Below are 115343 nucleotides of genomic sequence, written 5' to 3' on the forward strand. Positions count from 1 at the left end.
TAAAAAAGGTTATTACTATTAAAATTACGGCATCATACACAAACGTTACTCAAACCTCTGATTACGAAATACCTAAAAAAAAGTTATGAGCAAGATCAAAGTAGCGGCATTTTCAGTTTCCATGGATGGGTTCGGAGCAGGACCACGTCAGAGCCTGGAAGATCCACTCGGCATAAGAGGCGAAGAACTTCACACATGGATGTTTCAAAAAACAGACGGTAACAGCGGAACAGGTGTGGATAATAACATCGTTCAGAAGTCAATGGAGAATATAGGCGCCTGGATCATGGGGCGTAATATGTTTGGTCCGGTCCGCGGCCCCTGGCCGGATGATGAATGGAAAGGCTGGTGGGGCGAAAAACCGCCTTATCATGTTCCTGTATTTGTTTTAACTCATCATGCAAGAGAATCTTTTGAGATGAAAGGAGGAACAACGTTTCACTTTGTCACAGGTGGTATTGAATCTGCGCTCGAGGAAGCCAAAAAGGTGGCAAATGGAAAAGATATCCGTATTGGGGGCGGAGTTTCGACGATCCATCAGTTCTTACGGGCAGGCTATATAGATGAAATGCAGTTGACATTCTCACCCGTTTTTTTCGGATCAGGAGAGCACCTCTTTTCAGGAATTGATATACCTGCCCTGGGTTTCAATCAAGTTGAAAAAATAAACGGGGAAAATGCAACACACATTATTCTGAAACGTTAAAAATACAGGATATGGGCAATTCAAACACACAGGATCAGCGTATCGCAAAAATGATCTTTGCCTCGGTCTATCCATTGTACGTCCAAAAGATAGAAAAGAAGGGCAGAACAACCGAAGAGTTACATCAGGTCATAGAATGGCTAACAGGCTTCGATAACAGGAAACTGCAGGAATTGATAAAAGAAAAAGTAACTTTTGAAACGTTCTTTCAGCGTGCTTCGCTAAACCCCAATGCTCACCTCATTACCGGCGTAATTTGCGGGTACCGTGTAGAGGAAATCGAAAATCCTTTAACTCAACAGGCCCGGTACCTGGATAAACTGGTGGATGAATTGGCAAAAGGGCGGAAAATGGAGAAGATCTTGCGCGGATCCTAAGGTGGCCTGCTGCAACACTTTCACCTGCACTTCCAGTACGGACCGCTTTTAACAATGGCCATGGAAGCCGCTACGGCAGAAGATTGTGCCGGTACCATGAATACCGGCTACATCCGCATACAGGGATTTCCGCATACCATTACTTTCCTCCCCGGATCATATCCAATGTATATTGGATCTCCGGATCTTTGCCGGCTCGGATATACTGCTGAAACGCTTCAAAGCTCAGCTCCTTGTCGGGCAGGCAGCCCCGCCCATTATCCTGCTTAGCCTTCATAAAATACACCTCGCTCATCGGAACGGTCAGTTTACTTTTCGTTTTAGGCAGCATATAGGTATTGAACCATGCCGCCGTAGTGGATGCCTCGCCACTACCTGTTTCAGTGCCTACCAGCACGCCGCGTTTGTTATTCCTGACCAGCGCGGCAAAGTAGGTGGCAGCGCTTACCGTACCGCCGCTGATCAATACATACACGTTACCTTTAAAGCTGTTTTTATCGGGCGGATAGTTGGAAATAGAACCTTCTGTCAGGCGCGCATTGCCATAGTAAAACCCTGCCGCACTGTCGTAATCGAACCGCTGCTTCAGGAAGTTCTCGGTTTCCTTTACTTCCGTTTCTGCCATTTTGGTTCCATAACCATTCAGCAGGTTTTCGGGATCATGCAGCTGTATGTTCTTCGTCCGGTAATTGAAAACATTGTCGAACGGACGTAACGCCACAAAGGAATACAACAACGCAGACATATTCGGATTGCCTCCGCCGTTCGACCGGATATCTATGATGACGTTGCTGATATTACGCTTCTTTACTTCTGCGAAAAAATCATTCAGCTCCTTATACATGGCATTTTCCTGCAGCATAAATGTAAGAACGGTCAGGATGGCGGTAGATACCTTATCCTGGTACTCCTTCGTTACATAGGCACGCTTCAGGAAAGTATTAAAGGGCAGTTCTCCCAGGCTCCTGTTATGATAACCGGTTTTAGCATCCACTGCTTTCAGCAGTATGGTAGCGGGATTTTTAGCGCCATATTCCTTGTATACTACTTCATAGCTGTTGGCTTCCGGGAAAATGAGGCTGATAAACAAACTAAGACTTGTTGCGGTACGATCGGTTCCCGTTCTGATGAAGCCATCGCTATAAGTGGCGTAGCCGATTTCGCTGAGCAGCTTTGCAGCAGGCATTTTATTAATACTCAGTATCTCTGCACCGAAAGGAATGGTTTCTCCTTTGGCATTAACAATGATCCTGTCATTAAAAGTGGTAATGGCCAGCGGGAAGTGATTAATACCATAAAATACGTCCACCACACGCTCCTCATCATAATCCAGTTTCAGATGCACATCATTGAATAACTGTACAGGAGAATATCGTAAAGCGCTTAACAGCGACGGATCTTTATCAAGCCGGTTCATCAGGGAATCCATTTTCCTGTTAAACGTAACAGTGTCTGTGAACTTATAAGGGTTGGGATGCTGCTTCCTCAACAGCTCAACGGCATATTTAAAATCATCTTTCAGATCCTGCCTGGTAAACCCGGTAAAAGGTTGTACCTGGGCCAGGGCAGACGTGGAGAGCAGGGACATAAGTATCCCTGAGGCAAAAATTTGCTTCATGTTATTTATAATTTAAAAAAATGGTAGTCAACACGGTATATTACCGCGATACAACCAGGTGAATGTTTCTCCCGGATTACATTTTATTGATAAGCGCGATGATTCCCTCGTTTTCAATGATCATCATACCCTGCCGGTCTTCGGTAATACCTTCCTGTAAAGTGTAGGTATACCTGGGCACATTTCCCTCCAGTACGGTGGGCATAAACCGAAACTGTATATTGGGCAGGTCTTTCAGTGCTTCCCCCACTTCAATGATATGGGTGGATACGATAAACAGGCAATTGTTGTATTCGGAGAACCCTTTTGTAACCGCCAGGGTACCATCAAAAGCATCTTTCACATTGGTGCCCTTAAACAATTCATCGAACATCAGCAGCAGATGCCCGCCGCTGGCTGCGGCCAGCGCAGCATCCTTCACCCTTACTACTTCCGCATAGAAATGGCTGTATCCCATCGATATATTATCGGCCACGTTGATGCTGGAGAAAATGCCTTCGCGTACCGAAAACACCATTTCGGAAGCGGCTACAGGAAAGCCGATATGGGCCATGTACATACCTATACCAATTGATTTCATCCAGGTCGACTTTCCGGCCATATTCGCTCCCGTCAGGAACAGGACATTGCTGCCCTCCACCATTTGTATGTCGTTACCCACCGCTTTTGAAATACAGGGATGCCTGAGCCCCCGGGCATGGAACAGGTTTTCAGCTTTATCCACCGCCGTCGCGTAACAAAAATGCCGCTCGCGCGATACATTGCTGACCGCGATGTATACATCCGCTTCCGCAATAAACCGCAACACGTCTTTCATAGCTTCGTTGTGCCTGTTGCGTAGCAGGAAATCATACCCGGATACCGTTGCGGTTGACATCGGCTTGTAGATGTCGCTGTCCAGGATCCTGCGGATATCCTTTTGGTGCATAATAGCCAGCAAGCCTTCCACACGTTCCTGCAAAGGACCGTTTTCCCGCTTCAGTAACTCCAGCAATCCAAAACACTTCTTCAACGTTACGATCGTTGCCTGCAATTGCAACAGCGTGTTTTTGAAACGCCCGTCTTTCGTGAGGGCCGCCAGTAATTTTTGCAGTTGCAGGTCCACCGTAATGGCCCATTGCGATCTTCCTGCTGTAGTGTCAATATATTCCCGCATCAGGGCAACCTGGTCGGCCTCAAAAGGGAATGCGACGCTCTTCTCTTCAAAAAACTCAAAAATTGATACCCGCCGGTTGATAGCAGCGGCATCATTCAGCGGATGTGAAAACATCTCATCCATCAGTTTCTCCCCGATCCGTGTTCTCACCTTATTGAATAAAAAGTATACTGACCCCTGACGGAATTTCCCCATGAGGTTTAGCTCCCCTATCGATTGGCGATCTATTTTAAAACTCATAACTGCTTATTTAATCTTTTTCCACCTTTGTTTCCCTGCTTAAGAATATCCAGGATACCTTCATTATTAATAATGATCATTCCATGCTTATCATTGGTAACGCCTTCCTGCAGGGTATACGTGTATTCTGGTACAGTCCCCTTCATCACGGTGGGAAGAAAATAAAACGCGGCGCTTTCCTTTTTCCGTAGTTCGTCTGCAGCTTCTATAATATGAGAGGAGATAATGAACTTACTGTCTTTCCGGTTGGTAAACGCATTACAAACAGCCAGGGTTCCTTCCAGCGCATCCTTCACATTGGTGCCCCGGAACAGTTCATCAAACAATACAAACAGTGATTTCCCCTCACTGAGCTCCTGCCCTATTTTCTTTACACGCAACACTTCCGCGTAGAAATGACTGGCCCCTATGCCCAGGTTATCAGGCAGGTTGATCGTTGTATATACGCCGTCCATCACGGAAAATTCCATGGCCGCTGCAGCAACCGGGAAACCCATATGCGCAATATAAACTGCGGTACTGAACGAACGCAGGAAGGTAGACTTCCCGGCCATATTGGCGCCGGTAAGAAAAACCAGGTTACAGGAAGGGCCCATATGAAGGGTATTGGCAACTGCATTTTTTAAAAGCGGATGGTATACACCATCCACTTTTAAAATACTGGTCCCTTTCGGGTGCACCACCGGGAATACCATGTTATGTTTCGTGGTAACCTGCGCCACTGAAATATACACATCTATATGATAAATAAAATGCAGTAGTTGCAGCACTTTCCCTTTCTCCCTGCTACGGATCAATACATCAAAAGCCGTAACGGCGGCGAATGAAAGTCGGGCATTCGGTTTTTCGTTAAATACAGGTGCAAAAGCAGGGTCATTCAACACCGCTATAGCTGCCAGCCGTTCTTCCTCCAGCTCTTTCACCCCTGCTATTTCCGCCGATTCCAGGTACTTTCTGAGCGTATGGAAAAGATCGATCACCGAAATAATTCCATTCTGTACCTCCTTCTCACTGAGCGACACTTTTGCTCCGCCATCCGGGTTATCGTCAAATGAGATGTATTTCTCTGCCTGGTCCAGCATGGCGCCATCAAAGGGAAAGCTGGCCTTCATTTTCACGAATGCGGCAATAGTATTGATCCGTTTGATGATAGCTTCCCTGTTGTTCAGCGGCTTCCTGAACATGGCTTCCATGATGGTTTGCCCCCCACGGGTGAATGAATGGTTATAAATATCATAAATGCCCTGTGTGTCTGCTTTGGAAAACAAGCGCAGATCATCTATCGTCTGCATATCTGTCTGCAAATACATAATTATACTTTTTATGAAACAATTAAAGTACCCGCTATTTGCGTTTTCTTCTTATCAGTATGATGATAGCTGCCACCAGGATCAAAGCGGGTATTACATATTGAAGTATCGTCTTCAATGTTTGCGCCGGGCCCTTTTTAATCGTCAGCCATATATCTGTGGGCACTTTGAAATTATGATAAACCGGGTACCTGTTATCAACTGTGTAGCTGTAGAAGGCATTGCCATAATCCTTTCCATCTCCTCTTGCCGAAGACATCATGTCCGCATCGCTGGAAATAATGATCTTCTGCAATTTGCTGCCCATTTTCCGCGTAAGTTGCAAACCCACAGGATAAGGTGCTTCTCTCCTGTAATCTCCTTCTGCGGTATTGAATACCGGCGCTGCGGAGTCTACAACCAACACGCCTCTTTCTACCCAGGTATTTGCATTGTTATGTAAAGTGGTGATCTGCTCTACCTTAAATCCTGTAGTATCAGAATAACTCAATACACTGGCGCCAACAATAGCGGTATAGCAGGCTTTGACGATACCGTTCCTCAGGTAAAAAAACGGCTGTTCATCAGCCATGTCTGTACCTTTCTTCGCGATCAATCCCAAAAACTTGTGAGGCATATCCTGCGGGTTCAGCTGTACAATAGTCCCTTCATCTGCATTCACTCCTACATGATTCAGAATCGGGTTCATGATAAACTGCTTGCCTGGTTCGGAATAGAATATAGCATTTCCCCCTCTGTCGATATAGTGTTTAACACTATCGATAAGCCCATTATCCAGTATTGATTTCGGATCTGATATCACCAGTACATCCCCTGGGCCAAACTTACCGGCGCCCACGGCCGGGATAGTATCGAAATTTAATCCCATATTGATCAGCGCAAGCCTGGATAATTTGTTGACAGCATGGCTCCCATATTCCCGTTCACCGAACTTAAGAGGTGAACGCTCATAGTGACCTGTAAGGAATTTAAACGTAGGCGTTGTATCATTAATTAAACGCAGCAGGCTGCCGGAAACATGTTTCTCATACGGGAAAACCTCCGGATCGGGATAGGTTCTCAGGAACGTCTTCTTCCCTTTATACTCCACCTGCATCAGTAAGCCTTTTGTTTCCGACTCCAGGTCGATGAGCTTCCTGATCTCTGCTGGTTTTTTATAGATAGAAAGGTCGGTTTTATACATTTCCGCATACTTCTCTGCGATTTCATCCAGCGATTTTCCAGGGTATGACTGGAATATTGAACTGTCTCCCCTGGTCACGTCATAATAATACACATATTCAAACTCCATATTGTTATAAAAGCGGCGATACCTGGCCCAGAAGTTCCACAGGTAGTTATTGCGCGCAGCAGGTAATCCACTGCCCAGGTTATACCCCAGCAGGTTAGTATACAGGGTTATCTTCAATGGCGATCCGTCCAGCTGTTTCAATACTCCCTGTGTATTTTCATGGAGCGTATTTACTTTGCCTCTCGTCACATCCCAATACCCTATCAGCCCGTGCCGGGAGCTAACAACGAGTATAACAACCGTTACCGCGAATGCAGTCAGGTATCTGCCTGCCGATACACGCCATGACTTTGACTCGGTAACAGATTTCGTTTTGATGATGGTGAATATGATAAAAAGACAAATAATACTCAAAAAGTAAACGAGATCCTTTGTCGTGATCAGGCCGGCCAACAGGTTCTCGACCCGTCCTGAGCTGGAAAGGAAATAGGTGACATCCCGCACATAATCCGTTCCTTGGAACATTATGTTTAACATGGTGAACAGGATCAGCACCACAAATGTTCCGATCCCCGCAACGATCGGGTAAGCCGTTAAACTGGAGATATACATACCCACTGCCACATACATCGCTGCCAGTAAAAAGAAACCCAGCACCATTGCCATGATATGCAGGAACTCTACATTCTTAATAGAAAAGGTCAGTACAATCACCTCCGCCAGGAAAATCAGGATCATCAGGCACACAAAACTGTATACTCCCAGGAACTTACCCAGGATGATCTGCCGCGTTTTCACAGGTGACGAATGAAGTAACTTAATAGTTCCTCCGGCATATTCACGGTTGATCACGCCCATGGTCAGCAGCGGAATAAACAAAAAGAAGATCATCAGCACCGTATCGAGCCCCTTGCCGATCACCAATTTGGTCAGCGGCATATTAAGAAACCCGCTGAAAGCACTCCCCTGCAACTCAAGCAGGGTATCTTGCTGCAGTGCAGTATCCGCCAGGTTTCCCATAATGAGGCCCGCACTGGACATCAGGAATAAAATCAATACAAACCATGCGATCGGCGAAAAGAAGAAGTACCGCAATTCTGCCCGCGCTATATTAAAAACTACTCTCATTAGTGTAAGGTTGAAGAAGAATTTGATGATAATTGTTTGAATACATCGTCCATACCGGAAGATTCTGTGTGAATAGAAGTGAGTCTCCAGTTTTTCTCTGCGCTCTTCCTTACAATTCTTTCAGCCAGGTCGTCGTTGGGCTGGAACCAGATCCGGCATTTGTTATCCGGCAGCAACTCTACTTTCTGTACATCTTCCATCGCCAGCAATTCTTCCGGCGCAGGCATATGGAGCATTCTGGCTACCATGGTATTAGGCTGCAGTATGTTATTAAAAGCATCGAGGGTATCAGAAAACACCACCTGCCCGGATTCGATCATGATGATCTCTTTGGCAAGCAGGTTAACCTCAGACAATACGTGCGACGATAATAACACCGCATGGTCCTGCGCAATTTCCTTTATCAGTTTCCTTGCTTCAATGATCTGGTTAGGATCGAGGCCATTGGTAGGCTCATCAAGGATCACCACTTTCGGTTTATTGATGATGGATTGCGCGATACCAACCCGCTGGCGGTATCCGCCCGATAAATTCTTTATAAGACGTGACCTCATCTGCGTGATAGACGTTTTCTCAAGTACTTCGTCCACTGCCTTTTTGATCAGGCGTTTATCCATCAGTCTTAGCTGTGCAGAATACTCCAGGTATTCCTGTACAGTAAAGTCCATATACAGGGGCGCCTGCTGTGGTAAAAAGCCGATCTGCTTTTTGTACTCAATAGGATCATCTTTGATGTTCAACCCATTGATGGCAACATTCCCTTCCGTTTGCAGAAGGGTGCCGCAGATGATATTCATAGTGGTAGACTTGCCCGCTCCGTTCGAACCCAGCAATCCGACAACACCGGTATCATTGATCTCAAAATTTATTTCGCGTATGGCCCAGGAACTGGCATACTTATGCGATAGGTTCTCCACCTTTAATATAGGCTGCATATAATGTTACTTATGATTAAAAACTTGGATTAAAAATGACCGATACTTTTTGCACTGGCCGAAAAAACATCCTCTGAGGTCCATGTGCCGATTACCAGCATCGTACGTGCCTTAAACAGCCATTGGGTATTCAGTGCAGTTGTGCCAGGAAAGATATTTATTTCGGACATAGTGGCCAGTGTAACGCCTGTTGCATGATCTTTCACTTCAAAACGGAAGTTGTTTACAGATGCATTCACCGGAATTTTTATAAAATCAGTGAGTTGCTCATAGGCCAGGTTGGAGACCATGGTTCCCGGTACCGGTTCCAGTTGTATCACATCAATAGGCCTGTTATCAAAGAGATTAATAATCCGGAGGTTCGCTACACTGTCGTTCAGGCTGCGGGAAGGAAGTTGTTCCTTTACGGTTTTTTGCTTCACTTTCGTTGGACTACCATACACAAAATGTGTAAAGATCCCGCCCGGCGTTAGTTGCAGGCTTGTTTTCAGGAAAGGGTTACCGGGCTGAAGTGTGTCATTGTTCCTGAACAATGTAAGCGGTTGCTCCATTTTATCGGTAGCATAATCAAAAGAGCTGCCATTGCTGATATAAGACAGCTTACCATAAACTTTGGGCTGTGAATTTCCAAAATAGGCGGTCAGGAAGGAAGTATTGTCGTTAATTCCATTCACAATTGTCAGAGACGCCGGAAATATCTCTTCCCGTAATTCCTTCTTACAGGAAGTACCTGATATCAGCATCCACCCGGCTAACAGGCCTGCTTTGATATATTTTTTATAGCTGAATTGAAACATCTTTCTGGATTTAATGATGATCACTTTTTAGTTGTACCCTATATTCTGGGAGAGATTATTGTCCCAGCGGATTTCGTCCGGGGGAACCGGGTACAGCAACTGGTAAGGGTTCCACGGCTGTTTGTAAGATATCCCCGAAAGCACCTGTGTAGCCTTGCCCGTCCTTTTCAGATCCAGCCAGCGATGTCCCCATTCCGCGAATAACTCTGTCTGCCTTTCGTGGGCTATGGCATCCGTTACCTGCTGATCAGTTAAAGTATAAGGCAGCTCCTTTAACCCGGCGCGTTTCCTGATAGCGTTCAGATCATCGATCACTGCATTTTTATTGCCCGCACCCTGCAACATATTTGCTTCCGCCCTTACGAGGTACATTTCCGCAAGCCGCATCACTACATAATATTCGGATCTGTATCCGTTTATCACACGGTTGGTGGAGTTGATCTTATATTTGGCCGGGTAAAAACCGGAAGGGGTATATGGCCCGCCAACCACAGCCTCCGTCCATGCCGTTTTCCTGTTATCACCCGCTTCGAAAGCATTCATTAGCGATGGCGTAAGGTACCGGCCTGCCATAGCATATTGTTCAGGTGTAGCATTGCCCAGCGTTCCCGAAATATTGTTCTGTTTCAACTGGAAGATGACTTCCCTGCTGGAGATGCTGAACACAGTGTTCAGGTTTTCTAATTGAAACAGGTCTGTCCGGCCAATCACATCATTGGCATACTGCCAGGCTTTGCCGTAGTTTTTGGTAAACAGGTAAACCCGTGCCAGCATGGCTTTAACATACCATTTATTGATCCGGATACGCTCTGTATTATTGCCGTCATAATTTTCAGAAAGATACCCCGACGCTTCTTCCAGGTCATTGATGATCTGCTGGTATACAACGTCAGGGCTGGCGGAAGGGAGTTTCTGTGTATCATTATAATCGATGGATAAGGCAAGGGGAATTTTGCCGAACAGGTTTACCAGGTAAAAATATCCCATAGCCCTTACTGCCAGCGCTTCGCCCAGTACCCGTTTCCTGTAGGCCTGCGTAAACTCTTTTGACGTAGCGGTTTTCACCCCTTCTATCAGCGCATTGGCGTTGAAGATCCCTTTATAAGCCGACTTCCATATTTTCGGGGAATAGCCAATATTCTGCAATGTGATCCTGTTGGCTGTTTCCACGAAATACTCATCGTCTCCGCCGAGTGAAGGATGATATAGTTCATCCGCCGAATGGCCGGCAGCCAGTGTAATCCCCCCGGCGCTGTATAAAACGTTGCCCAGTTTTCCAAACGCATTGACTTCATTTTCTCCCCCGCTGATCAGGTAAGAATATAAACCGTTGAGCGCAATAGATGCCTGGTCGTCCGACTGGAAAACCTGGTTGGTGGTGATCGAATTTATCGGGTCCTTTATATCCAGCATTTTATTGCAACCCGTTATCAGTAATGCTGACAGGAAAACACCGGCTGTAGTTATACTGAAAATATTTTTTTTCATACGATTGATTTTAGAAGCTTAATCTCAGGTTAGCGGCAATCCTCCTGATCTGTGGCGTGGTGCCCAATTCAACATCAGACATCCTGTATTGCGATAGTTTGAAAATCTTTGACGAATTCACGGAAACCGATCCCTGTTTCATGCCCACCTTCTTTAGCCATGCTGCTGGCAGCAGGTACGACAAGCTAAGATTGTCCAGGCTGATATAGGCACCTTTGGCATAGTAGGCATCCGATCCGAAAAAACCGCCGCTGTTCCTGCCGGAATACATTGCATACAATGCTTTGTCGCCTGGTTGCCGCCAGTGTCTTTTTTCAATCTCATCGTACAACACCATGTTGGACATACCTCCGTACCCTACGTTATTCAACTGGTCTGCTACCAGGGATTTTTCAAAACTGAATTGTGCATCCAGCGAGAGTACCCGTTTGAAATCTACCCGGAGGCCCATCCCGCCAAAATAGTCTGGGTTCAGGTCAATCATCCTGTAATGGTCATCCAGCTCCGGATCCGGGAAATTCGTGGAACTCATTCCCACAGGGCTCATTCCATCCCCGTTGTGGTCCTCGAACACAGGTGTTCCTTTCATCGGGTTGATGCCGATATAGTGTGAGTAGGACTTGGTGGTTACGGAAGCGCCTATCCTGTACATATCTTTATAGGGAGAATCTTCCAGCCCGGGGAAGGCTACCAGCGTATTACTGTTCTTACTTACCTGGAAACGTGCAGTGAGCCCCCATGTATTCGTGTTCAGGATGGTTCCATCCAGCATCAGTTCCACTCCCCTGTTCCGGATAACAGCGGGCCAGTTGCCCACCACAGCAGGGAAACCCGTGAAGGCCGGCGTAGTAATGCTTGTCAATTGCTTCCCATCCCTGTTGCTGTAGAAGTTACCTTCAATATTCAGCATGCTGTTGAAAAATCCTAACCGTGCGCCCACTTCAAACTTACTGGCGCTGGACCAGCTGTATTTCTGGTTAACGGGTTGTATGAGCGTATAGATGGACTGATCATCGTAGTCAGGTAATTTATCAAGGTAACCCGTTAAAATATTCGACCAGCGGGAGAGATATTGATAATCGCCTACATTGGCATTTCCCATAACGCCGTAGGTAGATCTTATTTTAGCAAAGCTCAGCCAATTCATATCGGCGTCCTTAAACCAATCTTCGTTTGATAAAACCCATGAAACCCCTGCGGAGCCAAAGTTCCCGAAACGGGCGCCGCTTCCGAAACGCGAGGAGCCATCTCTTCTGCCGTTTAAACTAACGATGTACTTACTTTGCCAGTCGAAAGCCACCGTTGCCAGCAGGGATACAACTTTCAGCTGGGCAAAACTATTCGTGGCCTGTACCACCTGGGCATTCGAGTAGCTTTTGATGAGGTTATCGTTTGAAAACATCATCCCAATCAGCGTTACTGCATCCTGGTCGGCATAACTGTAATCAGCAGCCAGGGAAGCAGACACCCTGGCGCCTCCGAACAGTTTAACATAATTGATATTCGGCCTTATCAGCAGGCTCTTTCCGGAACCAGTGCCGAAAAAAGCCATGCTTATAGGAGAGAACAGGGGATCCTTCCCTGCTTTAGGCATATAGTTGCCTGATTTATTGGAAAAAAATTCCCCGCTGAAGCGAACGCCCGCTGTAAGGTCCTTGAGTATTTCGTAAGTAAACCCAACATTGGTCTGATTTTTCAGCGTTTGATTTTCTCCCCAGTTTTTAATACCGCTGAATGGATAATTGCTTGCATACTGGGTTCTGTACGGGGCAAAGTTGTATTCCCCGTTCTCATCATAAATGCCCGGAGCATTGGGTGGCAGCGAGAAAAAGTCGAACGTGGCAGCCGTTTCATTATTAGAGTAAGTATTATTGGTAGAAAGCTCCAGCTGCAGCTTGCCGTTCGGGCTTCGGTGGTTGAACGATATCCCCACCGTTAAACGGTCATTCCCCCTGCCCTGGTTGTACATTTCCGTTGTGGAGGTATATCCCACGCTTACGCGGTAGGTATTGAGCAGCAGGCCGCCTTCCACGCTCAGCTGTACATCGTTCGACTGCTCATTTTTGAAGAAGGCGCGTTGCCAGTCGGTATAGGCTTTAGGATCCCAGATGGTGAGATCCGGGGTATTATCCCTGGTGGGAGCAGCGGCATCATTCAGCATGGCTTCCCTTCTCACCGCCAGGTATTGTTCCGTATTCATCATATCCATGTAACGCTGTACGCCTGAAAAAACTTTGGAGTAGCTCACGTTAAACCTGGTAGGACCTGGCTTTCCTTTTTTGGTAGTGATGAGGATCACGCCGTTCGCCGCCCTGGAGCCATACAATGCGGTAGCATCTGCATCTTTCAGTACGTCCACGCTTTCAATGTCCAGTGGATTGATCATGTACAGCGGGCTTTCTGAAGTGGAATAGCCACCCTGAACAGGTGTGCCTGCTCCCAATGGATTAACGGACAAAGTAGCAATCGGTAAGCCGTCTACCACATAAAGCGGGTCTGTATAACTATATTCATTGAGCACATTGCGCCCGCGTAATTCCACTTTCCTGGCGCCCGCCGTGTTGGCCGACTGGCTGATCCTCAGGCCGGGCACACGGCCCGCAATCGCATCCAGCACATTTACCACAGGCTGTCTTTCAATATCACTGGCTTTTACGGTAGCAATATTGGCTGTACCGGTCCTTTTATTAGTGGTACCCAAAACAGTGACCTGCACCTCATCCAGTTTATTTTCTGAGAGCGCCAGTTCTATGTTGTACGACTTTGCAGCAGCAATGGGCTCCGTTATTTTAAACAGGTGATCCACATACCCGATATAGCTGATCCGCATCTGGTCGCCCATCCTTACCGGCACCTGTACAGAGCCGTTCCCTGCAGTCAGATAATTCCGTTTGTCGGTAAGATTGCTGACAGTAGCGCTGACCAATGGTGTATAACCGGAAGAATAAACATAGACGTTTATCATTTCCTGTTTCGCCGGCACTGTATCAACAGCCGGCACAGGATCTTTCCGGGACACCAGGATGTTCTTGTCGATGATCCGGTAGGTCAGTGACTGGTTCTCAAATACCTTATTGAGAAAGGCGCCCAGGTCTGTTCCCCGTGCATTGATGGTGACCGGTTTTGCTACCGATAAAACGGTAGCCTTATACAGGAAAACATAATCAGTTTGCGATTCTACCGCTGCGAAAACTTTTTCCAGTGCAACGTTTTTACCGTTAAAGCTGATGTTCTGTGAAAGGCCTCTGGCAGACACCTGCAGCAGGACCACGGTAAGGAGAAAGAATGTTAGCTTCATAACTAACAGAGATTTGGTTGAGCTACGTTTCCATCCATAGGGAAACCGTGTGCAATTAAAAATAATTGGCATAACTTCGCATGATCCGCCCCTTCTCATAAGGGGCGGAATGTTTAAGTGAATAAATAAACAGTCCTTCCTGATTGTGATTATTACATTACTTGAACATTCGCCGGGAGTGTCGCGAGCACTTCCGGTTTTGTTTTAGCAACCTCTTTTACTACCCGCTATTTTACATACAAAACATTCCCTTTCAGTTCGAAATTAACATCCATCATTTCCAACACTTTTAATACATCAGATAAATTGGTATTGCGGTGCATTTTTCCTTTAAAGATTACATTATCCGGCTTTCCGATGTATTGTACATCTATATTGTACCATCTTTCCAACTGGCGCATTACGCTGTACAGATCCATGCCGTCAAAATTAAACAGGCCGTTTTTCCATGCGATGATTTTACCCGGGTCGGGTGTTTCCGTTACGGTCAGCGTAGCTGCCGCTGATGCATCCGGTTTGCTTAAAATCCCTGTTTGCCCGGGCACAAGCACCTGGGGCTGGGTGGTATACCTGCTGCGCGGCAGCGGCGTTATTTTCACAGCACCGGTCAATAGTGTTGTGCGGATTGTTTTCTCGTCGTCGTACGTGTTCACATTAAATGAAGTACCCAGTACTTCCAGTTTCATCCGGTCGGTTTCCACTACAAAAGGTTGCCAGCTCCTGGCGGCTACTTCAAAATAAACTTCCCCGTTGATCTTCACCCTTCTCTCCTGTCCCTTAAAAGCGACGGGGTATTGTATGGAAGATGCTGCATTAAGCCATACTTCCGTTCCATCAGGAAGAATAACGTGGTACTGCCGGCCTTTGGGTGTGGTAATAGTATTGAGGGCCGCCCCGTCTGTTGCGGCACTGGCATCGTATTTAAGCTCATTATTCTTCAGCGAGATCTGAGTGCCGCTCTGCGTAGCGATTTTTCCTTCGCCCAGGCTGTCCAGCACCAGTTGAGTACCGTCTGCCAGTGTAAGAATGGCGCCGTTTTTACCCGGTGGAATATCATACCGGGCCGATTCCCGGCCCAAACGGTTAAAATTTTGCGTGTTATATGTCAGCAGGTAATAGGCTGATATGCCTAACACCAGTACAAGCACTGCTGCCGCCCATCTCCACTTGTGAAGGAACTGCATCCGGTGTACGTTTGATTTTACAGGTTTGCCGGAAAGAAATCGTTCCAGCGCCGCGGTTTCATTAAACCGGCCCATTGCACGCACGTTTTGCTGCCGTACCTCAGGATTGTTCAATTCCATCCATAACTGCCGGTTTTCGTCGCTGGCAGCGATCCACGCATCCAGCTTATCCTGCTCATCGGCCGTAAGCATACCCTGTTGCGAACGGAAAATAAGCGTTGCTATGACGAATGGATCGTTTAAAGAAGACGCCATGTCTGATGTGTTTATCTTATTACAACATGGTATCCCGGTTGTACTAAAAGAACCGAAAAAAAATTATGAGTGGAGGGAAAATGACAGGAATAAGGTAATTACAGCCGGCGACAGGCGCATTCTCAGCAGCTTCATGCCCCGGGTTTTCTGGTTTTTAACCGTTTGGAGTGAAATGGAAAGGATGTCGGCGATCTGTTCATTTTTAAGTCCGTCGATGTAACTCATGCGGACGATCTTCCCGCATTGCTCCGGCAGGTTGCTGATCTCGCGGTAGATCATCCTGAAAACCTCCATGCGGATGATGTCCAGCTCCTGCGCGGTGGCCGCGTCTTCCTGCTCGTGAAGAAATCTGGCCTGGCGTTCCTTGCTATGCTGCGCCCCTTTCAGAAAATTAAGGGCTGCATTACGTGTAGCCTTGTAAAGAAAATCTTTCAGATGCCGGAGGTCTTCAAACGCATATGGCTTCTGCCATAATCTTTCAAAAACATCCTGCACAATATCTTCTGCATGCCCCGGCTCGCCGATGATCGATTCGGCGTAGTGGCAAAGCGCATTATAATACTCTTTAAAGATATAAGAATAATGCAATGTATCCCCCGAAGTCAATCCCCGCAAAAGCTGATACTCATTATAGAAAGATTTCCGCGACAAATTTGCAGCCCGATTTTTAGTTGAAATGTAAAAATAATCAAAAAATCAAGCTATAAAAATGCAATTGACAAGCGGAACTTAGAATCAACCACTGTTTACTCTCCCCGCAATTGGCTGATGGCGGAGGAAGTGCAAAAGGAATAATTGCTGATAATAACCGGGATCCATCACTCCCCGATCATCTCCAGTATCCCTTCATTCCGGATGATCATCATTCCCTGCCGGTCTTCCGTGATACCTTCTTCCAGCTTATAGGTATAACGTGGCCGGGAACCCTCCATCACGGTAGGTAAAAAGGCAAACCGGATATTTTCATATTCCTGCAAGGCTTCTCCTACTTCAATGATATGAGTGGAAACGATGAACAAACAATCGGTATATCCGGCAAATGCAGCTGTTACAGCCAGCGTACCATCATAGGCATCTTTTACATTGGTGCCTTTAAACAGCTCATCAAACATCAGCAACAGGCGTTGCCCGGTAGCCGCGGCCAGTGCGGCCTGCTTCACCCTTACCACTTCTCCATAAAAATGACTGTACCCCAGATGGATATTGTCCGACACGTTAATGGATGAATACAGCCCTTCACGTACGGAAAACTGCATCCTTTCGGCGGCAACAGGGAAGCCCATATGCGCCAGGTACATCCCGATGCCAATGGATTTCATCAGCGTGGATTTACCAGCCATATTCGCACCCGTTAAAAACAGCACATTACTATGCCCATGCAGGGACAGGTCATTACCTACCGCATTTTCAATACAGGGGTGCCCGAGCCCTGTTACAGCAAATATATTTTTTTCAGGCGCCAGCGCCTGGGCATAAGTAAAACCCCTGGAACGGGCTACGTTACTTACAGCTATATTTACATCCAGCTCATAAATAAATGAAAGGATATTCTCCATCTCTTTACTAAAACGGCCCTTTAACAGGTGGTCGTACTGCGCCAGTGTTTTAACAGGCAAGGCCTGGTAAATATCCGTATTCAGCAGGCGTTCCAGCCCTTTTTCAGACAGTACCTGCCGCAATGCTGCCACCCTTCCGGCATAAGGTCCGGCATCTGCCGCCATTTCCTCCAGCACTGCATAACATTTCTTCAGGATAACAATGGTAGCCTGTAATCCCTGCACAATTTTCCGGTAACGCTCATCACGGGTTAAACCGGAAAGCAGCTTTTTCACGAAAATATCTCCCAGCATAAATGCTGCACTTTTACCGGTGCCGCTGTCCAGGTATTCCCTCATGGAAGTGACCTGCGCCACATCAAAAGGGAAACTCATGCCCGCCTGCTGAAAGTAACGGAACACGTTACTTCTTTCGTTGATGGCAGCTGCGTTTTCCAGCGGATGCTGGAACATCCCGTCCAATAACCGCTCACCGCCCCTTGTTTTTACCTGGTTGAACAAATGATATACGGAACCATTGCGGTACTTACCCAGCAGGTTCAGTTCATCCATTGTTTGCCTGTCTATACTAAAGCTCATGATTATTGTATCTGTTTTTTAGCAATGTCTTTTTTTACTTCTGCCACCTTACCAGGCTTACGGCCATTTTTCAATATATCCAGTATACCTTCATTACGGATGATCAGCATACCATGGCGGTCATCTGTAATTCCTTCTTCCAGTGTATAAGTATATTCCGGTGTATGCCCTTTCATCCGGGTAGGCAGGTACAGGAAACCGATGCCGGGTTCTTTCCGCAGGTCTTCTCCCGCTTCCACGATATGCGAGGAGATCACAAATATGCTGTTCTTCTTCCGGGCAAATGCGGCGGTCACTGCAACGGTGGCCTCATGCGCATCCTTTACATTGGTACCGCGGAAAAGCTCATCAAATATTACCAGCAGCGATTTACCGCTTTTCAGTTCAGCCGCCATCTTTTTAACACGCAATACTTCTGCATAAAAATGGCTGGCGCCGATACCAAGGTTATCAGGAAGATTAATAGTAGTGTAGATACCATCCAATACGGCAAACTCCATTGACTTTGCCGCCACCGGGAATCCCATATGCGCAATGTATAAGGCAGTACTCATGGAACGCAGGAAAGTGGACTTTCCCGCCATGTTGGCGCCGGTAAGGAAAATAACATTGCGCTGAATGCTCATGGTCACATTATTGCCCACCGGTTGGGCAAGCGACGGATGATACACGCCTTCCAGCTTCAGCTGACAGGGACCTTTGTCCAATGCCCTGGGGAATACCAGGCGTTTGTCTGTTGCCACTTTTGCCACCGACAGGTATACATCAAGCGCATAGAGGTATCCCAGCAGCTGCATGATCCTATGACGCTCCCTGGTCCTGAAAAGCTGGTCATATGCCGTGATAGCGCCATACGACAATTTATTCTTTTGTTTCTCGTTCAACGCCGGCTCCAGTGTGGGAACGGCCAGCAGGGATTCGATGGCGGCCCGCTCCGGTGCATAGGCAGCAATGGCGGTAATAGCGCTGCCCTGTATCAGTTGCCTGGTTTGCTGTAGCAGCGATATCACTGCTGTTACCCCATTGGTAATATCTTTCTCGCTCAGCACAAACTGGCTGCCGGAGTGCTGCGTGTGCCCGTCACCGTGCGACAGGTATTTCTCGGCCATATCGAACAATGGCGCTTCAAAAGGGAATACCGTGTTTAAACGGGCAAAATGCCCGATGATACTACTCCGCCGGTTGATCTGGTCTTTATCAGAAAGCGGGTGACGAAACATTTCTTCCAGTATCTTCTCTCCACCCCGGGTATGGGTATGATTATAGATATCATAGATACCTGCAGCATCCCGCTTACCAAATATCCGGAGATCATCAATTGTTTGCTCGTCTGTATGCAAGATCATATTTTCCCTTTTTATTGTCTTTTACGACGGATCAGTAATATAGTTCCCATTAAGGCAACAAGGGCCGGAATTATCCATACAAATAACACATACACCGTGTTGGCGCCGGTAAGGGTTAACCTCAACAATGCATCGTTAGGTTGCACTTGCGGTCCATAAATAGGAAACGCTTCATAGTTGAGCCAGCAGAACATTTCCCGGCTAACAAAAGTAAAAGCACCTTTCTGACGGACCGTACTTAAAAAGTCGGCATCCCCGCAAACAATGATACGTTGTTCCTTTTCTCCCACCCTGCGGGACGATGCCACAGCAGTGGCGTAGAACGGAGCTTTGGTATCGCCTTCCAGCGGGTTGAACACCGGCGCGGCAGAATCGGTTACCAGGGCTCCTTTTTTAAGCCAGTCTTTTCCCGGCCTGGTGATAAATAATGGTTTCGGCTTAAACCCATTGGTATCAGTGGCAACAACAGACGCGGCTCCGGACATATCAACCGTGAGCACGGTGTCGCCCTCCGCCATTTTTTCATAAAATATTTTCGACACGCCATCCCTGGCCATTTCTCCCATTCGCGCGGTCATTAACGGTTTTTACCATATCAGGCATTTCATATCCCGTTACTTCCACCAGGATACCATCCTCTAACTGTATGCCTGCCTGTTGTAAAACCGGGTTCAGGATATGTTGTTTACCAGGCTCGCTTAATACCATCATATTCCCGCCCTTATTGATGTACTCCGTGATCCGGTCCCGGGTAGGCTGGTCCAGCGCCGTTTTGGGATCGGCCAGTACCAGCATCGATATATCAACAGGTATTTCTTTCCCTGCGGAAATTGTATCCGAATCAAATCCCAGGTTCATCAGCGACTGGCGTTGGTTTTTTGCATGCACCAGCAATTCATATTCCCGCTCTCCTTTCTTATAAATATCCCGTTCAAGGTTACCTGTCAGGAAAGTGATCTTTGGTAATTTAGCCTGCAGTAATCTTTTTAATGCGGCTGCTATCTGCTCATCTTCCGGCCAGAACGGCTGATCATCAAAAGTTCTCAGGAAAGTGCGCTGTCCTTTATACTTTAACTCCATCACTACCCTGTAACCCTCTGAGCTCAGGTCGATCATTTTCCGTATCTCCGCCGGAGGCTTAAATAAAGACAAGGGCTGATCAAAACCGCTTGCTACCTGCTGTGCTATTTCAGGTAAACTTTTTCCCGGCATCGTTCTGTATACCGTGCTATCCTTATCACCTGTATCGTAATAGTATACATAGTTAAATTCAATGTCTGGTTTGAAACGCTGATAACGCTCCCATACTTCAGACAGGTATTCATTCCTGTTCAGAGGGAATCCCTTGGGTGCGCCGCCGCCTAACAGGTTGGTGTACAGCGTTACCTCCAGCTTTCCGTCGCCCAGCTGTTCTATTACCTTTTGTATATTCGGATGCAATGTGTTGTATTTACCGGCAGTAGTATCCCAGTAACCGATAAATGCAGGCCTTGAGCTGAAATAGCCTGCCGCCAGTACGATCACTGTTACTGCTCCATACCTGGCAGCACCTGTTATCCATGATTTTGACTCACGGCCCGATTTCAGCTTAATCAGTGTGAAGGAAATAAACATGAAAATAACCAGTCCGAAATAGATCACATCTTTAGTAGTGATCAGTCCTTTCAGCATCTTTATGGTACGGCCCGAGATAGAGAGAAAATAGGTAAGGTCCCTTACAAAATCATACTTCTGCCATAACCCGCCAATACGGCTCAATACCAGGATCACAATAAAGCTGCCGATAGCGGCTACGATCTGGTAGTTGGTAAGACTGCTCATAAATAAGCCTATCGCGGTGTAAGTGCACACCAGCAGGTAAAAGCCAAGTAAAGCCGACAGCAGCATCCCATAATCCGCATGTTCTATCTGGAAAATTCCCATTACTATAAAAACCGCTATCACTGATACCAGCAACAGGTTGTAAAGCATAATAGCCAGGTACTTTCCCAATACAATTTCCCTGGTTTTCACCGGGGAAGAATATAATAACTTAATAGTGCCATTGTTCACCTCTCGGCTGATGAGTCCCATGGTCAGCAAGGGTATAAACAGGTACAGGTTCTGCAAGGCATTTTTGAAAATGCTATCTCCTGCCATAAATAACTGGGGCGTTAATCCACCCCAACCCTTAAAATTGGGCATGCTTTTCAGGGCAATATCCTGCCACCTGGCAGTGCCTACCAGCGGAGTACAATAATAAACCGCACACTGCACCATAAATGCGACCGTTAAAAACCAGGCTACCGGTGAATAAAACAGGTTCCTCAGTTCCGTCTTCGCAATTTTAAATATCATCTTCATGTATATAAGTTATTGGAGCGATTGATTAGAAAGTTGCTTGAATATGTCGTCGAGCAGGCTCTTGTCGAGCGTGATCTCCTGCAAACGCCATCCGTTTTGTACACTGCTGGCAATAATATGTTCCGTGATCTCCTTGCTGCCGTCGAAATACATGCGGATCTGCCGGTCGCTCAGTATCTCTACCTGGGTAACGCCGGGGATCTCTTTCAGTACAGCAGCCGGCGGCGGGTTCTCCATCCGGACCAGCACACTGCGTGGCTGCACGTAATTATTGAATGCATCCATTGAGTCGGAGAATATCATGCGCCCCCCTTCTATCATTACTACCTCCCGGCATAACAGGTGTATTTCTGACAACACATGTGAAGACAAGAGCACGGTATGTTCTTTCGCAATTTCCCGGATCAGTTTCCTCACTTCAATCAGCTGGTTGGGATCAAGCCCGTTGGTGGGCTCGTCCATCACTACCAGTTTCGGCTTGTGGATAATGGCCTGCGCAATGCCTACACGCTGCCGGTAACCACCGGAAAGATTCCCGATCAAACGCGAACTGAAATGTGCAATACCGCAACGCTCTTTTGCTTCCTCTACAGCCTTTCGCCTGCTTTCCTTTGCGATCAGCCGGAGCTCCGCAGTATAAGTGAGGTATTCATCTACTGTAAGATCTGTATACACCGGGGGATTCTGCGGCAGAAAACCAATATTCTTCTTTGCCTGCTCCGGATGCTCCCTCACATCCACGCCATCAATATAAACATGCCCTTCGGTCTGGTTCAATACCCCGCACATGATATTCATGGTAGTGGACTTACCGGCTCCGTTGGAGCCAAGCAATCCTACTACGCCTGTCTGGTTTATTTCCATGTTGATATCACGTATCGCCCAGGAGGCGCCATACCTGTGAGAAAGGCGTTCAATTTTTAATATACTGCTCATAATACTTAAAGGCTTTATTTCAACAGTTCATCCAGTTTTTTCTCCAGCTGATCTTTCGTGGAATAGTCCAGCGAAGCTGCAATCTTTCCATCTTTCCCTACTACAATAACATGCGGTATATAGTAGATATGCAATAGTTCCTTTACCCCTTTCCCATCTTCAAAAGCCCCGTCTGCCAATGTTTGCGTCCACTCCATTTTTAGTTCATCCATTGCGTCCTGCCATTTCTGCTTATTCGCATCCACAGACACGCTGATGAATTCCACACCTTTCGACCGGTACTTGTTGTAATGTTCCCGCATAGTGGGAATATAAGCCCGGCAAGGCGCACACCAGGATGCCCAGAAATCAAGCACCACTATTTTACCTGCCATCTGTTTAACAGAAAATGCTTTTTCCTTTGTGTCTGTAAGTTTCAGGTTGGGGAAGACAGCGCCCGCCGCGCCTTTTTTAAACGCCGCTATATTCGCCGCCAGTTCCTTCCCGTGCCATGTTTTCCTGGTTTCCGGGCCCAGCAGGTCATACGCGGCCTTTACGTTGGCATATGTTCCTGCCGACTGGCATAGTGCCAGGTAAGCAGATATTCCGCTGTTGGGATTTGCCCGGATATATTCCATAGCCGTTTTATGGCCGGCCAGGTACTCCTGGTATTCATCGTTCAATGCCCCGCCTTTAAAAGAAGCGCCTGATAATGAATCCAGCCGGCCGGAAACAGTATAGGCTGCATTCTCCAGGTACACATAAAATTCACGGGTGCTCACCTTCATCTTCACCAGCGTTGGATGATCCAGTTTACCAGCATAGGTAAATTCACCATTTACAATACGCACTCTCGGTGGCGGTACCGGTGTTTTATCTGCCTCCCGCACTTTTATATATTCTGCAATGGAGATATAACCACTCACTATACCGCTCACATTTCCGCTGATTACAAATCCATCGCTTGCCAGGCAAAGAGCCGGCAAAAGCTGGAGTATCGCTATTTTCAACAGTTGTTTCATAACAGATGCCAAAAGGTAAGGCCGTGCAGCAATACCGGACTGCTGCACGGCCCCTCATTTACAAGATTAACAGAAGGTATTTACGGCAGAAGCTCAGCCAGCTTTTTATCCAGCGCATCACCACCCAGGTTCAATGCGATGATCTTTCCATCAGGGCCAATCAATACGCTCGCCGGGATAGCAGTAACACCATAGGCTTTGGCAGCTTCACTTCCCCATCCTTTCAGGTCAGAAATATGACGCCAGTTCAACTGATGTTTCTCAATACCTTTCACCCAGCCCTCTTTCTTTGAATCAAGGGAAACACCAAGTATCACAAAATTCTTATCCTTGAATTTATCATAGGTGGCTTTCAGCGCAGGCATTCCGGCAATACAGGGTGCGCACCAGCTGGCCCAGAAATCAACCAACACATACTTGCCTTTAAAATCATCCAGGGATACCATTTTACCATCTACATCCGGGAGATTAACAGCAGGAGCCGCTACACCTGTTTTAGGGCTGCCGGCAGCTGCGCCATCGCTTCCTGCGCTGTCATCTGTATGAAGGGCCAATGGAGAAGGATCTATTTTACCTGGATTTTTCCAGCGCATCAGTATACGCGATTGTTTGGCATGTTCTCCAAGAGTAGCATACAGCGCTTCTTTTTCAGCCTCATTCTGAATATATACCGTCAGCAGGTAACCACTTACGCCGGAGTTGGGATGTTTCTTTATCCATTCTTTCAATACACTGGTCTGCGCATTTTTGATAACACTTCCTTCCTTCTCATATTTTTCAGTAGCATCTTCATCTCCTATCAGTTTCGCATCCCAGTATTTTTTTTCCAGCGCCGCCAGCTTCTTCGTATCGGGGTTTTCAGGGGAAGTCAGCGCCATCACTTCCTGCCATTCGCTTACCCACGGAGAACCGGAGTAGGTAAGGTTCCTGAAATCCGCTCCTTTTCCTGTAATATCCATTTTACCATCTTCCATGTACAACACAAGCCCCTTACTCTCATCCATCACAGTACCAACCTGCAGGATATACACACTTCCTCCTTTTGCCATATCATGCTTTATCCGGAAGCTGTGATTTTTAACAATCGCCGAATCCCATTCGCCGGTATATGGTTCCATTAACATCACCATTGAATCGTTTGGCAGATTATCGATCTTACCGGTCACCACTACCTCTTTGGTTTCTTTGGAAGTAGCCGGTTGTTGCGCCAGCGCACTCAGGCTGCCGGTTGTCAGAAAGAAGAGCAAGAATTTCTTTATCATAGTTAAATGCTTTTAGCGTTAATTTTAAATGGTTTATTGCTTCAGAAAAATGCCGGGGCTTACTTCTGGTTGGCCAGTATATCTTCCAATACAGATACTGTTTCATTCAAATAAATATCCTTACTCAATTTCTGCAGCCACTCCGCAGTGTGGGCGGCTTCTACAGGATCTGTTTTCAGCGCGGCAGGATTGGCGCTCCTTGGTATTGATGGCAGCATATGCAGGTAACTTCCTTCTTTCAGCTCCCTGGATTGTTGCATTGTTTTTTCCAGTTGTGCAGTGGCGAGGTAGGACTGACGGAACGCATCTATGTACAGTGGCACCGGTTTTTCACGCAGCTCTTTTAATTGCTGCATGTTGGCGGCGATATCCTTCAACGTTGCATTGTTACGTATACGGTCATATGCCCCCTTAACAACCACATCATAGTTGAATGTAAAAGGCATCCGGTTATAGGCGGTTGCTGCAATGGAATCATATGCCAGCGCAGAAGGATAATCTTTTTCCATTACAGATTCCAGCGACATCCTGTCCTGCAGGATAATATCCGGCGTTACTCCTCTCAGCTGCGTGGAAACACCAGTAATCCGGTAAAACTTCTCTTTGGTAAGCCGCATGCTGCCATAGCTGATATCCGGTATCCCTTTATCAGGATCGCCCATCCTGCCCATATTGGTAACTGTTTGCGCGGTTCCTTTTCCGAATGTGGAACCGGCGCCTACGATCAGGGCGCGACCCCGATCCTGTACAGCTGCCGCGAAGATCTCAGAGGCAGAAGCGCTGTTTTCATCCACCAGCACAGTTAACGGACCTTCATAGAGTGGTGGTGCTGCGGGAGACCAATAGTTCTTTATACTGTCTTTCGATTTGAGCATGGTTACGGGGCCTGTGGGCATAAAACATCCGCTCATTCTTACCACTTCATCCAGGGCGCCTCCTCCATTTCCACGAAGATCCATGACAATACCATCCACTTCGTATTCTTTCAGTTTTGCCACTTCACGGTATACATCCATTGCCGCGCCGGTCAGGAATTGCCCGTTAGGGTCCATGTAGAAGAGCGGCAGGTAAACATAACCGAACGTTTTTCCATCTTTCCCGATCAGTGCACTTTTAGCCCTGTTCTCCATATCAACCAGCTCCTCTCTTTTCAGGGTAACCGTTCTCGCTGCTTCCCCGGGCTGTTGCAGTTTCATGGTTACCGAAGAGCCCTTGTCGCCACGGATCATCGAACTTACCTGGTTGGATTCCCAGCCGCTTACCGGTTTCATATCACCTTTTGCATCTGCAATTGACACGATAATATCATTCTCCTTTACCTGCCCGCTTTTATAGGCAGAACCGCCCCGCATCATCCGCTTGATATAATAATCCGATTCCTTTGTAGCGAGTTCCACACCAATGCCGCAGTAACGTTTGGTGAGCATGTCATTGAATGCCCTGTCATCAGGCGCGGTATATGCTGTATGCGGATCTATTTCCGCTACTGCCACTTCCATATACTGTGCAAACTTTTCATCTGCTGCATTTTTCCCGGTTGCTTTACGGAAATACTCTGCATACCAGTTACGTACTTTTTCGCGTGCCTTTGCTTCCAACGCAGCATCCACACCTTTCCTGTCTTTAACGGTTGCAGCCGTTTTTTCCATTTCCACATAATGACGTAGCGTGTAGTATTTCAGGAGTTTGCGCCAGAGGTCTTCCCTCGCGGCTTCGCTGGCAGGAAAGGGCTGGCCTTTTCTCCATGCCATCACCGATTCTTTTTTCTGCAGGTCAAATGGTTGCTGCAGTACTTTCATACAGATCGCTTCTGCTTCTTTTATGCGTTTGCTATATACTGCGTATGTTGCTTCAAAAAAAGCAGTGGAACCGGCGTTCATCTCATCATCAATCTGGTTCTTATAAACGGCCAGCTTGTTGATATCTCCCTGTAAAAACAGGTTACTGTTGGGATCAAGTGTTTGAAAGGTCTGGTTCCAGACAGCCGCCGAATAAGCGTTATCAACCGGTTTGGGACCGTAGTGCTCTTTGCTGATCCTCTTAAAAAGTGGCATTTACAACCGCACTTCTATAAGCCAATGGATCGCTTGTCACAACCTGCTGCTGGCCTGTTGCCTGAAGTACGGTCAGTGTGGTTACGATAAAAGAAAGAAAATACTTTCTTCCCGCGCATATACTCATGTTGCTGTTAAATTAGTGTGAACAATTGATTTCGATCTCTCTTTTTAATAGGCAACCAGGAAGGGAAAAAGGGTGAATGCCGGGTGCAAAAAATAATCAGATCTTCAATAAAAAAAATGATACCTCCTTTGCGGGGAGGTATCAGTGTTGAGGTACAATAAAACAGGGATATCAGTATATATTTTAAGGGGTGGAAAAAAATGCCGGGGCTTTCCAGGCATTGTTACTTCTATCGATATCCGGTATTTCCTTTCCCGGATCCAGTATTACATTTTCCAATGGAAGGGAGGACGCATAATGAAACGTATGCAACGAGTCTGCCTGCCATACCTGCGCCGGGAAGTGGAGCAGGGTTGATTTCCCGTTGGCTTCCCTTATCTCCACATCAACGGGCATCACCTGTTGTCCCCGGTTGGCTACTGTAACATCCACACCCTGTGCCGGGTCGTTGTTCACATAAACTACTTCCTTTATTGCCTGGTCCGGTTTCCAGTCGTTCAGGAACCAGCCCCGCCAGAACCAGCCCAGGTCTTCTCCTGTTCCATTTTCCATCATGCGGAAAAAATCACCGGGAGTGGGATGTTTAAAAGCCCATTCCCTCATAAAATCCCTGAACACCGGGTCAAATTTTTCTTTGCCTATTACTTTATTTCTCAATAACCAGAGTGCTACTGCCGGTTTAATATACATCACCATGGCCATAATACCGGGGCGCACGGAGGCCGCAGGCGTATTCAGTGCGGGGATACTGATGTTGGCAGATAAACGGTTAATGGCATCGTTTACTTTAAAGGGCTCCTCTCCGCGAAGCGTATCGCAGTTAATTAAATTGATAAAAGTGTTAAGTCCTTCTGCCATCCAGCCGTGTTTACTGTCGGCCGCGATCATGATATTAAACCAGGTATGTCCCAGCTCATGATTTGTTTTTGTCCAGAGTGTATTGCCATAGCCACTTTTCTGGTAGTTAATCACAGCAACTGCGGGCGCAGCCACTCCGGTGATAGAGCCGGCAATGTTTACAGAAGTGGTATAGGGATAAGGCGTCCATAAACCGGCATACATTTCCAGTACGCTTTTCATTTGCCGGGTAATGCGTCTCCATTCGGGGTTGCTCTCCGGCGGATACAGCGCCATTGCCAGTGCGGTACGGCCATTCGGCAGATCTACCTTTACTGCGTCCCAGATAAAAGCAGCCGAAATTCCCCACATCCCATCACCCGCATTACCGGTTACAAAACGCCAGGTACGGCTGCCGCTTTGCTGTGGCAAAGCATCTGTAACTTCGGCTGCAGAACGGATGCTGACAACCGTATCACTTTTCCAGGCATGCCGGTAGCGTGCTAAAAGTTTCGGGGATAGTACTTCTTCAGGATTCTTCAATTCTCCGGTACCCTGTACTGTTAGTCCTGCAGGTACGGTGATACGTATATCCAATGTTCCTGGTTCCACAAAATAACCGCTGGATAACACGTTCCAGCCTTGTACATCGTTGTACACTGCTACCCGTGGGAACACTGACCCCAGCTGGTATACGGCGCCATGCGCGGTATTCAGGATACCCATATAGTCGGAACCGTTATAGGGTAGCTGAAAGTGGTATCCTACCCTGATCACGGTTTTCTTACCGGGTAATAAAGGCGCAGATAACATTACTTTGATATAAGTATCTGTTACCTGGTAAGCGGTTGTTTGCAATGATCTTTTTGTGGGACCGGTTTCCATGGATGTTATCTCGCAACCGGCGGTATATTCCTGTACGCCAAACCGGGTTCCTTTTGCGGGTGTGAGCTGCGCCACGCGGGAATCTTTACGGAAGCGGTTCTGGCCGGCCGCCAGCCATATGTAGGATAATGCCTGTTCACTGTTATTGGTGTAGGTGATTTCTGCCACGCCACTTATTACGCGGCTGGCTGTATCAAAGGATACGGCTACCAGGTAGTTTACCTGGTTTTGCCGGTAACCCGGCCCGGGTCTGCCATCAGGTGTACGTGTATTACCCGCAGAGGAGCTTTCAGGCAATGCAAAAGCGGTGGTTGCATTGTAAACCACCGCTTCATTTGATTGTGCCTTTATTATTGAACAGCAAAAAATAAGGTATCCTGATAATATTATTTTTTTCGGAAGATGACCCTTTAAAAAGTATATCATAGTTGGAAGAAGGCCTGGTAAAAAAACGGATTACAGGTGATTACCGATCGCCTGCAAATCCACTCCATGCTGGGTTTTATAATAGTTGATCAATGCATTATACTTCTCCTGTATTTTTCTGTTCACATCTACGGAAGGGCTCAGGATAGTGGCATCCAGTTCTGCTTTTGTATGACCGGTGATGGCATTGATGTAACAGAGAAAATCCCAGGTTGCAGAAGCGAGACGGCCATTATCCTCTGAGCTTGGAGCCTCGATAATTCCTTTTTCGGGTTGATAGCCGTTAACCAATTGGTAACCTCCGGCAGGGCCCAGTTTCATAAATACATCCGGTATTGCCAATGCGCCGCTTAGTAAGGCCTGTTGAAAATAACACCGGTTCATATATCCTTTCGTTTGCCTGAGCTGATCCGGCGTACGTTGTTGCAACGTACTGTCGGCCCAGCCAATGGCCATCATATTATGACTTGCTGTAAACCCGGAAAGTGACCGGCTGGTATCCGATGGTTTGTTGTTCAGGTTAGTAATTGTATCGAGATGGGCAGCCAGTATAATCCTGAATGGCAGTGTTTTCTTCAGAAACGTTTCCGGGTAAAAATCCAGGCATTGCGTTCTGAAAAAGGTAAGTGTTTGCTGTACATAAGCCGGGTTGGCATTAACAGCCAATGATGAAAGATAGCCGGTAAGGTCGTAGGCAAAATCCTGCTGTGTGAACTTTATACAGTATATAGCTACCATATTTTTTATTAAAAGCAACGATCGAATCATCATAAGGATGATCCCCCTGGGGCAGGGAATAAAAAACAGGCGGATCATTTGGGCTCAATGTCTTTTCCTTACCACAGGAGAACAATCCCCATACAATGAGCAGTAAACAACTGCCGGTGATAGTGCGAACCAGGAAATGGCGCATAAAATTTAAATTATAGATAAGAAGATAATTTAACTATTGTGGTTGCCGGAGACCCGTTATCTGCTGGTTTTGCGGTAACCGGGTATTCCTCTGCAGTACTTCGTTGGGAATAGGAATAACATATTGCGGATCCCTAGCCTCCAGTTTATAGATAACGGTTGTATTCATATCCGGCATAAAAACATGTCTTATCGGAGGCATGCCGTATCTTTTGAGATCAAACCAGCGGTGCGCACACTCCCGAAAAAGTTCGCGGCGCCGTTCCGTGCGGCACATTTGTAACAGCGTATCGGCCGGTTTTATTTCCCAGTTGGTAAAATTATTTCTGTCGATACGCTTTGCACGGAGTGTATTCAAACTCTTCAGCGCTTCAGCGGCAGCACCAACATCTCCCTTTGTTCTATATAGTTGTATATATGCTTCCGCGCGGTTCAGGTATGCTTCAGAGCTCCTCCAGGCAGATCCCATGTTTGTAAGGCCGGCTGCGGGACCGTTCGTTTTTTGGATGCTGTAATCAGGCGTAACCCATTGCTTCAGCCAGTCCGGGGTGATGTTAAAATAAACCTGGCTGCGCAGATCCCCGGCCTCAAAACAGGCGGCCAGGTTCCCGGAGATTTCGTAGGCCAACCCGGTTCCTTTCGGGAATTCCTCGCTCATGCTTCCATAATACCAGATCGTTTCAATATTTCCGGAACCAATCACCGGTTTTGCAGCCGGATCCGGGTCGCCCCAGCCATTCAGCTCCATCAGCTGGGGGTGATAAGACAGCACATAGTCTGCGTTTTCTATCACTTTATTCCACTGTTCCATATACAGGTATACCCTGCTTGCCAGCAGATGCACAGCAACATGGGAAATACGGAACAATTTCTGATCGGACTTCACCTGGCCTAACAGGCTGGAGGCGCTATCCAGGTCGCTGACAATCTGGTTGTATACTTCTTTCACAGAGCTTCTGGCGGGTAATGCTTCCGATAAGTCTGGCGAAAGCATCAGCGGCACGCCGTCCAGTTTATCCGGCGTTGTGGTGGAGTCGTTGTAAGGCTTTGCATATAAATTCACCAGCATAAAATGATAGAATGCTCTCAAAGCATATGCCTCTCCTTTATACATCATTTTTTCCGTTGCGCTGCCTTCTGATTTATCCAGGTATTGCAACGCCACATTGGTACCCAGTATCATCCTGTAATAAGTACGCCATGAATTAAACGCGTCTTTATCCATACTGCCCGCCTCCTGGCAACGGTCTATGAAATCCCGTTGCCATTGAAACGCTGCCGCGTTGGTGGTAACATAATCCTGCAACCCGTCCAATAAAGGACCATTGTAGCATTGCACATCATCGTCCATCAGGGCTATGTACGGTTCAAGTAAGGTAGTTGAAGTAGGATACCCATTTGTATATAGTATTTCACCAAAATCCCTGGTCGTTTTGGGTATTACATCTGTTTGAGACTGTTCCTCCAGGAATTTCTTACAGGAAACCATCCCCAACGCCAGCAAAGCGATAACAAAAATTCTTTTCATGCGCTATATTTTTAGGTACTGGTTTAAAAGTTTACGTTCATGCTAAATCCATACTGCCTGGTAATCGGCAGCGCCGTGGTGCCTACTCCGTCTGTTTCCGGATCCTGGCCATGCAGCTTCCTGCTGGCAACCGTGAATGCATTCCTTACAAACAGGCCTACTGCCATCCCCTTCACACCGGAATGGCCTAAAACCTTAGCCGGAACTGAGTAGTTGAACGATAAATTCCTGCAACGGAGAAAGCTGCTGCTAACTACCCTCAGATCAGATTTGTCATAGGCGTCATACGCATAAAGTACAGGCGAAGTAGATACAGCTGTTCCTGCAATAATAATTGGCAGTTCTATCTGGGCCCCTCCCCCGTATTGATCCACAATCGCCGGAATGTTTGTTTTTGTTTCATCGCCGGGTTTGCGCCACCTGTCTGAAAATGCCTTGTTGGCGTTATCGAATGGATTAGGCACGCCTATGCCATTTGAGCCTTGATTAAACAAAGGATTCAGGCGTTTATGCCCGCCCAGTGCGTAAAAAAAGTCCCCGCTCACCGAAAAATTCTTATACCTGAAATTGGAAGAAAAGCTGCCATTTATCGTAGGATATATATGACCGGAATACACCAGGAAGTCGGCCGGATCATTTGTCTTTTCTTTCGCATTCACGTAATTAAATGTTGGCATTCCACTTTTTGAATCAAGCCCCTTGTAAGAGAAAGAATAAAAGGCAGATCTTGGCTTGCCCGGGATGAGGGCCTCTCCGCTGAGATAGGTCAGATAATCGTTCCGGGAATCTGTTTCGTCCACTTCATTGCGATTCCAGCTATTGATAAAGCGAAGTGATAAACTGGTATTTTTCCTGCGGATAACTTCTACATTCATGACCAGTTCCAGGCCACGGTTCAGGGCAATCCCTGCATTCTCATACATGATGTCCATTCCGTATTCAAAAGCAATCTGCCGGGAACTGATAAGGTCTACGCTTTTCTTCAGATAGTAGTCTATGTTCAGGTTAAGCCTTCTGTCAAATACCGATACGTCTGCACCGAAATTCCACTGGTATGTTTTCTCCCATCTCAGGTCTGGATACGGTAAAGATTTGATACCCAGGTAAGGTACACCGGTAATAGGATCTATGTTCCCGCTCCGCTGGTAGGAGGCAATAAGTTCCGGTCCAACCGCGCCCACTACGTTCCCCTGTGTACCAAAAGAAGCTCTCAATACCACACCACTCAGCAGCCGGCTGTTTTTCATAAAGTTTTCATTATCCAGGTTCCACCTGGCGGATAAACCATAGTTGGGTAAAAATTTTGCATTGGAATATTGTCCAAACCGGTTGGAACCATCTGTACGGATAGTTCCTGTTATCACATACTTATTATTCAGGCTGTAAATAGCATTTCCGTACATGGATACTACATTACTCACGGTATTGGTGATAGCATGCCGGCTGAAGTATTGCCGGCTGAATTCGCTGGCAAAAAATTGCTGTCCCCTGTCGGGGAAATAGCCGGGCTCCGTGGAAGATGCTCCTTTCATTTGTGTGGATGTGATCTGGTTACCGGCAGTTAATATTACCTGGTCCCTGCCGCTGAACAGATCCATAGTATATATCAGATCATTACGGGTATCAACTTTTAATGAATTCATATTACCTATGGTAGCTAATCCCCCGTAAGGTATTTTAGACTGCGCCGCCTGGATGTCGGTAGGTGTAAAATCAATATTCCATCCGCGGATGGCGGAGATGATATTACTTTTATCGTAAGCGGCCGACATTTGCTCTGAAGCATCCATTACTATATTGGAGGCATTCGTGAATTGCAGCCCTTTTAAAATTTTATAACTGAGGGTAACAGCCGCCGTCATAGACCTGGAGCTTCCATGGTTTTCAGACGACGCTATTTCATTCAGCATATTATAGGTGATAGGCGGCGGCGCCGGGTACTGGTTAAAGTCATTGGACCCGGATACAGGGTAAACCGCAGCGGGCGAAATAGCCCGGTTCGTTTTCAATGCGTATGTCAGCGGGTTTATGCCTCCATAATATCCCTGGGATTTCCCATAACTTCCCGTCAGCCTGAGGTCTACGGATAATTTTGTACTGGCTTCCGAGTGCACAGACAAATCAGCTGTATATCTTTTATTTCCATCCTGCTGAGCTGCCCCGTTGTTATCTGAATAACTCACCGAACCATAGTAAGTGGTTTTGCCTACTCCTCCGCTCATACTAACGGAATGGGTCATGCCAAAAGAATTCCTGAATAATACTTTGAACCAGTCCGTATTATTGGTTTCCAGCTTTGCAACGGCTGTTCTGAATTGCTCTGCTGTTATTGTCCTGGCGTATAAAGCCTGTAACAGCCCTTCATAGGAAATATTTTCCCTGAAAGCATTATAGCTTCCGTTATAAAGCGTTTTATCCTCCACCATTTCCCGTGAGAATGCCACCCTTTCTTTTGAGTTCATCAATGCAAGATTATTGTAAGAAGGGCGTTGCTGGAAAGAGAAGTTCGTGTTATAGTTTACCTGCATGGGGCCTGCCTTTCCTCTTTTCGTGGTAACTACAATTACTCCATTGGCCGCACGTACGCCATAAATGGCGGTGGCGGCAGCGTCTTTGAGAAAAGTAATGCTCTCTATATCATATGGATTAACACCACTCACCGCGCCGCCTATCAGGGAATAGTCTCCACTCTGCCCGTCGGTGATGGCAGTATTGAGTTGGGTAGCAGATATATCTACCGGATCAGGACGAACCACATTGTCTATCACCCACAGTGGGCTGGCATTTCCCACGAAGGTGGAAGTACCTCTCATTCGGATGGTAGGCCTGGCATTTACGCTGCCGGAACTGTTAATCACCATTAAGCCAGGTACCTTTCCCTGCAACATCTGGTCTACAGAAGTAACGCCCGGTTCAATCACATCTTTGGCATCGAGCTTAAAAATTGCAGCAGTCGCCATTTTCGCATCTATCTTCTGATACCCGTTTACCACTACTTCCTGGATGGCCTGGGTAATGGTATCCATTTTTATAATCACCAGATCCCCTCCGCTTCTCGTTACTTTGTGAAAAACTGTTTTCATTCCCACCATGGAAATACGCAGCTGGTCATTTTCATTGGCAGCCAGTGAAAAAAGACCATCCTTTGCTGTCACCGTTCCTTCCCGGGAATTTATCGCCTGTACGGTAGCTCCTGCCAATGGGCTACCGGAGGCAACTACCTGCCCCAATACGATCATCATCACCTTGCTGTCTTGCGCAATCGTTTTATTCTGCGGTAAAATAACGACCCCTCCCAGTTCCAACTGGAATGTGAGGGAAGTATTAGCTAATACCAGCCGCAGTAATTCACCCAGTGTGGTTGATTTTACGTTCACTGTAACAGCAGGTTGTTTGCGGATAATATCCAGGTTGTAGGTAAACCTTACATCCGTGATCCCGCGGATCTCTTTCAGGACCTTCAACAGGGGCTGCCCTTCCGAATGATAGGAGGGCACATGTCTGTTCAGCAGGTTCTCATCCTGGTCCTGCGCAGTAGCAGTAGCCGCTATTAGTAACAGCAACAGGAACAGTCCCGGTAAGCGCATGGCAAAACCCTGCAACACCTTCCTGGCGGAAGGGAAGCCTAACAATTTTTTCATTTTGGTCTGATATTAAAGTTACTTCCGGCTGCATACCACCGGAATAGTTTCTGACAGCATTACCTGCTGCAGCATTTCTACATACATTATTTATTTCTCATGTTCCTGTTATACGCTAGCGGCTTATATATACCATTCTACCTTGCACACGGAATTTTACATCTCCGACGGTGAGGTGGATCCTGTTTAATACATCCTGTAAATTGGCTGGTTGTTGCATATCCAGTGTAAAGCTTAATGCGGCAAGCGATGCATCCTCGAATTTAAAATCATAATCATAGTTGCGCCCCAGGCTGGTGGTGATGTCTGATAACGGCGCATCTTCAAAGTAAATATTGTTATCCTTCCAGGCGGTATAAATCCTGATATCCACCTGTTTCTTTATTAAAGCACCCGATGTTTCGTTATATAAAGACTGCTCTCCCGGCGATAATATAATACTGTTACTTTCCGGTCCTACACGGACTTTCCCCGATGTGAGCGTGGTTTTTACGGAGGAGGTTTCGTAGGTATTCACGTTGAAAGTAGTGCCCAATACCTGTATATCCATTTTGGTTGTATGTACCAGAAATGGCTGCCGGGGATTAGCGGCTACTTCAAAAAAAGCCTCTCCTTCTACCGATACCTCCCTGGATTTCCCGTTAAAGGCCGTAGGGTAAATCAACCTGCTATCAGCATTTATCGATACCACGGTACCATCTGACAGTTTCACACTGATCCTGTTGCCCCGTGGCACCAGCAGCGTATCCATTGTGATGTTTTTCTCCTTTCCGTTCGCCGCATCGTACACGATACTGAGACTGTTCGCCTTTACCTGCACCCCATTCCCATATTGCAGGGTTTGCGATACACTGTCGAGCACAATCCTTTTACCGTTGCCAAGCAGTTGTACACGTCCGGATGGCCTCATATCTGCCTGTGCGATAGCAGTTGGCTGATGGGCAGCCTCTTTTTTCCAGAAGCGCAACCCTGCAGTGATTACAACGGCCAGCACTGCTGCCGCCGCGGCTATTTCCCAGGCGGGCTTCCACCATACTATCTTTGGCTTGTGGATATCGCGGGCCGCAGTAAACCGTTGCCAGCCTTCCTCCACAGGAAATTTATCGTGCGTAGCAAGCCGCTGTTGAATTTCCCTGGATTCTTTCAGCATGGCTTCCTCCTCTGCAGTCAATGGCTCCGTATTGGTGCCCTCTAATGCAGCCAGCAGCTTGTCCCAATTTATGTCCTTATCTGATGTGTCCATAACTTATCCGTATTAAAGGCAACCAGGTTTTAAAAACGGGTGAAGGCGAATGATCAATTTTTTAAAAAAAATAAAATAGAGACGAGTTTTATCATCCAGTCACATTCCTTTCTCAGGTATTGATAGGCCAGCTTGATCTGTGTTTTTACTGTATTTATGGAGATATTTAACTGGTCGGCTATATCCTTATATTTAAATCCATCACGGTTACTCATCAGAAATATCTGCCTGCGCTGGGCTGGTAAGCGCTCTATTGCCGCCCAGAGGGATGCATCCCTGCCGGCCAGCTGCTCGGCATCCTCTTCCTCCGGTTGCTTCGCCATATGCTCCAGCGCTTCCGGTTCATCGAAAGAAATTTTACCGGCTCTTTTTATGTAATTGATACTGGCATTCCGGACAGCACGGATGGCATAGCTCCTGAAATTCTGCGTAATCCGGATCACGTCCCGCTTATCCCAGCAATAAAGAAAGAAATCCTGCACTACATCCTTGGCTGCGTCCTCATCCTCCAGCATATGGCAGGCAGTGGCACACAAAAAGGTATAGTGGAGCCGGAACAGCTCTTCAAATGAAGCCGGATCTATTGACTTTGGTTGATTCATATCCACTTTGGCGCCTCTGTAATTAGTTCGCACAAAGTAAACAAAAATTTGTACTAATAATTAGTATCGGTATTACCACCCGGTGGAACACTGATCAGCAGCCGCTAGAAGCCAGGCGTTATGCCCCTCATAGTATCGGCACAGGTAAGGAAGGATATCCGGAAAAAATAGAAACGCTGTCCCCGGGAAGGATATAAAATTGCGGCAAGGCATCCGGCAAAATAATGCCGGCGCTTTCCGGCAGTTATTTAAAAAGCAGCTGTGCAAAATTAAACAGGTTGTTCCGCCATACCGGCCAGGCATGGCCGCCAGGGTATTCGCTATAGTTGTGCTTAATGTTCAGCTCATCCAGTTTTGCCAGCATCAGCTGACAGTTCTTGTAGGCAATATCTTCTTTTCCTCCCATAGAAATCCAGAGCGTTTTCAAATTGTTGTTAATCATAGCCGCATGGGTTTTCATAAAATCATACTGCGCCCCTGCAATATTATTTTGCATAGGCTGTATCCATCCCGAGCTGAATACCCCCAGGGAAGAAAACATATCCGTGTTCCTGATGCCCGTATAAAGCGTATGTATGCCTCCCATAGATAAACCGGCCAATGCCCTTTTCTTTGCAGAAGTGTCTGCACGGTAATTTTTTTCCACCAGCGGAATAATAACCTCTTTTAGCTCTGCTTCAAATGTTTTCAACGGAGATTCGCTGAAAGCAGTGCCGCCAACATTCGCATCGGGCATTACCACCAGCATAGGCCCCGCTTTCCCTGAGGCGATCAGGTTATCCATGATCAGATCCGTTTTACCTTGCATGGCCCATCCCGTTTCGTCTTCGCCGCCACCGTGCAAAATATAGAGTACAGGATATTTCTCGTTGACATTTGCCTCGTAACCCGGCGGAACATAGATACACAGCTGCCGCCATGAACCGGTAACCCTTGAGAAGTATTTCCTGGTCCGGATCTCTCCATGCGGCACATCCCTTAATGCGTAATAATTACCGCCGGCAAACGGTATTTCAATACCGCTTGCCATTCTTCCCATGCCGTAAAAGGTTTCACTGGCGGGATCTGCAACTGCTACATCGTCTATCAGCAGGGAATAATAATGAAATCCTTCGCTTATGGAATCCGTTGTTGCTGTCCATACACCGGTGCTGTCTTTCACCATGTCATACTTGCGGCCCAGGTCAACCTGGACCTTCCGCGCTTCGGGCGCTTTGATGTGGAAAACAACCCGGTGGTCGGCCAATACCTGTGGATACTTTGCATTGCGCACATTGGTTTCAGCAGGTGCGCCCTCTACGGGGTATTTTGAGAACGTAGCAGTATCCACCGGTTTAAATATCAGCTGGGAAAACATAAACAACCCGTTTTTCCATACCTTAAAGTCGTGTACGCCAGGCTCAATGTAATAGATATGCGGCACATTGTTTTTTTGCAGGTAATCATGTGTACGTTTGCTGAAGGAAATTAACCCGTCGCTGGCGCCGCAGGAGATCCAGAGCAGTTTTATTTTCTGTCTTGCTGCTGCAGGATCCGGTACCAGCTGTTCCGGTGCTTTCGTATTCGGAGCAGACGAAAAGCCGCCTATCCAGGCAAACGTATCCAGGTTACCCAGCCCAAAGTTCAGCGACTGCCCTCCTCCCATCGACAAGCCGGCAATGGCTCTGTGTTCCCTGTCTGTGTAAACGGGATATTTCTTTTGTATATAGGGAATAAGGTCATTCAACAGATCTTTTTCAAAAGTGGCAAACGCCTGCACTTTGTCGGGAGCCATGATATTGCCGGTAGCCCGGTCGTCTTTCATAGCCCTTCCGTTAGGCATAACAACGATCATTGGCTCAATTTTTCCCCCGGCATACAGGTTATCCAGCACTACCTGTGGCGTACCGCCTTTCAGCCATTCCATTTCGTCGCCGCCAATGCCATGCAACAGGTATAACACCGGGTATTTATTCTTCTTTGAAAATCCCGGTGGCAAATATATCAGCGCTTTACGCGGATTGCCCACTGTTGCCGAGTTATAGGTGATGGTATCAATGCGGCCATGCGGTATATCAGCACGCAATGCGTCAAAACCGGGAGGCGCATGCTCAATAATACCTTGTGTAAAAGCGGTTATAGTAAACAATAGAAGAAAGGTAAGATTAGATACTATCTTTTTCATGTGGAATGGATTTTTTACTGCTGTAAATGCCGCGCTGGCTAATGCCTGCTGGTAAAACAAAAATACAGGAACCTGCTTTTAAGCAATGGCTTATTTGTCGAAATTGATAGTATAATTGTCTTACAGACGCTAATTTAATACGGTAAGAAATAATTAAGCGATGATACAATGCTTTTAAGACCAGGTGGCGGTACAAACAAAAAAACATGCATCCTTTATCAGGGATGCAGGTAAACCGGTTCCCTTTTAAAGGAAGATTTTAAGCAGGCATTGCTCAAAGGATCTGGAGCACGCTCCCTGTTAGCTGATACTTAATATCCGTGGTCTTCGACAAATTATCCATAAACTCCGGCAACCCGTCTTTTTTGGTGAGCACGCCGCTTACCGTAATTCCTTCTGCCTCCGGTGTATTAAATTGTACGGTCACATCAAACAGGCGCCTGATTACAATGGCAATTTCTTTTAGCGGGGTATTCCTGAAATAATATTTCCCTTCCAGCCATGCAAGCGTATTCCGCGCATTAAACCCGTCGATCCTGAAACCATTGCCCTGTTGGGGGTTGTAGATGGCTTCATATCCGGGTGACAGCTGCACGCTTTGATTACCTGTTTTACTTTTCAGGGACACTTTGCCCGATGAAAGCGAGAGCCGGGGACTGTTGCTGCTGTAGGTATTGATATTAAATGCGGTGCCCAGCACATCAACAGAAAACTGCCCTGTATGCACAATAAAAGGATGGTTAACATCTTTATGAACGGAAAAATACGCTTCCCCGCTTACAAACACTTCCCGGGTACGCCCGTTGAACGACACCGGGAACCTGATTTCAGACATGGCGTTCAGCCATATTTCTGTACTGTCCGGCAATGTAAGCTTGTAATCTTTCCCGGCGGGCACCTGCAGCAGGTTCATCGCTGTAGGGGCATCGGCGCTGGCCGACTCATATTGCAAACTTTTGGGCGATACTCTCATCTGTGCAGAGCCGATGCTGAGCAACGACGACTGGGTGGTATCAGAAAGATTAACTGTTTGCCCGTTAGCCATCTGCAGGATAATACTATTGCCCGGCGCGGTGTGTTTTACAGCAGCAACAGGATGTTGCGCCTGTTCCCGGGAAAAGAAAAAAAACAGGTATGCAGCGCTTCCGAGCAGCAGCAATAAACCGGCAGCTACCCGGTACAGTACCTTCGTATTATTCTTCTTAAAGAGATGCTTTCTTTCTTCCCACAACTGTGATTCGTTCAGCTGTTGCAGGTATTGCCGGGCGGCAGGATCATTGAGCTGATGCTGCAGGCGGGCGAACATATCTTTTAACGCCGGATCGGCGGCCATAAGCTCCTGCAGCGCATGGTCGTCTTCCCCGGAAATGCTCCCGGACAGCTTTTCCAGCATTAATTGATCAATATATTGCTTATCAGAGGTCATTGATAGTAAACTTAATGAGAGAAGTAATCGCTTACAGTACATTTCATTCCGATACCGGCGGATGCAGTTTGCTACGCAGTGTTTTAACAGCTATTTTAAGATGGGTTTTCAGTGAATTGATGCTGATCCCCATATTGTCGGCCACTTCATGATATTTTTTCTGCTGCATATATACAAGCGTAAATGCCCGCTGGCGCTGGGCCGGAAGCTCGTTCAGCAATTCATGCAGCTGCCGGTGCAGTTGTTCCTGCGCGCTCCATCTGTCGTCTGTGTCCTTTTCCGGTATGCACAGCTCATCAACTGTTTCCGCATATCTCTCAATCTTTCTCAGCGCCCTTTGTTTCACCTTATGGTAATCATTAATCTGGTTACGGACAGCAGTGAGCAGGTAACTTTTAAGACAGCCTTTTATATTCCGGTACAACTTCTTTTCCCACATACTGCTCAATACTAACTGAACAAGATCGTCTGCCGCCACCGCATCGCTGGTGCCGAGATATGCTTTGGTCCACATCAGCCGGTAATACTTCTTAAAAATAACCTCAAAGGCGTCACCGGCATTTCCTGTTTTTAATAATGTAAGTATAACTTCATCTCCCGGATATTCAGGCATAAAAATACTTTTTAGGCTGGTTGATTAGATAACGCGGATAATATTCGTTTGGGACATTGAAGTTAAATATAAGGCGTTTGTATGATAAAATGTTAATTTGACAATTATTAATTTTTTTAAGCAAGCGGGATAACGGTTTTCTCATTCACCCATTTTCCAAATATGTCGTCTTAGTATAGTGCACCACAAAAATTAAGCACTTATAGTCACCACGTTACAGTCATTGTCAACCAAACAAGGAAAATGAAAAGAAGTATCCCGTTATTGAATACTGGCCGGCGCTCTTTTGCCGGGCCCAGGGCGTTTATCGCCGCTTTTTTGCTCTTTTTTTTAGGTTTTACTGCGCGAAGTCAGAATATTCCTGCATCCACAGTGTCTATCAAAGGAAATAATATGACGCTGGAGAGTATTTTCCAGGCGATTGAAAAACAAACAGACCTCACCTTTTTCTACAGCGACGACCTGCTGAAAAGTGAAGTGATCAGCGGCCCCATTGATTATACAAATACCCGGGTAGCCACTGTGCTGAACGAAGTGCTGAAAGGCCGCAATTTGTTGTATGAACTGAAGAAAAACGTGGTGCTGATCAAACGGGGCAGGAACCCTGTCGCCGGGGAGGGCAATCCTGCTGAAAAAAAGAGCGCCGCGCAGGAACGGCAGGTTTCAGGCCGGGTGCTCGCCGAAGATACCCGGTCGCCCCTGCCCATGGCAACAGTAATGCTCAAAGGAACCACCACCGGCGCTAAAACAGACCAGGACGGGCACTTCAAATTAAAAATTACGGGCGACAATAAAATACTGGTAGTACAATACATAGGTTATGTGTCAAGGGAAATACCCGTAAAAAATGACGTGGGCAATTACGAGATATTGCTTTCCCCCCGGGACAATACCATTAAAGACGTGGTGGTGGTAGCTTACGGCACCCAGAAGAAATCCAGTATGGTGAGTTCTATTACCGCCATTGAGCCCAGGGAATTGAAGGGGCCTACCGGGAACCTCACCACTATGCTGGCCGGCAGGATCCCCGGGGTGATCTCCTATCAGCGGAGCGGCGAGCCTGGCGCCGACAATGCGCAGTTCTTTGTAAGGGGCGTAGGCACCTTTGGCGCCGGGAAAGTAGATCCCCTTATCTTAATTGATAATATAGAATCATCTTCCAGGGACCTTGCCAGGTTGCAGCCGGATGATATCGCTGGTTTTTCTGTTTTGAAAGATGCCACGGCTTCCTCGTTGTACGGGGCCAGGGGCGCCAACGGGGTGATACTGGTAACTACCAAAACCGGCAACCTCGGAAAGATGCGCTTCAATTTCCGCATGGAAAACTCTACTTCTGCCAACACCCAGAATTTTAAACTGGCAGATAATGTTACCTACATGAAACTCGCCAATGAAGCGGTGCTAACCAGGAACCCGCTGGGCGTATTACCATATTCACAAAATAAAATTGACCATACTGCCGCAGGAGACGATCCCTTATTATATCCCAACAACAACTGGATACAGCAGCTGATCAAGGACCGCACTACCAATCAACGTTTTAATATCAATGCCAGCGGGGGCTCAGACAAGGCAAAGTACTACCTGGCCATGACCTATAATATTGATAATGGTATCCTCAAGGAAAACAAACTGAATAATTTCAGCAATAACATCAAGCTCCGCTCCTATTCCATCTTATCAAACGTTACTTTAAACCTTACCAAAACAACAGAAGCACTGGTAAGCCTTAAAGGGCAGTTCGACGATTATAACGGCCCCATTGGAGGCGGCGCCGCTACTTTTTATAATGCCATCTGGAGCAACCCGGTGGCGTTTCCGGCAGTATACCCTTCAAATCTTCTGCCCTATGCCAAACACCCGCTGTTCGGAAACGCCCTGATACCGGGCGGCGGCGGGTTATATGTGAATCCATATGCCCAATCACTTTCGGGGTTCCAGGCCACCAATACCAGCACGCTTACCGCGCAGCTCAGTTTGCGCCAGGACCTGGAAGCCATCACACCCGGGCTTTCTGCCAGGATGATGGCGTATACCGGCCGGTATGCAAATTTTGCAGTATCCAGGCAGTATAGTCCTTATTATTACCAGTCGAGCGCAGTGGACGGAAAATTTACCGGCCTTACCCTCATCAACGATGGTAACGTGGGCAGCGTTGGCCCAACGCCCACAGAATATCTCACCTATGCGCCCGGCGATAAAAATGTAAATACCACTACCTATGCCGAAGCCGCTGTAAACTATTCCAGGATCTTCAACAAGGTACACAACGTAGGAGGTATGCTGATAGGCACCATCAGGAATTACCTTACCGGTAATGCTTCCAGCCTGCAGCTTTCCCTGCCTGCCCGCAACCAGGGCATATCCGGCAGGTTTACCTATGGATATGATGACCGTTACCTTTTCGAATTCAACTTCGGGTACAACGGCTCTGAAAGGTTTGCCGCCAACCACCGGTTTGGCTTTTTCCCCTCAGTGGGAGGAGGCTGGATCGTATCCAATGAAAAATTCTTTAAGCCGCTGGCCAATACCGTTGACCAGCTGAAATTCAGGTTCACTTACGGACTGGTGGGCAACGACCAGATAGGCAGTGCTACCGACCGTTTCTTTTATCTCTCGGATGTTAATTTAAATGGCAATGCAGCAGGATACTTCGGTACCAACTTCACCTACAACCGCCCTACCGTAGCCATCAACCGCTATGAGAACCGTGACATCACCTGGGAGCTGTCTAAACAAACCAATATCGGGATGGACCTCACCATATTTAAAAACCTTACCATCACCGTAGATGCCTATGAGCAAAACCGCAGCAATATCCTCATGGTAAGAAACACTGTGCCCAGCTCAATGGGCCTGCAGGCAAACATTTCTTCCAATGCAGGAAAGGCCTACAGCCGGGGAGTTGACCTCGTGGCCGACTACCGTAAAACATTTAATAATTCACTATGGGTGCAGGCACGCGGTACCCTTACCTATGCCAAAAGTAAACTGCTGGTAAACGAAGAACCACAATACGCGGAAAACAACCGGAACCTGTCTAAGGTAGGTAACTCGCTGGGGCAGATCTATGGCCTGATCGCAGAGAAACTGTTTATTGACCAGGCAGAAGTAAATAACTCCCCCGTGCAATATGGCAGCATCATGGGAGGAGATATTAAATACCGGGATGTGAACGGAGATGGAAAAATTACTGATGCCGATTATGTGCCGATCGGGTATCCTACCACACCGGAAATTATATATGGTTTCGGCTTTTCTGTTGGATATAAGAATTTTGACCTGAGCACTTTTTTCCAGGGCTCCGCCAGGTCTTCTTTTATCATTAACGCCGCCAATACTACTCCTTTCTATCTCAACGGCGGCAACCAGAATGGCTTGCTGCAGGTGATCGCCGACAGCCACTGGTCGGAAGACAACCGCGATTCCTATGCTTTCTGGCCCAGGTTAAGCAACACCATCTCTGCAAATAATACACAAACATCTACCTGGTGGTTAAGGGATGGTTCCTTTTTACGTATGAAATCAGCAGAGATCGGGTATAACCTTACCGGCAATATTTTGAAGAAACTACGCCTGACCAGCGGGCGCATTTATGCCAATGGATTGAATTTATTCAGCATCAGCGCCTTTAAACTATGGGACCCCGAAATGGGCGCATCCGGGTTGGGATACCCGGTTCAGCGGGTGTATAACATCGGGGTAGCGGTTGGTTTCTAACATTCAAATAAAGCATTAATTCATATGAACGATAATAAGTTTAACAGCAATCGCCTGACAGGAACACAGGCTTGCAACAGCAGCCAGTATCAAGTTGCCCGTTCCATCTTCTTCCTGCTCATCATGATCCTTTCCGGAGCAGCGTGTAAAAAACCTTTCCTGGATGTAGTGCCGGATAATGTGGCCACCATCGACAATGCCTTTACTTCCAAAACAGAAGCTGAAAAATATTTATTTTCCTGTTATGCCTACATTCCTGTTAATTATGACCCTACCTATAACGTAGGGCTATCTGCCAGCGACGAGGTATTTGTGCTGGACCCCACGAATAATATCAGGTCTACCAATGTATTAAGACTTGATTATGGAGATCAGAATACATCCGATCCCATCGCCAACTACATGACCGGCGACAGGGACGGCGTAGCCTGCTATAAGGCTATCAGGGACTGTAACATCTTCCTTGAGAATGTAAGCGATCAGGGTAAAGTGGCGGATCTGGATATCGATACAAGAACCAGGTGGATAGCAGAAGTCACTTTTCTGAAAGCCTACTACCATTTTCTTATGTTCAGGGCTTATGGTCCTATACCGGTGATAGACAAGAACCTCCCTATCAGCGCCTCTATCGACGAGATGTATGTTAAACGCCAGCCGGTAGATTCAGTTGTAAATTATATCGCCGGTTTACTCGATGCAGCAGCAACGAACCTTCCGGTGAGCATCGCCAATATATCCTCTGAATCAGGGCGCATTACCAGGCCCGCCGCATTAAGCTTAAAGGCCAAATTACTGGTAACAGCTGCCAGTCCTTTGTTTAACGGCAACTCCGACTACGGGTCTTTCAAAAACAAAGACGGTGTACAGCTTTTCAATACTGTTTTCAGCGCCGCCAAATGGCAACGTGCCGCCGATGCATGTAAGGCAGCTATTGACCTCTGCGCTGCACAGGGAATCCGCCTGTATACTTTCCCTGAGCAGACAATACCACTGAGCGCTACTACCATGACGCAGATGAGCGTCCGCAATTCCATGAGCGAGCCATGGAACAGCGAATTGGTTTGGGGCTCTACCAGCGGCGTTACCTGGGGCTGCACCTTCCTGCAACGCTGCGGTATCGGGCAGTTCGATTTTCCCAACGCAGTAGCATCAAAAACGGCAGGACATCCGTTACTGGGCCCTACCATCAAGATGGCCAAAATGTTCTACACGCAAAACGGCGTTCCCATTGATGAAGATAAAACACTCGATTTTTCAAATATCGCGGCACTGCGGGTAGCCACACATGCCGAAAGGTTTAACATTAAAGAAGGAGAAACCACTGCCCGCTTAAATTTTGACCGGGAGCCAAGATATTATGCCGACCTGGGCTTCGACAGGGGCATCTGGTATATGGCCAACAGCCCTTCCAAGAATGATGAAAATACATTCTGGCTGATGGCCCGCGGCAGTGAGCTGAGCCAGTCGTCGCCGGTGCCTATTGCAGGTTTTTATATGAAGAAAGTAGTGAACTGGCATATGGACTGGAACACGGTCACCTATCCTCCTTATCCCTATCCCGAAATACGCCTGGCAGATCTGTACCTGCTCTACGCGGAAGCATTGAATGAAGTACAGGGCCCCGGAGAAGAGGTATATGATTATGTTAACAGGATAAGAGCCAGGGCCGGTTTGCAAACAGTGCAAAGCTCATGGTCCAACTACAGCAGGAACCCTTCCAAATACACTACCAAAGAAGGCATGCGGGCCATCATCCAACGGGAAAGAGCCATTGAGCTTTGCTTTGAAGGACATCGTTACTGGGACCTGTTACGCTGGAAAACCGCCGCACAGGAGCTCAGCGGCAATATCACAGGCTGGGTGGTAAGCGGTCAGACGGCAGAATTGTACTACCGTGAAATTTCTTTTCTCTCCAGGCATTTCGTAGCTCCCCGCGATTACCTGTGGCCGATAAAAGAAAATGACCTGCTGGTGAATCCCAACCTGGTGCAAAATCCCAACTGGTAAACTGCACAGCGTGCGGATGTCTTTTAACATTAAATCATTAAGAAGTGAAAACAATAAAATCAAATACGATCTTATATACAGCGTTTTCCCTGGTACTGATATCAGGCTGTAAAAGAGAGGAACTGAATAAAGCCATGGTTACCAATACCAATCCTCCGGGCGTGGTAACCGGAATCACCGTGACGAATGCAAATGGAAAAGCAGTGATCACTTATTCGCTTCCATCTGATCCTGATCTTTCCTATATAAAGGCCGTGTATGAAACTTCCCCGGGGCATCCCGCGGAAGTAAAGGCTTCACACTACGAAAATACGCTGACGGTAGATGGTTTCGGAGATACGCTGGCTCATGTCATTAAGCTGTATTCCGTCAACTCCAGCGAAGTATCCTCGCCTGCAGTTTCCGTTACGGTAAATCCCCTCACACCCGCTATTAACCTTGCATACAGGTCGCTGGTGGTGGAAGCCACCTTTGGCGGTTTCAATCTTACCTGTAATAATCCCACGCTGGAAAACCTGGCCATTATCCCGCTTGTTGATTCTTCCGGTACCGGCAAATGGGTACAAACAGTAGGGATGGACAATGTATACAGCAATGACCCCGTGATCAAAAGCGCAGTGAGAGAGCAGCCTGCTGTCAAAAGAAATTATGCTTTTGTGGTGAGAGACCGGTGGATGAATTTTTCAGATACCCTGTTTGTATCGCTCACGCCATTTTTTGAACAGCTGTTACCCAAATCGGAGTGGAGCAATTATGTATTGCCAAATGATGCCGGGATCCTGAATAATGGCGGGCGTACAGATGTGCCGTACATATACGACGGCGATTTTCACCCGGGATGGCCGCGTTGCCTCTTCACCCTGGAACAGGCCGGCAGTCCGCAGATGGTAACACTGGACCTGGGCAAGGCGCATATCTTCAGCCGTATGCAGGTAAATCCCTACAAAGAGCTTGGCAACAATTACTATGTAAGAGGCAATGTGAAAGATTTTGAAATATGGGCCTCCAACAGCCCGAGTCTCAGCGGCAACCTGGATGAAAGCTGGACCAAACTGACCACCTGCCACGTGGTAAAACCATCCGGTTCACCCTACGCCACAGAAACCGCTTCCGATCAGACACTGGCATATAACGGCTGGCAGTTTGACTTCCCGGCCGGGCAAACCGCCTACCGCTATATCAGGATCAGGAGCTTGTCTAACTGGCAGGGGTCTTACTTTATCAATATCGCGGAATTTACATTGTGGGGTAACTAGTTAATGATCAATCAACGAAATTCAAAACAAATGAAACAGCATCAACTTACAGCTTCCTGTATAATACTGGCGCTGGTGTTTATCATAAGCGCCTGCACCAAAATGGATGAATACAGGGATAAATATATGGCGGGTGGCGCAATCACCTATCCCGGAAAAATGGACTCTGTAAAGGCTTTCTCCGGTAAAAGCAGGGTAATGATCACTGGTCTTTTTACCTCCGATCCAAAGATCACCGCTTATAAAGTATTCTGGAACAGCCGCCAGGATTCTGTTGAAGTAGCGGTTAAAAGAACGGCCGGTGTAGATACTCCGAAGGTAATTATCTCCGGTTTGCCCGAAGGACTGATGAACTTTGAGATCAGGACCTACGATGCAGCCGGCCACGTTTCTATCCCGGTAAATACTTCTGCCAACGTATTCGGGCAGCTGTATGAAACTGCGCTTATCAACCGGGGCATCTCCAATGCGGAAATGCAACCCGACGGTTCTGCCCTGATCAACTGGGTGGATGTGAACGCAGATGCAGGTGTGGTAAACATGCGCATTAAGTATGAAGATAACACCGGCACACTGCACGACACCCTGGTTGTATCTGCCAATACCTCCTTCAGCACCTCGTTGCCCGCTTTCAGATCAGGCAGCGGTATCAGTTACCGGACGGCTTACCTGCCTAATCCTACCGCATTCGACACCTTTTATGTAGCCTTTCAGCAACATAGCGTAAAAGCGGATGTAACAGCTCAATACATGCAAAATACCGGTCCTTTTGTAAGGGCCACCTATGATGGCGGCAGATGGGGTACCCTGGCAGCCCCCTGGATCACCAGCCCCAACGTGATGAACCATGCTGGTTTTGGCGGCTATGTGGCCGATGCCGGTGGTTGCCTGGTAATGGAATCGGGATGGGGCGGCACAGCCAACATCATCAATGGTAAAATATACCAGACCGTTACCTTACCTGCGGGGAATTATATTTTCCTGGTGAACTGCTACACAGAAGCGCTTGACCCGGTATACGTAGTGGCTGCCGCCGGCAATACATTACCGGATATAAGCGATCTGCCTGCCGCTGCAGGATACATTGCATTCCCCACCACCAGGTTCGCGAATGCCACGGTACAGTGCCAGTTTACCATTACGCAGCCCCAGGCTGTTTCATTAGGCTTTCTAGCTACCATGACCTCCGGCAACCAATACTGGCGAGTGCCTTCGGTTAAACTGATAAAAAACTGATCCTTTGTTTATCCTGTGCCTGCCAAAAAGCCTGCTCCTTTACCGGGGCAGGCTTTTTTATGGCTTACAGTATGGATACTCCCGGTTTCCGCCGTATTTCCACCGTATATACGCCATTGTTGCCCCATTGATAAGCCGTATATTCAAAAGATACGGCTTATCCTCCCTTCTCCACCGGTTATAATCCCCGTATCCGCCAAAAGAAACCGGGCAAACCCCATCCTTAACAATTCCCTAACCTTCATTTAACCTCCGTCTAACAATCTTTTCCCATCTTGCTGGCGTTAACCCGGCAGGAAATACTATCTATTGAAAAACCTGAATTACTGTTGTTTGTTTTAGCCATTATTCATGCAGGAGGAAGGAAGAGCCAACTACCTTCCTTTTTTTATTCCGTCCGCTAAACCCCTATCTTTACGTAATTTTTTACTGAAGTACTATGGGAACATCAATTACCTGTCCCAGTTGCAGGCACCAGTTTGTGATGGAAGATGCTTTTGCAGCGGATATAGAAAAGGAAATGCGGGGAAAAATGGAGTCGGAATGGCGTAAGCGGCTCGACTCCCTTCAGGCTGAAAAAAACTCCCTGCAATCAGAAAAAACAAAAATGGCGCAGGAGCGCCAGCAGGTAGAAGCACTGAAACTACAGCAGGAGGAAGAAGTGAACCGCCGGGTGCTCGCCGAAAAAAAACTGCTCCAGGACGCCCTGGAACAGGAGCTGCGTAAATCCATCACCGCCGATCTCAGCAGCCAGCTATCGGCCCTGAAGGAAGCCAACCTGGAACAGGAAGAAAAGCTCAGGGAAGCCCGCAAACAGGAACTGGAATTCCTCCGTAAAGAGCAGGAACTGAAAACCAAAGAACAGGAACTGGAAATTGCCCTCCAGAAAAAACTGCTGGAAGCCAGGTCTGAACTGGCCGACCAGATACGGAGAGAAGAATCCGAACGTAACACACTGAGAGATACAGAGCACCAGTTGCGCCTCCGTGAACTGGAAAAACAACTGGAAGACCAGCGCAAACTGGCCGAAGAAATGAGACGCAGGGCAGAACAGGGTTCTATGCAGCTGCAGGGAGAAGCACAGGAACTGGTGCTGGAAGAAATGCTGCGCCTTCATTTCCCGTTCGATGAAGTAACGCCTGTAGGCAAAGGCGTTCGCGGCGCCGATTGCATACAGCTGATCCGCAACCAGTACGGGCAGGAATGCGGGCGCATTATCTATGAAAGTAAACGCACCAAGGAATTTATCAGGGACTGGGTGGAAAAACTGAAAGCAGATATGCGCAGCCAGGGAGTGGACGTGGCCATCCTTGTTACCCAAACAATGCCAAAGGATATGGAACGCTTCGGTGAAAAAGAAGGCATCTGGATCTGCACTTTCGCTGAAGTAAAAGCGCTGGCTTATGTACTGAGAGATGGCATTATCAAAATTTCGGGCAAGCTCCGCTCACAGGAAAATAAAGGAGACAAAATGCACATGCTCTATGAATACCTTACCGGCGGCGAGTTTGCAGAGCAGTGGAAAGCTATCCGCGAAGGGTTTATGTCCATGAAATTATCCATCCAGCGCGAGCGCGACGCCATGGAAAAACTCTGGAAAGCACGCGAAAAACAACTCGAAAAAGTATTACTCAATGCGGCGCATATCAAAGGCTCCATTGAAGGTATTGCCGGCAGCGATTCGGTAGATCTTCAACTGCTCGAAGATGCTTCCGATGAACTTCCTGAATAAACAACACCCTATGCAAAATAAAACGGTCAACACCATCATATTCGACCTGGGAGCAGTATTGATCGACTGGAACCCCCGTCATTTATACCGTAAGATTTTTTCTTCGGAAGAAGAAATGGAAACCTTCCTCCGTGAAGTATGCACGTCCGACTGGAACGAAACACAGGATGAAGGCAGAACCCTGGCCGAAGGTACCGACCTGCTGGTGGGCGCCTTCCCTCACCATGAAGAAAATATCCGCGCCTATTACGGCAGGTGGGAGGAAATGCTTGGCGGTGAAATTGAAGGCACCAAAAATATATTACATCAGCTGAAACAAAGCGGACAATATAAATTATATGCGCTCACCAACTGGTCCGACGAAACATTTCCCGTTGCATGGGCTATGTACCCTTCCCTTCACTGGTTCGACGGTATCGTAGTGTCCGGCAAGGAAAAAATGCGCAAACCAGCCCCTGCATTTTTCCAGCTGCTATTGGACAGGTATAACGCTAACGCATCTACGTCATTGTTCATCGATGATAATATTCGTAATGTGAAAGCAGCGCGCGAGTTTGGTATAGACAGTATCCTGTTCGAAGATCCGGACCAGTTAAAAATAGAATTAGAAAAGAGATCTATATTAATTTAATCCACTACATTAATTATTGTTACTGTTAACCCTTATCCTACTTTAGGATTTCATTAACACTCCATTGATAAACTTTCTGTAACAATCAACCATCTAATCCGTTCAAGAGACATAACACGGAAACGGAATTGTCAGGACACCAACCTGACTGGTCCATAATCGTTAGCCCGTAGATTTATTTTTTTAAACTAATACGCTAGGACATGAAAAGAACATTGTTTTTATTCAGTGCCGCTGCCGCAGTGGTAGCGATGGTTTCATTCAGTAGCTGCCGTAAAGATCCCTTAAAAGATATGACCAATGAAGAGTCAAGGATCTACATCACCAACCACGACAGCACCGCCAATTTCACCTCATATTCCACTTTTAGCATAGTAGATTCGGTGGCTGTATTAACGCGGACCAGTGATTCAGCGAAGAAAGCGCTGACGGACTACGACAAAAAATTAATTGCTTCTGTAACTGCTGCCATGCAGCAACGGGGTTACACATTAGTGAACAAAGCTGCCAAACCTGATCTGGCAGTGAACCTCACACGTATCGACAACTCCTACACCAACATCTCCTGGAACCCGGGATGGTGGGGCGGCGGAGGCTACTGGGATCCGGGCTACTGGGGATACCCCGGCGGCGGATGGTACTGGCCTTCTTACTACACTGTTTACCAGGTGAATGAAAGACAGGTAGCCATCGACCTGTTCGACCTCAAAAACCCCAAGAACAACAAGCTCACCGCTGTATGGAATTCATTATGGCGTGGCTCAGGCGTATGGAATACCGATAACATCGATTCCATGGTACAGGCATCTTTTGCACAATCTGCCTACCTGAGTAAAACTGCTAATTAATGCCGATTGAGAACTTTTAAACTGACAGGAAAATGAAAAAGATAAGAAACTGGATATTGATTTTTGCAGGATGTTTTGCCGCACAGGCTGTATCTGCACAGGTTCGTCCACCTTTATCCGTAGATGTAAATTATTCCATTGCACAACCCCTGGGCTCACTAAAGGATTATTCCGATAAAACCAGCTTCCGTGGCTGGAGCGCCGGGTTACAATACCAGCTGAATAACCAGTGGTCCGTAGGATTACGTTCCGGGTTCCAGGATTTTTACCAGCGGCTTCCGCGTGCAGTATATCCCGATAAACAGGGAGATGTTTCTGCCGTTCAGTCGCGCACCTTACAGGTAATTCCTATCCAGGCCACCGTAAGTTATGCATTCACTCCTCCCTCTTCAGCGGTGATTCCGTATGCTACTGTGGGCGTAGGTACTGCAAATATGAATTATGAAAAATACTGGGGTGAATTTGTTGAGAAAGATAACAGCTGGCAATTCCTGGTTAGCCCGGAAATAGGCATCAATGTGCCTTTCGGAAAGGCGTCGCCACTGATGTTCAATGCCAGTGTGCGGTATAACTATGCACCGTATAAATACGGCGACATTACCAATTTCAATACCGTTCAGGGAAATATTGGATTGAAATTCTCACTGAATTAAATTCATTTGTGTCCATATTCCAAGAAGAAAGCGTGAGAGTGAGCCCCGTTCGTGAACCAGCGAACGGGGCATTTTTTTCAGAACTCCATGTATGCCTTAAAGCCTTTGCTGAAGGCTTCTTTAATGGCACCATCCTTATCTTTGTAAATATAAATTGCTTCCAGCCCGTATTCCGGATGCTGTTCAATATAGGAAAGCCCCTTCTCTACTCCCATCAAAATAAGCGGGTTATCAAAAGCATCTGCCGTAAAACAATCTTTTGCGATCACGGTAACACTGATAATATTATTATGCAGCGCTATCCCTGTTCCCGGGTGAATGGTATGCGCAAAACGTGTACGCCCCTGGTCAAAAAAACGGCGGTAATTTCCACTGGTGGCAATGCCTTTGTCTGGCAGCCGCACCAGCCCCTGTACAGGCTCATACGTGGTATCGCCGGGCGCTGGCCGTTCTATTCCCACACGCCATGTTTTGTGCTGATGATTATGTCCCTTTGCACATAATTCGCCACCTACATCCACCAGGTAATTTTCAATTCCCTGCTGTGATAAAAACTGTCCTATCACATCCACGGTATATCCCTGGGCGATACCGTTACAATCTATCTGTACCCCTTTCTTTGCAGCATACAGCTGATCGCCATTTACACGCAGATAACGGTAACCAATATACGACATCGCGGCCCTGATGCTGTCTGTTGGCGGCACGCCTTTAAAGGAAGGTTTGGCAACACCAAATCCCCAGAGATATACCAGCGGTTTCACGGTAATATCAAACAGGCCGTTGGTGGCTTTACTGGTAAACAGCGCCTTCCGGATCACGGCTTTCATGTGCTCATCCATGGTGATATGACCGGTTTCATTAAACCGGTTGATGGCCGATCCTGGTTTATATAACGATAACGACTGGTCGATCACCGCAAACAGGGAATCGATTCGTTTATCCATTGACGTTGTATCGGCCGATAAATACTTTACGATATAGTAAGTGCCCTGTGCTTTCCCTTCGCAGGTAATAAGTTTCAGGGCAGGCGCCTGCTGCGCCATCATATCAGTGCAGCAGAGCAGGGCGGCCAGGAAAAAGAACTGTTTCATGTAATTGTTGGCAGTGAGCCGGGCAGCTGCCGGCTACTATTTAAATGCGTCTAAACCGGTAATATCCATACCGGTGATCAGTAAATGTATTTCGTGTGTTCCTTCGTAGGTCATTACGCTTTCCAGGTTCATCATATGCCGCATCACCGGGAACTCGCCGGTGATACCCATTCCCCCGAGAATTGTACGTGCATTGCGGGCAATATTGGCAGCTACCTCGCAGGAGTTGCGCTTGGCCATTGAAATTTGCGCCGCTGTTGCTTTCCCTTCATTTTTTAAAACGCCAAGACGCCAGTTGAGCAATTGCGCTTTGGTGATTTCTGTGATCATTTCCGCCAGCTTCTTTTGCGTAAGCTGAAATCCGCCTATGGGACGGTCGAACTGTATACGTTCTTTGGCGTATCTGAGGGCCGTATCATAACAATCCATCGCAGCCCCTATCACTCCCCAGGCAATCCCGTAACGGGCGGAAGAAAGGCAGGTTAACGGCCCTTTTAAGCCCCGCGCTTCCGGCAGGATATTTTCCTTCGGTACTTTCACATTATCAAACACCAGTTCCCCCGTAGCGCTGGCGCGTAAGCTCCATTTCCCTTTGGTTTCCGGCGTGGTGAAGCCTTCCATGCCTCTCTCCACGATTATACCACGGATCACGCCACTTTCATCCTTTGCCCACACCACGGCGATATCCGCAAAAGGGGCATTGGAAATCCACATTTTTGCACCGTTTAATATTACATGATCCCCCTCTTCACGGAAGTTGGTGAGCATCCCTGCAGGGTTGGAGCCATGATCCGGTTCTGTAAGGCCAAAGCAGCCCATCATTTGTCCTGTAGCCAGTTTGGGCAGGTACTTCCTTTTCTGCGCTTCACTCCCGAAAGTAAATATCGGGAACATCACCAGCGATCCCTGCACCGATGCGGTAGAACGGATACCGCTATCGCCACGTTCCAATTCCTGCATCATCAGTCCGTAAGCAATATGATCCATTCCGCCTCCGCCATACTCCACCGGTATAGTAGGTCCAAAGCAGCCCAGTTCCCCCAGGCCATGCAATATTTGCGACGGGAAAGCCGCGCGCTGGCAATAATCTTCAATGATAGGGGATATTTCTTTCTTCACCCACTGACGAACTGCATCACGGGTCAAAAGGTGCTCTTCTTTCAGTAAATCATCTATGGCAAAATAGTCGGGCGACTGAAACAGATCTTGTTGCATTACTACAGGTTTAATACCCAATATAAGAAATTACCCGTTAGGAACCGCGTCCACCGGGAGATTTAAGCTTTTCGCCGGGAGCTGATTTTCATTAAAAATTCCGGGAAGGCAAACGCGTTATTTCATGACAAGTTTGTACCTTTCCTTCAAATTCAGTTGTTATGGCAAGCAAAGTTTTACCTGCGCTTTTGCTATTGGGATTTTTAGTCATTGTGATGTTATCATTTCACCCCACACCATTACAATCTGTCGCACTTCGTGTGCCAACCCCAAAAGTCAGATCAGGCGTATCTCCTGAAGTAAAAAGGTACTGGATGGTGCTGTTAAAAAAAGGCCCTTTCCGGAACCAGGATACCGCCCTCGCCGCAAAGATCCAGCAGGCCCATATGGACAATATCAGCAAAATGGCTGCAGCCGGCAAGCTGGTGGTAGCGGGCCCTTTTGAAAATGATGAAACGCTGCGCGGTATTTTTATTATGGATTGTAAAGACAGCCTTGAAGTGGTGTCACTGGTGGAAAAAGATCCTGCTGTGGCGGCAGGCAGGCTGGTTTTTGAAGTCAAGCCCTGGTGGACGGTGAGGAACTGTCTTTTTAAATAACATTTCAGGGAGATGCCGGTACCTGGCGCCTGCGGCAAACCGCCACTGCCCGGTACCGGCATAAAATTATTTATACGGCTGCTACGATCTTGTTCAGGTACCCGGCCATTTCCACCTGGTATTGTTTGGCAATACGACGGGCATCTGTTGCAAAGTCTTCTCCGTTGCCTGCATAAATGATGGCGCGGCTGGCATTTACCAGCAGCCCGCAGTCTTTATTCATGGCCTGCAGTGAAATATCTTCCAGGCTGCCGCCCTGCGCACCTACACCAGGTACAAGGAAGAAATGATCTGGTACCAGTTTACGGATATATCCCAGCTGCGATGATTGGGTGGCTCCCACCACAAACATCAGGTTGTCCGGTGTGCCCCATTCCATACCGGCTTTCAGCACTTTTTCAAAAAGGAATTCATCTCCTATCTGCTGCATCTGGAAATCCTGGCTGCCCTCATTGGAAGTTAATCCCAGCAGGATAGCCCATTTTTCAGAGAACTGCAGAAAAGGCGTTACGCTGTCTTTACCCATGTATGGGGCCACTGTAACAGCATCGAACTTGTAGGTTTCGAAAAATGTTTTGGCGTACTGGGTAGAAGTATTGCCTATATCGCCGCGTTTTGCATCAGCAATAGTGAATATCCCGGAAGGGATATATTCAATGGTGCGTTGTAAGCTTTCCCAGCCGCGCATGCCCATACTTTCGTAAAAGGCGGTATTGATCTTATAGGCCACACAAAGATCTTTGGTAGCGTCAATAATCGCCTTGTTAAAGGCAAACACCGGATCTGCATGAGAAAGCAGGTGTTTTGGAATCTTTTGTACGTCTGTATCCAGTCCTACGCACAGGTAAGACTGCTTTTCCTTAATCAGATTCACCAATTCCTGTCGATTCATAGTCGGTTAATTTGGGGCGCAAAGTTAAGAAAAACTTAAGCAATGACGCTTCTTTAAACATATTATGATTACCTGTATTTGAAAAACAACTTTTCTTTACTCACTGTGGCAGTTGTGGCTTACCGACAATGCTGACATAACTTAACGCGGAAGATTAAAATAAAGATATTCCTTTTTGGGATTATGACCATCAACAAAAAATAAAATGTTTTATCTATTTACCGGCTGACCTGCGGGCTTCCATTTCAGCTGCCACACGTAAAGAATTTTCGTCGCCCAATGCCCGTAAATGGGCAATGACGCTAAAATAATCGGTGTCTTTTTTATTCTGGCTGAGCTTATAATTAGCGTTTACATTGCGGATGCTCATTTCAAATCCAACGATAGCTTTTACATTATTCCGGAGGGTTTTATCATCAATATCGCTGAGATGTACCGGGCAGGCAGATGCTGCCTCATATTTATCCACGAGCGAGCCGAGCGCTTCCACTACTTCTGCCTCTTCCTGGATACGGATGGAGCCATGAATATGCACGGCCATATAATTCCAGGTGGGTATTTTATCCTTTTCATACCAGGATGAAGAAATATAAGCATGATGTCCTGAAAACACGGCCAGCGCTTCGTTTTTTTCAAACCATTCCCATTGCGGGTTGATCCGCGCAATATGGCCGCGCAAAACAAATTCTCCCGGTGTTTTCTCCACCAGCGTCATGGGGATATGAGTGGCATGCGGTGTTCCTTCGTTATCAGTATTGATCAGTAAGCCAAAACCATTTTCGCTGATAAAACCGGCAATGGTGTCCCAGTTGGTTTCCCTGGTGAATTTTGGAGTATACATTCGAAGATATTATCGGAAGATAACGGATTACAGATATTTCTATCCGTAATCCGTCAACCCTGGTGCTGTTATACAATAATTTCCACTATTTTGGTGGGAGCCACATTGGCGTTGCGCATAGCGATGCTGCGGGCGGCCGCGCCGGCAACATCCAGGAAGGCCTTGCGGGTTATTTTCTCATCGCCGGCCATAACGGGTACACCGGCATCGCCGCCTTCGCGGATGCTTTGTACCAGGGGGATCTGGCCAAGGAAAGGAATATCCATTTCTTCTGCCAGGTGTTTTCCACCCTCTTTACCAAAGATGTAATATTTATTTTCCGGCAGCTCAGCAGGCGTGAAATAGGCCATATTTTCCACTAATCCGATAATTGGCACATTGATCTGCTGCCCCATGAACATGGCAATACCTTTTTTGGCATCTGCCAGGGCTACATCCTGTGGTGTGGTAACAATCACTGCGCCGGTAACGGGCACGGTCTGTACCAGGGTGAGGTGAATATCGCCGGTGCCGGGAGGCATATCAATTACCAGGTAATCCAGTTCATCCCAGTATACATCGGTGATAAACTGCTTCAGCGCGCTGCTGGCCATAGGTCCGCGCCAAACAACCGCCTGTCTTTCATCTATCAGCAAACCAATAGACATTACCTTGATCCCGTATTTTTCAATCGGCTGGATCATGCCTTTACCATCCACATTCACCATCATCGGTCTTTCTCCCCTCAACCCAAACATAATGGGAACAGAAGGCCCGTAAATATCCGCGTCCATCAGTCCTACCCTGGCCCCATCACGGCCCAGCGCCAGCGCCAGGTTGGCCGCTACAGTGGATTTACCCACGCCTCCCTTACCGGAAGCCACTACGATGATATTTTTTACATTAGACAGTACACCCTGCCCGTTTGTTCTTTTAGAACTGACATTGGCCGTCATGACAACTTCCACCTCCGCATCCTTGCTCACCAGCATATGAATGGCATTCACACAGGCATTGCGGATCAGGTCCTTTAACGGACAGGCCGGTGTGGTGAGAACGACTGTAAATTTCACTTTATTGCCATCGATCTCTATATCTTTCACCATGTTCAGCGTAACGAGATCCTTCCCCAGATCCGGCTCTTCTACGTTGCTCAGGGCCTTTAAAACCTGCTCTTTCGTGATCATAAATTGTTGTTAATTTTGAATCCAGAGAGCAAAGTTAACCCAATTGGGATTTAATTTACAATTTCTCTGGGCAGGCGATCAACTGCATGGAACACGTAATTAAATTTTTATATCTTAGGGCCGGCATGCATAAGAAAAGATCCTACATACTGTCACTCATCATTTTTTTCGTTTTATCTCCTTTCCTTTTGAAAGCTCAGATCGCGGAATTCAGAGACAGCGTTATACAGATTTCGGGTATTACCATGACTGCAGACAGTTTGCGGGCCATTCCTGCGGTAAGCATCATGGTAAAAGGACAGAACAGGGGAACTATCTCCAACAGATCCGGTATTTTCTCTATCGTTGTATTCAAGGGTGATACGCTCTCTTTCAGTGCTGTAGGCTTCAAACATAAAAATTACCGTATCCCCCCTGATATCAAGGGAAACAGTTTTTCCCTGATACAGCTGATGGTGGAGGATACCACCTATCTCCCGGTAACTATTATCAAACCCTATCTTTCCAGGGAAGAATTTGAGCGCGCCTTCGCCAATATGGATATCCCCGATGACGCCTACGAGGTGGCACGGAAAAATACGAGCAACGCCAGGCTTCGCGCCATGGCCCGTTACATGCCCATCGATGGCAGGGAAGGCACTAATCAGTATCTCAAGAAACAGGCACAGAACCTCTACTATGCAGGTCAGCCGCCTCCGCAGAATATTTTTAACCCACTGGCATGGGCCCAGTTTATCCAGGCCTGGAAACAAGGCGACTTCAAACGGAAAGACGACAGTTACGGCAGTTACTGACGGTAACGTGTAATACCTTAAATTAGCGCCTTATTCAATCCCGACAAATCACTACACCATGCAAAAAATTGCGGTTATCGGCGCTGGTACTATGGGAAATGGTATTGCGCATGTATTTGCCCAACACGGCTACGCCGTAAACCTGATAGATGTTTCAGCCCCGGCGCTGGATAAGGCCCTGCAAACCATCACAAAAAACCTGGACCGTCAGGTGGCCAAAGGCACTATTACTGAAGCTGCAAAGGCAGATACGCTTGGTAATATCTCCCTGCAAACCGACCTGGCAGCAGGCGTAAAAGAAGTATCACTGGTAGTGGAAGCCGCAACAGAAAATGTGGCCCTGAAGCTGAAAATATTCCAGGACCTTGACCTGCACGCTCCTGCAGATGCGATACTCGCCACCAATACCTCTTCTATCTCCATTACAAAAATTGCCGCCGTTACCAAACGCCCGGAAAAAGTAATAGGCATGCACTTCATGAATCCTGTACCGGTAATGAAACTGGTGGAGATCATCAACGGCTATGCCACTGATAAGGAAGTAACCAGCGCCATCGTATCACTTTCCGGGAAACTGGAGAAAGTTCCCTGCGTTGTAAACGATTATCCCGGCTTTATTGCCAACCGTATACTGATGCCCATGATCAATGAAGCCATCTGCTCCCTTTTTGAAGGAGTAGCCGGCGTAGCTGAAATTGATACCGTAATGAAACTGGGAATGGCGCATCCTATGGGGCCCTTACAACTCGCGGATTTCATCGGGCTGGATGTTTGTCTTTCTATACTGCAGGTGCTGCACGATGGTTTTGGCAATCCCAGATATGCGCCCTGCCCGTTGCTGGTAAACATGGTAACAGCAGGTTACTTGGGCGTTAAAAGCGGGGAAGGATTTTATAAATATACACCAGGCAGTAAAGACCTTGTGGTAAGCCCCCGGTTTTAACGGGGAAGCGTTTGGTGATAAGCCGTTTATGGTATCATAAACGGCTTATCATGATTCAGCAGTAATGTTTTTCATAGTGTACCAGAGATGCAGACTTGTTAAGCGCTACAGGGAATAAATGTAGCACCATTCCCAAATATTGTCTTTAGTAGCCTTTAGTCCAAATTTGTCAAAGAATACTTTCATCTCTCCCTCCAGATTCAAAAACTCCTTTTCTATTACTGCCTGACATTTGGTTTTGCTTTTCAGCACCTTCATATCCCCGCCTGTCACCTCAACTATCTTCCTGAAAAATGGCAGAAGATAAGCAGTATATACTTCATACCTCCTGTTCATTACAGAGGGATCTGTCAGTTCTTTTTTTGAGGTAGCCAATAATGAAGTTAAAGTTCCGTCTTCGATCAGGCGAATGATCTTTTTTTCACAATTCCGGAAAAATTCTTCGTCAAGGGTTTGTGTATATCCGATATCCACCTTAATATGGGCCGACAAACTATCAAGACCATCATCGGGCCTGTCGATAGGCCCTACCCACATAGTGGTTTGCAGGGAACCATCGTGTTTATATACCCTTGCGATGACATAACAATAAAAAACATCTTCTATATGTTTGGTCAATGCCACCAGATGAGGATACCAGATCTTCTTCGGTTGTTTAAAATCAAACCGCTCAATCATCTCTTCAAATTCATTGACTACGCTAAAAAACTCAGACATACTATATCTCTTATTTTTATTTAGTGACTACCAGGGTATGTTTTGCCATGTGTATGGGTAATTCCGTTATCATCCATTTTCTTCAGCAGGTCCTGCATATCTGCCGCATTAGTCGGATCATGGTCGAAATGCCAGTGCGGATTGGCTCTTCCGGCAACCTTGTTGGCGATATCTTTATCCACCTGCTTATCCATCCTGGCTAAAGACTCTTTTGACCTCGGGCCTTTGGAAAAATTATCGGATTTGAACTCAATATCTTTGCCGTCGTAATATTTATCATAGTTACGTCCGCCAATGGACCGTCCCTGGTTACCCGTACCAAATATCTCATCTGCCCGTTTATCATGCCATTGCTTGGCCCAGTTTAACCAGCCACGGCCAGAGCCCGCACCGGCGCCACCAGCGAGGCCATATACATCTACCCAGCTATTCGGATCATGTACATAACCATACAATCTCATGCCACCCAACAACCCGATAGGATCCTGTGAAATATACATCCCGCTGCCGGAATCATAGTAGCGGAACCTGTTATAGCTCAGGCCAGTTTCTGCATCTTCATACTGACCCTGATAAAGATAATTACAAAATGTTTTATCACCATGCAGGTACCTTAGTTTTCCATAGCAATCCAGTTCCCGCTCCCACACTTTATTTCCCGATGTATCAAAAGCATGTACCGGTGTGCCAAGATGATCTGCAATAATGCTGTAAGCTCCTGTTGTTGTAAGTTTTGCGCAAGGCACCAGGGAGCCTTCTTCAAATATCCAGGTCACCAGGTTATCTACCGGTTCCTGTTCTATTTGCAATGCCCCGTTGGTCGCCGCTTCCAGGTGAGGTGGATAATCACCGGTGTACTGCCATTCATGCAACGGTACATTTCCGTTCCAGAGCCAGCGGGTTACCTCCTGCTTCCGTTTGTTCACTTTTGCAATACGTCTTCCCAGCGGGTCATAGCTGAATACAATTTCTCCCCCGGCAGGAGTGATCACTTTTCCCAGCCACCCGTTTGCCTTCCATTCATATACCCAACCCGTGCGGCTTCCTTTCAATACTACTTTATTTGCTTTGGCCCATGCCTGTTTGTCTTCCGCTACCTGGTGATTGTGACGGAACTCTTTGCAGATGAGATTTCCTTCTCCGTCGTAATAATAGAAATAGTCCGGGCATTCCAGCAAACGCCCGCCTTTACCATACACACGATCGGTGCGGCCCGGTGTTCTGAAAAGGTGCCCCAGCTTATCCGGTATCCGGTAAACGATGTCCATGCCGCTTCCCCGCTGGCTATAGCTGCCACTCACCAGGTTATCCAACTCGTCGTAAGAGAACAACGCCTGTGCACCGCTCAGTTCATTCACTATACTACGCAGCTTCGAGTTTTTCCCCCAATCATAGCGGATCCGGCGCTGCTCCACGTTATGTACCCCGATCGACTGCCGTACTACCCTTCCCTGTTTATCTCGCTGCGTTTGCACACTTACTCCGCCAGACAGCTGTCTCAATATTTCCAGCCCGCTTTCGTTATGTTTCCACTGCGCCTGCCAGGATCCTCCCGGTCCATGAGCAGCCTGCATCTTTTCCACATATCCCGCGGCATGATGCTCCAGCCGGATAGCAGCGCCTAAGGTACTTCCCAGGAAAACCTGCTCTCCCCATTCGTTATATTCACGTGTCACCTCATAAGCACCCTGTGCTTCGCTAACAGTACGACCATAAGCATCACGTTGAATAGTCACTGCCCCGTCTTCATTGAAGGCGCCCGTCAGCAAGCCATCTTTGTTATATCCGTATGCGGTAACACTGCCGTCACTAAACTCTTCCCTCACCAGTTGTCCTATACCATCGTATTCACAGGAGGTCCAGCGGTTATCCGGCCGTATTATTTTTTTCACACGTCCTGCACCATCCCGTTCATAGTGATAATGTATGCCATCAAAACCCCATTCATTGATGATATTTCCGTTGGCGTCCGGCTCCATCCTGTACAGTTCACCTCCTTCATTGGCAATACTGCGCAGCTGCAGCTCCCTGTCGTAGTTAAAGCGTACATTCACACCCCGCTGGGTTCTTCCCGTTAATACACCCAATGGTCCGTAGTTAAAACTCACCTCGCGGTGGCCATTAACAGCTTTTACCAGGTTATCTGCAGCATCATAAGTGAACTGATGTGTATTGCCATCTGCTTCTTCCACGAGGGTAACATTACCGGCTACATCGTACTCATAGGCATACCAGTAGCCTGTTTCAGTGGTTTCTTTTACCAGCTGTCCCAGTTCATCATATTTCCAATGCCTTGCTGTTTTTTCCGGTGAGATGATTCCACTGAGATTGTGCTGTTCATCATATTCCAGCTCAAAGGTCCGCCCGTCTTTATAGATCACCTGCGTAACATAAGGGCCTGTATACCGGTAACGGGTTACCTGTCCTTCCAGGTTCTTCTTCTTCACCACCAGTCCCTCTTCGTTATAGGTCAGCTCCATTTTCCTGCCACCGGGCGTTTTAATGCCCGTAAACCGTTGCTCCTCATCAAAATAAAACAAGGTTGATTCCCCGTTGCCATTGGTTTCCTTCACTTTATTTCCATACGCGTCATATTCATACTTTTCAGTGTTACCGGCAGGATCTATTACTACCTCCAGTTCTTCGTAAATATTGTAATGCTGTAAGGTAATCCCTCCGTTACCATCAATGATTTTATAGATCAGCCGGTTTTCGTGGAAACAGTAAACTGTCGTATGCCCAAGACCGTTAGTAACAACTGTCTTTCCTCTCTCATACTTTGCATGATATTCCAGTACTCCTCCATCTCCCCAGGTATGTATACAACGGGCATCTTCCCCGCTGCCATCATATTCCCAGTAGAAGTTCATCCCGGTTTGGTTGGTGAGCCGTACCAGCAGATGTCCCTTGTAAAAAAAATATTTGCTCACATCCCGCGCATTGGTGGTGCTCACCATATTTCCTGCTTCATCATATGCATAGCGCACCAGGTTAATACGGGTGGCTGCTTTATAGGTATGAATGCATTCAATACGGCCCTGCTCATCTGTGGTTACCTGCAACACGCGGTTGCTGCTGTCGATGATCTGTTGCAGATAGCCGTGCCCGTTATACCGGAACTGTATATGGAATCCTGCGGGATTGCGGATTTCAGAAAGCATACAACTTCCGTCCCGTGCCGGTTTTGCATGGAACCGGTAGGTAAGTTGATCTTTGCTTTCCAGGTAATACCCGCTGCTGTCGCGGCGCCACCACAATTGTTCTATCCTGTTAAAGTAACTGCCGCCTGCGGATAGTGCAGGCATTACTGTTTCACGGCCATCTGCCAGGCGTATACTGAAATAACCATTACGCAGGTCATACACGCTGAGGTTATAGCTGTGATGCCAGTTGTAGCCCAATGGGCCGGGTACTTCCGCGCTGCTGTAATAGGTGCGTTCCCATACCAGTGGAATAGGCCCGGGTAACTGAAAATCTATATTGGAAGAAACCACCTGCCCGCTTGCTGCATCCACGGGCTCTCCAAACCTTTTGCACTTAAAGTCCTGCAGCATGCCTGCCAGTTTGGGAAAGCGGCTTTCTATTTTATTGATCACCTTCTGCAGGGCCGCCCCTGCTGCTTTTGACAATCCTTTCAGGCCCAGTTTAAACATCAGCTGGAACAGGTCGATAGTTGGTGGACCACCTACCAGCACCGGTTTCCCGGAGGACGTCATGATCAGCAGTACTGAAGTGGGCGCCATCAGGGCGAAGGCCGAACTTTTTTTGTTGAGCCGTGGCGGGGAAGGAAGCCCCACAAGATTACACGATAATGCCGGGTGAAACTGGGTGGAAAAAGGACCGCCATCTGCCAGCACGGTAGAGCTGCCCATCCACATTTCGGAAGCGGCTTTCGGCTTCACAATGGGAAACGGCAGGTGTGCTATGATAGCGGGCAAATGCAGGATGGGTGTACCTGCATTTGCTACCCACTGGTTATGTACTTTTACTGAAGGGCTCAGGGCATGCACCAGCATTTGTGCCGTAGCTGCCAGCGAGAATGGTTGCGGCTCCGGCTCTTTTCCTTCCTCCACTGGCGGCGGTGGCGGAGGTGGCGGCACTACGCTGGCAATGGCCGCCATTATGGCTCCTATGATATCGAACACCATACCGATATGAGGCACCGGTAATAAGGGGGAAGGAGGAAATACGGAATCATGAAAATCTATGCCTATACCGAGGTCAAAATATTTTGCAGCGGGCATTCCGGGGAAAGCCGGTAATATACTGGCCATTCCTTTCTGGATATGGTCCAGTGAGTTTTTCTTTTCTGCAAATAATGCCCCGAAGCCTTTATTTTCTACAGCCATGATATGATTACTTTATTCCCTTGCGGGATATGGTCTTCAGTGATCCATCTGCTCTTGTTACCCCGATTTCACCTCACTTAATACCTGGTGAAACATTGAATGTATTCTCTTTGAAAAATCAGATTCTTCAATAAAATCAGGAACTATCAACACGTAATAATAAATCCTGCTGAACACCAGGTTGATATCATAGGGCTCAAAATCAGAAAGCCCTTCAAACTCAAACAAGGTAGCTATGCCATCCAGTTTAACCGTTTTTGCCTCCACGGAAAAACATCCCTCTCCGTTCAGTTCCGTGTTGTAGCCATTTTCCAGATGATATTCCAACATCTTTTCATCCTTATAAAACAATAAGGTTTCCTCTATATCGGTTTTATTATAGTCGGATTTATAAGACATTTCCAATGCCTTATTTTTTAATGCTTCAAATACTTCCTGTATTGGCTTTTCTGTATAAAAACCATATAGTTCTCCTGTCCAATTCATAGTTTATAATTTTAATCGACGCATCCCACTCCTGCCCTGACATCCTCTTTTAATCTATATTTTTTCCCTTTTAATTCTCTTAATTCTATATCTTCTTCAATATAAAGCCGTTTCACGCCATCTTGCCGGTCTACCCTCTTCACTTTACTCTTTTCGATTTCAAAGGATATATAGCGCTGGCTCTTTTCCCTGGTCAGGCCCATTTGTCCACGGGCTTTAGAGGCTTTTAGTTCTTCTGGAGACATGGTTGTCACATACACTGCTTTGGGTTTTCCTGCTATCGCCCCTTTTCCCCTGGCTCCCGGGTCGCTCATATTAATTTTCCCGCTTCCCATAATACCATTATATCCGCGTATATCAGTATAATGGTATACCCTTATCATTTCTTCCCCTTCCAATCCCCAGGCGTCTATCCAGGTATTTGGATCACGCACGTAAGCATAAAGATTGAACTCACCGGAAGCTAACTTAATCGGGTCCTGGGAGATGAACATTCCACTGTCCGGTTCATAGTATCTGAACCTGTTATAGCACAACCCTGTTTCAGTATCTTCATACTGTCCCTGATAAAGATAATTACAAAAAGTTCTATCACCATGCAGATGCCGTACTTTTCCATAGCAATCCAATTCCCGCTCCCATACTTTGTTTCCGGAAGCGTCGAAGGCATGTGTGGGCGTGCCCAGGTAATCAGTTACAATGCTGTAGGAACCGTTGGCAGTGAGTTTGGCGCAGGGTACAAATGAATTTTCTTCGAATACCCAGGTCACCAGGTTTTCCACGGGTTCCTCTTCCATCTCTAATGCTCCATCTGCCACGGCCTGCAAATGCGGCGGGTAATCGCCGGTATATTGCCATTCATGCAAGGGTACATGTCCATCCCAGAGCCAGCGGGTTACCTGCTGCTTCCGTTTATTTACCCTGGCAATACGGCGACCCAACGGATCATAGCTAAAAACAATTTCTCCGCCGTTGGGAGTGATCACTTTTCCCAGCAATCCATTTGCCTTCCATTCATATACCCAGCCTGTACAACTGCCATTGAGCGTAATTTTATTTGCTTTTGCCCAGGGGCGTTTATCTGCTGCAGTGCTGTTATTGTTGTGCCGGAATTCTTTGAAAATAAGATTTCCTTCGCCGTCGTAGTAATAGAAGTAATCCGGGCATTCCAGCAGCCGGCCGCCTTTTCCGTATATACGGTCTTTCCGCGCCTGTGTTTTAAAAAGATGCCCCAGCTTATCAGGTACCCGGTAAATTGTTTCGGCAACCGTTCCTCCCGTTTGACTATAACTGGCGCTCACCAGGTTATCAAATTCATCGTATGCGAACTGCGTATGCATACCGCTCATTTCATTCACTATACGGCGCAGCTGTGTGTTCCTATCCCAATCATACCGTATACGGCTTTGTTCAGCTTTATGTACACCAATAGATTGCCGTAATACTTTTCCCTCTTTGTCGCGTTGCGTTTGTACAGTTACTCCGCCTGAAAGCTGCCGCAATACTTCCAGCCCGCTTTCATTATGTTTCCACTGCGCCTGCCAGCTATCCTGATATCCGTTGGAGGCCTGCATTTTTTCCACCTGTCCCGCTCCGTTGTGTTCTAACGTGATAGCAGCTCCCAGGCTGCTTTCCACAAGAACCGGATCACCCCACTCATTATACCGGCGGGTTACAGCATAGGCTCCCTGCGTTTCGCTGATTACACGACCATAATTATCCCGTTGAATAGTTACAGCGCCATCTTCATTGAAAGCGCCTGTAAGCAGGCCGTCTTTGTTATATCCATAAGCCGTTACACTGCCATCATAATGTTCTTCCCGCACCAGTAAACCGGTGCCGTCGTAATCGCAAACAGTCCAGCGGTTATCAGGACGGATGACTTTTCTCACCCTTCCGGCGATGTCCCGTTCATAATGGTAATGTACGCCATCGAAGCCCCATTCATTGATCACATTGCCATTGGCGTCCTGTTCCAGCCTGTACAGCTCCCCGCCTTCGTTGGCAATGCTGCGCAACTGCAATTCCTTATCATAATTAAACCGGATGCTCACACCTTGCTGGCTTCTTCCTGTTAATACGCCCAGCGGCCCGTAACTGAATTTAACTTCGCGCTGACCATCTGCCGCCTGCACCAGGTTATCTGCAGCATCATAACTAAAATGCTGGATGGTACCATTTGCTTCTTCCATGCGGATCATATTCCCGGAAGCATCGTAATCATATTCGTACCAATAACCTGTTTCCGTGGTCTCTTTTATTAACTGGCCCAGTTCATCATACTTCCGATGCAATTCAGCATTTTCCGGTGAAATGAGCCGGGTAAGATTATGCTGCTCATCATATGCCAGCCTGAAAACGCGCCCATCGTTGTAAGTGATTTTTGTCAGATATGGACCTGTATATCCATACCGGATTATATTTCCATCAATGGTCTTTCTTCTTTCCGGTAACCCCTGTTCATTATATTCCCATTGCTGTTTTCTGCCGGCTGGTGTTTTAATACCTTCCAGCCGCTGTGCTTCATCATAATAGAACACGGTAGATTCTCCGTTTTCATTGGTTTCCTTCACTTTATTTCCAAACGCGTCATATTCAAACTTCATTGTATTTCCTGCCGGATCTATCATTACCTCCAGTTCTTCATAGAGATTATATTGTTGCAGGATTACGCCACCGTTACCATCTATTATTTTACTGATCAGGTTACGATCATCATAACAGTAAGTGGTGGTATGCCCAAGGCTGTTGGTAGTGATAGTTTTTCCCTTCTCATACTTCGCATGATACTCCAGTACTCCTCCATCTCCCCAGGTATGTATACAACGGGCGTTTTCCCCGCTGCCATCATATTCCCAGTAGAAGTTCATCCCGGTTTTGGTTGTTAACCGCACCAGTAAATGTCCTTTGTAAAAAAAGTATTTGCTCACATCCCGCGCATTGGTGGTGCTCACCATATTTCCTGCTTCATCATATGCATAGCGCACCAGGTTAATACGGGTAGCTGCTTTGTAGGTATGAATGCATTCAATACGGCCCTGCTCATCTGTGGTTACCTGCAACACGCGGTTGCTGCTGTCGATGATCTGTTGCAGATAGCCGTGCCCGTTATACCGGAACTGTATATGGAATCCTGCGGGGTTGCGGATTTCAGAAAGCATACAACTTCCGTCCCGCGCCGGTTTTGCATGGAACCGGTAGGTAAGTTGATCTTTGCTTTCCAGGTAATACCCGCTGCTGTCGCGGCGCCACCATAATTGTTCTATCCTGTTAAAGTAACTGCCGCCTGCGGGTAGTGCAGGCATTACTGTTTCGCGGCCGTCTGCCAGGCGTATACTGAAGTAACCATTACGCAGGTCATACACGCTGAGGTTATAGCTGTGATGCCAGTTGTAGCCCAATGGGCCGGGTACTTCCGCACTGCTGTAATAGGTGCGTTCCCATACCAGTGGAATGGGCCCGGGTAACTGAAAATCTATATTGGAAGAAACCACCTGCCCGCTTGCTGCATCCACGGGCTCTCCAAACCTTTTGCACTTAAAGTCCTGCAGCATGCCTGCCAGTTTGGGAAAGCGGCTTTCTATTTTATTGATCACCTTCTGCAGGGCCGCCCCTGCTGCTTTTGAAAGTCCTTTCAGGCCCAGTTTAAACATCAGCTGGAACAGGTCGATAGTTGGTGGACCACCTACCAGCACCGGTTTCCCGGAGGATGTCATGATCAGCAGCACTGAAGTGGGCGCCATCAGGGCGAAGGCGGAACTTTTTTTATTGAGCCGTGGCGGGGAAGGAAGCCCCACAAGGTTACACGATAATGCCGGGTGAAACTGGGTGGAAAAAGGACCGCCATCTGCCAGCACGGTAGAACTGCCCATCCACATTTCGGAAGCGGCTTTCGGCTTCACAATGGGAAACGGCAGATGTGCTATGATAGCGGGCAAATGCAGGATGGGCGTGCCTGCATTTGCTACCCACTGGTTATGTACTTTTACTGAAGGGCTCAGGGCATGCACCAGCATTTGTGCCGTAGCTGCCAGCGAGAATGGTTGCGGCTCCGGCTCTTTTCCTTCTTCCACTGGCGGCGGTGGCGGAGGTGGCGGCACTACGCTGGCAATGGCCGCCATTATGGCTCCTATGATATCGAACACCATACCGATATGAGGCACCGGTAATAAGGGGGAAGGAGGAAATACGGAATCATGGAAATCTATGCCTATACCGAGGTCAAAATATTTTGCAGCGGGCATTCCGGGGAAAGCCGGTAATATACTGGCCATTCCTTTCTGGATATGGTCCAGTGAGTTTTTCTTTTCTGCAAATAATGCCCCGAAGCCTTTATTTTCTACAGCCATGATATGATTACTTTATCCCCGGCGGGATACGGTCTTAGTTAAACTCAAACAATGTGGATTTGCGTCTTACGGTGGCTTTGTCCATGCCCTCCGCCTGTAACAGTGTATTCCAGTCGTCGCCCAGCAATTCCTGCAGGTTGCTTTCCAGTATACGGAGGTCTTCCGGTCCCCTGACCTTCTCACACAGGTGTACAGCCATAGCTGCTGCGTGAAGGAAGGTAGACTGCCTTCTTACTTCCCGTTCCAGGTAGCTGCCACCGGTCATGGCAAGCAACAGGTTTTCGAATGCTGTGTTCATCTGGCCCAGCTCATAATGCAGATGTCCGCAAAGCCGGTATCCTTCCATGATCATAAAGGCATCGCCTTTGTTCACAGCTTCCAGCGCCAGCGCTTCATAAAGCACGATGGCCTGTTTCCTTTTCTTTTTGCCCGCCAGTATAGCTGCATGGATCATAATACAGGATTTCCAGGTGGGGTATCCTGCAGGATCTCCTTTATCCATCAGCTGCCTCGACAACCGGATCGCTTTGTTGGCATAGCCTGCGCTTTTATCAGATTCCCGCGCCATGAAATAAGCCTGAGCAGCGATCATGATGCCGGCCACTTCATGTACTTCCCCGCCCATTTTTTTGCTGAGAGAAAGCAGTGCAGCCACTTCCTGGTCCAGTGCCGGCGTACCCGGTTGCTTGGTACAATCCAGCACTTTGCGGATCTGTTTACGGAAACGGGCATCTGTGCTGATGGTATCGGAGTTACCACCGCCTTTGTCCATTTCATGGTTAATTGCTGCCACCATCTGGAGGGATGGCTGTAATATTTTTACCTTTTCTGTAAATACTTTGGGGATAGTGATACGGGGGTTCGTTACCACATCAATGGTTACTAACCGGATGCCTTCAGGCAGTCCTTTTTTAAGTACATCGGTATACCAGCTGCCTGCATCAGGCTGATCGGTTCTCAGGGGAGGAAAATAAACACAGCAGCCGGTGTCTTCAAGTCCGCGGATACATCCCATAAGCCGGCGCAGTTCCTTCCAGATGCTTTGTACTGTTGGCGGCAGGCTGCGGTCCGGATGATAGTCTGTTTTCAGCAGCCCGTCTTTTTTCAGTGCCTGGTATACATCATACTCTTCGCGTGGCAGCGGTTCAAACCATTCCAGGTATTCATTCCACAATGCTGTTTCATAAGCAGTATGATCTTCCTGGTAAGGCGTATCAAACCGGAAAAATATCTCCTTAAAAACGCCAATAGCAGTACGTTCTGTTTCCAGGAACTTATCGATGATATCCACATCGGCATATTGTACCAGCCAGATGGCCAGCTTCCAGCGCCGGTCGCTGTCGGCGGTAGCCCATGTATCCCTTACTTTATGGAATTCCTGTCCTATAGTTGGTGAGGTGGTCATAAGTTGGCTTTAGAGGATCAGGAATTTATTTTCACCAGTCCACCGGAAACCACTACATCTCCGTTACCGCTAACGGTAACATCTTTGGTCCCGTTTACCATTACAGAAGCCCCGGTAATATTGGCATTTTTGCTTCCGGAGGCGAGCAGGTCTTTAGATATCAGTGTGAGCGAGTCTCCTCCTTTTACTATGGCATCCTTACTATTTACGGTCACAGTTTCGGAGCCTTCGAGGTAAATTCCTTTCTTGGCTACAATAGAGCCCTGCTCGGAGGCGCCTATGGAAAATTTTTCGGAAGTGATGGTGACTTCCTTGGAAGAGATTTCCATTTTATTTTTTGCGAAGAGAGACATTTTATCAGTACCATCTATGAAGATCTTGTTACCCGATTTATCCAGGATAGTGACACTGCCATCGGCATCATTCAGTAAAATAGAGATACCGGTGCGGGTACGGATGGCTTTCATATCATTATTGGCGGTACCAAATCCTGATTTACCTTCTCCATTGTAGGTAGTTCCCAGTACAAAGGGCAGTTCAGGATTACCGCCTTCAAAATCCACTACCACTTCCTCTCCTTTTTCCGGTACCATGTACATGCCTTTACTGCCGCCGCCGTGAGGGGCTACCACTCTCATCCAGGGGGTCATGCCCTGTTGCTGCCATTTAAAGCGGGCTCTTACCCGCCCCAGGTCTTTAGGGTCATGATTATCTACTACAGTGGCGCTCTGCGCTTCACTGAAGGGGATATTTTCCAGGTTCACCGGTGGTGCTGCCGCATCTGCAGGAATGCCTTCAAACTCGTTGTAATAGTCGCCATTGCCGGTTACATGATGCGTAAGCCCCCATATCATAAATTTACCGTGGTCGTCATTTGCGTATACATTTTCCCTGATGGAGATATGATCTCCCACCCGCAGGGAAGTTTGCCTGCTGCTGCCTTTCAGCTGTACCATGGCAGCCATGCGCCCTTTTTTCTGGCGGGTGATCAGCGTATCCAGTTCAGCTTTGGCATTGCTGGTAAACGCATGATTCATTTTATAGGTAGAAGTATTACTGTACAATTTTTCGCTGAGCCCCTGTACATGTGAGGTATAATCATTCACCTTTCCGGCGGGCTGTGCCAGCGTAGTGTTTTCCACTACTTTACTGTTCCGGTAATCGTAGCCGTGCAACTGCTGGTTGTTGGGTTGTACTTTCATTTCCAGGTCGAAGCTCATGAGGTCAACCAGGTGCACCAATGATACTTCCCTGGGCTGGTATTTCCCGAAAACCAGCTGTTGTCCGTTGTAAAAGAACCATTCACCGAAGCGCTCGGAGAGCCGGCGGAGAAAATCGAACGACGTTTCCTTGTATTGCACGATATACTTCAGCGTTGACGTGGTACCGGGATCTACCAGGGGACGTGCCACATAGGGGCCGCAGGCTTTCAGTGTAGTGTTCACGATGGAGGCGAGATCCTGGTTTTCAAAGGCCTGTATATGCAGATCGTTGTTCAGCAGGATAGTAGGGCTGTATCCGCGGATCACACAAAACCCGTGTGTACCGTCGCTTTCCTTCCCTGAGCTTACCGACATCACAATGCCGTTGAAAATAAGGGGCTCATACGACTGCAACTGTTCAAACGCCTGTATGGTAATGCTCACTTCCTTTCCCAGGAAAGCCTTGGTAGCCGATACCATACCTGGCCCCAGTTCCTGCAGCCAGTCGTACCCTATTTTCAGCTCAAAATAATGATGTCCCTGTAACTGTTGTTCCAGGCGTAATGAATGAAATTGTTTAAACTGTTTGTCAGCAATAGATACGGTTGTTATGGTATGTAACATATACAGGGGGGCTTTTAATATTAATATGGTTCCTATATCTGATCTGAAAAGGCAGATGGGGGCTGCATTCCGCGCAGGTCTCCATCTCAAAAAAACACCGGAAAACGGGTTAAGAAAATCCTAGTTAACAAAAATAAATTTAAGGAAATTTATATTACATCCGGCTCATTTTAAATATTTCCGGGTTAATTTTTTGGGGAGATGATCCTGATGTACGGATTCCTATCTACATGTTGTAACACGCGACTGCGAACCAGGATCATCCTTAAGGAGGGTCAGGATTTTTGTGGCTGTACCTGTAATCCGTAAATATCCTTTAAGCGCAGCAGGCATAGCTCCTCACCTGATTTCGGAACACCGATCACCATTTCGCAGAACAGCTGGAGCTCCTGGGAAATAACGGTGCAGTTATTTTGCTTTACTACCATCATTACATCGTTCATAATGGTATAATCGAAGCTGAGATGGTATTTTGCCTCTATATTTTTCTGGATCACGGGGATCAGCTGCAGCACCATGGCTGCACTCATCTTATACGCATTAATGAGCCCCGGCACGCCAAGCAGGCTTCCGCCGAAATAGCGGACCACCACAATGAGCACATCCGTGATCTGCTTACTGTCTATCTGCCCCAGGATGGGTTTGCCGGCTGAGCCGGAAGGCTCTCCATCGTCGCTGGCGCGGAACTGCAGCCCTGCAGTACCAAGGCGGTAGGCATAACAATGATGGGTGGCCTTAGGGTGTTCTTTTTTCACTTCTCCCAGGCATTCTTTCACTTCCTCCGGCGATTTAACGGGAAAAGCGTAGGCCAGGAATTTGCTTCCCCTGTCTTTAAACTCTGCTACAGCTGTTTTATCAATTGTAAAATAAACCTCCATCAAAATAATTTAATACGCGTTTAAAACTACGCGGGATGATAAAAATCAATGCGGTCGCCCGCCACCTGCAGGGTATGCGTAAGCGAGGCATTGGTGAGCACCGGTGCTGCGGGTCCTTCCGGCAGTGTATCCGTACCTGTTATAACCCGGGCCTCGTCCCACAGGCCGGCTGCAATAAATTGCTGCAGCGTGGTGCTGCCTCCTTCCACGAGGATGCTCTGTATTTGCCGCAGGTGCAATTGCTGCATCAGCTGTGACAGCAGTGCGGCGCTGAAATCGAGGGAGATGGTTTCGGTAAGACCGTGGGTTTCCGCGGCATTGGCCGTAATAAAAATAGTAGGAATACTGCCATCCCATACATGATGTGAGCGCGGCACCCGGAGGTGGCGGTCTATGATAATGCGAACCGGGTCCTTCCCTGTCCACAGCCGGTTATTAAGCCGGGGGTTGTCGTTTATAGCGGTGCGGGTACCTGCCAGGATGCCCATTTCCTCGCTGCGCCATTTGTGCACCAGCCGGTCGCTGTACTTATTGGATATCCGCACCGGTACACCGCCGGCGCCGGCCACCAGGCCATTGCGGCTTTGTGCCCATTTCAGTACAATATAAGGCCGCTGCTGTTCGTGAAAGGTAAAAAAGCGGCGGTTGATTTGCCGGCATTCCGCTTCCAGCACGCCTGTTTCCACCTTTATGCCTGCTTTTTCCAGCTTCTCTATACCTTTTCCGGCTACGGCTGAAAAGGTATCCATGCAGCCGATCACCACCTGTTTTATTCCCTGCGCTACGATAAGATCCGCGCAGGGCGGCGTTTTACCATGATGTGCACAGGGCTCCAGGCTTACATACATAGTGGCCAGCGGGATAAGTGAGCGCTCCTCCTCTGCTACGCTGTTCACACAGTTCACCTCAGCATGGGCCTGCCCGTATTGACGGTGATAGCCTTCGCCAATGATGCGTCCCTGGTGCACCAATACGGCGCCCACCATGGGATTAGGCGCCACCTGTCCGGCGCCCATAGCGGCCAGTTCCAGGCAACGCTGCATATAAAATTCATTGAACGTGCTATTCATAATCACCAGGCGAAGTAATATTTTTGCAAATGTATCGTTTTTACCGAATGGAAAAAGCCGCCACAGGTCTGCATTTTTCCTCTCACATTTTCTTAAACTGATTATATTGACTATACAAACGGCCTTTACCTATATTACAGGCGCCATCAGTGACCTATATGATGAGCGGGAAGCCGCCAATATTGCCCATATTGTAATGGAATACCTAACGGGCATGAGTAAACTGGACCGGATTGTTCATAAAACAAAGATCCTTTCCCCCGATCAGAATCAGCGGCTGAAACTGGCCATAGAAGCCCTGCAACGGCATGAACCGGTGCAGTATATTACCGGCAGCAGCTGGTTTTACGGTATGGAGCTGCTGGTAAATAAAAATGTGCTGATCCCCCGCCCTGAAACAGAAGAGCTGGTGGAATGGATGGTACGTGACGCTGCACACCGCCACAGGCTTCACCTGCTGGATGTGGGCACTGGCAGCGGGTGTATTCCGCTGGCCCTGAAAAAATCATTGCCGGATGCACAGGTATCTGCCATAGATGTAAGTGAAGGCGCGCTGGAAGTGGCCCGCAGCAATGCAGCACGGTTACGGCTGGAGGTTAATTTCCTGCATATGGATGCCCTGAACCCCGTGCAGATGGCGGGCCTGCCGGAGTTCGACATGATAGTGAGCAATCCCCCTTATATAACACAGAGCGAACAAACCGGCATGCAGGAATCGGTTTGGGGCTTTGAACCATCTCTCGCGCTGTTTGTACCGGACAACGACGCGCTGCTCTTTTACCGGCACATCTCCCAAATGGCCCTTTCCCGGCTGGTTCCCGGCGGTGTGCTCTATTTTGAGATCAACGAGGCGCTGGGAAAAGAAGTGGTGGCATTGATGGAGCAAACCGGTTTTGCGGAAGTAATACTGAAGCAGGATATGTTTGGGAAAGACAGGATGGTAAAGGGCAAAAAGATATAAAAATAAAAAGACCTGGCGGTATGGTACCGCCAGGTCCTGTTAAAAAAGTTAAGACATCTTACTTATGCGCGGTGGCCAGTACCACTTTAGCGCCCATCTCCCTGGCCACTTCCATCACACTCACTACATCCTCCACAGGTACAGATTTCTCTGCATTGATCACGATGGTGGGATCAATTTTTTCATTACCGATAGAAGGCGCCAGCGCCTGTTTCAGGTGGTCGAAGGTCACTTTGTTGGTACCAACAAAAAACTCGCGTTTATCGTTGATGCTTACCACTACCGTTTGTTTCGATTTGGTATTGCTCTTCGCCTTCGGCAGCAGCAGCTTAATCACATTCGGATTGGCCAGGGTGGAAACGATCAGGAAGAACAACAACAGAATGAACAGGATGTCATTCAGTGCTGAGTTGTGCATTTCCACCTGCCTCTTATTTCGTCTGCGTAAATTCATGAGGGTGGTTTTAGCGGGTTGGTTCCTGCAGAATATCGATGAATTCAGCAGAAGCGCCTTCCATCTTGTTTACTACCTTATCTATCTGGGCATTGAGGTAACTGTAGCCGATGAAAGCCACGATACCGATAATCAGCCCGGAAGCGGAGGTGATCATTTTTACGTAGATACCGCCGGCAATGGTGCCCAGTGTTATATCTGAAGTGATGGAGATATTGAAAAAGGTTTGGATCATACCTGCAATGGTACCAAGGAACCCGAACATAGGGGCGATACCGGCAATGATAGACAGGATCACCAGGTTCTTTTCCATCCGGTAGATCTCCAGCTTACCCACATTTTCCATTGATTTTTCAATATTCTCAATTGGCTTGCCTATACGCTGAATGCCTTTTTCGATCATCCGGGCAATGGGCCCGTAAGTGTTTTTGGCCAGTGACCTGGCAGACATCATATTACCTGTGGTGATCTGGTCGCGGATCATAGGCATAAAGTTATCAGGCAGCCGGCCGGCTTTACTGATGGTGATGGCCCTTTCCACGAATACGTACACGGCTATCAGGGAGAGTATTCCCAACGGGATCATCAGTACGCCACCTTTCATCAGCATATCTATGAGATGAATTTCCGGTGCCGGGGCGCCGCTGGCGGCAATACCCTGAGCTACTGTATCTGCTTTGGGAAGTAAAAGGGAATCCTGTAATAATGTAATAAAACCTAACAACATGAACTATATTTTAACGGGTGCATAAGTAGATCACTACTATAAACGGTTAAAGTAATAAAATATTTGCTAATGTTCACTGCAATATTTTATGCCTTCTCTTCCCAAACCTGTGCCAGATATACAATTGTTTGCACCGCTTTCTGCATATCCTGTATGCTTACGTATTCATGTTTGCTGTGAAGCGCCATTTCCCCGGTAAAAATATTAGGGCAGGGCAATCCCATGAAAGATAACCGGGAACCGTCTGTACCGCCCCGGATGCTCATTCTCAGGGGCTGCACGCCTGCCCGGCGGATGGCTTCCGCTGCATTTGCCGTTACTTCCGGGTGGTTTACCAGCACCTCTTTCATATTGCGGTATTGCTCCGTTACTTTCAGGGTGGCTTTTGCACCATGATGTTTTGCCAGCACCTTATCCATGATCCGGCGCAGGAAGGTTTCATGCGCTTCCAGGTGAGCCGTTTCAAAGTCGCGGATAATAAAATCTATTTCCGTTTTTTCCACAGTGCCCTGTATACGTACCGGGTGAATAAAGCCTTCCCGGTCGTCGGTGGTTTCAGGGGAAAGACTGTCTTTCGGTAACGCATCTACGATTTCGCCGGCTATTTTAATAGCGCTTACCAGCTTATCCTTTGCTGCGCCGGGATGTGCGCTGATGCCATACACTGTGATCTTCGCACCATCCGCTGAGAAGTTTTCATCTTCCAGGGAGCCCAGTTCGCCTCCATCCATGGTATAGCCAAAATCGGCCGCCAGTTTCTTCATATCCACTTTTTCCACACCACGGCCTACTTCCTCGTCGGGTGTAAACAGGATGCGGATCTTTCCGTGTTTTACCTCCGGGTGCGTCATCAGGAAATTAGCGGCATCCATGATCTCCGCCACACCGGCCTTATCATCTGCTCCCAGCAGGGTGGTGCCGCTGGCAGTAATAATATCGTCGCCTTTTTTGCTGGCCAGGTAAGGATGCTCTTTTGCACTGATCACTACTGTTTCATCGTCGGGCAGCACAATATCGCCCCCGTCATATCCGTGGTGTACAATTGGCTTTACACCGGTGCCGCTGCTGTCTGAAGAAGTATCCACATGTGAACAAAAACAGATGACCGGAACTTTCTTATCGGTATTGGCCGGGATAGTGGCATATACATAACCATGTTCATCCAGCCCGGCATCGGTAATACCCATTTCCTGTAATTCTTTTACCAGCAGCCGGGAAAGATCCTTCTGTTTTTCAGTGGTAGGGAAAGTGCTGCTCGTCGGGTCCGACTGTGTATCTATCTGTGCGTAACGCATGAAGCGTTTATCTACTGTATATGAGTAATTTGTAAACATATTGCAAACCTAAGGAAAAACCGCTTCACACTCCTGCCGTAGATTATTCTGTTTTACCACCTCTCACAATATATGGAACAGTAAATTATTCTTTAAAATCGTCATTTTATAAGACAATAATCTAAAATTTAATCAAAGTATCGAACAAAGAAGCAATAATAATAGGTTTGTGTAGAATAAAATACATCCTATATATGCTTACCAACATACCAGGCTATCCAAGAATAGGTAGCCAGCGGGAGCTGAAAAAAGCCTGCGAAAACTACTGGGCCGGAAAAATTTCACTGGAACGTCTTGAACTAACGTCAAGGCAGCTACGAAAAGAGAACTGGAGCTTATTACAGGAAGCAGGTATTGACCTGATCCCTTCCAACGATTTCTCCTGGTACGACCAGGTACTGGATATGTGCATCACCCTTGGTGTAATTCCTTCCCGCTTCAAAGCGCTGCAGCAAACATTTGCCAATCCCGCCTGCCCGGAGCTGTACTTTGCGATGGCAAGGGGTTACCAGAAGAATAACTTTGATATCACCGCGCTGGAAATGACCAAGTGGTTTGATACCAACTACCATTACCTGGTACCGGAGTTTGAACCGGCCCAGCAATACAATGTGCACCAGCCTAAATGTGTAGCTGAATTTAAAGAGGCCCTCAGTCATGGTATCACCACCAAACCTGTACTGATAGGCCCTGTCACCTTTATTTTATCCGGGAAAATCAAGGGAGATGAGCTTACCCATTCCCTGCTGCTGGAAAAGCTGCTCCCCGCATATATAGAACTGTTAAGATCCCTTCAGCAGGCCGGCGCCAGCTGGATACAACTGGATGAGCCTTTCCTGGTGACCGACCTGGACCCCGCCACCAGCAACCTTTACCAGGTGGCATACACTGCGGTAAGCCAGGCATTGCCTTCTCTTAAAATATTGCTGACCACTTACTTCGGAGGCCTGGAAGACAACACCAGCCTGGCTTTGCAGCTGCCGGTACAGGCGGTGCATATAGACCTGGTAAGGGCTCCGGAGCAACTGGATACTGTGCTGGCCGCATTACCGGCAGATAAACTGTTATCGCTCGGTGTGGTGGATGGCCGTAATATCTGGAAAAATGATTATGCTGCTTCCGTGCAACTGATCGAAAAGGCCATACAACAGATCGGTGAAGAACGGGTACTGCTGGGCACTTCCTGCTCCCTGCTGCATGTGCCATACAACCTGGAAAATGAAACAGCGCTGGACCCGGAAATAAAACAATGGATGGCCTTTGCCAAACAGAAAGTGGCCGAAGTAACAGCACTGAAACAGATTATTGCCGGCGACACTTCCCTGCTCACGGATAACGAAACAGTGATGAACAACCGCAGGACATCTTCCCGCATCCATGTGCCGGAAGTAAAAGCCAGGCTGCAAAGTATTACCACAGCGGATACACAGCGGCACAGCATCTTCCCGCACCGCCAGAAATTACAGCAATCGGTATTGCAACTGCCTTTGTTCCCTACCACCACCATCGGCTCATTTCCGCAAACCACGGAAATAAGACAGCTCCGGGCTGATCTGAAAAAAGGCGTTATTACTCCCGAAACCTATAACGCCGATATACGCCAGGCCATTACAGAAACCATTTACCGCCAGGAAAACCTGGGCCTTGATGTGCTGGTGCATGGCGAGTTTGAGCGGAACGATATGGTGGAATATTTTGGCGAGCAACTGGATGGATTTGTATTTACACAAAACGGATGGGTACAGAGTTATGGTACCCGTTGTGTAAAACCGCCGGTTATTTTTGGAGACGTGCAAAGGCCCGCGCCCATGACCGTTGCCTGGAGCCGTTTTGCGCAATCGCTTACCAGCAGGCCCGTTAAAGGCATGCTCACCGGCCCGGTTACTATCCTGCAATGGTCTTTTGTAAGGAATGATCAGCCACGTATGCAAACCGCCATGCAAATTGCACTGGCTATCCGCGATGAAGTGAAAGACCTGGAAGATGCCGGCATCACCGTGATACAGGTAGATGAGCCGGCGCTCCGTGAAGGTTTGCCATTGCGCAAAGCGCAACGCAGCGATTATCTCAGCGAAGCGGTGAAAGCCTTCCGCCTGGCGGTAAGCACTGTGGATGATGCCACGCAGATCCACACGCACATGTGCTACGCAGAGTTTAATGATATCATTGAACATATCGCTGCGATGGATGCAGATGTGATCACCATAGAAACGTCACGCTCACAGATGGAGCTGCTGGAAGCGTTTGCAGGCTTTAAATATCCAAACGAAACCGGCCCGGGTGTATATGACATCCACTCTCCCAGAGTGCCGGCTGTAGCGGAAATGGAGGCATTGCTGCATAAGGCGGCGGCGCTGCTGCCCTTGCGTAATATCTGGGTGAACCCCGACTGCGGACTGAAAACAAGGAAATGGCCGGAAACGGAAATGGCATTGCGGAATATGGTTACCGCCGCAAAGAATATGAGGCTTGCGGTTGGCGGTTAACATGGCATTGGCGCACATGTAATGCCGGGTGCATTGATACTGTATGCATCCTGGCGTTGCATGTGCGTGCCGGGTTATGTTGATATGCCATTGACAGTGCCTGCGCTCTCCTGTTCAAATGCCGCCTGAAATCCGTAATTTTAGGAATGGCATGTCATGAAACCGTATCCTGCCCGCGGTGCGAATGCACCTTTGAATGCCGCGTAGGCTCTATCCTGCGCTGCCAGTGCCAGGACGTAGTGTTAACCGAAGAGGAGCGGTACTTTATCCAACAGCATTATAGTGGTTGTCTTTGTGCAGATTGCCTGCGGGAGATGCAGGCCATTTACCGGGGCCCGGAAGCCTCCTCCTGAACAGTGCGGGCGGCAAACGGATTTTGCAAAGCCGGCGTACATCCATATCCCATCTCCCTGAAAAAAATTACGGATGCAGGATAGTTTCAACAACCATTCCTGCATCCGTAAATAAAAAGATACCTGAATATTATACGATTTCAACCAGTTCGAGGTCAAATACCAGGTCTTCGCCAGCCAGTGCATGGTTAGCATCCAGGGTAATAAATTCGTCGCCGATAGCAGCTACTTTTACCTGGAAAACCTGTCCCTGCGGGTTACTCATCTGCAGTTCCATACCTACTTCAGGATTCAGATCAGCAGGGATATTTTCTTTTGGAAAATCCATGATCATTTCATCGCTTTTGGGGCCATATGCCTGGTCAACAGGGATATGAATGGTTTTCTTGTCGCCAACTTTCATGTCCAGCACACCATTCTCAAAACCTTTGATCACCATGCCGGCGCCTACCTTGAATTCGAGCGGAGCTCTACCTTCAGAAGAATCAAAGGTAGTTCCATTCGTTAAACGGCCATGGTAGTGCACCTTTACTGTATCCCCGTTTTTAACAGTTTGCATAAAAAATAATTGTTTAGTGTTAATAATTACGCGCAAGATACAAAAAGCAGCTATAATACCCGCTTTTTAAAGCTTTGCATTATCTTAACGGTATGAACCGTATTCTCCTCCTTTGCATCCTCCTGGCAGGCTGCATATATGAAGCCTCCGCGCAATACGCGGAACATGTGTTACCAGGCGCCACACAAACCGCGCGTTACCTGCCGCTGCTGAAAAACAAGCGGGTAGCCATGATGGTGAACCAAACCGCCACCATCGATCAAACCCACCTGGTAGATACCCTGCTGAAACTGCATGTAAAAATTCAAAAGATCTTCAGTCCTGAGCACGGTTTCCGCGGCAATGCAGGGCATGGTGAAAAAGTGGCCAACAGCATTGACTCCGCTACCGGTATTCCAATTGTATCGCTTTACGGGCAGCACCGTAAAGCCACTGCAGCCGATCTCAAAGATGTGGATATCCTGTTGTTTGATATCCAGGACGTAGGCACCCGTTTTTTTACATATATCTCCTCCCTGCAGGAGCTGATGGAATCTGCCGCGGAAAATAAAAAAACGCTGGTGATCCTTGACCGCCCTAATCCCAATGGCGATTATGTTGACGGTCCTATCCTCGATACCGCTTACCGTTCCTTTATTGGCATGCAGCCCATTCCCGTTGTACATGGCATGACCATCGCAGAATACGCGCGGATGCTGAACGGCGAACATATGCTCCGCAACGGCCTGCAATGCGATATTAAAGTGATTCCCTGTGAGAATTACAGTCACAAAACATTTTACCGCGTACCTATCAAACCTTCGCCCAACCTGCCCAATATGGCTGCCATCAACCTGTATCCCTCCCTTTGCTTTTTTGAAGGCACGGTCATTAGCCTCGGACGCGGCACCGATAAGCCTTTCCAGGTATATGGCTCACCTTCTTTTCCAAAGCAGGGTTATTCTTTTACGCCCCGCGCAAGTGCTATCAATCCAACGCCGGTGCTGAAAGACCAGCTATGCTACGGATCTGACCTGAGCAATGCACCGGAAGCCACACCGCATGCCGGCCGGAAAATTGAACTGAAATGGCTGCTGGAGGCGTATCGCATGTTTCCTGATAAATCAAAATTCTTCATACCTTTCTTCAGTAAACTGGCAGGTAACAACATCCTGCAGCAACAGATCGTAAAAGGGCTTTCCGAAGCGGAGATCCGCAAAAGCTGGGAGCCGGGTCTGGCAAAGTTTAAGGTTATCCGGGCCAGGTATTTGCTGTATTAAACGTGAACTGTTATTAAGGCAAAGGGAGATAACGGTTCGCTTTTATCTCCCTTTGTAATTATCAGGGGAAACAGATCAGGTATACTTTTACCGGGCATCAAGTCCACCTTTAGTGCAACCGCTGTTTATGTCCCAGGCATGTCCGCTCTATATTTGAAGCGATTACCATCCCGGCAGCATATCATTCATTAAAATCGGTGAAAGGTCATTATTTTTGCATCCTATGAGTAAAGATCTTCGCATTGTTTTTATGGGCACCCCTGATTTTGCAGTGGCCTCCCTTGATATACTGGTACAGAACGGGTTTAATGTAGTAGGCGTGATCACTGCCCCCGACAAGCCCGCCGGCCGCGGCTTACAGCTGCAACAAAGCGCCGTGAAACAATATGCAGTGAGTAAAGAGCTAACGGTGCTGCAGCCGGAGAAACTGAAAAACCCCGATTTCATTGCCGCCTTAAAGGAGTTGAAAGCAGATCTGCAGGTAGTGGTGGCATTCCGTATGCTGCCGGAAATAGTGTGGAATATGCCGCCGGAAGGCACTATCAATGTACATGCGTCGCTATTGCCCAACTACCGCGGCGCGGCACCTATTAACTGGGCCATTATCAACGGTGAAAAAGCATCCGGTGTTACCACCTTCAAACTACAGCATGAAATTGATACCGGCAACATCCTGTTCAGCGACGAGGTGGCTATCCGGGAAGATGAAACCGCCGGCGAACTGCACGACGCCCTGATGCATACCGGCGCCCGTTTGCTGTTGAAAACAGTACAGGCCATTGCAGCAGGCAATGTAAAAGAAACGCCACAGGCGCATATTCCGGCCGCCGACATCAAACATGCACCAAAAATATTTAAGGAAACCTGCCAGATCAACTGGCAGCAACCATTAGATAATATCTACAACCTGGTACGCGGCCTGAGCCCCTATCCGGCGGCATGGACCGTTTTCCAGAGCAAAACCCTGAAAATCTACAAAGCCCGTAAAGAACATACTACGCCTTCCAAAGCGCCGGGCGACTTTGATACTGATCAGAAATCATACATCAAAATAGCGGCTCCTGATGGCTACCTTTACCTGGATGAGATCCAGCTGGAAGGCAAGAAGAGAATGGATGTGGAAGCGTTTCTGCGGGGTTACCGGTTTGCGTAGGCGCGCCTTCGGCGCGGAAATTGTCTTGGCTCAGGATTAAACTGATTAATCGTGATTACCAGGATTTGATTATGTTGATTATAAAAGATTAAGGGAGATAAAAGTGATAGAAGCGGATATATTCACTTTTATTGCAATGATCATGATTTGATTACTATTGATTTTAAAAGATTAAGGGAGATAAAAGTGATAGAAGCGGATATATTCACTTTTATTGCAATGATCATGATTTGATTACTATTGATTATAAAAGATTAAGGGAGATAAAAGTGATAGAAGCGGATATATTCACTTTTATTGCAATGATCATGATTTGATTACTATTGATTTTAAAAGATTAAGGGAGATAAAAGTGATAGAAGCGGATATATTCACTTTTATTGCAATGATCATGATTTGATTACTATTGATTTTAAAAGATTAAGGGAGATAAAAGTGATAGAAGCGGATATATTCACTTTTATTGCAATGATCATGATTTGATTACTATTGATTTTAAAAGATTAAGGGAGATAAAAGTGAATATATCCACTTTTATCTCCCTTAATAATTAAATTATTAATCATAAAATCACAACATAATCAAATCCTGGTAATCACGATTAATCAGTTTAATCCTGAGCCAAGACAATTTTAATCGCCGAAGGCGATATTAATCCTCGTAACTCAGTTCGCAATAAAACTTCGTTTCATTGCTGCCGAGCGCCTGCATGGCACTGTCGCTCAGCTTGATGATGAGGCCGGCATTGGCTTTCATCTGCGGGATTACGTCCAGTACTTTTGCGTATACGGATTTACCGTTCAGCGGATTTGTTACTTTGATGATGGTTCCGCGTGGCGCCGTGTTATGCAACGCGTAGTATTTACCTACTGCATTGCTCTTAAACCAGGTACCAGGGCCCTTTTCTGAAGTAGTTTTTTTGCCGCCGTTGGTTTGTTGTTCATATAATTGCTCAAAATCTGTGCTGCTGCTAACAGGAGCAGATTTAACAGGGGCGGGCGCCGCAGCAACAGGAGCAGATGTTTCTTCTGCCGGTGTTGGCTCAGGCTCTTTCTTAGGCGTTTCCTTTGCGGCAGGCGGCGGTGGAGGAGTTGATGCAACCACTGGTTCCGGTGCAGGAGTGGCTTTTTCTTTTACTTTTTCAGGGCGCGGAGCTGCTTCAGCTGCACCGCCGGTTGCTTTCACATAACCTACAATGATGTAGCTGTCCTTTTTCAGCCCGTCGCCGGAAAAGCTGTTCCACTGCCGGATATTATCCAGTGGTACTTTGTTATAGTTTACACTCACGCGGTATAAAGTTTCTTTTTCAGCAACTTTATGATATACCGGTTTGCCGGAAGCATCGGCCTTCTGTGAAAAGTTAGCAGCAGTAAGCGGGATATGCAGCTTGCGTCCCAGCTGTAAACCCTGGTCCATACTCACTTTATTGGCTGCGGCAATTTCTTTTGGCGGCAAGCCATAAGCGCGGCTGAGGCTATAGAAATTTTCTCCTTTTTTAACAATATGGGATATGTAGAGAGCAGGCGAGGTACCTTGCACTTCAAGCGTATCCTGCGCCTGTGCCGCTACCGCACTGAAACCAAACAATGCGATTGAAAGAATCGATTTTATCATACTAACTCTGTTTATGATGTAGCAGAATATTCAAATTTTTATCTGCTATTTCGGGCAACGAATATATGCGTTAAAATTGACAAAATTATTTAATAAACCAAACGGAGAAAATCCCTTTTTGTTGTGGCAGCCGTTATAAACGGCGCTCCTGTTGGCACTGTATTTCAAAGTTGGTATTATTCCCGGATAAATAGCAGTTATGTATCCTTTACAGTCCTGTAATTTCTTTCAGGATACGTAATTCTTTCGGGTAGTAATTGTTCATGCGGTTGGGTAAAATCTTTGCCCAGCCGAGGTTCATGCCTTCGTATTTTATCAGCGCCCAGCCGCGCACCCGTGTGCTCACTACGGGATCTTCCTTACGCAGGTACTGCAATGCCTGTCGTAGATCCAGCGATACCGATGGCAATTCATCCGACACCAATATGCTCGCAGCCAGCTGATGATCGGGAATTAATTCCTTGGCACTGGGATGCCCTGCTTTTACGCCCGCTTTGCGAATATACAATTGTTGCCGCAACAATGGTATTTCTGCAGCCAGTAACGGGGGAAGGATCAATACTTCTTCCTGGTGCATAAAATACTGGTAATCTGCCGGAATATTTATCCAGGGAGTGATCACCTCCTGCTGCCGGGGAGTGAGTGCCATTGATTTATGCTGCTTTGGTTTACGGGGAGTTTCACCGCTACGTTTACGGAATGCTGCAATAAAAAACCCTTCACCCTTCAGTTGATCGGGATAAAACCGGTAGCCTGTACAGTTTCGTTTATGCGTTGCCGTTGTAACAATATTCCACCCGGCATCCAGCGGAACCGGGATGTTTTCCAGCTCAAAATGATCTGCCAGCCAATCCAGGATCGCTTCATCTTCTTCCTCAGAGAAAGAACAGGTAGAATAAATAACAACGCCGCCTTCTTTTACAGCCGGTAATACATCTGCCAGGATCCTTTGCTGGCGCTGGCTGCAGAGGGTTACATTTTCCGGCGACCATTCCTCCACCAGTTCCGGATCACGGCGGAATAAGCCGGAACCTGAACAGGGCGCGTCCACTACCGTCAGGTCAAAATAACCAGGCAGCCTTGAAAAATCGCGCGGGTCATTATTGCTTACCACCACGTTGGCGGCGCCCCATTTTGTGAGATTGTCGGCCAGCAGCCCCGCTCTCGCCTTGATCACCTCATTGGCTACCAGCAGGCTATCGCGACTGATCAGCGACTGTAACAGCGTAGATTTTCCACCTGGCGAAGCGCAGAGATCAAGCACCTTCAGCGGCTGCGTCAGATCTACTGTTGCACGCACCACCTGTTCCAGGAACATGGAAGATGCTTCCTGCACATAATAAGCGCCTGCATGAAAATAAGGATCAAAAGTAAAGGAAGGCCGTTCCGGCAAATAGTACCCCTGACTACTCCACGGAACCTGAGTTACGCCATCGGCCGACAGTGATTGCAACACAGTACTGACCTGTTCCGGCGCTTTTTATTTTATTGGGATTCAATCGGAGTGAAGTAATTTTTTCGGCGGCGGCATGCACCTGCTCAAATGTTTCCCGGTTATAACCCGGAAGTCCTGCTAATGAATCTAGCAGCGCCGCTGGTAAGTGACTGGACACGAGAATTTTTTCGACAAATTTAGCGAATTTTGTCTTTTTCAGGATTAGGATGATTTCGATGATTACTTTGATTTTTTGCTTTTACCATTGAATTTTGATAATAATTAAGGGAGATATGAGCAGATGTACCGGCTTATATCTCCCTTAGTCTTTATTAAATTCCAAAAATATAATCATCGAAATCATCCTAATCCTGAAAAAGACAAAATCCTCTCTACACTTCCTTGATAGCCGAAAGCAGTTCCTGCAGCACCTTCTTCGCATCGCCAAACAGCATAGACGTTTTGGGCTGGAAAAAGAGGTCGTTTTCAATACCGGCGTATCCCGGTTTCATGCTGCGTTTATTTACGATCACCACTTTGGCGTTTTCCACTTCCAGGATAGGCATCCCGTAAATAGGACTGGCCGAATCACTTTTCGCGGCAGGATTTACCACATCGTTGGCGCCTAAGATCAATACTGCATCAGTAGTAGGGAATTCAGCGTTGGCATCTTCCATTTCCAGTAACTTCTCATAAGGTACATCTGCCTCCGCCAGTAGCACGTTCATATGACCAGGCATACGGCCTGCTACGGGGTGAATAGCATATTTTACCTCTACTCCTTTTTCTTCCAGTTGTTTCTCCAGCTCATGACAGGCATGCTGGGCCTGCGCTACGGCCAGGCCATACCCCGGCACTATAATCACTTTACTGGCATAGGCCAGTACTACGGCAGCATCGTTCAAACTGATCTCTTTATAGTTCCCCTGATCCTTTCCAGCTGCAGCCGCACCGGCTGCACCGCCACCAAAGGAGCCTATCAGCACATTTTTCAGGGAGCGGTTCATGGCCTTGCACATCAGGATAGTAAGGATAGTACCCGCAGAACCTACCAGGATACCACCGGTGAGCATCACCGGGTTACTGTAAAGGAATCCGCCACAGGCAGCAGCTACCCCCGTAAAAGAATTCAGCAGCGATATCACTACGGGCATATCCGCGCCTCCGATCGGCATTACGAATAATACACCATAGAACAATGCCAGCCCGAAAATTATATAGAACACCGTGAGAGCTGTTCCCGGCGAAGTGCCGAAAATACATACCAGCCACACAGATAATCCAACGATCAGTGTTAATACACCCAGGTTAAGAAAATGCTGACCATTGAAGGAAAAGTCCTTCACTTTACCGGTGAGCTTTCCCCAGGCCACTATGCTGCCGGCACAGGATACAGCGCCTATGATAAGGCTCAGCAGAATAATGATCACGGTTCCCCTGGAGGTGGATGACTCCAGCAGTTGCAACGCCAGGTGGTCGTCGGCAACGGGCGCATACAGATTTTTTATCAGTTTGATGAGGTGATCAAACTCCACAATGGAAATCAGCGCTGCGCAGGCGCCGCCCATTCCGTTGAACATGCTTACCATTTCCGGCATGGCGGTCATCTTCACTTTTTTGGCAGACAACACGCCTATTACGCCACCAATAGCAAGCCCGGTGAATATCCAGCCATAGTTATGCAGGGGGGCATCATTCACCCGGTAGAGAAAGATGGTGCCAAGGATAGCCAGCGACATCCCCGCAGCCGCCACCAGATTGCCTTTGCGGGCAGTATCCGGTTTACTTAACATTTTCAGTCCGAGGATAAAAGTAACAGAGCCGATCAGGTAGATAATTGATAAAATGCTGGATCCCATAAGTATATGCTTTTAGCCGTTAGCTTTCCGCTGTTGAACAGTTAATACCTGTGTACTGGCAACCGTTTTACAGCTATTTCTTTTTTCCTTTGAACATTTCCAGCATACGGTCGGTTACCACAAAACCTCCCACCACGTTGATCGTACCCAGTATTACGGCCAGGAAGCCGATGATCAGTGCAGGATAATTATCCGTTTCCGCTTTCCCCATTACAATAATAGCCCCGATGATAACCACGCCATGAATAGCATTGGCGCCGCTCATCAGCGGGGTATGCAACACGGATGGCACCCTCGAAATCACTTCTATTCCCAGAAAAACAGACAGGATAACGATGTAGATAAGATCGATATGCTGGTGAAGAAAAGTTAAAATATATTCCATATCAGACGGGTATTTTACGATCTCAACTACTAAGCGGGCTGCATCAGGTTTTTCACACGTTCATTCACTACTTCCCCGTTGTGCGTAATACAGGCGCCTTTTACAATATCATCTTCAAAATCCAGGTGCAGCGCTCCTTCTTTTGTAAGTATCAGTTTCAGGAAATTAAATACATTCTTTGCGTACAACTTGCTCGCATCTGCCGGCATAGTAGCCGGTAGATTTGAATTCCCGATGATGGTAACGCCTTTATACTGCACGGTTTCATTGTTCTTTGTAGCGCTTGTATTGCCGCCGGTAGCAGCAGCGAGGTCTACGATCACAGCGCCGGGGCGCATGCGGTCGAGCATTTCATTGTTGACCAGTATGGGTGCAGCCTTCCCGGGGATCTGTGCAGTGGTGATCACAATATCTGCCCTGGCAATGCTTTCAGCGATACGTTGCTGCTGCTGTTGCTTATACGTTTCGCTTTGCTCTACTGCATAACCGCCTGCTGTGGAAGCATCTGCGGCGCCTTCCACTTCCACGAATTTTGCACCCAGGCTCATCACTTCTTCCTTAACAGCAGGCCTGGTATCAAATACTTCCACCACAGCCCCCAAACGGCGGGCGGTGGCAATGGCCTGTAAACCGGCAACACCGGCGCCCAGTATCAATACCTTAGCCGGGGCAATGCTCCCCGCAGCAGTCATAAACATGGGGAAATAACGGGAATAGCTATACGCCGCCAGCAACACTGCCTTATAACCAGCTATATTGGCCTGGGAACTAAGCACATCCATTACCTGCGCACGGGTGGTGCGGGGAATAGTATCTAAACTGAAAGCAGTGATATTACGGGAAGCCCAGTACTCCACTTCGTTTACCCGGTACAGGGGTTGTAAAATACCAGCGATGATTTTCCCGGAGGGGATCTGGTCTGTTATTTCCCTGGAAGGAGGTTGCAGGGTAAAGATGATGTCTGCACCGGTGAGGATCTCCGCAGCTGTTTTTATTTGCGCGCCCGCCTGCATATAGGCGTCGTCGTTATAAAACGCATTGTTGCCGGCGCCCTGCTCCACCCACACGGTTACCGACATTTGCTGCAGTTGCTTTACTACTTCAGGGACGAGAGATACCCTGGTTTCGCCGTTTTTCTCTTTTAAAATTCCTGCAATCATCTGGTGGAAATTTATAATGGAATTTAAGAAAAAACGGCAACAAAGAACTATTTTTCTCTTTAATTTTTCTTCAGAGATGCGGCCAAAGCGGCGGCATGTTGCAGTAAAGCGGGGATGGCTACGCCTTGCAGGTAATTCCCCGTGATATGGATACCCGGATATTTTTTTTCAAAGTCTGTTACAGCATTCCGCAACTTAACATGACCTACATTTAATTGCGGGATCGCTTTATTCCAGATACTGAAGCGCTGCATCACCGGCGGAGCTGAAAGGTGTAACAGCGATGTTATTTCAGCCACCACGCGTTGTTGCAGGGTTGCCTGGTCCAGCTGATCAAACAGCTGTTCCTGCCTGGCTCCTCCCAGGAACACAGTGAACAGGATCTTTCCTGCGGGTGCTTTACCCGGGAAAATAGCAGAATTGCAGATAGCGCCGAGGAAATGCATATGCTCTGCATTTGGCACCAGGAAGCCGAAACCATCCAGCGGCTGTGGCAGGGCGCCGGCATCAAAGCCCAGGTGCAGCACGGCCATACGGGGATAATGTACGTTGTTCAGTAATGCAGCGGTAGCTGTATCGAGGTGGGTAATGGTTTCTGCCGTGCTGTAGGCAGGCGTGGCCAGTATAATTTTTTCAGCAGTATAACTTCCGGGCTGGCCGTTTTCCACTACGCTCACCCTGTATACATTATCAGCGGCAGTGATATCCGTTACCCTGCAGTTAAAGCGTACAGGCGTAGTGAGCAATTGTTGCAAACGGTTTGTGAGCAACTGGTTGCCGCCTTTGAAACTGATGATTTTCCGGCCGCTCATAGCGCCTTTATCTTTCATCAGTCCTTTGGTTACGCTGCCGTATTCCCGCTCCCACCGCGGCAATGCGGGCAATACTTCCGCAATGCTCATCCGCTCGGGATTACCGGCGTAAATGCCCGACAACACAGGATCGAACACGTATTCCGCAATTTCTTTATTAAATCTTCTTGTTACAAAATCATTAACAGTTTCCTCTCCTGCTGAAGGCGCCGGTTTACGGAAGCGCTCTGTAAACAGCCGCCATTTACTGCTGCGGCTCAGGTAAGGAGAGCCTATGATCTTAAAAGGATGTGGAGAAACGGCGTGCAGTTGCTGCCGTCTTACCAGGAACCGGTTTTTGCTGGCGGCTGTTGCCTGCAGTATGTCTTTATCAAGTCCAAGTTCCGTAAAATACTGCAGCAGTTCAGGAGAAGCTGCAATAGTATTGGCGCCTGCGTCCAGTTCAAAACCATCTTCCTGTATGGATTTCATTACACCGCCGGTGTGGTCCGAAACTTCCAGTACCTGATAAGGTACCTGCAGTTTCTGTAATTCATACGCAATACTCAGCCCGGACAGGCCGGCGCCGACAATCAATACGGGTTGAACGGACATATGGCAAATTTAAACGGCTTCAGTGGCAATGATCTGTGTGCAGTATTTCACAACTGCTTTTACCCATAACGGGTGAATATTAAGACACGGGATCATGATAAAAGATTCACCACCGCTGTTCAGGAATGAATGTTTTCCTTCCACAGCTATCTCCTCCAGGGTTTCCAGGCAGTCCGATACAAATGCCGGGCACACGATCAGCAACCTCTTTTTTCCTTCGGCAGGCAACGTTTCCAGCAAACCGGCCGTATAAGGTTTCAGCCATTCTTCGCGGCCCAGCCTCGACTGGAAGGAGATGCCCCATTTTTCGCGCGGCAGTCCCAGCTTCTCTGCTACCAGTTCGGTAGTAACAGTGATCTGGTGACGATAGCAATATTTATGGGCAGGTGATTTCACATGACAGCAGTCGTTCACTTTCATACAGTGCGCACCGGTAGGATCTGCCTTACGCATATGCCTTTCCGGTAAACCATGATAACTGAATAATACGTAATCATAGTCCTGCTGCAAATATGGGCGCATGCTTTCTGTAAGTGCATTGATATAATCCGGCTCATCGTAGAACGGAGGCACTACCGACAGCTTGAATTTGTATTTTTTCTTTTTGTAGATTTCCTGTGCGTACTCCACCGCCGTTTCGTAGGAAGACATGGCGTAATGCGGATATAACGGCAACAGCACTACTTCCTTCAGATCAGGATTTTGCTTAAGGAGATTATCGTAGGCCACCTGCGGATGCGGATTACCATAACGCATGGCTATTTCCACCGGTATCTCCATATCGTTCTGCACGGCCATCTGCAGCTGTTTCGTTAGCGCCACCAATGGTGATCCTTCTTCCCACCAGATAGATTCATAAGCCCGGGCAGATTGCTCCGCACGCTTTGGTACAATGATCCCTTCGATTAAGATCTTACGGAACAACCAGGGATAATCGATCACACGCTTGTCCATCAGGAACTCGATCAGATAACGCTTCACATCCGGCACAGCAGTGGAATCAGGCGATCCAAGGTTCATTAATACTATTCCTACATCAGATTTAGACACCATTTCTTTTAAATTGGTGCAAAAGTAAGCAAAAAGCCGGAAGCGAAAAGTCCTGCATACGGCGCAATAACTGTCATTCTTTTGTAAAGGCAAAACCTGATAAAAATCATTTTTTCATCGTAATGATTACCAGTAGTAGAAATGACACACTAATGACAGCTAACCTCTTATGTTTGGGGCGTATGAAAGTACTTTTGCAACCGGAAGCTTATACAAGAACATGCAGGTCAGTCATTCAAAAGAAATAGCAAATTTTCATATTGTTGGGATCAACTATAAGAAAACCGACGCTGCTATCAGGGGATTATACGCCATCAATCCGGCTCAGTATCAACAACTCCTGGAGCATGCCAGGGTTGTGCAATTAGACGATCTATTTGTACTCTCTACGTGTAACAGGACAGAAATTTACGGATTTGCAGCGCATCCCGGGCAGTTGATAGATTTGCTTTGCAGGGAATCAAACGGCGACAGGAGCCAGTTGGAAGAATTAGCCTATACCAAGTCGGGAGAAGATGCCATCAGGCATTTATACCAGGTAGGAACGGGCCTTGATTCCCAGATCCTTGGCGACTATGAAATAATAGGCCAGATACGTAATGCCGCCAAATTCGCCAAGGCGCACCAGAGCCTGGGCAGCTTCCTGGAACGCCTGGTGAACAGCGTTCTGCAGGTATCCAAACTCATCAAAACTGAAACAGGGCTCAGCAAAGGCACTGTGTCTGTGGCTTTTGCCACAGTAAGAATGCTGGAGCGCATCTGCCCTGATATAAAAAATAAAAAGATCGTATTACTTGGTGTAGGCAAAATAGGCCGCAACACCTGCAAGAATATGATCGAATACCTCGGCGTAAAAGAGGTGACCCTTATTAACCGCACCCTTCAGGTGGCCGCTGAATTTGCCGGCCAGCACGGGCTGAAATATGCACCGTTTGAAAATATGGTGAGCGAAATGCAGCAGGCAGATGTTATCCTTGTTGCTTCCAATGCGCCACACCCAACAGTGCTGGCAGAACATTTCAGGAACAGTTCTCCAAAGCTCATCGTCGATCTGTCAATTCCTTTTAATGTGGAAGCCGCAGTAGGTGAGCTCCCACATATTACGCTGGTGAATGTGGATGAGCTTTCCAAAGTGCAGGACGAAACCCTGCAAAACAGGTTGGGAGAAGTACCAAAGGCCATTGCCATCATAGATGAATACATGGAAGAATTCCTTTACTGGTACAAAATGCGCAAACACGCCGTAGTACTGAAAGCGGTAAAGGATAAACTGCAGGAAATACATACCCGCGAAATACAGCAGCAGAAGAACGGAGGCCACTACAACATGGAAGATATCGAGCTTGTATCTTCCCGCATCATACAAAAAATGATTAATCTCATGGCAGGCAAAGTGCGCAAGGAAACAGACAAAAGCGACCAGTACATCGCCATGATCAACGATATTTTTGAGACAGGAGTTAACCAGGAATAAACAAATGGATAAAGTTATCAGGATAGGCACAAGAGAAAGTCAGCTGGCCTTGTGGCAGGCAAACCAGGTAAATGATCTGCTCACCGCACAAGGTTACCGCACCGAACTGGTACCCATCAAAAGCGAAGGAGATATAGACCTGGTAACACCCCTCTATGAAATAGGCGTACAGGGCATCTTCACAAAAAGCCTCGACCTGGCACTGCTCAACAACCGTATAGACGTTGCCGTTCACTCCTTTAAAGACGTTCCTACACAACTGCCAAAGCAAATTGTACATGCCGCTGTCCTGCAACGCGGACCGGTAAAGGATCTGCTGGTTTATAAAAACGATACCAATTTCCTCTCACAACCGGATTATATAGCTAACATCGCTACCAGCAGTGTACGCCGTAAAGCCCAGTGGCTGCGGAAATATCCACAGCACCAGCTGCATAACCTGCGTGGTAATGTTAATACCCGCTTAAGAAAACTGGCAGAGGAAAACTGGGACGGCGCTATCTTCGCTGTGGCGGGCCTGGAAAGGATCCATGTACGCCCTGCCAATTCCATTGACCTCGACTGGATGTTGCCAGCCCCTGCGCAAGGCGCAGTGGTAGCCGTTTGCAGGGAAGATGACCAGTTTTGCCTGGATGCCTGCGCTGCTTTCAACCACGCAGATACCGCCCTTACCACACATATTGAACGCGAATTCTTACGCACCCTGATGGGTGGATGCACCACTCCCATCAGTGCTTACGCTTATATACAAAACGATCACATTCACTTCAGCGGAGAGCTTTGCAGCCTGGATGGCGCCCGCTTCTTCAGCATTTCACGCGAAGTGCCGGTAACCCAGGCCAATCACCTGGGAAGGGAAGCTGCAGAAGATATAATGGCGCAGGGTGGCGCTGAAATTGTAGCACAGATCAGAAATGCTAAATGATAAATACCGCATATTAAGCACCAGGCATTTAACAGACAGCTCCATTGCTGTTGCTGGTGATAACGGTATCCGCATAGATGTACAGGATTTTATACAGATAAAGCCGGTAATACTTCCATCATTAAAAGGAAACCAGCCCGGCTGGAACGATACGCATATATCCAATATTTTTCAGGCGCCTAATGTGTCGGTTTTTACAAGCGCCAATGCGCTGAATGTATTGAAACAAAATTACTTTGGGGTGCGTGGTTTGCGTAATGGCCTCCGTACCGTTTTCCTAACCGACAACGCCCGTATCTGTTGCATATCCGGCAAAACACTGGAAAAGGCAAAGGCAGTTTTTCCCGGCGTGGAAATTTTAGCCTCATCCCCTTACGGCAGCGAACTGGCGGCAGCCATGATAGCATTAGGAAATATCAGCGAGGTAAATTTCTATTGCGGCACGCAGAGAAGACATGAATTACCAGATGCTTTAAAACAGGCAGGTATTACTGTGAATGAATTTGTGATCTACGAAAACATTCCTGCGCCTGCTGTAGTAGCTGATGATTACGACGGCATATTATTTTTCAGTCCAAGCGCCGTTAAAAGCTACCTGTCTGCCAACAGGATCAACAGCAAAACCGTTTGCTTTGCCATTGGCAGAACAACCGCTACAGAACTGAGAGAGCATACCGATAACAAAATTATAATGAGCACCAATATCAGTGAAGACAGCATGGTGCAAACTGCTATATTTTATTTTAACAACATTAACTGCTACGAATGAGCGCATTGAAGAACGACTTATTGCTGAAGGCCCTTAAAGGTGAAACCGTTTCCCGCACGCCCGTATGGATGATGCGCCAGGCTGGTCGCTATTTACCGGATTATATCAAACTGCGTGATAAGTATACTTTTTTTGAACGTTGTGAAAACCCGGAACTGGCCACCGAAATAACCGTGATGCCGGTAGACCAGGTTGGCGTTGACGCAGCTATTATCTTTTCCGATATCCTGGTAGTACCACAGGCAATGGGCATGGAAGTACAGCTGGTAGAAAAAATAGGACCGCTTCTCCCCGCTCCCGTTAAAACTGCACAGGACCTGCAGCGTTTATGCGTTCCCGATGTACAGGAAAGATTACACTATGTTTTCGATGCCTTGAAGCTCACTAAAAAAACACTGGATGGCAAAGTACCGCTGATAGGCTTTGGTGGCGCTCCCTGGACGCTGCTCTGCTACATGGTACAAGGCAAAGGCTCTAAAACTTTTGATGAAGCAAAAGCATTCTGCTACCAGCAGCCGGCTGTTGCACATCAGCTGTTGCAGATGATCACCGATACCACCATCGCTTACCTCAAAGCTCAGGTGGCCGCAGGTGCTGATACCGTACAGGTGTTTGATTCCTGGGGAGGTTTGCTCAGCCCGCAGGACTTTGAAGTATTTTCTTTACAATATATCCGCCAGATAGTAGCGGCAATGAAGGATGTTTGTCCGACCATTGTGTTTGCAAAAGGCGCCTGGTTTGCACTGGAAGACATGGCCGCTACCGGCGCGCATGGACTGGGTATCGACTGGTGCATTAAGCCGGAGCTGGCCCGTCAGTTTGCCGGCAGCAACATCACCCTGCAGGGAAACTTTGACCCTGCCAAATTGCTGGCGCCCATCCCCGAAATCGAAAAAGCAGTAAAAGAAATGCTGAAAGGCTTTGGCAGACAGCGTTACATTGCCAACCTGGGACATGGTATATTACCCAATGTGCCGGTTGATCATGCCAAAGCATTCGTAGAAACAGTTAAAGCGCACGGATAATTACCATGAGCATTAAAGATAATTTCATATCGTTTATACACGGCCTGCAGGACGAGATCTGTGCAGCACTCGAGAAAACAGACGGCAAGGCCGTTTTCCGGGAAGACCGCTGGGAACGCCCCGGTGGCGGCGGTGGTAAAACACGTGTAATTGCCAACGGCAACGTATTTGAAAAAGGAGGCGTTAATACTTCCGTTGTTCATGGAGAACTGCCGGAAATAATGGCGCAGCAATTTGGCGTTACCAACAGCCGGTTCATGGCCTGCGGTATCTCACTGGTGCTTCATCCGCTGAACCCTTTTGTGCCTACGGTACATGCCAACTTCCGCTACTTTGAACTGTACGACCAGGATGGAACGCTGAAAGACAGCTGGTTTGGCGGTGGTGCAGACCTGACTCCGTATTACCTGGAAGAAGCAGATGGTATCCATTTTCACCGTACCTTTAAAGATGCCTGTGATCCGTTTGGAAAAGAACTGTACCCGGCCTATAAGAAGCATTGCGACGAATACTTTATCAATAAGCACCGTAACAACGAAGCACGCGGCATAGGCGGTATTTTTTACGATTATCTCCGGCCAAATGCAGAAAGATCAGCGGAAGCACTCCTGGAGTTTTCCCAGGCAAACGGAAAGGCTTTCCTTGATGCTTATCTCCCCCTGGTAGAAAAAACAAAACACCTTCCCTATACAGAAGCACATAAAAACTGGCAGGCGTATAGGCGTGGACGTTATGTTGAATTCAACCTGGTTCACGACAGGGGAACGTTGTTTGGATTAAAAACGAACGGACGTACAGAATCCATCCTGATGAGCTTACCACCGGTAGCCCGCTGGGAGTACGACTTCCACACCACTCCGGGCAGTCCCGAAGCACAGCTGGAAGAATTTCTGAAGCCAAGGGAATGGGTAAAATAATGTACAGGCAGACGACGGTATAAAACAATAAAAAATTTTATAAAGATGATCAGAAGAAACAGAATTTTAAGGGTATCTCCCGCCATTCGCGCAATGGTGGCGGAAACAATTTTAACGCCCAACGATTTCATGGCGCCGTTATTTGTTACCGAAGGAGAAAATGTGAAGGAAGAGATCAGCTCTATGCCAGGTTATTTCAGGTATTCCCTTGACCTCACTATTAAAGAAGCAAAGGAACTCTGGAGCCTGGGTATTAAAAGTGTACTGCTGTTTGTAAAAGCACCGGATAGTGTAAAAGATAACAAGGGTACCGAAGCGGTAAATCCGGATGGCCTGATGCAACGCGCCATCCGTGGTATCAAAAATGCCATTCCCGATATGGTGGTAATGACGGATGTGGCGCTGGACCCTTACTCCTCTTACGGCCATGACGGTATCGTGGAAGGAACAGAAATAGTGAACGACCCCACCGTGGAAGTACTGGCCCGCATGAGCCTCAGCCATGCGCAGGCTGGCGCCGATTTTGTGGCCCCCAGCGATATGATGGACGGCCGCATCCTGGCGATCCGCAACATCCTTGAAGAAAACGGTTTCGACAAAACAGGCATTATGGCTTACAGCGCCAAATATGCTTCCTGTTTTTACGGCCCCTTCCGCGATGCGCTGGATTCCGCTCCCGGCTTCGGCGATAAGAAAACCTACCAGATGGACTATGCCAATTCCCGTGAAGCGATCAAAGAAACACTGATGGACATTGAAGAGGGCGCTGATATTGTAATGGTAAAACCCGCAATGGCATACCTCGATATTATGCGTATTATTAAAGATCGTGTAACCGTTCCAGTGAGTGCCTATCATGTGAGCGGCGAATATGCCATGATCAAGGCAGCAGCACAGAGGGGCTGGCTGGATGAAAACAAGGCCATCCTGGAAACCATGACCAGCATGAAGCGCGCCGGCGCTGATCTGATCGCTACCTACTTTGCAAAGGACGCGGTAAAACTGCTGAATGCATAATTCCCTATCTTGCGTAAAATAATAAACCACCAACAGATGTACAGCAAAAGTGAAATGTTATTCGGGAAAGCAAAGCAGGTAATTCCCGGCGGTGTTAACTCTCCCGTACGCGCATTTAAAAGTGTAGGCGGCACGCCCGTGTTCATGGAACGTGCAAAGGGCGCCTATATGTATGATGTAGATGGTAACCGTTATATCGACTATATCAATTCCTGGGGCCCTATGATCCTCGGACATGCTTATGAACCGGTAGTAAAGGCCATACAGGAATATGCCACCTACTCTACATCTTTCGGTGCGCCTACAGAGCTGGAGATAAAGATTGCAGAACTGATTGTAGGCATGGTGCCTAACATCGATATGATACGCATGGTAAACTCCGGTACAGAAGCCTGTATGACAGCCCTCCGGCTGGCAAGAGGCTATACCGGCCGTAATAAGTTTATCAAATTTGAAGGTTGCTACCACGGGCATGCAGATGCATTCCTGGTAAGCGCCGGCAGCGGTGTGGCTACGCTTGGCATTCAATCAGTACCGGGTGTTACCACCTCTGTGGCAGAAGATACGCTCACGGCTCCCTACAATAATTTACCTGCAGTAGAACAATTGATTGCAGATAACATTAACCAGATTGCTGCGGTGATCATTGAACCGGTAGCAGGCAATATGGGCTGTATACTTCCGCAGCCGGGCTTCCTGGAAGGTCTTCGCCAGCTTTGCGATGCCAACAATATCCTGCTGATCTTCGATGAAGTGATGACAGGTTTCCGTCTTGCCCGTGGCGGCGCACAGGAATTACTGGGTATCCGGGCCGACCTGGTTACCTTCGGTAAGATCATCGGGGCCGGTATGCCGGTAGGCGCTGTAGCCGGTCCGAAAGAAATCATGGAATATCTTGCCCCTGCCGGGAAAGTATACCAGGCAGGCACTTTAAGCGGCAACCCTATTGCAATGATTGCCGGTTATACCTTACTGCAAACATTGAATGATAATCCTGTTATTTACCAGCAATTGCAGGAAAAGGCAAGCTACCTGGTAAACGGGTTAAAAGAAGCATTTGGCGCCGCAGGTATAGTGCATAGCATTAACCAGATGGGTTCAATGCTGAGCGCACATTTCACTGAATACCCCATTGTGGATTTCAGCGCCGCCTCTGCTGCCAATAACGAATTATTCAAACGTTTCTTCCACGCTATGCTGGATCGTGGCATTTATTTGCCGCCTTCTGCTTTCGAAAGCTGGTTTATGAGTAATGCACTTACTACAGAAGACCTGGATGAAACCATTGCTGCTGCTAAATCTGCCATGCAGGCAATAAAATAGTTAACAATTCAATCCTGTGCAGAGTGGAAAATCAGTCCACCGTCCCGGCCGGGACGGTGGACTGATTTTATTTATGATAGATAACGGTTTGCCCCGGGGAATAAATATTGCCGGAGTAATTGTTATCCGTTTTCTGAGTTTGCCCGTTCAGCTTTACCGTAAAGTGATAGGTTTGTGCCGGGTCGGGTAGTGTGAAGGCATATTCCAGTGGTGCACCGGGTAATGTAGCGGTGGCTACGTTTACGGTCTTCATCACGGTAAGCACCTGGTTCACTTCTATGTATACGTTCAGTGGTTGTTGTATTGCCACCGGGATATTACCGGGTATTTTCCACGATATCTTTACGTTGCTGGCATCTGTTTGCTGTAATGTAAGATCAGTAACAGCCGGCAAACTAACGCCTGGTTTGGTAACGTCATCCACTGATTTTCTGCAGGCAGCTGCTGTCAATAATAATGTGCCGAAGGCAAATAGCAGGAATTTTCTCATGCGTGTATGTTTTAGTAAGTACCCCAGGCATCTCAGCCTGAAATTCTGTTGGAACCGTGCGTAACAACCTTCCGTTACACGGCTCCGGTTATCAAATCATTCAGGACACTCAATATCCCGGATTTTGTTTGTAACCACCTTTCGACCAGTTCATCTGTGCCTGTGGAATGGGCAGGAATTCGTCCCTGCCGGCGGTGAAATGCGCTACACGGAACCAGTCGAACCGGTTCTTTTCCTTGTTAAGGAATGCATTCATTACGGGTTCCAGCACACCCCAGCGCATAAGGTCGAAGTACCTTCTTCCTTCGCAGGCCAGCTCCAGGCGGTTTTCCCACATGAGTGCCTGCCAGGCAAATTCTTTGGTCCAGTTGCAGTTGATGCCGGGTTTATATTCTTCAATTTTATAGTTCAGCCATAAGGTGCCGTCGTCTTTCTTCAGCCGTCCGGTGCTATGGGCAGCCCGCGCCCTGACCCTGTTGATCAGCGGGAGTGCTTCATTAAAGCGTCCCAGCTGTATCAGTATTTCAGCTTTCCACAACAATACTTCTGCATAGCGGATCTCTTTTTTATTCATGCTGTTCTGTACATAGAAAGGTTTATACATACAGTTGCAGCTGGGATGTACCTGTTCTTTCATGGAATTGAAATACCCGTACTGGAAGGGGGCACGGGAGCCGGATTCTTCAAAAAGAAGGTGGTTGTCATATTTCCAGGGATATCCCGGAATGGCAACGGTATGGCCCATGCGGGGATCAAAAGCATGGGCGGTGAAGAACTGTTTGTATTGCTGACCGCCCATTTCTGTATTGTTATAGTTATCGAAATCGGGGAGACCGGTACCATCTGTTTTAAATGCATTGATCATAGTGTAGGACACCTTGTGGAAGTCGCAGCAGCTGAACCAGGGATTCCACCAGGGAGCATTGAGCTGGTCGCCCCAGTTAACGCGACCATTGGTGGTACCATCATCAATAGAATATTGTATTTCCCATAATGATTCTTTCGTGTTGTTATCATATTCTATCATGAAGTTTTCTGCAAAGTCGGGCGTGAGATCAAACATAGCGCCGTCTTTGGCTGTGATAGCATCGATATGGGTCAGTGCTTTGTTGAGTGTTTCGTGGTTGATAACGGTGACCTGGTGCCGGTCATTTTTTTCATAGGCCCTGAACAGCAACGCCTTTGCTGCCAGCGCGTGTGCTGCATACCTGGTAGGCCTGCCTTTTTCTGACTGTGTTTCGGGCAGCACTCCGGCGGCATCTTCAAAGTCTTTGATGATCTTATCCCACAGGGGCAGATCGTTGGTCATTTCCGGAGGGCGGTTGGAGATACCTTCTACTATGATGGCATCATTCTTTACTTCATCATCTATGTAGGGCACATAGTTCCAGCGTAGTTTCATGCCCAGGTATATCCATCCCCGGATAAACTTCATTTCTGCGATGCGTTGATCACGGGCCTTGAAGCTGTTGGGATCTACTTTGTTCAGCAAACGCAGGGCAGTATTGGCCCTGCTGATGCCGCAGTAGCCACGGTACCAGGGACCGTCGTTGTTGCCGATGTTGGACGTTACGCCGGTAAATATTTCCATTTCATACCAGGGTGTTTGGTCACTGAGGCCACCGCCGCCTTTATAGGCGTCGTCAGACCTTACGCTTTGAATCCATGGCGCATGTGTATCTCCGTAGCCAAGAGAGGGCATATAGGAGTAAGCAGCAACCACGAAGTTCTCTATCTGGTCGGCGCCCTCTACCTGTTCTTCGGATAATACTCCTTTCGGTTTGACGTCCAGGAAGTTTTTACATCCGGCAGTGAGCAGGGCGACCAGGCTGATGAATATTATAGTACGTGTTTTCATGTTGTTCGTTTAAAAGGTGACATTCAATCCAAAGAGACCGTTAACAGGCAGCGGGTAGGCTTCATTGGGATTTTCAGGATCTCCGCCGGTAAATTTGTCCTTACCCCATGTCTTTTTAAAGTTGAGGAGGTTTTGTCCTGATATGTATACCCTGACCCGGTTCATGTGCCATCTTTCCATTAAGCTATTAGGGAGGGTATAGCCGATATCTACTGTTCTTAGTTTGATGTATGAGCCATCTTCAATGAAATAGGTAGACATCCGTTTTTCCCCGTTGGCATCGCGGCGGGAGAGGGCAGGAATGTCTGAGTTGGGATTGGATGGCGACCAGGCTTCGAGTATCCGGGAAGGGTGGTTCCGGTCGTTTTGCACGCCGATGTTCCAGAAGTCACTGAGTTCTTTCCAGTTGTTGTAAACGCTGTTGCCAAAAACTCCCTGGATAAAGATGGTGATATCCCAGTTTTTATAGGTTGCTTCCAGGTTTAATCCGGCCATCAGCTTAGGATCCCTTACACCTATCCAGGTACGGTCGTAGGTTTCGTTGATCACGCCGTCGCCGTCAAGGTCTTTGTACCGGATGCGGCCTACACCTTTCCCTTGTTGTTGCGGGGAATTATCTACTTCTTCCTGGGTTTTGAAGATACCGTCTGCCACGAGGCCGTAGAAGGAGTTGAGGGGGCGGCCAATAATATTGTCCAGCAGGCCGTTACCGCCGTATGTATACTTTACGTTTTCCGGTATGGAGTTGATTTTGTTCTTATATGCGGATACATTGGCAGTGAGGCGGTAGGTAAATTCCCGTTTCCTTTCGCCCCAGCTGAGCAGCAATTCGTAGCCCTGGTTGGTCATGTCAGCGGCGTTTACCCAGCGGTAGCCGCCTTCACCCAATGCACCTATATAGGGCGGTTGGAAGAGCATGTCGGTTGTTTTTTTATTGAACCAGTCGAAAGATCCTGACAGGCGGTTGTCCAGGAAGCTGAAGTCGGCGCCGATGTTTGTTTGCGTGGTGGTTTCCCATTTCAGGTCGGGGTTGCCCAGGCTGTTCCTGCGGTATCCGGAGGGGATACTGCCTGTTTGGTTGCCACCAATAGCATAGGCGGTGCCATCAAAATCCCCGAGGTAAATGTTCACGAGGCTGCCGGCGGTGAGCGGGGCGGAGTTACCGTTCTGGCCCCAGCTGGCCCGCAGTTTCAGATCGTTCAGGAATCCGGCATTCTTTAGAAAAGGTTCCTGGCTGATCCTCCATCCGGCAGAAAATGCGGGGAAGGTGCTGTACCGGTTATTCTCCCCGAATACGGAAGAACCATCGCGACGGATGGTGGCAGACAACAGGTATTTCGACTCATAGGAGTAGTTGATCTTACCAAAAAAAGATAACAGCGTCCTTTCATCGCCACCGCCGGTCAATGATTTATTATCGCCTGTGGCGGCAGACAGATATGCATAGTCCCGGCTTTCCAGCAGGATATTGTTGCGGTAGGCATTGGTGAATTCATATACATACCGGTAGGTTTCTATACCGCCTAATATGTCGAAGAGATTTTTGCCGAACTTCAGGTTGTAGATAAGCGTGTTTGTCCAGGTGCGGCCGATGTTTTGCCAGTTGTTTTGTCTGACGCCGTTGATATCGCTGCTTTTGCCGCCTGCTTCCTTCCATTTATGTTCGATGTTCCGGTCGTACCACATGTTATAGTCCAGGCCAAACTGTGTTTTAAAAGCCAGGTTATCGAGGATCCTGAGGTTGGCGTAGCCGGTACCCAGTATCTTCAGGAAGTTGCCTTTGTTGTCTTTATTGATCTCCAGGTCCCTTACAGGGTTGTTGAAGTCGTCCATTCCCAGCGCCATAGCTACACCGCCCCATCCGCCGTTGTTATCATACACGGGTATATTGGGCGGCATTACCAGGAAGCCATAGGTGCTGTTGATGTCTCTTATCCGGAGATTGGTCATGGTAAAATTTTCCCCTATGGTGAGTCTTCCTTTCAGCATTTCGTATTCATTGTTAAAGCGTGCAGAATAGCGTCTGAAAGAGGAGGTGATCTGTGTTCCCTGGTTATCGTAATAGTTGAACGAGAACAGGCTGGATAAATGCTCTTTCCCGCCGGTGATGGTGATCTGGTGGTTTTGCCGGATGCCTGTACGGGTTCCTTCTTTGAACCAGTTGGTGTTGGAAGACGGCATAGTTTTGTCCGCGTTTAACCATTCCACAGGGGTTACAGCATTTAAAACGGGTATGCCGTTCTTATCGCGGTCCCAGTCGTATTTATAAATGCGGATGGCAGCAGCAGGGTCGTCTCCGTCGTTAACGGTAGCCTGCCAGAGCGCTCTTCCGTAGCCGTTTGCATCCAGCATATCCGGTACGCCTGTTATTTTGGATACGCCTACATAGCTTTCATAGGTAACCCTGGTTTCTCCTGATTTGCCTCTCCTGGTATTTATGAGGATAACTCCGCCGGCGGCTCGTGATCCGTAAATGGATGCGGAGGCAGCATCCTTGAGCACCTGCATGGATTCAATATCATTAGGATTGATATCGCGCAGGTTGATGTTAACGGGCTGGCCATCCAGCACGATCAAGGGGGGTGAGGAGTTGATAGAGGTGATACCTCTTACCTGTATGCCTACATTTTCTGCGGGATTACCGTCGGTAGTGATATATAGTCCGGGTATCTTTCCCTGCATGGAGCGCATTACGTTGGCGCTGGGATTTTTGGCAAAGTCGGACCGGTTGATTACCGTGATGGCGCCGGTGAGGTCTGCTTTCCGCTGGGTCATATAACCAGTGGAGATAACCACTTCGCTGAGGTCTTTGCTTTGGCCCAATAGGATCACATCATATGTTAGTGCAGCCGTTAGCGGTATTTCCCTGGTTTCTTTCCCTATGTAAGTGAATACCAATGTGGTGGCGTTGGCTGGTACATCAATACGGTACCTGCCCTGGTCGTTGGTGGTGGCATGCACAGGAAAGCCTTTAGCTGTAATCCCTACACCAGGCAGCGGGTTGGCGGCATCGTCCCTGACCACGCCTGTGATGGTCTTTACCTGTTGTGCCCATGCGCTTAGAAATGCGCCGGTGCTGAGGCACAACAAGAGGATACCCTGTAATATCCATTTTCCGGTATAGGCAGGGAACCCGCGCCCGCCGTGCATCCTGTCATTGGAAGAATACTGTTTTTTCATGAGACCGTAGTTGTTTTTTGGGTGATAAAATTGCTACCGCATTTTCCGGGTACTACATAGCAACCGTGGACCATATCCCGGCAATTATTTACAGGCGTGTAAGACCGCAGTGGCATTGTTTATACCAGTAGTGATCAGTTGTTAAGAATAAAGTGGAAGAGGAGGAGTATAATAAATTATTATACAGTGCTCCGGGACGGTTTTTCAGCTCCGGAGAGGCATAACAGTCCTGCTCCTGAAAATTGTGTTTTCAAGCGGTGATTGTTCATAACCAGTGGATTTATATGTGTTTTATTGCGCTCCGGGTATCAACCCTTGTTATAGAATTTGATTGATATAAAACTGCTTTAACGTTTAAACAACTTGAACGAACTTTGCAAATAAAGCTATTTCTTCTCCCTGAATTTTTAAATAATAAGCCAATTTTGATATGATATTGGCTTATGGGTAGTAAATGTTATCCTGGCAGTAATCATCTTACCGGTTATCAAAAAATAGTTCCTTTACAATAATCTAATCTTCAAATAAATTAAAAACAATTAATTTTGCGGCTTGATGAATAATCGTGCGCACATATTAAAACGGTGGACCCTGGTTAGCTTCCTGCTGTGTTTACAGCTGGTAACTGCCGTTCTGCCTTCAATTGCCGCACATCGTCATTATTTTCTGTTACCGGATCTGCATAAGCAACAGGTAGAACAGGACAGGTTATTAAGTCTTGTTAATAAAATCCCTGTACATTTTGATGCAGATGATGATGGCGCAGAAATGTGGCACATCACCAAACACCGGCGTAAAACCCGCTGGTACCTCAATGCAGCTGCTCCACAGGTGAGTACTGCTACCCGTATTGTTTATCTTGATGCAGATAATACTGCACGCAGTATTTATATTACTGAGAATAAAACCGGTGAGTACGGCCGTCAGAAATCCTTCCTGCCTGCCTACTATTCCTTCCTCTTCCGGTTTACTCCCTTCTGAATACCAGCACATCTTTTATTGTAATCTTTTTTAATTTTTTTTAGGGAGATGCCTGTGTTTTCTGCTTCCATAGCAGATGGCCTCCTGTTGTGTTGTATTCACCTATTCCGGTTATTCCGGGATCAATATTTTATTGCTATGCGTCAATATACAGGGATCTTAACATCGCTGATCGCTCTTTTCATGGCTGGTTGCGCCACCAAAGGAGAAAGTACCAACAAAGAGGATCTTAAAGTTTTACCGGTTACCACACTGGTAACAAAAGATACATTGTTACACCGTTCTTATGTAACAGATATCCAGGCCGTACAAAATGTGGAAATACGCGCCCGTGTTAACGGGTTTCTTGATAAAATATTTATCGATGAAGGCCAGGAAGTAAAAAAGGGACAGCTGTTGTTCGGCATCAGTGATGCAGAATACCGCGCCGAGCTGGCCAAGGCCAAAGCTGTGCTGAGCAGCGTAGTGGCAGAGAGCAAAGCCGCCGCACTGGAACTTGACAGGGTAAAATTGCTGGTGGAGAAAAAAGTAGTGGCGCCTTCCGAACTGGAAGTAGCCAATGCCAAGCTGGCTGCGGCCCAGGCGAAGATAGAAGAGGCCCGTTCCGCCGCCTCCAATGCAGAAATGCGATTATCATACACCAGTATCCGCGCTCCTTTTGACGGTATCATTGACCGTATCCCATTAAAGAAAGGAAGCCTGATCAGTGAAGGTACCCTGCTTACTACGGTATCGGATACACGCGAGATCTATGCATACTTCAATGTTTCAGAAACCGAGTATCTCCAGTATAACAAAGCACTGGCAAAAGGCGATAACAGTTACCGCACAGTATCCCTGGTACTGGCAGATGGTACCGATTATAATCATCCCGGTAAAATAGAAACCATAGAAGGCGAATTTGAAGAAAACACAGGTTCCATTGCCTTCCGCGCACGCTTCCCAAATCCTTCCAAACTGCTGAAACATGGCGCCAGCGGGAAAGTTCGCCTTACTACCGAAATAGACAGTGCAGTGATCATCCCGCAAAAGGCAGTATTCGAAATGCAGGATAAAAACTATGTATTCGTGGTAGATGGCGCTAATACTGTGAAGATGAGAAACTTTGTTCCACAGGCCCGCTTCGCACACTTCTACATTGTTGGGGCAGGGCTGAAACCCGGCGAGCGCATTGTATGTGAAGGTGTGCGCAACATCCGTGATGGTATCCGGATTTCACCGCGCGGCGTTCCAATGGATAGTTTACTCAGTTTATAATCACAGCTCCTTAGCTGAAACCACGCAATAATGTTTGAAACTTTTATAAAAAGACCGGTGTTGTCACTGGTCATATCGCTTATTATCACACTGGTAGGCCTGCTTGCCCTGTTTACATTACCGGTTACCCAGTTCCCGGATATTGTGCCGCCTTCTGTAACAGTAACGGCCAAATATACCGGCGCCAACGCAGAAGTATCTGCCAAGGCGGTGTCTACACCTTTGGAGAGAGCTATTAACGGGGTGCCCGGTATGACGTATATGTCGTCTGTATCCAGTAACGACGGGATCACGGTGATCCAGGTATTTTTCCAGGTGGGTACAGATCCCGACCAGGCAGCTGTAAACGTACAAAACCGCGTGGCCACCATCATTGATGAGCTGCCGGAAGAAGTGATCAAGGCGGGTGTTACTACAGAAAAAGAGGTGAACAGTATGCTGCTGTACCTCAACGTGATGAGTGAAGACACCACCCTTGATGAGCAGTTCATCTACAACTTTGCAGATATCAATGTGCTCCAGGAACTGAAACGTATCGACGGTGTAGGCCGCGCGGAAATCATGGGTGCAAAGGAATACGCCATGCGCGTATGGCTGAAACCCGATCGCATGCTGGCTTACAACGTATCCGCTGATGAAGTGATACAGGCCATCCGTAAACAGAACATTGAAGCCGCTCCCGGTAAAACCGGCGAAAGCTCTGATAAAGACCCCAATATGCTGCAATATGTATTGCGGTATACCGGTAAGTTTTTTGAGCCGGAACAATACCGGCAGATCGTATTGCGGGCCGGCCAGGATGGTTCGGTGCTTCACCTGAAAGATATTGCCGATGTGGAATTCGGCTCGCTCACCTACAGCATGGTATCCAAAACAGATGGTAAACCCTCTGCCTCTATCATGCTCAAACAGCGGCCCGGCTCTAATGCGCGTGATGTAATTAACAATGTGAAGGCAAAAATGGAAAGAAATGAAGCAATCCTCATTTCCTCCGGGCATGACCTTCAACTTCAACTACGACGTATCCCGCTTCCTGGATGCCTCTATCCATGAAGTGGTAAGAACCTTGTTTGAGGCATTCCTGCTGGTGTTTATAGTAGTATTTATTTTCCTGCAGGATTTCCGCTCCACCCTCATTCCTGCCCTTGCCGTACCGGTGGCATTGATCGGTACGCTGGCCTTTATGCAGATGATGGGCTTTTCCATTAACCTGCTCACCCTTTTTGCACTTGTACTGGCTATCGGTATCGTGGTAGACAATGCCATTGTAGTGGTAGAAGCCGTACACGTGAAGATGAGTGAAGAGCACCTGCCTCCCCTGGAAGCCACTCTGGCAGCCATGAAGGAGATCAGCGGGGCATTGGTGGCCATCACCCTTGTAATGTCTGCAGTATTTATACCAGTGGCATTCCTGTCGGGCCCGGTCGGGGTTTTCTACCGGCAGTTCTCCCTCACTCTGGCCATTTCTATCGTGATCTCCGGTATTAACGCAGTAACGTTAACGCCTGCACTCTGTGCCATCATGTTGAAAGACACACATGGCAAACCACGTAAAAAGAACCTGCTGCAGCGCTGCTTTAATGCTTTCAACAAAGGATATAATGCTACTGAAAATAAATATGCGAAGCTCATCAGCTTCATCGCAGGAAGGAGACTGATCACCCTGGCCTGCCTTATCTTTTTCTTCGCCGCCACCTGGGGCGTAAGCGCTATCCTCCCTTCAGGGTTCATCCCTACGGAAGACCAGGGCATGATCTATGTAAACGTAACCACTCCTCCCGGCGCCACGGTAGAACGTACCGAAGCCATACTGGACCAGGTACAGGCTATTGCCGCTGAACTGGGCGAAGTGGAATCCGTATCCACCCTGGCGGGTTACAGCCTGGTAAATGAGGTTGCCGGCGCTTCTTATGGCATGGGCATGGTAAACCTAAAATCATGGGACGAGCGCAAAGCCTCCGTGCAGGATATCATTGAAATCTTACAAAAGAAAACTGCCGCTATTGCAGATGCCAGCATCGAATTTTTCCCGCCGCCTACCGTTCCGGGGTTTGGTAACTCCAGCGGGTTTGAATTACGGCTTCTCGACCGCAGCGGCACCGGCGACCTGCGGCAAACGGCACAGGTAACCAATCAATTCATTGATGCGCTGAAAAAACGGCCGGAAATAGGCAGCGCCTTCACCAGCTTTGATGCGGAGTTCCCCCAGTACCTGATCCATGTAGACCAGGCCATGGCAGCTAAAAAAGGGGTGAGTATAGAAAACGCCATGAGCAACCTGCAAACGCTGATGGGTAGCTTCTACGCGTCTAACTTCATCCGCTTCGGGCAAATGTATAAGGTAATGGTACAGGCGGATCCGTCTTACCGTGCTAAACCCGACGACCTGTTACGGCTATACGTAAAAAACGACCGGGGCGAAATGGTATCCTATTCCGACTTCGTAAAACTGGAACGCGTATACGGCCCGGAACAGCTAACACGGTACAATATGTATACCGCCGCTATGATCAATGGCGACGCCAAACCCGGGTTCAGCAGCAGCCAGGCCATTGCTGCCGTGCAGGAAGTAGCCGCCACAGAACTTCCCAGGGGATACAGCTATGAATGGAGCGGTATGACCAGGGAGCAGATCCTTTCCGGTAACCAGGCGGTTTATATTTTTATTATCGTACTGGTATTTGTGTACCTGCTGCTGGCGGCCCAGTATGAAAGCTTCCTGCTGCCGCTGCCTGTGTTGCTGTCGTTGCCCGCCGGTATCTTCGGCGCCTTCCTTTCGCTGAAGCTGCTGGGCCTGGAAAATAATATTTATGCGCAGGTAGCACTGGTAATGCTGATAGGATTGCTGGGTAAAAACGCTATCCTCATCGTGGAATTTGCCATCCTGAGAAACAAACATGGCGCTACTATCCTGGCTGCGGCCAAAGAAGGAGCTGTATCCAGGCTACGCCCTATTCTCATGACCTCCTTTGCGTTCATAGCCGGATTGATACCACTTTGTATTGCTTCCGGCGCAGGCGCCATGGGCAACCGTTCCATTGGTACCGCCGCCGCGGGCGGAATGCTCATCGGAACCATCTTCGGTGTACTGATCATACCCGGATTATATGTGCTGTTTGCTTCCATGATCAGGAAAAAATCCGTTGAACTAAAAGCTTACACCAATGAATAAACGAATATATCAATACGCATTATATGCTGCCATGGCCACTGCAACAGTGGCCTGCAGCACACAAAAGGAACTGGCCCTGCCGGAACGTATAAGCGTTCCCGTGGTTTCCGGTAACAGCAGCGATACCATTTCGCTGCAAAACTTTACACAGGTGTTTAATGATCCTCATCTGCGGAGCCTTATTGACACTGCGTTGCGTAACAACTACGACCTGCTCTCTGCAGCACAGCGGGTGGCCACCGCCCAGGCCAACCTGATGATGGCGAAGAATGCATGGCTGCCATCACTGAACCTTTCCCTGTCGGCCGGTGTGGATAAGTACGCAGACTATACGCTTAACGGTGTAGGTAACTTTGATACCAACCTGTCGCCCAATATCAGCAAAGATCAACGTATCCCCGGCCCAACGCCCGAGTATTTCGCCGGGCTGAGAAGCAGCTGGGAAATAGACCTGTGGGGAAAACTGAAAAGTCAGCGCCAGGCTACCTATGCGCGCTTCCTGGGCAGTGAACAGGGACGGCGCCTGCTCACCACACAAATTGTAGCAGGCGTTACCGGCCTTTATTATGAGCTCACTGCGATGGACAATGAGCTGGCTATTATTCAACGCAATATCAAATTACAGGAAGCGGCTGTAGCTACCGTGCACATTCAGAAAGCCGGTGGCCGCGCTACAGAGCTCGCAGTACAACAATTCACCGCACAGCTGCTGAGCACACAGGCATTGGAGTATGGCGTCAAGCAGGAAATTGCTTCCCTTGAAAACCAGCTCAACGCCCTCCTGGGCAGGTTGCCACAACCTGTTGAGCGTAGCGTTGTAAAGGACACGCAGGCCTTGCCCGATGCCATTAAAAGGGGGATTCCCGCCAGTTTGCTGCTGCAACGCCCGGATGTACAACGCGCCGAGCTGGAACTGGCCGCTACAAAAGCCGATGTTAAAGCGGCAAGGGCGGCCTTTTTACCTGGCCTTACCATTACCCCTTATGCAGGTTTTAATGCCTTCAAAGCGGGGTTGCTGTTCCAGTCGCCCGCGTCCATTGCATGGGGCGCAGTAGGCAATTTAACCGCCCCCATCTTCAATAAAAAACAGATAAAGGCACAATACAATATCAGTACCGCCAATGCGTGGACGGCATTCTATGAATACCAGCAGGCCATTGTAAATGGGTACCAGGAAGTGGCATCTGCCCTGAATAAAGTAGAGAACCAGCAGGAAGCATATGCGCTGAAAAGTAAAGAGGTGCTGGTACTGCAACAGGCGGTGTCTACAGCAAACGTGCTTTTCACAACAGGGTATGCCAATTACCTGGAAGTGATCACTGCTCAGAAAAATGTGCTGGAAGCTGAACTGGCGCTGGTAACCACGCGGCGTAATGTATACCAGGGCATGGTATCCCTGTACAGGGCATTGGGTGGTAATTAAGATGTATAAAAGAAGAAGGAGCGCCTGAACGCTCCTTCTTCTTTTATTTTTTACGGTGTTTAAATAACCAGGGCATAAAACCGGGCTCCACAAACATATTATCCCAGCTGTTGTGCCCCACGCCTGGATATTCTGTATATTTTTCTTCGGCGCCCAGTGCTTTCAGTTTCGCATCATAAGCCCTGGAAGCCTCTACCGGTACTACCTTATCATTTCCGCCGTGAAAGATCCACACCGGCACTTTTTTCGCAAAGTTACCGGCGGCGGCCACGTTACCGGCGCCACAGATGGGAAACGCGGCAGCAAAAAGATTGGGACGTTTTGTGATTTCATAGAAGGTGCCCATTCCTCCAAGCGATAAACCACCGATGTACACACGTTTGGTATCTACTTTTCCGCTTGCCAGCAAGTTATCCAGCAACTGGTTGAGTAAAGCAGTGGGTGGCGTGGGGTCGCCGTCCAGCGGGAAATCTGCCTGGATGACCTTGCCGGTGCTGTCGCGCACAAATTTCATGGGCGCCCAGGTTTGATTATCCGGGCACTGGGGGAAAAGCACAAATGCAGGGTAGTTGGCCCGTATGGTATCACGCAGGAACATGGCGCCTCCGTGTTTAAGTTGCGCCTCATTATCGCGGCCTCTTTCACCGGCTCCATGCAGGAAGACGATCAGCGGGTATTTTTTATGACGATCGTAGTTGGCCGGCAACAGGAGACGGTACTGCAGGGTATCACCCTTACGGATAAACGATTCTTTACTGTATTGGGAAAGACTATCCTGTGCGGTGGCTGCCAGGCTGCCGGATAGCGAACAGGCAATGAGGAGTATTTTCAGGTAACGCATAACGGGGAAATTTTATGCCTAATATACTACCTCAAAATCAGTATTTCAGGGTAAAATGTTGTTTCACCTTAAAATCCTTTCTGAAAAATACCAGCCCTATAAAAAACAGGTCGATGGTCATGGTTACCTGCGGATGTTCCTGTATGGTATGCCAGGCTGCTTCCATATCCGGGGTCCAGTGAATATCGTCGAATATAAAAACGGAATACTCATCCGCAAACTGAAGGCACTGCTCAAAATAGGCCAGCGTAGGCTCTTTGCGGTGATTGCCATCTATATAAACCCAGTCGGGCAACTGTATCTGCTTTAATACATCCGGTAACACGGTGTCGAAGTTACCGGTGATCTGCCTGATATTTTTTATATGCAGCGCTTCAAAATTTTTGGCTGCCCTGGCTGCTATATTAGGGCATCCTTCTATGGTATAAACGTGGGCATGCGGGGCAGCCTTTGCCATATATGCCGCAGAAAGGCCCATAGAAGTGCCCAGTTCCAGGATACGGGCAGGTTGGAGGTATTGTATCAGCCGGTAAAATAACTGGCCGAATTTAGGCTGTTTGGCGGCATAACGGGTAATGTCCCGCA

84 protein-coding genes and 1 pseudogene (1 of these 85 cut by a window edge) are annotated in these 115343 nt (G+C 47.7%); 29 read left to right on the forward strand and 56 right to left on the reverse strand.

Features of this window, described 5'->3' with window-relative positions; translation table 11 throughout:
* Positions 1-85 precede the first annotated feature (85 nt).
* Positions 86-706 carry a dihydrofolate reductase family protein gene (locus ABIE50_RS28990; protein ID WP_209862122.1) on the forward strand — a complete coding sequence of 207 codons (621 nt, stop codon included), beginning with the start codon at positions 86-88 and terminating at the stop codon, positions 704-706.
* Positions 707-717: 11 nt separating this feature from the next.
* A complete protein-coding gene (locus tag ABIE50_RS28995; protein WP_142686355.1) occupies positions 718-1083 on the forward strand; it encodes a DUF2200 domain-containing protein in 366 nt (121 codons plus the stop codon).
* A gap of 139 nt (positions 1084-1222) precedes the next feature.
* On the opposite strand, the gene ABIE50_RS29000 is transcribed toward ABIE50_RS28995, so the two are convergent.
* From ABIE50_RS29000 to ABIE50_RS29130, 27 genes are all read right to left on the reverse strand, one after another.
* Entirely contained in the window at positions 1223-2701 is a 1479-nt protein-coding gene (locus ABIE50_RS29000) for a S41 family peptidase (RefSeq protein ID WP_209862125.1), read from the reverse strand.
* 76 nt (positions 2702-2777) lie between these two features.
* Complete coding sequence (locus ABIE50_RS29005) at positions 2778-4097, reverse strand: MutS-related protein (protein WP_209862128.1); 1320 nt, start codon at positions 4095-4097, stop codon at positions 2778-2780.
* Positions 4094-5407, reverse strand: coding sequence for a MutS-related protein (locus ABIE50_RS29010; protein ID WP_209862131.1), 1314 nt, complete (start codon positions 5405-5407; stop codon positions 4094-4096). Before ABIE50_RS29010 ends, ABIE50_RS29005 begins: the two co-directional genes overlap by 4 nt.
* A 34-nt stretch (positions 5408-5441) precedes the next feature.
* On the reverse strand, positions 5442-7766 hold the full coding sequence (locus ABIE50_RS29015; protein WP_209862133.1) for an ABC transporter permease subunit: 2325 nt from the start codon (positions 7764-7766) through the stop codon (positions 5442-5444).
* Positions 7766-8701: an ABC transporter ATP-binding protein gene (locus ABIE50_RS29020; RefSeq protein WP_209862135.1), complete on the reverse strand. Its 936-nt coding sequence runs from the start codon at positions 8699-8701 to the stop codon at positions 7766-7768. Before ABIE50_RS29020 ends, ABIE50_RS29015 begins: the two co-directional genes overlap by 1 nt.
* Positions 8702-8730: 29 nt before the next feature.
* Complete coding sequence (locus ABIE50_RS29025; RefSeq protein WP_209862137.1) at positions 8731-9498, reverse strand: hypothetical protein; 768 nt, start codon at positions 9496-9498, stop codon at positions 8731-8733.
* Between the two features lie 27 nt (positions 9499-9525).
* Positions 9526-10986: a RagB/SusD family nutrient uptake outer membrane protein gene (locus tag ABIE50_RS29030; protein ID WP_209862139.1), complete on the reverse strand. Its 1461-nt coding sequence runs from the start codon at positions 10984-10986 to the stop codon at positions 9526-9528.
* Between the two features lie 10 nt (positions 10987-10996).
* On the reverse strand, positions 10997-14284 hold the full coding sequence (locus tag ABIE50_RS29035; protein WP_209862141.1) for a SusC/RagA family TonB-linked outer membrane protein: 3288 nt from the start codon (positions 14282-14284) through the stop codon (positions 10997-10999).
* A 227-nt stretch (positions 14285-14511) separates the two neighbouring features.
* Positions 14512-15723, reverse strand: a complete 1212-nt coding sequence (locus tag ABIE50_RS29040; RefSeq protein WP_209862144.1) for a FecR family protein — start codon at positions 15721-15723, stop codon at positions 14512-14514.
* Positions 15724-15786: 63 nt separating this feature from the next.
* Positions 15787-16374: an RNA polymerase sigma factor gene (locus ABIE50_RS29045; RefSeq protein WP_209862146.1), complete on the reverse strand. Its 588-nt coding sequence runs from the start codon at positions 16372-16374 to the stop codon at positions 15787-15789.
* Between the two features lie 167 nt (positions 16375-16541).
* Positions 16542-17858, reverse strand: a complete 1317-nt coding sequence (locus ABIE50_RS29050; RefSeq protein ID WP_209862149.1) for a MutS-related protein — start codon at positions 17856-17858, stop codon at positions 16542-16544.
* Between the two features lie 2 nt (positions 17859-17860).
* Positions 17861-19204, reverse strand: coding sequence for a MutS-related protein (locus ABIE50_RS29055; protein ID WP_209862152.1), 1344 nt, complete (start codon positions 19202-19204; stop codon positions 17861-17863).
* Between the two features lie 11 nt (positions 19205-19215).
* Positions 19216-19782, reverse strand: a complete 567-nt coding sequence (locus ABIE50_RS29060; RefSeq protein ID WP_354028221.1) for a hypothetical protein — start codon at positions 19780-19782, stop codon at positions 19216-19218.
* Positions 19727-21547 (reverse strand): ABC transporter permease subunit, encoded by a 1821-nt coding sequence (locus ABIE50_RS29065; RefSeq protein WP_354028222.1) that lies wholly within the window; start codon positions 21545-21547, stop codon positions 19727-19729. The genes ABIE50_RS29060 and ABIE50_RS29065 overlap by 56 nt, the downstream gene beginning before the upstream one ends.
* 9 nt (positions 21548-21556) lie before the next feature.
* On the reverse strand, positions 21557-22483 hold the full coding sequence (locus ABIE50_RS29070) for an ABC transporter ATP-binding protein (protein WP_209862157.1): 927 nt from the start codon (positions 22481-22483) through the stop codon (positions 21557-21559).
* 14 nt (positions 22484-22497) lie between these two features.
* Positions 22498-23484 carry a redoxin domain-containing protein gene (locus ABIE50_RS29075; RefSeq protein WP_209862160.1) on the reverse strand — a complete coding sequence of 329 codons (987 nt, stop codon included), beginning with the start codon at positions 23482-23484 and terminating at the stop codon, positions 22498-22500.
* Positions 23485-23564: 80 nt separating this feature from the next.
* Positions 23565-24746, reverse strand: coding sequence for a redoxin domain-containing protein (locus ABIE50_RS29080; RefSeq protein WP_209862163.1), 1182 nt, complete (start codon positions 24744-24746; stop codon positions 23565-23567).
* A gap of 59 nt (positions 24747-24805) precedes the next feature.
* Complete coding sequence (locus tag ABIE50_RS29085) at positions 24806-26800, reverse strand: carboxy terminal-processing peptidase (protein ID WP_354028223.1); 1995 nt, start codon at positions 26798-26800, stop codon at positions 24806-24808.
* 310 nt (positions 26801-27110) lie between these two features.
* Positions 27111-28976, reverse strand: coding sequence for a M1 family aminopeptidase (locus ABIE50_RS29090; RefSeq protein ID WP_209862169.1), 1866 nt, complete (start codon positions 28974-28976; stop codon positions 27111-27113).
* A 129-nt stretch (positions 28977-29105) separates the two neighbouring features.
* Entirely contained in the window at positions 29106-29813 is a 708-nt protein-coding gene (locus tag ABIE50_RS29095) for a hypothetical protein (protein WP_354028224.1), read from the reverse strand.
* 208 nt (positions 29814-30021) lie between these two features.
* Positions 30022-31515 carry a RagB/SusD family nutrient uptake outer membrane protein gene (locus ABIE50_RS29100; protein ID WP_209862175.1) on the reverse strand — a complete coding sequence of 498 codons (1494 nt, stop codon included), beginning with the start codon at positions 31513-31515 and terminating at the stop codon, positions 30022-30024.
* 23 nt (positions 31516-31538) lie between these two features.
* Positions 31539-35156, reverse strand: a complete 3618-nt coding sequence (locus tag ABIE50_RS29105) for a SusC/RagA family TonB-linked outer membrane protein (RefSeq protein WP_209862177.1) — start codon at positions 35154-35156, stop codon at positions 31539-31541.
* A gap of 115 nt (positions 35157-35271) precedes the next feature.
* Positions 35272-36399, reverse strand: a complete 1128-nt coding sequence (locus tag ABIE50_RS29110) for a FecR family protein (protein ID WP_209862180.1) — start codon at positions 36397-36399, stop codon at positions 35272-35274.
* A gap of 53 nt (positions 36400-36452) precedes the next feature.
* The gene (locus tag ABIE50_RS29115; protein WP_209862182.1) at positions 36453-37034 is read right to left on the reverse strand and encodes an RNA polymerase sigma-70 factor; all 582 of its coding nucleotides are present in this window, start codon (positions 37032-37034) and stop codon (positions 36453-36455) included.
* A 211-nt stretch (positions 37035-37245) separates the two neighbouring features.
* A complete protein-coding gene (locus ABIE50_RS29120; RefSeq protein WP_209862185.1) occupies positions 37246-39165 on the reverse strand; it encodes an alpha/beta hydrolase-fold protein in 1920 nt (639 codons plus the stop codon).
* 274 nt (positions 39166-39439) lie between these two features.
* Positions 39440-40591: a FecR family protein gene (locus ABIE50_RS29125; RefSeq protein WP_209862188.1), complete on the reverse strand. Its 1152-nt coding sequence runs from the start codon at positions 40589-40591 to the stop codon at positions 39440-39442.
* Positions 40592-40634: 43 nt separating this feature from the next.
* Complete coding sequence (locus ABIE50_RS29130; protein WP_209862191.1) at positions 40635-41204, reverse strand: RNA polymerase sigma factor; 570 nt, start codon at positions 41202-41204, stop codon at positions 40635-40637.
* Between the two features lie 243 nt (positions 41205-41447).
* Between ABIE50_RS29130 and ABIE50_RS29135 the strand changes: the two genes are divergently transcribed.
* From ABIE50_RS29135 to ABIE50_RS29170, 8 genes are all read left to right on the forward strand, one after another.
* Positions 41448-44924, forward strand: coding sequence for a SusC/RagA family TonB-linked outer membrane protein (locus ABIE50_RS29135; RefSeq protein WP_354028225.1), 3477 nt, complete (start codon positions 41448-41450; stop codon positions 44922-44924).
* Between the two features lie 24 nt (positions 44925-44948).
* Positions 44949-46931 carry a RagB/SusD family nutrient uptake outer membrane protein gene (locus tag ABIE50_RS29140; protein WP_209862194.1) on the forward strand — a complete coding sequence of 661 codons (1983 nt, stop codon included), beginning with the start codon at positions 44949-44951 and terminating at the stop codon, positions 46929-46931.
* Between the two features lie 44 nt (positions 46932-46975).
* Positions 46976-48187 (forward strand): DUF5000 domain-containing lipoprotein, encoded by a 1212-nt coding sequence (locus tag ABIE50_RS29145; protein WP_354028226.1) that lies wholly within the window; start codon positions 46976-46978, stop codon positions 48185-48187.
* 30 nt (positions 48188-48217) lie between these two features.
* Positions 48218-49423, forward strand: coding sequence for a DUF4998 domain-containing protein (locus tag ABIE50_RS29150; RefSeq protein ID WP_209862197.1), 1206 nt, complete (start codon positions 48218-48220; stop codon positions 49421-49423).
* 439 nt (positions 49424-49862) lie between these two features.
* Positions 49863-51155 (forward strand): DUF2130 domain-containing protein, encoded by a 1293-nt coding sequence (locus tag ABIE50_RS29155; protein ID WP_142686347.1) that lies wholly within the window; start codon positions 49863-49865, stop codon positions 51153-51155.
* A 10-nt stretch (positions 51156-51165) separates the two neighbouring features.
* Complete coding sequence (locus tag ABIE50_RS29160; RefSeq protein WP_209862201.1) at positions 51166-51786, forward strand: HAD family hydrolase; 621 nt, start codon at positions 51166-51168, stop codon at positions 51784-51786.
* Between the two features lie 203 nt (positions 51787-51989).
* Complete coding sequence (locus ABIE50_RS29165) at positions 51990-52634, forward strand: DUF4136 domain-containing protein (protein WP_142686343.1); 645 nt, start codon at positions 51990-51992, stop codon at positions 52632-52634.
* 32 nt (positions 52635-52666) lie between these two features.
* A complete protein-coding gene (locus tag ABIE50_RS29170) occupies positions 52667-53287 on the forward strand; it encodes an outer membrane beta-barrel protein (protein ID WP_209862204.1) in 621 nt (206 codons plus the stop codon).
* Positions 53288-53364: 77 nt separating this feature from the next.
* Here ABIE50_RS29170 and ABIE50_RS29175 read toward each other — a convergent pair whose 3' ends face one another.
* Both ABIE50_RS29175 and ABIE50_RS29180 read right to left on the reverse strand, forming a co-directional pair.
* The gene (locus ABIE50_RS29175; protein ID WP_209862207.1) at positions 53365-54381 is read right to left on the reverse strand and encodes an FAD:protein FMN transferase; all 1017 of its coding nucleotides are present in this window, start codon (positions 54379-54381) and stop codon (positions 53365-53367) included.
* A 36-nt stretch (positions 54382-54417) separates the two neighbouring features.
* Positions 54418-55596 (reverse strand): acyl-CoA dehydrogenase family protein, encoded by a 1179-nt coding sequence (locus ABIE50_RS29180; protein ID WP_209862210.1) that lies wholly within the window; start codon positions 55594-55596, stop codon positions 54418-54420.
* A 161-nt stretch (positions 55597-55757) separates the two neighbouring features.
* On the opposite strand from ABIE50_RS29180, the gene ABIE50_RS29185 reads away from it, so the two are divergent.
* The gene (locus tag ABIE50_RS29185) at positions 55758-56195 is read left to right on the forward strand and encodes a YciI family protein (protein WP_209862212.1); all 438 of its coding nucleotides are present in this window, start codon (positions 55758-55760) and stop codon (positions 56193-56195) included.
* A gap of 70 nt (positions 56196-56265) precedes the next feature.
* Here the strand turns inward: ABIE50_RS29185 and pyrF are convergent, their stop codons facing one another.
* The 3 genes from pyrF to ABIE50_RS29200 all read right to left on the reverse strand — a co-directional run bounded on the left by pyrF (position 56266) and on the right by ABIE50_RS29200 (position 59094).
* Positions 56266-57087: an orotidine-5'-phosphate decarboxylase gene (pyrF, locus tag ABIE50_RS29190; RefSeq protein WP_209862215.1), complete on the reverse strand. Its 822-nt coding sequence runs from the start codon at positions 57085-57087 to the stop codon at positions 56266-56268.
* A 214-nt stretch (positions 57088-57301) separates the two neighbouring features.
* The gene (locus ABIE50_RS29195; RefSeq protein ID WP_209862218.1) at positions 57302-57928 is read right to left on the reverse strand and encodes an FMN-binding negative transcriptional regulator; all 627 of its coding nucleotides are present in this window, start codon (positions 57926-57928) and stop codon (positions 57302-57304) included.
* Between the two features lie 68 nt (positions 57929-57996).
* Positions 57997-59094 (reverse strand): Mrp/NBP35 family ATP-binding protein, encoded by a 1098-nt coding sequence (locus ABIE50_RS29200; protein ID WP_142686336.1) that lies wholly within the window; start codon positions 59092-59094, stop codon positions 57997-57999.
* Between the two features lie 188 nt (positions 59095-59282).
* Here ABIE50_RS29200 and ABIE50_RS29205 point away from each other — a divergent pair, with 188 nt between their 5' ends.
* Entirely contained in the window at positions 59283-59888 is a 606-nt protein-coding gene (locus ABIE50_RS29205; RefSeq protein ID WP_354028227.1) for a carboxypeptidase-like regulatory domain-containing protein, read from the forward strand.
* A gap of 58 nt (positions 59889-59946) precedes the next feature.
* Positions 59947-60831, forward strand: a complete 885-nt coding sequence (locus tag ABIE50_RS29210) for a 3-hydroxyacyl-CoA dehydrogenase family protein (protein WP_142686334.1) — start codon at positions 59947-59949, stop codon at positions 60829-60831.
* Between the two features lie 105 nt (positions 60832-60936).
* Here the strand turns inward: ABIE50_RS29210 and ABIE50_RS29215 are convergent, their stop codons facing one another.
* From ABIE50_RS29215 to ribD, 8 genes are all read right to left on the reverse strand, one after another.
* Complete coding sequence (locus ABIE50_RS29215; protein ID WP_209862224.1) at positions 60937-61548, reverse strand: Imm25 family immunity protein; 612 nt, start codon at positions 61546-61548, stop codon at positions 60937-60939.
* A gap of 20 nt (positions 61549-61568) precedes the next feature.
* Positions 61569-65897 carry a DUF6531 domain-containing protein gene (locus tag ABIE50_RS29220; RefSeq protein WP_209862227.1) on the reverse strand — a complete coding sequence of 1443 codons (4329 nt, stop codon included), beginning with the start codon at positions 65895-65897 and terminating at the stop codon, positions 61569-61571.
* Positions 65898-65954: 57 nt separating this feature from the next.
* Positions 65955-66383 (reverse strand): hypothetical protein, encoded by a 429-nt coding sequence (locus ABIE50_RS29225; protein ID WP_209862229.1) that lies wholly within the window; start codon positions 66381-66383, stop codon positions 65955-65957.
* Positions 66384-66394: 11 nt separating this feature from the next.
* Entirely contained in the window at positions 66395-70732 is a 4338-nt protein-coding gene (locus tag ABIE50_RS29230; protein WP_209862232.1) for a DUF6531 domain-containing protein, read from the reverse strand.
* Between the two features lie 34 nt (positions 70733-70766).
* Positions 70767-72137 (reverse strand): hypothetical protein, encoded by a 1371-nt coding sequence (locus ABIE50_RS29235; RefSeq protein ID WP_209862235.1) that lies wholly within the window; start codon positions 72135-72137, stop codon positions 70767-70769.
* 17 nt (positions 72138-72154) lie between these two features.
* Positions 72155-73963, reverse strand: a complete 1809-nt coding sequence (locus tag ABIE50_RS29240; protein ID WP_209862237.1) for a type VI secretion system Vgr family protein — start codon at positions 73961-73963, stop codon at positions 72155-72157.
* A 275-nt stretch (positions 73964-74238) separates the two neighbouring features.
* A complete protein-coding gene (locus ABIE50_RS29245) occupies positions 74239-74841 on the reverse strand; it encodes an IMPACT family protein (protein WP_142686327.1) in 603 nt (200 codons plus the stop codon).
* Between the two features lie 26 nt (positions 74842-74867).
* Positions 74868-75911, reverse strand: a complete 1044-nt coding sequence (gene ribD, locus ABIE50_RS29250; protein ID WP_209862241.1) for a bifunctional diaminohydroxyphosphoribosylaminopyrimidine deaminase/5-amino-6-(5-phosphoribosylamino)uracil reductase RibD — start codon at positions 75909-75911, stop codon at positions 74868-74870.
* A gap of 106 nt (positions 75912-76017) precedes the next feature.
* Between ribD and prmC the strand changes: the two genes are divergently transcribed.
* Positions 76018-76872: a peptide chain release factor N(5)-glutamine methyltransferase gene (gene prmC, locus ABIE50_RS29255; protein WP_209862244.1), complete on the forward strand. Its 855-nt coding sequence runs from the start codon at positions 76018-76020 to the stop codon at positions 76870-76872.
* Between the two features lie 58 nt (positions 76873-76930).
* Here prmC and ABIE50_RS29260 read toward each other — a convergent pair whose 3' ends face one another.
* The 3 genes from ABIE50_RS29260 to pepT all read right to left on the reverse strand — a co-directional run bounded on the left by ABIE50_RS29260 (position 76931) and on the right by pepT (position 79387).
* The gene (locus ABIE50_RS29260; RefSeq protein WP_079470398.1) at positions 76931-77326 is read right to left on the reverse strand and encodes an ExbD/TolR family protein; all 396 of its coding nucleotides are present in this window, start codon (positions 77324-77326) and stop codon (positions 76931-76933) included.
* A 10-nt stretch (positions 77327-77336) separates the two neighbouring features.
* A complete protein-coding gene (locus ABIE50_RS29265; protein ID WP_142686324.1) occupies positions 77337-78053 on the reverse strand; it encodes a MotA/TolQ/ExbB proton channel family protein in 717 nt (238 codons plus the stop codon).
* 86 nt (positions 78054-78139) lie between these two features.
* Positions 78140-79387 (reverse strand): peptidase T, encoded by a 1248-nt coding sequence (pepT, locus tag ABIE50_RS29270; RefSeq protein WP_209862248.1) that lies wholly within the window; start codon positions 79385-79387, stop codon positions 78140-78142.
* Between the two features lie 194 nt (positions 79388-79581).
* On the opposite strand from pepT, the gene metE reads away from it, so the two are divergent.
* Both metE and ABIE50_RS29280 read left to right on the forward strand, forming a co-directional pair.
* Positions 79582-81873, forward strand: a complete 2292-nt coding sequence (gene metE / locus ABIE50_RS29275) for a 5-methyltetrahydropteroyltriglutamate--homocysteine S-methyltransferase (RefSeq protein WP_209862251.1) — start codon at positions 79582-79584, stop codon at positions 81871-81873.
* 146 nt (positions 81874-82019) lie between these two features.
* A complete protein-coding gene (locus ABIE50_RS29280; protein WP_209862254.1) occupies positions 82020-82226 on the forward strand; it encodes a cysteine-rich CWC family protein in 207 nt (68 codons plus the stop codon).
* 130 nt (positions 82227-82356) lie between these two features.
* Here ABIE50_RS29280 and ABIE50_RS29285 read toward each other — a convergent pair whose 3' ends face one another.
* Positions 82357-82785 (reverse strand): FKBP-type peptidyl-prolyl cis-trans isomerase, encoded by a 429-nt coding sequence (locus tag ABIE50_RS29285; protein WP_079470987.1) that lies wholly within the window; start codon positions 82783-82785, stop codon positions 82357-82359.
* A 92-nt stretch (positions 82786-82877) separates the two neighbouring features.
* Here ABIE50_RS29285 and ABIE50_RS29290 point away from each other — a divergent pair, with 92 nt between their 5' ends.
* Together ABIE50_RS29290 and fmt are read left to right on the forward strand one after the other, a co-directional pair.
* On the forward strand, positions 82878-84044 hold the full coding sequence (locus ABIE50_RS29290) for an exo-beta-N-acetylmuramidase NamZ family protein (RefSeq protein ID WP_209862257.1): 1167 nt from the start codon (positions 82878-82880) through the stop codon (positions 84042-84044).
* 223 nt (positions 84045-84267) lie between these two features.
* A complete protein-coding gene (gene fmt, locus ABIE50_RS29295) occupies positions 84268-85197 on the forward strand; it encodes a methionyl-tRNA formyltransferase (RefSeq protein ID WP_354028228.1) in 930 nt (309 codons plus the stop codon).
* 651 nt (positions 85198-85848) lie between these two features.
* On the opposite strand, the gene ABIE50_RS29300 is transcribed toward fmt, so the two are convergent.
* The 7 genes from ABIE50_RS29300 to hemH form a co-directional block, all read right to left on the reverse strand.
* Complete coding sequence (locus ABIE50_RS29300) at positions 85849-86811, reverse strand: LysM peptidoglycan-binding domain-containing protein (RefSeq protein ID WP_209862259.1); 963 nt, start codon at positions 86809-86811, stop codon at positions 85849-85851.
* Between the two features lie 208 nt (positions 86812-87019).
* The gene (locus ABIE50_RS29305; protein WP_354028229.1) at positions 87020-88267 is read right to left on the reverse strand and encodes a methyltransferase RsmF C-terminal domain-like protein; all 1248 of its coding nucleotides are present in this window, start codon (positions 88265-88267) and stop codon (positions 87020-87022) included.
* A 371-nt stretch (positions 88268-88638) separates the two neighbouring features.
* On the reverse strand, positions 88639-90105 hold the full coding sequence (locus tag ABIE50_RS29310) for an NAD(P)(+) transhydrogenase (Re/Si-specific) subunit beta (protein WP_209862265.1): 1467 nt from the start codon (positions 90103-90105) through the stop codon (positions 88639-88641).
* A gap of 73 nt (positions 90106-90178) precedes the next feature.
* On the reverse strand, positions 90179-90490 hold the full coding sequence (locus ABIE50_RS29315; RefSeq protein ID WP_209862267.1) for an NAD(P) transhydrogenase subunit alpha part 2: 312 nt from the start codon (positions 90488-90490) through the stop codon (positions 90179-90181).
* Between the two features lie 29 nt (positions 90491-90519).
* A complete protein-coding gene (locus ABIE50_RS29320) occupies positions 90520-91650 on the reverse strand; it encodes a Re/Si-specific NAD(P)(+) transhydrogenase subunit alpha (RefSeq protein ID WP_209862270.1) in 1131 nt (376 codons plus the stop codon).
* A 59-nt stretch (positions 91651-91709) separates the two neighbouring features.
* On the reverse strand, positions 91710-93056 hold the full coding sequence (gene hemG / locus ABIE50_RS29325) for a protoporphyrinogen oxidase (protein ID WP_209862273.1): 1347 nt from the start codon (positions 93054-93056) through the stop codon (positions 91710-91712).
* Between the two features lie 9 nt (positions 93057-93065).
* A complete protein-coding gene (gene hemH / locus ABIE50_RS29330; RefSeq protein WP_209862276.1) occupies positions 93066-94109 on the reverse strand; it encodes a ferrochelatase in 1044 nt (347 codons plus the stop codon).
* 217 nt (positions 94110-94326) lie between these two features.
* Here hemH and hemA point away from each other — a divergent pair, with 217 nt between their 5' ends.
* The 7 genes from hemA to hemL are packed head-to-tail and all read left to right on the forward strand — an operon-like array spanning position 94327 to position 101556.
* On the forward strand, positions 94327-95580 hold the full coding sequence (gene hemA / locus ABIE50_RS29335; RefSeq protein WP_209862279.1) for a glutamyl-tRNA reductase: 1254 nt from the start codon (positions 94327-94329) through the stop codon (positions 95578-95580).
* 4 nt (positions 95581-95584) lie between these two features.
* Positions 95585-96505, forward strand: a complete 921-nt coding sequence (gene hemC, locus ABIE50_RS29340) for a hydroxymethylbilane synthase (RefSeq protein ID WP_209862283.1) — start codon at positions 95585-95587, stop codon at positions 96503-96505.
* Entirely contained in the window at positions 96495-97274 is a 780-nt protein-coding gene (locus ABIE50_RS29345; RefSeq protein WP_209862286.1) for a uroporphyrinogen-III synthase, read from the forward strand. The genes hemC and ABIE50_RS29345 overlap by 11 nt, the downstream gene beginning before the upstream one ends.
* Complete coding sequence (gene hemE / locus ABIE50_RS29350) at positions 97271-98299, forward strand: uroporphyrinogen decarboxylase (protein ID WP_209862289.1); 1029 nt, start codon at positions 97271-97273, stop codon at positions 98297-98299. The genes ABIE50_RS29345 and hemE overlap by 4 nt, the downstream gene beginning before the upstream one ends.
* Before the next feature lie 5 nt (positions 98300-98304).
* The gene (gene hemF, locus ABIE50_RS29355; protein WP_209862292.1) at positions 98305-99216 is read left to right on the forward strand and encodes an oxygen-dependent coproporphyrinogen oxidase; all 912 of its coding nucleotides are present in this window, start codon (positions 98305-98307) and stop codon (positions 99214-99216) included.
* 45 nt (positions 99217-99261) lie between these two features.
* Complete coding sequence (gene hemB / locus ABIE50_RS29360) at positions 99262-100233, forward strand: porphobilinogen synthase (protein WP_260607507.1); 972 nt, start codon at positions 99262-99264, stop codon at positions 100231-100233.
* 36 nt (positions 100234-100269) lie between these two features.
* Positions 100270-101556, forward strand: coding sequence for a glutamate-1-semialdehyde 2,1-aminomutase (hemL, locus tag ABIE50_RS29365; protein WP_142686306.1), 1287 nt, complete (start codon positions 100270-100272; stop codon positions 101554-101556).
* A gap of 67 nt (positions 101557-101623) precedes the next feature.
* On the opposite strand, the gene ABIE50_RS29370 is transcribed toward hemL, so the two are convergent.
* The 3 genes from ABIE50_RS29370 to ABIE50_RS29380 all read right to left on the reverse strand — a co-directional run bounded on the left by ABIE50_RS29370 (position 101624) and on the right by ABIE50_RS29380 (position 107084).
* The gene (locus tag ABIE50_RS29370) at positions 101624-102046 is read right to left on the reverse strand and encodes a DUF4945 domain-containing protein (RefSeq protein ID WP_142686305.1); all 423 of its coding nucleotides are present in this window, start codon (positions 102044-102046) and stop codon (positions 101624-101626) included.
* 109 nt (positions 102047-102155) lie between these two features.
* The gene (locus tag ABIE50_RS29375) at positions 102156-103904 is read right to left on the reverse strand and encodes a RagB/SusD family nutrient uptake outer membrane protein (RefSeq protein ID WP_209862294.1); all 1749 of its coding nucleotides are present in this window, start codon (positions 103902-103904) and stop codon (positions 102156-102158) included.
* Positions 103905-103913: 9 nt separating this feature from the next.
* Positions 103914-107084, reverse strand: coding sequence for a SusC/RagA family TonB-linked outer membrane protein (locus ABIE50_RS29380; RefSeq protein WP_209862297.1), 3171 nt, complete (start codon positions 107082-107084; stop codon positions 103914-103916).
* A gap of 555 nt (positions 107085-107639) precedes the next feature.
* Here ABIE50_RS29380 and ABIE50_RS29385 point away from each other — a divergent pair.
* From ABIE50_RS29385 to ABIE50_RS29400, 4 genes and pseudogenes are all read left to right on the forward strand, one after another.
* Positions 107640-108065: a hypothetical protein gene (locus tag ABIE50_RS29385; protein ID WP_209862299.1), complete on the forward strand. Its 426-nt coding sequence runs from the start codon at positions 107640-107642 to the stop codon at positions 108063-108065.
* Between the two features lie 138 nt (positions 108066-108203).
* Positions 108204-109322: an efflux RND transporter periplasmic adaptor subunit gene (locus tag ABIE50_RS29390; RefSeq protein WP_209862302.1), complete on the forward strand. Its 1119-nt coding sequence runs from the start codon at positions 108204-108206 to the stop codon at positions 109320-109322.
* 30 nt (positions 109323-109352) lie between these two features.
* A pseudogene (locus tag ABIE50_RS29395) lies at positions 109353-112494 on the forward strand (efflux RND transporter permease subunit).
* Entirely contained in the window at positions 112487-113917 is a 1431-nt protein-coding gene (locus tag ABIE50_RS29400) for a TolC family protein (protein WP_354028230.1), read from the forward strand. Before ABIE50_RS29395 ends, ABIE50_RS29400 begins: the two are co-directional and overlap by 8 nt.
* Before the next feature lie 43 nt (positions 113918-113960).
* Here ABIE50_RS29400 and ABIE50_RS29405 read toward each other — a convergent pair whose 3' ends face one another.
* Together ABIE50_RS29405 and ABIE50_RS29410 are read right to left on the reverse strand one after the other, a co-directional pair.
* Positions 113961-114758 carry a carboxylesterase family protein gene (locus ABIE50_RS29405; protein ID WP_209862308.1) on the reverse strand — a complete coding sequence of 266 codons (798 nt, stop codon included), beginning with the start codon at positions 114756-114758 and terminating at the stop codon, positions 113961-113963.
* Positions 114759-114795: 37 nt separating this feature from the next.
* Positions 114796-115343, reverse strand: the 3' portion of a protein-coding gene (locus ABIE50_RS29410) for an O-methyltransferase (protein WP_209862312.1). It continues 250 nt past the right edge of the window; only the last 548 of its 798 coding nucleotides appear in the window; its start codon lies beyond the right edge, outside the window; the stop codon is at positions 114796-114798.

It is taken from the genome of Chitinophaga sp. OAE865, assembly GCF_040546735.1.
GTDB classification, from domain to species: Bacteria; Bacteroidota; Bacteroidia; order Chitinophagales; family Chitinophagaceae; genus Chitinophaga; species Chitinophaga polysaccharea_A.

Bases quoted from the DNA above. Each gene is read 5' to 3' on its own strand.
- ABIE50_RS28990 (WP_209862122.1), top strand. From the start codon at position 86: ATGAGCAAGATCAAAGTAGCGGCATTTTCAGTTTCCATGGATGGGTTC.
- ABIE50_RS28995 (WP_142686355.1), top strand. From the start codon at position 718: ATGGGCAATTCAAACACACAGGATCAGCGTATCGCAAAAATGATCTTT.
- ABIE50_RS29000 (WP_209862125.1), bottom strand. From the start codon at position 2,701: ATGAAGCAAATTTTTGCCTCAGGGATACTTATGTCCCTGCTCTCCACG.
- ABIE50_RS29005 (WP_209862128.1), bottom strand. From the start codon at position 4,097: ATGAGTTTTAAAATAGATCGCCAATCGATAGGGGAGCTAAACCTCATG.
- ABIE50_RS29010 (WP_209862131.1), bottom strand. From the start codon at position 5,407: ATGTATTTGCAGACAGATATGCAGACGATAGATGATCTGCGCTTGTTT.
- ABIE50_RS29015 (WP_209862133.1), bottom strand. From the start codon at position 7,766: ATGAGAGTAGTTTTTAATATAGCGCGGGCAGAATTGCGGTACTTCTTC.
- ABIE50_RS29020 (WP_209862135.1), bottom strand. From the start codon at position 8,701: ATGCAGCCTATATTAAAGGTGGAGAACCTATCGCATAAGTATGCCAGT.
- ABIE50_RS29025 (WP_209862137.1), bottom strand. From the start codon at position 9,498: ATGTTTCAATTCAGCTATAAAAAATATATCAAAGCAGGCCTGTTAGCC.
- ABIE50_RS29030 (WP_209862139.1), bottom strand. From the start codon at position 10,986: ATGAAAAAAAATATTTTCAGTATAACTACAGCCGGTGTTTTCCTGTCA.
- ABIE50_RS29035 (WP_209862141.1), bottom strand. From the start codon at position 14,284: ATGAAGCTAACATTCTTTCTCCTTACCGTGGTCCTGCTGCAGGTGTCT.
- ABIE50_RS29040 (WP_209862144.1), bottom strand. From the start codon at position 15,723: ATGGCGTCTTCTTTAAACGATCCATTCGTCATAGCAACGCTTATTTTC.
- ABIE50_RS29050 (WP_209862149.1), bottom strand. From the start codon at position 17,858: ATGAGCTTTAGTATAGACAGGCAAACAATGGATGAACTGAACCTGCTG.
- ABIE50_RS29055 (WP_209862152.1), bottom strand. From the start codon at position 19,204: ATGATCTTGCATACAGACGAGCAAACAATTGATGATCTCCGGATATTT.
- ABIE50_RS29060 (WP_354028221.1), bottom strand. From the start codon at position 19,782: ATGACCGCGCGAATGGGAGAAATGGCCAGGGATGGCGTGTCGAAAATA.
- ABIE50_RS29065 (WP_354028222.1), bottom strand. From the start codon at position 21,547: ATGAAGATGATATTTAAAATTGCGAAGACGGAACTGAGGAACCTGTTT.
- ABIE50_RS29070 (WP_209862157.1), bottom strand. From the start codon at position 22,483: ATGAGCAGTATATTAAAAATTGAACGCCTTTCTCACAGGTATGGCGCC.
- ABIE50_RS29075 (WP_209862160.1), bottom strand. From the start codon at position 23,484: ATGAAACAACTGTTGAAAATAGCGATACTCCAGCTTTTGCCGGCTCTT.
- ABIE50_RS29080 (WP_209862163.1), bottom strand. From the start codon at position 24,746: ATGATAAAGAAATTCTTGCTCTTCTTTCTGACAACCGGCAGCCTGAGT.
- ABIE50_RS29085 (WP_354028223.1), bottom strand. From the start codon at position 26,800: ATGCCACTTTTTAAGAGGATCAGCAAAGAGCACTACGGTCCCAAACCG.
- ABIE50_RS29095 (WP_354028224.1), bottom strand. From the start codon at position 29,813: ATGGTAGCTATATACTGTATAAAGTTCACACAGCAGGATTTTGCCTAC.
- ABIE50_RS29100 (WP_209862175.1), bottom strand. From the start codon at position 31,515: ATGAAAAGAATTTTTGTTATCGCTTTGCTGGCGTTGGGGATGGTTTCC.
- ABIE50_RS29105 (WP_209862177.1), bottom strand. From the start codon at position 35,156: ATGAAAAAATTGTTAGGCTTCCCTTCCGCCAGGAAGGTGTTGCAGGGT.
- ABIE50_RS29110 (WP_209862180.1), bottom strand. From the start codon at position 36,399: ATGGACACATCAGATAAGGACATAAATTGGGACAAGCTGCTGGCTGCA.
- ABIE50_RS29120 (WP_209862185.1), bottom strand. From the start codon at position 39,165: ATGAAAAAGATAGTATCTAATCTTACCTTTCTTCTATTGTTTACTATA.
- ABIE50_RS29125 (WP_209862188.1), bottom strand. From the start codon at position 40,591: ATGACCTCTGATAAGCAATATATTGATCAATTAATGCTGGAAAAGCTG.
- ABIE50_RS29130 (WP_209862191.1), bottom strand. From the start codon at position 41,204: ATGCCTGAATATCCGGGAGATGAAGTTATACTTACATTATTAAAAACA.
- ABIE50_RS29135 (WP_354028225.1), top strand. From the start codon at position 41,448: ATGAAAAGAAGTATCCCGTTATTGAATACTGGCCGGCGCTCTTTTGCC.
- ABIE50_RS29140 (WP_209862194.1), top strand. From the start codon at position 44,949: ATGAACGATAATAAGTTTAACAGCAATCGCCTGACAGGAACACAGGCT.
- ABIE50_RS29150 (WP_209862197.1), top strand. From the start codon at position 48,218: ATGAAACAGCATCAACTTACAGCTTCCTGTATAATACTGGCGCTGGTG.
- ABIE50_RS29155 (WP_142686347.1), top strand. From the start codon at position 49,863: ATGGGAACATCAATTACCTGTCCCAGTTGCAGGCACCAGTTTGTGATG.
- ABIE50_RS29160 (WP_209862201.1), top strand. From the start codon at position 51,166: ATGCAAAATAAAACGGTCAACACCATCATATTCGACCTGGGAGCAGTA.
- ABIE50_RS29165 (WP_142686343.1), top strand. From the start codon at position 51,990: ATGAAAAGAACATTGTTTTTATTCAGTGCCGCTGCCGCAGTGGTAGCG.
- ABIE50_RS29170 (WP_209862204.1), top strand. From the start codon at position 52,667: ATGAAAAAGATAAGAAACTGGATATTGATTTTTGCAGGATGTTTTGCC.
- ABIE50_RS29175 (WP_209862207.1), bottom strand. From the start codon at position 54,381: ATGAAACAGTTCTTTTTCCTGGCCGCCCTGCTCTGCTGCACTGATATG.
- ABIE50_RS29180 (WP_209862210.1), bottom strand. From the start codon at position 55,596: ATGCAACAAGATCTGTTTCAGTCGCCCGACTATTTTGCCATAGATGAT.
- ABIE50_RS29185 (WP_209862212.1), top strand. From the start codon at position 55,758: ATGGCAAGCAAAGTTTTACCTGCGCTTTTGCTATTGGGATTTTTAGTC.
- pyrF (WP_209862215.1), bottom strand. From the start codon at position 57,087: ATGAATCGACAGGAATTGGTGAATCTGATTAAGGAAAAGCAGTCTTAC.
- ABIE50_RS29195 (WP_209862218.1), bottom strand. From the start codon at position 57,928: ATGTATACTCCAAAATTCACCAGGGAAACCAACTGGGACACCATTGCC.
- ABIE50_RS29200 (WP_142686336.1), bottom strand. From the start codon at position 59,094: ATGATCACGAAAGAGCAGGTTTTAAAGGCCCTGAGCAACGTAGAAGAG.
- ABIE50_RS29210 (WP_142686334.1), top strand. From the start codon at position 59,947: ATGCAAAAAATTGCGGTTATCGGCGCTGGTACTATGGGAAATGGTATT.
- ABIE50_RS29215 (WP_209862224.1), bottom strand. From the start codon at position 61,548: ATGTCTGAGTTTTTTAGCGTAGTCAATGAATTTGAAGAGATGATTGAG.
- ABIE50_RS29220 (WP_209862227.1), bottom strand. From the start codon at position 65,897: ATGGCTGTAGAAAATAAAGGCTTCGGGGCATTATTTGCAGAAAAGAAA.
- ABIE50_RS29225 (WP_209862229.1), bottom strand. From the start codon at position 66,383: ATGAATTGGACAGGAGAACTATATGGTTTTTATACAGAAAAGCCAATA.
- ABIE50_RS29230 (WP_209862232.1), bottom strand. From the start codon at position 70,732: ATGGCTGTAGAAAATAAAGGCTTCGGGGCATTATTTGCAGAAAAGAAA.
- ABIE50_RS29235 (WP_209862235.1), bottom strand. From the start codon at position 72,137: ATGACCACCTCACCAACTATAGGACAGGAATTCCATAAAGTAAGGGAT.
- ABIE50_RS29240 (WP_209862237.1), bottom strand. From the start codon at position 73,963: ATGTTACATACCATAACAACCGTATCTATTGCTGACAAACAGTTTAAA.
- ABIE50_RS29245 (WP_142686327.1), bottom strand. From the start codon at position 74,841: ATGGAGGTTTATTTTACAATTGATAAAACAGCTGTAGCAGAGTTTAAA.
- ribD (WP_209862241.1), bottom strand. From the start codon at position 75,911: ATGAATAGCACGTTCAATGAATTTTATATGCAGCGTTGCCTGGAACTG.
- ABIE50_RS29260 (WP_079470398.1), bottom strand. From the start codon at position 77,326: ATGAATTTACGCAGACGAAATAAGAGGCAGGTGGAAATGCACAACTCA.
- ABIE50_RS29265 (WP_142686324.1), bottom strand. From the start codon at position 78,053: ATGTTGTTAGGTTTTATTACATTATTACAGGATTCCCTTTTACTTCCC.
- pepT (WP_209862248.1), bottom strand. From the start codon at position 79,387: ATGTTTACAAATTACTCATATACAGTAGATAAACGCTTCATGCGTTAC.
- metE (WP_209862251.1), top strand. From the start codon at position 79,582: ATGCTTACCAACATACCAGGCTATCCAAGAATAGGTAGCCAGCGGGAG.
- ABIE50_RS29280 (WP_209862254.1), top strand. From the start codon at position 82,020: ATGGCATGTCATGAAACCGTATCCTGCCCGCGGTGCGAATGCACCTTT.
- ABIE50_RS29285 (WP_079470987.1), bottom strand. From the start codon at position 82,785: ATGCAAACTGTTAAAAACGGGGATACAGTAAAGGTGCACTACCATGGC.
- ABIE50_RS29290 (WP_209862257.1), top strand. From the start codon at position 82,878: ATGAACCGTATTCTCCTCCTTTGCATCCTCCTGGCAGGCTGCATATAT.
- fmt (WP_354028228.1), top strand. From the start codon at position 84,268: ATGAGTAAAGATCTTCGCATTGTTTTTATGGGCACCCCTGATTTTGCA.
- ABIE50_RS29300 (WP_209862259.1), bottom strand. From the start codon at position 86,811: ATGATAAAATCGATTCTTTCAATCGCATTGTTTGGTTTCAGTGCGGTA.
- ABIE50_RS29310 (WP_209862265.1), bottom strand. From the start codon at position 90,105: ATGGGATCCAGCATTTTATCAATTATCTACCTGATCGGCTCTGTTACT.
- ABIE50_RS29315 (WP_209862267.1), bottom strand. From the start codon at position 90,490: ATGGAATATATTTTAACTTTTCTTCACCAGCATATCGATCTTATCTAC.
- ABIE50_RS29320 (WP_209862270.1), bottom strand. From the start codon at position 91,650: ATGATTGCAGGAATTTTAAAAGAGAAAAACGGCGAAACCAGGGTATCT.
- hemG (WP_209862273.1), bottom strand. From the start codon at position 93,056: ATGTCCGTTCAACCCGTATTGATTGTCGGCGCCGGCCTGTCCGGGCTG.
- hemH (WP_209862276.1), bottom strand. From the start codon at position 94,109: ATGGTGTCTAAATCTGATGTAGGAATAGTATTAATGAACCTTGGATCG.
- hemA (WP_209862279.1), top strand. From the start codon at position 94,327: ATGCAGGTCAGTCATTCAAAAGAAATAGCAAATTTTCATATTGTTGGG.
- hemC (WP_209862283.1), top strand. From the start codon at position 95,585: ATGGATAAAGTTATCAGGATAGGCACAAGAGAAAGTCAGCTGGCCTTG.
- ABIE50_RS29345 (WP_209862286.1), top strand. From the start codon at position 96,495: ATGCTAAATGATAAATACCGCATATTAAGCACCAGGCATTTAACAGAC.
- hemE (WP_209862289.1), top strand. From the start codon at position 97,271: ATGAGCGCATTGAAGAACGACTTATTGCTGAAGGCCCTTAAAGGTGAA.
- hemF (WP_209862292.1), top strand. From the start codon at position 98,305: ATGAGCATTAAAGATAATTTCATATCGTTTATACACGGCCTGCAGGAC.
- hemB (WP_260607507.1), top strand. From the start codon at position 99,262: ATGATCAGAAGAAACAGAATTTTAAGGGTATCTCCCGCCATTCGCGCA.
- hemL (WP_142686306.1), top strand. From the start codon at position 100,270: ATGTACAGCAAAAGTGAAATGTTATTCGGGAAAGCAAAGCAGGTAATT.
- ABIE50_RS29370 (WP_142686305.1), bottom strand. From the start codon at position 102,046: ATGAGAAAATTCCTGCTATTTGCCTTCGGCACATTATTATTGACAGCA.
- ABIE50_RS29375 (WP_209862294.1), bottom strand. From the start codon at position 103,904: ATGAAAACACGTACTATAATATTCATCAGCCTGGTCGCCCTGCTCACT.
- ABIE50_RS29380 (WP_209862297.1), bottom strand. From the start codon at position 107,084: ATGAAAAAACAGTATTCTTCCAATGACAGGATGCACGGCGGGCGCGGG.
- ABIE50_RS29385 (WP_209862299.1), top strand. From the start codon at position 107,640: ATGAATAATCGTGCGCACATATTAAAACGGTGGACCCTGGTTAGCTTC.
- ABIE50_RS29390 (WP_209862302.1), top strand. From the start codon at position 108,204: ATGCGTCAATATACAGGGATCTTAACATCGCTGATCGCTCTTTTCATG.
- ABIE50_RS29400 (WP_354028230.1), top strand. From the start codon at position 112,487: ATGAATAAACGAATATATCAATACGCATTATATGCTGCCATGGCCACT.
- ABIE50_RS29405 (WP_209862308.1), bottom strand. From the start codon at position 114,758: ATGCGTTACCTGAAAATACTCCTCATTGCCTGTTCGCTATCCGGCAGC.